Source organism: Zafaria cholistanensis, from assembly GCF_008580665.1.
In the GTDB taxonomy this organism is placed as follows: domain Bacteria; phylum Actinomycetota; class Actinomycetes; order Actinomycetales; family Micrococcaceae; genus Zafaria; species Zafaria cholistanensis.
The window spans coordinates 1-94124 of sequence record NZ_BKDJ01000012.1 but is presented as its reverse complement, the minus strand read 5'-3'; the positions used below and the strand labels follow the sequence as shown (position 1 = coordinate 94124).

Sequence of the window (94124 nt, the reverse complement as noted above, 5' to 3'; positions counted from 1 at the left end):
GGCGCGATGCGCCACAAGGGCCTGCCCATCCCCGAGGCCCTGGCCCACATCGAGTCCTCCGGCGACACCCGCCAGGAAGCCGCCAGCCTGATCCCGGCCACCTGAACCCGGCAACCCGAACCCCGGCAACCCGAACCCCGATCCGGGAAGCACAACGGTGGCAGGCCACCGTCATCTCCGGGTTTCGCCGCCCCGCTTCACCGCCGAACAGGGGCGGCCGTTTCCGCCCGGTCCTGCTTTCCCGGCCCCGCGCGGCGCAGGGACACCGTGGCAACCCGCGCGCTTGCCGCGCCCGCAAAAACGGCGGCAAGCGCCGCGTGGCCCTCGGCCGCCGCAGGCCCGGCAGTCCCGGCAGTCCCGGCCGACAGGTAGGCGTAGTTTTCCAGCCTGTGGGCCGCGCCGAAGGCTCCGGCGTTCCGCGCGCTGCCTGGGGCGTAGCCGTCCAGATATACGGTGACCTGGTTGCGCGTATCAGGGTTGGGAATCCCGTCCGCCCCGGGCACCGGGTCGTCCACGTGTTCCAGGTGCAGGCCGCGGACCGTCTCCGGCAGCGGCACGTTGCCCACCGGGGATCCGGTGGTGACCACGTGCTCCACCCGGTAGGCAGCCAGGACGCGGGGGTCGACGGCCACGTTGGCCGCATGCACGCCGCCCTGGCTGTATCCGGCCAGAACCAGCGCCTCCCCCGGCCGCGCCCCCACCGCCTCCAAGGCCTCCAGCGTCGCGGCGGCAACGTGCTGGCTCCCCAGCCCCAGCGCTTCGGCCACCCCGCCGGCATCCCACGGGTTCATCCCCGCTCCGCCGGTTCCGGTGCCCTCCTCCGCCTGGGTGCCCGGAAAGGTGACGACGTGCACCGGGCCGGCATCGGTCCGCACCGTGGTGACCAGCAGTGACCCGGGACCGGCCACCCCGGCCTCGGCCCGGGCCTGGAGTCCCAGCAGCGCCCCGAGGCTGCCGTCGAACGGCTCCTCCACGGCAGGCTCGGCGGCGACGACCTCCACCGGCCCCACCCGCACCCACTGCAACCCCTCGCCCGTCCTGGCCAGGGCCGGGTAGAGGCGCTCGGCGACGGTGGTGTCGAAGAGGCCGCCATGGGCCCGGTCCTGCAGCATCCAGGCCTGGGAGGCCACCGGACGCAGCCAGGGGAACAGGAACCCGGCCAGTTCCCCCACGATCACCGGCGAGCGGTTGATCAGTTCCTCCGTGGTGGCAGTGCGTGGACGCAGCCCGTTCGTTGCGAGGTCGCGGGCCAGCAGATAGGGAAGCACCAGGGCCCGGGCGTCGTTGACCGCCCGCTGCACCGAGGCCTCCGCCGCCTCGTAGACCTGCCGGCTGTGCCCCACGGCCATAGAGACCAGTCCCAGCTCCGCCCGGCACAGGGCGGCCATCGCCAGCGCCTGCTGCCGCTGGGCCTCCACCGGCAGCAGGGCCGGGTTCCCCGGCAGCGCCAGCAGGCTGCCGGCCCGCTCCCACCACTCTCCCGCCAGCTGGTGCTCGGCCTCGGCAAGGCGTCCGGCCACCCGGGCCAGGACTGCCCCGGCCCGCTCGATCTCCTCCAAGGCGAAGTCGACGCTGCCGATTCCGCCCCGCTCCGCCCCCACCCTCAGCCTCCGGCCATCAGCGGCAGGCCCGCTGACGCCAGCCCCTGCAACGCCCCCCACATTGCCTGTCCAGCCTCCGGGGACACCCCGGGCGGGACCTCAAACACCGCCGCCGCATGCCGGGCCGAAGCTCCGGTCTGTTCAATGAGCAACCCAAGCGCGTGGACTTGGGCCCGCAGCCACTCGGCGCGGTCCCGGAACGCCTGTCCGGCCGGGGATTCCCACCCGAGGGCCTCCAGCGATGCCAGGTCCCGCGCCCCCTCCTCGACAAGCGCCGCCGCCGCGGCCGCCCTACCGGCGATTTCAGCCAATACCTGCCGGGCGAAGCTTTCCGCCCCCGCCGTGCCCTCCCATCCCCTCGCGCCGAATGCCGTTGTGCCCAATGCCGCCGTGCCCAATGCCGTCCCGCCCACCACGGTCCCGTCCATCCGCCCTCCCTTTCCGGCTTCCCACGCTAGGGACGCCGCCGCAGGTGCGGGTCCGCCGGCGCCGGCCTTGGGGAGCACGTGCCGCCCGGGCGGGCCTGTGGAGGAGAATGCGGCCGCATCCGCGCGCCCGGCGGTCGTGAAAGAATGGGGACCATGGCTGAAACCGCGCGCATTTCCCTTGCTTCCGAACCCCTTGCCCTTGGTGCCTTGGACGGCCGCTACCGGGCCGCCGTCGCACCGCTGGTGGACTACCTCTCCGAGGCCGCACTGAACCGCGACCGCGTCCACGTCGAGGTCGAGTGGCTGATCCACCTCACCGGCAAGTCCGTGCTCCCGGGTGCCGGCCCGCTCACCGCCGAGCAGCAGGCAGCCCTGCGCGCGATCGTCACCTCCTTCGATGCTTCCTCCGTCGCCGAGCTCGCGGAGATCGAGGCCGTGACCGTCCACGACGTCAAGGCCGTCGAGTACTACATCGGCCGCCGCCTGGCCGGGATCGGCATCGAGCACCTGACCGCGATGGTGCACTTCGGCTGCACCTCCGAGGACATCAACAACCTCTCCTACGCCGTGGGCATCAAGGGCGCCGTCGAAAACGTCTGGCTGCCGGCCGCCCGCGCGCTGGTCGCCCAGATCACGGAGATGGCCGAGCAGACCCGCGGGATCCCGATGCTCTCCCGCACCCACGGCCAGCCGGCCACCCCCACCACGCTGGGCAAGGAGCTCGCGGTCACCGCCTGGCGCCTGACCCGCCAGCTGGACCGCATCGCCAGGACCGAGTTCCTCGGCAAGATCAACGGCGCCACCGGCACCTACGCCGCGCACTACGCGTCCGTCCCGGGCGCCGACTGGCAGGAGGTCTCCCGCACCTTTGTCGAGGGCCTGGGCCTGACCTGGAACCCGCTGACCACCCAGATCGAATCCCACGACTGGCAGGCGGAGCTGTACGCGGACATCGCGCGCTTCAACCGCATCCTGCACAACTTCTGCACCGACGTATGGAGCTACATCTCGATCGGCTACTTCGCGCAGATCCCGGTCGCCGGCGCCACCGGCTCCTCCACGATGCCGCACAAGGTCAACCCGATCCGCTTCGAGAACGCCGAAGCCAACCTGGAGATCTCCAACGGCCTGCTGGACACCTTGGGCGCGACCCTGGTGACCTCCCGCTGGCAGCGCGACCTCACCGACTCCTCCTCCCAGCGCAACATCGGCACCGCATTCGGCCACTCCCTGCTGGCGGTCTCCAACGTCGCCAAGGGCCTGGAGCGCCTGGACGTGGCCGAGGGCGTTCTCGCCGAGGACCTGGACCACAACTGGGAGGTGCTCGGCGAAGCCATCCAGATGGTCATGCGCGCCGAGGCCGTCGCCGGCGTGGCAGGCATGGAGAACCCGTACGAGCGCCTGAAGGACCTCACCCGCGGGCAGCGCGTGGACGCCGAGCGCATGAAGGAGTTCGTCTCCGGGCTGGGCCTGTCCGCCGAGGCCGAGGCGCGCCTGCTGGCGCTGACCCCGGGCTCCTACACCGGCATCGCCCCGGTGCTGGTGGACCACCTGAAGAAGTAGCGGCACAGCGTCCGGGCGCGGCTTCCGCGCGTCCGGATGCCGCAGCACTGCACGGCAACGGCCCGCACCCCCCAAGGGGTGCGGGCCGTTGCCGTGGGGCTAGAGGTCGGCGAGGACCGTGGCAGGGTTTTGGATCGCGTCCGCCACGTACCTCAGGAACCCGGCGGCCGTGCCGCCGTCGCAGACACGGTGGTCGAACGTGAGGGTCAGTTCGGTGACCTTCCGCACCGCCAGCTGCCCGTTCACCACCCACGGGCGTTCGATGATCCGCCCCACGCCGAGGATGGCGGCCTCGGGGTAGTTGATGATCGCCGCCGATCCGTCCACCCCGAAGACCCCGTAGTTGTTCAGCGTGAACGTGCTGCCGGACAGGTCCTTGGGCGCTGCCGCGCCATCCCGGGCAAGGGCGGTGAGCCGCCCGATTTCGGCGTCCAGCCCGCGCGCGCTGAGCCGGTGTGCCCCCCGGACGCAGGGGACCACCAGGCCGCGGTCCGTCTGCGCGGCAAAACCGAGGTTCACGCCGTCGAAGGAGACGATCTCCTGGCTGCCGTCCGCGGCCGTTTCGATCCGCGTGTTCAGTTCCGGGTACCGGGCCAGGCCGGCCAGCGTGAACCGGGCGATCAAGGCCAGCAGGCCCGGGGTGTTCGCAGGGTCTGCGGCCTTCAGCCCCGCGCGCAGCTCCAGCAGCGCGGTCGCGTCCACGTCTACCCAGACGGTGGCCTCCGGGATCTCCGCGCGGGAGCGGGTCATGGCTTGGGCAATGGCCTTGCGCACGCCCTTGACGGGCGTCCGGGCCGCCAGCGGCAGGCCGGTGAGTGCGTCGGACGCGGGGCTGCCGGTGGCCTCCTCCGCCGCGCCGCCGGCTTCCGGATGGGATTCCGCTGGTGCGGCAGCGAAAATCGCCGCCTCGACGTCAGCCCGCAGCACCAGCCCGTCGGGGCCGCTGCCGCGCAGGGCAGCGACGTCCACCGCGTGGTCGCGGGCGAGCTTGCGTACGATCGGGGAGACCACCAGCGGGGCGGCGACGCCGCGTTCCAGGGTGATCGCGCCGCCGGTGCCCTGGGCGGGGGCCGCGGAGTCCGCGAGGGACCCCCGTTCGCCGGGACCGGGAGCAGCGCTGAGGCCGGACGCAGCGCCGGAACCGGCAGGGCCGGCCCTGCCGGGGCCGGAAGCGCCACGCGGGCTTCGCGGGCGCCGGGTCCGTCCGCCGGCATGGCCGCCGGAGGTGCCGTAGCCGATCAGCACGTTGCCCGAGCCTTCGGATTCGACGGCGGCGGCCTCCGGGCGGGCCCCGGCCAGTTCCTCTTCCGCATACGTCTGGCCGCCGGAGGATCCGTCCAACGGGCCGCCGGCCGCGGCGGCAGCGCCGGTCCCCTCGGCGGAACCTCCACCCCCGGAACCTTCGTTCCCGGTGCCTTCGTTCCCGGTGCCTTCGCTCCCGGGGCCCTCGGCCACCGAGATCAGCGGCTTGCCCACATCGATTGTCTCCCCCGCGGCCCCGTGCAGCTGATGCACCACCCCGGCGTAGGGGCTGGGCACCTCCACCATGGACTTGGCGGTTTCCACCTCGGCGATCGGCTGGTCCACGGCCACCGGGTCGCCGACCTTCACCAGCCAGGCCACCAGCTCCGCTTCGGTCAGCCCTTCCCCCAGGTCTGGAAGCATAAATGTCTTCACGGCCATGGTTAGTCCTCCCACTGCAGGTCGTCGACGGCGTCGAGGATGCGGTCGACGCTCGGCAGGAAATAGTGCTCAAGCTTGGGGGCCGGGAACGGCACGTCGAAGCCGGTCACCCGCAGCACGGGCGCGGCCAGCGAATGGAAGCAACGCTCCTGGACCCTGGCGACGATCTCCGAGGCCACAGAGGCGAAGCCGGGGGTCTCGGCGACCACCACGGCGCGTCCGGTCTTGCGGACCGAGGCACAGACCGTCTCGTCGTCGAACGGGACGATCGTGCGCACGTCCACGACTTCGATCGAGCGGCCCTCGGCCGCGGCGGCCTCGGCCGCCGCCAGCGCCACGGGCACGGAGGGCCCGTAGGCGATGAGCGTGGCGTCGGTGCCCGCGCGGGCCACGACCGCGCGGCCTTCGGTGCGGGAGGTCCCCGCCTCGTACTCGGCGCGCAGCGCCTCCAGGTCCACCTTCTCCTTGGAGAAGTAGAGCTTCTTGGGCTCCATGAACATGACCGGGTCGTCCGAGTCGATCGCCTCGCGCAGCATCCGGTAGCCGTCGGCGACCGTGGCCGGGACGAAGACCTTCAGCCCCGGGGTGTGGGCGTAGTAGGACTCGGAGGAGTCACAGTGGTGCTCCACCCCGCCAATGCCGCCCGCGTACGGGATGCGGATGACCATGGGCATTTTCAGCCTGCCCCGGCTGCGGTTGTGCATCTTGGCCACGTGGGAGGCGATCTGCTCGAACGCCGGGTAGGCGAACGCGTCGAACTGCATCTCGATTACCGGGCGCATCCCGTTCATGGCCATGCCCACCGCCATGCCCACGATTCCGGATTCGGCCAGCGGGGTGTCGAAGCAGCGGCTGCGCCCGAACCGGGCGGTCAGCCCGTCGGTGATGCGGAAGACCCCGCCCAGGGTGCCGATGTCCTCGCCGAACATAACGACGGCGGGGTCCGCTTCCAGCGCATCGGCCAGGGCCGTGTTCAGCGCCTTCGCAAACGTTACCGGGCCCAGATCGGGCTTGGACGCGGAGGTGGCCGCAGGTTCGGGCCGGACCGCCGGGATGCCGGCGCTGCCCGCGCGGCTGGAGGCCTGGCGGGCGGCGGCCGCGGCGGCGGGGACATTGGTGGTGGTCGATTCGGGGGTGGCGGTCTGGCTCACTTGGTGTCCTCCTCGCGGGAGAGTTCGTCGGCAAGCCGGACGGACTGCTCCACCAGCTGCGGCGTGGGGGTGGTGTAGACGTAGCGGAACAGGTCCTGCGGGTCGATCGTGGCCTCGGCATTCATCCCCGCGCGCAGGGTGGCGGCGGTTGCCTCGGCAGCCGCGGCGATGCGTTCCTCCGCCGCGTCATCCAGCAGCCCGCCCTCGCGCAGGTAGGCACGCATCCGGGTCACCGGATCCTTGGCCAGCCACGCCTGGACCTCGGCGTCCTCGCGGTAGCGGGTGGCGTCGTCCGCGTTGGTGTGGGCCTGGATGCGGTACGTGTGCGCCTCCACCAGCAGCGGGCCCGAGCCGTTGCGGGCCAGCTCCACGCCGCGGTCCAGGACCGCCAGCAGGGCCACCAGGTCGTTGCCGTCCACGCGCTCGCCGGCCATGCCGTATCCCACGGCCTTGTGGGCCAGCGACGGAGCGGCGGACTGGGCCGACAGCGGGACGGAGATGGCGTACCCGTTGTTCTGCACGAAGAACACCACGGGCAGCTGGAACACGGCGGCGAAGTTCAGGGCCTCGTGGAAGTCGCCCTCGCTGGTGGCTCCGTCCCCGCACATGGCCAGCACCACGGTGTCCTCCCCGCGCAGCTTGGCGGCATGGGCCACCCCGACGGCGTGCAGCAACTGGGTGGTCAGCGGGGTGCACTGGATGCCGACCTTGTGCCTGGTGGGGTCGTAGCCCCCGTGCCAGTCGCCACGGAAGATGGTCATGGCCTCCACCGGGTCCACGCCCTTGGTCATCACGGCCACCGAGTCGCGGTAGGTGGGGAAGAGCCAGTCGTCCTCGCGCAGGCACAGCGCGGCGGCGACCTGGCAGGCCTCCTGGCCGTGGCTGGAGGGGTAGACGGCCATGCGGCCCTGCCGCACCAGGGCTGAGTTCTGGTCGTTGACGCGGCGTCCGACCACCAGGCGTTCGTAGGCGGCCAGCAGTTCGGGCCCCTCCGGCAGCGGGTACTCGTGGCCCGGGGCCGTGCCCTGTTCCGCGACCGGCCGCACGCGCCCCTGCTCATCGATGATCTGGATCTGTCCGCGCGTGGGGAGCATGTAATCCTCGGGGGTGATCCCGAAGGCCTGGGCAGCGGCGTCCGGCCGGGCGGCCGGGATGCCCGGGCGCACCGGCCCGGCACTTGATGCGGCTTGGGTCATGGCGTGCCTCCCTGTCGATGGATGCGCCGCCGGCGGTGTGTCGCACACCACGGCGGACAGCGTGTTGGACTCCAGTATGGGAAGGAGGGCGGATCGTATCCAGACGCGGCGCAAAACGTGGAAGATTGGTTACGGTCGGGTTATTTTGGTGGACAAAACATCATAAAAGGGGGCCCGGAAGTGCCACCCGTCACACCCACTGAAAGACCCCATGGAACCATCACGCACGCCGCTGGACGAGATCGACCGCCGCATCATCGCCGAGCTGACCCGGGATGCCCGGCAGTCCATCACCCTGCTGGCCCAGCGGACCCACATCTCCCGGGCCCATGCCTACTCCCGCATCCGCCGCCTGGAGCAGGAGGGAGTCATCCTGCGCTATTCGGCCATCGTCGATCCGGTGAAGTCGGGCCTGAACGCCTCCGCGTACGTGACGCTGAAGCTGCGCCAGCACTCGTGGCGCGAACTGCGCGAGCGTCTAGCGTCCATCCCGGAGGTCCAGCACATCGGACTCGTGGGGGGCAACTTCGACGTCATCCTGCTGGTCCGCGCGCGCGACAACGTGGACCTGCGCCGGGTCATCTTCGACCACCTGCAGTCGATGCCCGGGGTTTTGGACACCCAGACCTTCCTGATTTTCGAAGACCTGGACACGCGCCTGCCGGGATAGGCCCGGGACCGGCCGGGCCCCTGCACGTAGACATGGACGGGGGACGGTGGGCGGGGACGTGCACGGCAACACGCTGTTGCGGCGCTGCTCACACGGCCGAAACGCCGGCGAAACGGCTGCCTCCTAGTGTGGTGGGTACCCCGACGGCGGGGCCAAAGCGCGGCACCGGACTGCCGGTGGATGAGGAGGCGGAATGCACACCCAATGGCTGACTTTCGCGGAGGTCGACTGGTCCAATCCCGTGGGGGCAGCCCTGCGCGAGGCGCAGCAGCGCGAATTGACCGTCCTCGCCGGGGACCCGCTGCACGAACCCGGCCCGCCGCCGTCGGCCGATGACATGCCGCTTTTCCTGGTCGCCTACAAGCGCAGCTCGGGCGAACCCCTCGGCTGCGGCGGACTGCGCCGGCTGGACGGGCACACGGCCGAAATCAAGCGGGTCTACGTGGTTCCCTACGCCCGCGGTTCCGGGGTGTCCTTCGAGATCCTGAACGCCTTGGAAGCCCGGGCGGCGCGGGAGGGCTACCTGGAACTGCGGGCGGAGGCGGGATCGTTCCAGCACAACGGCCGCCGGTTCTACGAACGCGGCGGCTATTCGGTAATCCCGGGCTTCGGCCCCTATGCCGGGAACGCCGACTCGCGCTGCTACGCCAAGGTGCTGCGGCGCACCGTGCCCGTGGGCTAGGTATGCCCGCGGCAGGCATACAGCGAGGCCGATGGGCCGGGCGTATGGCCAGGAGGCTGGCGCCGTCCCGGGATCCTTCGCCCGGAATCCCCGCCCGGCTTCCTCCCCCCACGGGCGGGGCGGTCCTCACTCACCGGCGGCGGGCTCCAGCCGGACCACGATGCCCTTGGCGGTGGGCTGGTTGCTGGTCTCGGCCACGCTGTCCAACGGCAGCAGGACATTGGTTTCCGGGTAGTACGCGGCGGCACAGCCCACCGCCGTCGGATAGGGAACCGTGCGGAAACCCTCCGCGCGGCGTTCGACGCCGTCGCCCCACACACCCACCAGGTCCACCAGCTGCCCCTCTTCCAGCGCAAGCCGGGCGAGGTCCGCGGGGTTCACCAGGACCACCCTGCGGCCGCCATGGATGCCCCGATAGCGGTCGTTGTCGGTGTAGGGGATCGTGTTCCACTGGTCATGGGAGCGCAGCGTCTGCAGCACCAGGTGCCCTTCGGGCACCTCCGGCATCTGCCAGGCGTTGCGGGTAAACAGCGCCTTGCCCGCGGGAGTGGGAAAGACCCCCTCGTTGACCGGGTTGGGCAGCCTGATGCCGCCGGGGCGGACCACCCGGCGGTTAAAGTGCTGGAAACCCGCGATGACCCTGGAGATCCGGTCACGGATGAGCCCGTAGTCGCCTTCGAACTGGTCCCAGGGGATATTTGCCTTGCCGTCGAGGGTCAGGCGCGCCAGGCGGCAAAGGATGGCGACCTCGCTGAGCAGGGTCCTGGAGGCCGGCTCCAGGCGTCCTTGGGAGGTGTGCACCTCGCTCATGGAGTCCTCCACGGTGACGAACTGCTCGCCGGTGGCCTGGATGTCCCGCTCCGTGCGGCCCAGGGCCGGCAGGATAAGCGCGGTTCGGCCGCACACCGTATGGGACCTGTTGAGCTTGGTGGAGATATGCGCGGTGAGGCTGCACCGCCGAATGGCATCCTCGGTGGCATCGCTGTCCGGAGCGGCACGGACGAAGTTGCCCGCCACACCGACGAAGACCTTGATGTGTCCGTCGCGCATGCCCCTGATCGCGTTCACCGCATCGACCCCGTGGGCGCGGGGCGGTTCGAAACCGAACTCCTCCTGCAGCGAGTCAAGGAAATTGTCCGGCATCCGTTCCCAGATCCCCATCGTGCGGTCGCCCTGGACGTTGCTGTGTCCGCGCACCGGGCAGGCCCCGGCTCCGGGCTTGCCGAGGTTTCCGCGCAGCAGCAGGAAGTTCACGATCTCCCGGACGGTGGGGACCGCGTGCCGGTGTTGGGTCACTCCCATGGCCCAGCAGACGATGACGCGTTCACTGCGCAGGACGTCGTCCCCGGCCTGTTCGATTTCCGTGCGGGTCAGCCCGGTCGCGGCCAGGATGTCCTCCCAGGCGATCGTCCGGGCATGTTGGGAGAACTCCTCGAAGCCGCTTGTGTTGGAGCGGATGAAGTCGTGGTCGAGCACGGTGCCCGGCCGGGCGTCTTCGGCCTCCAGCAGGAGCCGGTTCAGGCCCTGAAACAGTGCAAGGTCGCCACCGCTGCGGATCTGGAGGAACCGGTCGGCGATCCGGACGCCGCGGCCGGCGATCCCGCGGGGCTTTTGCGGGTTTTTAAACCGCAGCAGCCCGGCCTCGGGCAACGGGTTCACGGCGATGATGCGGGCACCGTTGTTCTTCGCCTCCTCCAGCGCGGAGAGCTGGCGGGGGTGGTTGGATCCGGGGTTTTGCCCCACCAGGAAAATCAGGTCGGCGTGGTGGATGTCTTCCAGGCTCACCGTTCCCTTGCCGGTGCCCAGGGTCTCGGACAGGGCGAAGCCACTGGATTCATGGCACAGGTTGCTGCAGTCGGGAAGGTTGTTGGTGCCGAAGGCCCGGGCGAAGAGCTGCAGGACGAACGCGGCCTCGTTGCTGACCCGCCCCGAGGTGTAGAAGGCGGCCTCGTCGGGCGAGTCCAGCGCCTTCAGCTCCCCGGCCAGCAGCCCCAGGGCCTCGGGCCAGCTGATGGGCTCATAGTGGTCCGAATCGGGCCGTTTGACCATCGGCTCGGTGAGCCGCCCCTGTTGGTTAAGCCACAGGTCGGACTGCCGGTTCAGGTCGGTGACCGAATATTGGCGAAAGAAGTCGGAGGTGATGCGCCGCGAAGTGGCCTCGTCGTTGATGTGCTTGGCGCCGTTCTCGCAGTATTCGTTCCGGTGCCGGTGTCCGGGAGTCGGATCCGCCCAGGCGCAGCCTGGGCAGTCGATGCCGTCCGGCTGGTTGATGGCCAGCAGCGTCGTTGCCGTCCGCGGCACCGAGGTCTGCCCCAGGGAGTATTCCAGGGCATGGGCTACCCCGGGCAGCCCCGCGGCCCATTCTTTGGGCTTGGTGACGGTGGGGCGTTCGTCCGGCTGTTCGTGTGAAGGTCTCATTGGGCAGGTCCCTCGCTTCAGGTTTATCCGACGGGCCAGCGCGGGACCCGGCTTCTGGCCGGTTCCGGCCCCACGGGGTAGACGTGGCCGTTGCGGATCGTGCCGCGCCAGGATCCGCCCTCCTGGCCCACGCTCTCGATGAACTCTTTGAAATGGACGAGTTCGGCGTGGACAACGCGCGGGGCAAGCCCCGGCAGGTGGGCGAGGAGGCCCATTCCGGCGGGGCTGACATCCAGGCGCGCAACAACCGTGGTGCGCTCCGGGGCCGCTGCACGGAACAGCACCTTTCCCTGGTGCATGAAACGCCGGTCGAGGCTTCGCCACGCCACATGGGAATCGGGAACCTGTTCCACAATCTCCACATCGAACTCGTGCCGCAGCGGGCCACGCCCCACCACCCACCGCAGGAGGTTGGGGCGGAGCTGCTCCACATCCTTCACCAGGGCCATGAACCGCGGAAAGCTCTCGAACTGTGTCCACTGGTTGTAGGCGGTGTGCACCGGCACCGCGACGTCAATCGTCTCTTCAACAGTGTTCATCGGCTTCCCCGCTCGAGGCCCCGGGCTCCGGCGCCCGGTCGGGCGGCCCCTCCCGGGCGTGGCGAACCCGTTCTCCAACGGGCGGATTTCCTTTTCGGCCCACTCAGCACCATGGCCCCAAGTATGTCCGGCTGGTTTGCCCAGTCAAGAGGCGGCGCATGGACCGGCCACTCCCGGCGGGCCCTGCGCGCATCCGGGCCCCGGCCTTCCAGGCCGCTATTGTTCGGTACATGGCACGCGACAACGACATCACCTTCCACACCCGCAAGTGGGTCCGCCCGGAGGACCTGAACGCCAACGGGACGCTCTTTGGCGGCTCGCTGCTGCGCTGGATTGACGAGGAGGCGGCGATCTACGCGATCGTCCAGCTCGGCAACGGCAACGCGGTCACCAAGTACATGTCGGAGATCAATTTCGTGTCCTCGGCGCAGCAGGGCGACCTGGTCGAAATGGGCCTGACCGCCACGGCGTTCGGCCGGACCTCGCTGACCATGCGTGCGGAGGTGCGCAACATGTTCACGCGCCAGTCGATCCTGACCATCGAAAAGATCGTCTTCGTCAATTTGGGCGAGGACGGGCTCCCGGCCCCGCACGGCTACACGGAGATCACCTACGACCGCGACCGGGTACCGCGCGAGCACCTGCACCGCATCCAGGACAGCGCCCCGGGAATGGCGTAGGTACCCGGGCGTCCCGGCCTTCCCGCGTTCCCGCGCTCCCGTCGGCGGATGCGGTTCCCGGCCGCTCCTTGGGTAGGTAGACTGGCCTACCTGCCCAAGGAGAATTGATGGCATCCACCCAAGAGCGCCCGGGATCGGCGCGCGAGCGCCTGCTCGACGCCGCAGCGAGGCTGTTCTACGCCCACGGGATGGTGGGGACCGGGATCGATTCGATCACCGCCGAGGCCGGCGTGGCAAAGAAAAGCCTCTACAATAACTTTTCCTCCAAGGAGGAATTGATGCTCGCCTACCTCGAGGCCCGCCACGCGGAATGGCTGGACCTTTACCGGGCGCGCGCCGGGGCCGCGGCGACCCCGCGCGAGGGGGTACTGGCGGTGTTCGACGCGTACATTGACCACGCGGAGGCCGGATACGTCCACGGGTTCCGCGGCTGCGGCCTGCTCAACGCCGCCGCCGAACTCCCGGCCGGCTCGGCGGGACGCGAGGCGGTCCGCCGCCACAAGGAACAGGTGGAATCGATCCTGGCGGACCACCTGTCCGGGATCACCTCGTCCGGCCCGGCCGCCAGTGCCGCGGAGCATTGCGCCTTCCTGCTTGAGGGGGCGATGGCGCGTGCGGGGCTGGAGGGCGGTCCGGAGCGGCTCACCCACGCGCGCCGGCTCGCGTCGGCGCTGATGGACGCTCTGTGAGCCGCAGTCGGCTGGCCGGCCTCGGTGCCATCACCGCCACGTCAGTGTTGTGGGGCACCACCGGAACCGCGGCCACCTTCGCACCCGGCGCCGGCCCCCTGGCCATCGGCGCCTCGGCGCTCGGCATCGGGGGGCTCCTGCAGGCCCTGATCGCCGTGCCGGCGCTGCGTTCAGCCTGGCCTGGCCTGCGGGCCAACCTGCGCCTGGTCCTGCTCGGCGCGGCCGCCGTGGCGGTCTATCCGCTCGCGTTCTACAGCTCCATGCACCTGGCCGGGGTCGCCGTCGGCTCGGTGGTTTCCCTGGCTTCCGCCCCCTTGGCGTCCGGCCTGCTGGAACGCCTCGTCCAGCGGCGCCCGCTGAGCCGCTGGTGGATGCTCGCCGCAGCCCTGGGGATCATCGGCAGCGTACTGCTGTGCCTGTCCAGGCTGGCCGGCCCCGCGGAGGCGGCCGCCTCGACGCCGGCGGGCATGGCGCTCGGACTCGTCGCGGGCGGGACCTACGCGACCTACTCCTGGGTCGCACATCGGCTGATGGGGCAGGGGCTTGGCCGTGCCGCGTCGATGGGATCCGTCTTCGGCGCCGGCGGCGCGCTGCTCCTCCCGGTACTCCTGGCCACCGGAGGGCCCCTGCTTGCCTCGTCAGGGGCCTTCGCCGTGGCGGCGTACATGGCCCTGGTGCCGATGTTCCTCGGCTACCTGCTCTTCGGTTTCGGCCTGGCCCGGGTTCCGGCCAGCACGGCCACGACCGTCACCCTCGCCGAGCCCGCGATCGCCACGGTCCTCGCCGTCCTCGTCGTCGGGGAACGCCTCACCTCCATTGGCTGGACGGGCCTGGCGGTTATTGCCCTTGTCCTGGCCGTCCTTGCCATCGCCCCCGCCAACAGCGCCGCGCCCGCCTCCCTGGCACCGCCCTCCCCACGCGTTCCGGCCGCCGGCTGAGGACACGGGAACGGCTGAGGAAACGGGGGCCCAGGGCGGGTGCTTCCCCGCCCTGGGCCCCCGCCCGGGCGTCCGGGCAGGGGTCCTGCGCCCCCCGGAGGCTGTCGTCAGAGGGCGAACAGGCGCCGGAGGACGGCGACCACGCCGTCGTCGGTGTTGGACGGGGCGAGCCAGCGCGCGCGGGCGGCGACGTCGGGGTGGGCGTTGGCCATGGCGAAGGACCAGTGGGCGGCCTCCAGCATCTGGAGGTCGTTGGGGTAGTCGCCGAAGGCCACCGTCTGGGCGGGCGTGGCGCCGACGGCCTGCTGCAACTGCCGCACCGCTCCTCCCTTGTCCACGCCGGCGGCCATGACGTCCACCCAGTGCCGCCCCGACACGACCACCTGGTGCGTCCCGCCCAGCGCCGCGAGGGGCCCCCCGGCGAGGTCCTGGGCGCCGTCGAAATCGAAGACCGCGAGCTTCAGGACGCGGTCGCTGACCAGGGACAGGTCCGCCACGACCTCCAGCCGGACGTAGTACTTGCGGGCCTCCGCCAGGAACGCCGGATCGTCCCGTTCCACGTAGGCGCTGTCCAGGCCGCAGACCACGAGCCCGAGGTTCCTGCCGCCGCCCCCGCCGCCGCCACCGGCGGCCTGGCGGACCATCCCGATGACGCGGCGCGAGGTTTCGAGGCCGATGCCGTGGATGGCGACGGGGCGCCCCTGGTGGACCACGAGGTTGCCGTTCTCGGCGACGTAGGACAGCCCGTCGTCGAGGCCGTGGAAGATCCGGTGCAGGGCCGCGTACTGGCGGCCGCTGGCAGGGACGAACGTGATTCCGCGGCCGCGCATCCAGTCCAGGACCGGCCAGAACGCCGACGGAACCGCGCCGTGCTCATTGAGCAGCGTGCCGTCCAGGTCGGCGACGACCAGGCGGATGTCGTGCGGCCCGTCCGGCAGTTCCCGCCACGGGGCCGCCGGCACCGGTTCGCCTGAAGGGAGGGGGGCAGGGCAAGTCATTGCAGCGATGCTACGCGAGGTTCGGCCGCGCCGCCTCACCCGGCCGAGCCGCCGACGCATCCCCTACCCGCGCCGCGCCGCCTGGAACCGCACGATCCGCTCCACCGCCTCCTCCACCGCCGCGCGCCCGGCGGCCAGGGACAGCCGCACCGTACGCCGGCCTCCCGCGGCGTCGAAGTCGGCGCCCGGCACCAGCGCCACGCCCGCGGACTCCAGCAGCGCGGCGCAATACACGGTCGAATCGGCGAACCCCTCCAGTGCCGGTCCCAGGTCCGCGTAGAGGTAGAACGCGCCGTCGGCCGGTGCTGCGTCGCCCCAACCCAAACGTGGCAGCGCGTCCAGCAGCGCCACTCGGGCGTCCGCGAAGCCGGCCACGGCCTGTTCCGCTTCCGCGTAGGACTGCTCGCTGAACGCTTCGGTCGCGGCGAACTGCGCCGGTGCCGGGGGGCACAGGGCGACGTTCCCGGCCAGTGCATCCACCGCGGCCAGCAGGTCGTCCGGCACCAGCGCCCACCCCAGCCGCCACCCCGTCATCCCCCAGTACTTGGAGAAGGAGGAGACCACCACGGTGTTGCGGTCCAATTCCCATGCGCATACCCCGGCGGGGTCCGCCGCCCCCGGCTCGGGGTATGTGATGCCGTGGTAGATCTCATCGCTGACCAGGCGGGCCCCATGCTCCGCGCACCAGTCGGCAAGGGCAGACAGCTCCGTCCGGGTGACCATGGTGCCGGTCGGGTTGGCCGGGGAGGCCAGGACGAGTCCGGACAGCGGCCCGTGCTCCCGCTCGGCGGCGTCGAGCAGGTCCGGCGTGGGCTGGTAGCGGGTGGCGGGGCCGCAGTCAATCTCCACGGCCTCGATCCCGAGCGCGCGCAGGATGTTCCGGTAGGCGGGGTAGCCGGGGCGGGCCAGCGCCACCCGGTCGCCGGGGTTGAAGGCGGACAGGAAGAGGAGCACGAACGCCCCGGAGGCCCCGCCCGTCACCGCGACGTTTGCGGCGGGCACCTCGATCCCGTACCAGCGGCGGTAGTGCCCGGCGATCGCGGCGCGCAGCTCGGCGGTCCCCAGCGCGGGCGTGTAGGTCAGCGGGCTGCGCGCGGCGTGGAGCCGGGCAGCGGCGGCGGACACCCCGGAGGGCGCCCCGCCGCTGGGTTCGCCGGCACACAGCGAAACCACGTCGCGGCCGGCCGCGCGCAGCTCCCCCACGCGGGCCAGGATGTCCATGACCTGGAAGGGAGGCACCTTGGCCCGGTCGGCGACGGTGAGCGGCTTGGCCATGGGAAGCTCCTGGGACGGGGAAAGGCGGGACGGGGACAGGGCGGGGCGGGGACAGGGCGGGACGGGCGACGGACCGGCGCGGGCCTACCCGGCGCGCAGGTAGTACCGCATCGGCGCGTGCCGGAGGGCCCGGGGCAGCCGCGGGTAGACAGCCGCAACGGTCCACATCACCGCGTGGAAGACCCGCTCGCGGCGCTGGGACCAGGGCAGCCCGAACGGCTCACGCAACTGGTCCGGCAGCAGCCCGGTGGTCACCAAACGCACCAGCGGCATGGCCGGACGAAGGAACCAGGAGACCCTGCGCGAGCGCAGGACCTCCTGCGCCACCGAGCGGGTGGTCGCGTCCACCCGCAGCCGGGCCACCTCCCGCTCCCAGTATTGGGCGAAGTCCGCGCGCGTCGCCGGCCACATCCCCTCCGGCAGCTGCAGCGCCGTGCCGAGCACCGCGTATCCGCGGTACACCTCCTCGGCAACCTCCGGCGGAACCCCCGGGAACACGGCTTCGTGGACCCGCGCCGCCGAGTCGTGCAGCGTGGCCGCGACCCACAGCTGCAGCTCCGGGTCGCGGGCGTCGTAGGCGGGGTGGCTGCCGTCGTCGGCCGCGGGACCGCGCACCCCCGCATGCACCGCGTTCACCCGCGCCACCGCCGCCGCCGCCTGCTCCGGAGTGCCGGCGGTGAGCGAATAGATGTACCGCAGGGTACCGTGCAGGCGCTTCATGGGGTCCCGGGCAAAGCTGCTGTGCCGGGCCACCCCGTGGCCCACCGCCGGATGCGCCAGCTGCAGCAGGATGGCCCGGCCCGCGCCCAGCAGCGTGACCGATTCGGCCGCGATGTCCGCGATCCCGCGGACCCTGCGGCTCGCCGGCACTCCAGCCGCGGAACCTGCGCGCCGGCGTCGCACCCGGAACAGGCCTACTCGGCCGCGGCGAGCTGGCCGCAGGCGCCGTCGATCTCCTTGCCGCGGGTATCCCGCAGGGTGGTGGGGACGCCGGCGGACTCGAGCCTGTCAATGAACTCGCGCGTGACGTCGGGCTCGGAGGCGGTCCAGATGGAGCCCGGAGTCGGGTTCAGCGGGATCGGGTTCACGTGTACCCAGCCCCGGCCGCGGGCATTAAGCTTGCGCGCCAGCAGGTCGGCCCGCCAGCCGTGGTCGTTCATGTCCTTGATCAGCGCATATTCGATGGAGACGCGGCGTCCGGTGCGCTTGTAGTAGCCGTAGGCGGCGTCCAGCGCCTCATCGACCTTCCAGCGCGAATTCACCGGGATGAGCTCGTCGCGCAGCTCGTCGTCCGGGGCGTGCAGGCTCAGCGCGAACGTGAACGGGACGTCTTCGTCGGCGAGCTTGTTGATCGCCGGGACCAGACCCACGGTGGAGACGGTGATCCCGCGCGCGCTCATGCCCAGCCCCTCGGGGGCCTCGTCGACCATGCGGTGCACGGCGGCCATGACGCGCTTGTAGTTGGCGAGCGGTTCGCCCATGCCCATGAAGACGATGTTGGTGACGCGTTCGGCGTCGTGCCCGCCGTCGCGGCGCTTGCCACCGAGGCCGCCCTCGGCGATGACGCGGTTGGCCTGGACAATCTGGTCCAGGATCTCCGCGGTGGACATGTTGCGGGTCAGACCGGCCTGGCCGGTGGCACAGAACGGGCAGTTCATGCCGCAGCCGCACTGGCTGGACACGCACAGCGTGATGCGGCCGGGGTAGCGCATCAGCACCGACTCGACGAGCGAACCGTCGAAGAGCCGCCACAGGAACTTGATGGTGTCGCCCTTGTCCGTGGTCAGCCGCTTGACCTCGGTAAGCAGCGTGGGGAACATCGCCACCGCCAGCTCCGCCCGCCCGGCCTTGGGCAGGTCGCTCATGCGCTCGGGGTCGGTGGTGTAGTGCTGGAAGTAGTGGACGGAGAGCTGCTTGGCCCGAAAGGCCGGCAGGCCCAGTTCCTTGAGCTTGTCCTGGCGCTCCTTCAGGGAGAGATCCGCCAGGTGCACCGGCGGCTGGGAGACGCGCGGACGCTGGGCGAACTGGAGCTGCGGGCGGCCGTCCGGGCCCATGGCCTGCTTCCAGCCCTCGGCGGTCGGGCGGACCTGGGCGCGGCCCTCCTTGCGGGCACGCAGCTCGGAAATGCGCTTGGCCTTTGCGGCCTCCGCATGGTGGACCTCGGAGTCGTGGTGCTTGGCCGCCCGGTCAGCGCGGGCTGCCACCGCCTCCGAGGTACGGGTGCGGTGGTGCTCCGGGGCGCGGGCAGCGTCGGGGGCAGCGTCAACGGCAGCGGGGGTGTTTTTGGGGGAAGTCATCCTCTCCATTGTCCCATGCCTGTCCAGTGCCGCGCCGTGGCCCCGGCCACGTCCCCGGGACCCTGCGGGTGGAAGGCCGGATCCGGCCTCCCTCAAGGAAACCAGGCTCCCCGCCCGCCCCGGGGCTCCAGGAACTCGGTCCCGCAGGAGCCCGGGCCCGGGGCAATTCCCACGTGGCACACAGGGACTTTGCAGGCTGGCTTCCTAGTGTTGGAAGCACCTGAAAAGGTGCGAGTGATGAAGAAGGCCCCAGCTTCCCCCCGAGCTGGGGCCTTCGCTCGTTCCGCGCGGGAGAGCCGGAGCGGAAACCACCCCCGTCAACCGGAATTGGCAAAACCCGCCCGGACGCCATAGCCGTACGGGGCGCGGGAAGGCGGCAGGGCGCCTTCCCCGCCCTTCGCGCCGGCGGGCGGTGAACGACGGCGGCGCCGCCTTCCGCAGGGAAGGCGGCGCCGCCGCTGGCGCAGCATGGCCGGTCAGGCGTTGGTTCCCCCGTGCGGATGATCCAGCGAGGAGGGGCCGCGGAACCAGCGGAACAGCCCGTAGACAAACATGATGGCCCCCAGGCCGACACCAAGCCACATGGGGGTGGCCGTATCGAGGCCCAGCGCGAATTGGCTGTAGATAAAAGCCCCGAACAGGAGCATGAGCACCAGTCCGGTCAGGGAAAGGACCAGGCCTCTGCGGGGCATCGCGCGCGTATTGCCGCTGTGCGCCGGGTGGTTGAAGGAGTCGCTGGCGCGGCCCTGGGGGTTGTCCTCCATGGTGTGTCTCCTTTGTGCGATCCTAGGCCGCGTCCGCGCGGCGCTTCTCGATGTACTTGCGGAAGTTGCGCAAATCCTTCTTGAGCTTGCGGGAATCGGTGCCGAAGGTGGCCCCGAAGCGTTCGGCCGCGGTTTTGTCCTCCCACGCCATACGCACCGTGATGCGGGTGTGCGTCTCGGCAGGGTCCACCTCGTCCTGCTCCCCGGTGGCGCCGTGGAGGACCTTGCGGAACGCAGAGGAGCGGCTCTGCACGGGCTCGAAGAGCATGGTTCCCTCGCCGCCCAAGGCCCCGTCGCTGCGCCAGTGGATCAGTTCGCCGGGGCGCCGCTCAATGACGTGGGTGTCGAACTCGCGCTGTTCCCCGTGCGACTCCACCACCCAGTGGGTGGTGGAGTCGTCCACGCGGGTGACGCTGACAACCCCCTCCAAGAACTCCGGGAAGGCGTCGTAGCGCGTCCAGTGCTCGTAGGCCACCTCGGGGACGACGCCGACCTCGATGGTTTCCTCTATGTGTGCCATCCCGTTCTCCTCACTGCCTGGTCACTCGGGGGTCCCGGCTGGTTCAGCCGCGGCCTTTGGCTCCTCGGGCGCGGCAGGGGCACGGGTCCCGTAGAGGTGCCGCTCCGCAGGCACCGTCGACGCCGTGCCCGGCAGGGCCGCCGGCGTGGTGGCCTCCTCCCCCAGGAGGATGGCGGGCCGCAACTGCGGCTCGGTGGCGAAGAGATGGTGGGCGAGCTTTTCCTCGGCCTCGCGGCGGCGGCGGGCCACGTCCCGCATCCGGCTTGTCGATGTCGAGGCACCAAAGTCCTCCGGCCACACTCCACGGTCCTGTGCTTCCATGTCAGCCTCGCTCCTTGGGGAGGCGCACTCGGGGGTTCTGCGCATGTCCCATGCCCCCAGCATGCCCCTTGGAGGCGAAACACGAAAGTGTCTCCGCGCACAGTCTTGGACAGGGCCGGTTGTTCGGGACGGGGCGGCCCCGGGCCTGCCCGGGGAACCTTCCGCCCCGGGCCCGGCACCTTCAAACCCCCTCCCGCCGCGCGGCTTCGGGTGGAAAAGTCCCTTACCGGGAGGCCCGCAAAGGTGCCCTGCAGAAGTGCGCCGCAAAAGTCCTGCGCAGCGGTATTGTTTGCGCCGAAGGCGTTTGCCTTTGCGCGTCGTTCCCCCGGCGCCGCCGCCGTCCCCAGGGAGCAACCCATGGCAACCCTGCCCCCACCACATCTTCCTCCACCGCACCCTTCCGCACCGCAGAAGCAGCCCGCACCCTCCATCCGGCGCCACCCCCAAGGGGCCACCCATCTGGTGGTGATGGGCGTTTCGGGCTCCGGCAAGACGACGCTGGCCACGCTGCTCGGCGAGCGCCTGGGCTGGGTTACCGCCGAAGCTGATGATTTCCACCCCCAAGCCAACATTGCCAAGATGGCCTCCGGCAGGCCCTTGGACGACGCGGACCGGTGGATGTGGCTGTCCGCCATTCGCGACTGGATGAGCGGGCACTCCGCGCCGGAAACCGGCACGGTCGTCACGTGTTCGGCCCTGAGGCGAAGGTACCGGGACCTGCTCCGGCAGGCGGAGGGTGTGGTGCGGTTCATCCACGTCACCGGCGACCCGTCCACTATCGCCCGGCGGGTCGAGCGCCGGAGCGGGCATTTCATGCCCCCGGCACTGCTGCCCAGCCAGCTGCAGGCGCTGGAACCGCTGGATGCGGACGAGGACGGCATCACGCTGCCCAACAACACCACCCCGCAGGATCTTGCAGACCGCGCCCTGGCAGCGCTGGGCCTGCAGCCCCGCTTCCCCCGGACCGGGCCGCACGCCCGGAACTGATTCGCGGTTGCGGGACTGATGTGCGGTCCCGGGACGCGTTGCCGCCGGGCGGAAGCTCAAGGGATCCGCCCCTAGCGCCTGCCCGGGCCTGTCCCCGGCGGCCAGTCACGGGGCCGGCGGGCAGCCAGCGGCACGCGCCACCCGAAGCGCAGGGAGAGCAGCCGCAGCGCGAAAACCGCGACGGCCACCGCCGCCCCGGACGGGATGCTGAGCCAGCCGGCCTCACGCAGCAGCGTCGTGGTCCCGGCACCGAGCAGCGCCGGCACGGCATAGACGCCGCGCGGATTGAACAGCTGGGGCACCTCATTGGCCACGACATCGCGCAGCACCCCGCCCCCCACGGCCGTGGCCACGCCCAACAGCGTGGCGGGAACCGGCCCCATGCCCGCCTCAAGCGCCGTGGACGTGCCGGTGACGCAGAACAGCGCCAGCCCCGCGGCGTCGAACGCCAGCAGCGAGCGCCGGTGCCGTTCCACCCGCACCACGTGGAAGTGGACCAGGCCGGCGGCCAGGAGCGGCGGAACCAAATACACCGGTTCGGCGAACGCGTTCGGAATCCCCTGGTCCAGGATCAGGTCACGCACGATGCCTCCGCCCAGCCCGGCGAGGGAACCGAGCAGGACCGAGCCCACGATGTCGAAGCCGCGGCGGGCGGCGAGCAGGCAGCCGGACACCGCGAAGAAGAAGACCCCCGTCAGGTCCAGCCCGGTCAGGATTCCCGGCAGCAGGCCAGTCATTGGCCGTGCCCCGGACAGGTGCGCGGCGCCGGGCCGAAAACGCTCCGGCGGGCAGCGAAGGAATGGAACAAGGCCAGCCTTTCGGGTGGTGGGCGCCCGGTCCGTCACAGTCTATGCCGCGGGCGCGGACGGCCCGCGCGGCACAACCACACCCCTGTACCGCGCGGGTCCCCGGGCTTGGCAGCGCCCGTGTCCGGTGCCAGAGTGGAGGGGCTGCGGGCCGGACCCGCCCCACCCAGCGAAAGGAGCGGCACCGATGGGCCGCATGATCTTCGTCAACCTCCCCACCCAAGACCTTTCCGCAGCGGACAGGTTCTATGCGGCGTTGGGTTTCGAGAAGAACACCGACTTCTCCGGCAGGAACGCGACCGCATGGCGGATCGCCCCAGACATTTGGGTCATGTCCCTGGCCGACGGGTTCTACAGGACCTTCCTGCGCAACGACGACGCCCCGGGGTACGGGCAGGGCGTGCGCGAGACGCTGAACACCATCAGTTGCGCCTCCGTCGCCGAGGTCGACGGGCTTACCCGGCAGGCAGAGGCCGGCGGCGGCACGGTGTACCGCGCGCCGGAGGAAGTAATGCCGGGAATGTACGCCTCGGCCGTGGCCGACCCTGACGGGCATGTATGGGAACTGGTCTGGATGGGCTCCCCGGACGGGGACGCAAAGGTGCCCACGGGGGAATCCGGGGAGTAGGTCAGGCGCGGTAGTCCGCGCAGGCCTCATTCGAGCAGCCGGCGTCGCGCGGGATCCAGCCGCTGGCGCCCTCGCCCGTCTTCTTCTCCCACCGCACGTGCCTGTGCTGGCCGCAGAGCGAGCACGAGGGTGCGCGGTAGGTGGACTTCTCGCTTTCCGCATACAGGCGGTACTCGCCCATGGTTCCCTCCCGGGTCGAAACGGTAGCGCCACTCTACGCCGGGCCCCCGGAGCTTGGAACCCCGCCCGCTAGTGGCGGTTGCGGCGCTTCATGTAAAAGTCGAACGCGGCGGCCAGCGGCCGGTTGAGCGGGTAGTCCCACTCGCCCAGGGTTTGCACCACATCGCAGCCCAGCGTGGTCTTGAACAGCGTCAGGCCGGCCAGGTGGTGGTCCTTGGACAGGGTCGCGGAGACGCCGCCCTGGTCCAGGAAGACGCAGCCTTCAGCCAGCGAGTCCTCGATCATCCGGTGCATGAGGGCCTTGGGGGCGAACAGCTTGCGTTCGGCCGCCGAGGAGGCGCCGTAGACGTACCAGGCGTTGCGGCCGCTGCGCACGCGGATCGCCGCGGCCAGGTCCCGCCCCTCGTGGGAGGCCAGGTAGAGGGTAAAGGCTCCGGGGGCGTGCGCGTTCAGCGCGGTGGCCATGGTGGTGAAGTACGACGCCGGCCGTCCGGTAAAGCCGTCGCGCTCGGCGGTTTCCCGGTACAGCGCATGGAAGCGCCCGATGTCCCCGGCCCCGCCGGCCTGGACCTGCAGCGGCCCCGCGGCGGCCTTGCGCGTTTCGCGGCGCGCGTTCTGGTTCATCTGCGCCAGCACCCCCTCCAGGTCCAGCGGCTGCCCGGCGGCGTCCACCAAGGGGAGGCGTGCCTGGAACTCGGGCTGGCCGGCGGCAAAGTCCTCGCTGACCTCCGGTTTGGTCCATCCCAAGACGGCCAGCCGGTCCGCGACGGATTCGGCGACCGCGTCGGTGGACTTGGGCTGGAGCGTGGTGACCAGCCCGGCGTCGCCGGCGGAGAGGGCCTTGCGCACGGACGCGGCGGACCAGGCGTGGCGCACCAGCGGCGCCCCCATGCGGACCAGGAACACTCCGGTGCGGCGGAAGTGGGCCAGCATTGGGGCCAGGTACTCCTGCGCGTCGCGGGACCCCCAGTCCAGGACCGGCCCTTCCGGAATGTAGGCGAGCGTGCGCTTGATAACGGGCGCCGGCCGATGCAGCACCTGCGCCGTCCCCACCAGCGCCCCGCCGTCGTACCAGCCCAGGTACTCGGGGCGCCATTCCTTCTTTACGGCGGCCCAGGCCGGCAGTTGCAGGAAGCTGGCATCGGGCCGGCCCGCAAGGAAGGCTGCGTGCTCGGCGGGGGCGATCGGTCGAACGGAGAGCTGGTTGGCTGGCACGCCTGCAAGCTTACGCGGTCGGGACTGCCGCGACGGGCGGCCCCCGCGCCGGGCTTATACCCCTTGGGGGTACTTGACGTAATACCCCATAGGGGTATCATGAACGGTATGGGAAACCCCGCCGACACCACCCGAAACCACGCGCCCCGAGACCACATGCACGGGGGCAATGCCGCACCCGGCCCGGGCCGCGGGGCCTCCGACGCCGGCACGCTGGTCGATGAGCATCGGGACCACGCCTACACTGCGGACAAGGATGCCCTGCTGAAGCGGCTCAGCCGCATCGAGGGCCAGGTCCGCGGCATTGCGCGCATGGTGGACCAGGAGAAGTACTGCATCGATATCCTGACGCAGATCTCAGCGGTCAACGCCGCCCTGCACAAGGTCAGCCTGGGGCTCGTCGAGGACCACATCGGCCACTGCGTCGTGGGCGCCGCCCGCGACGCCCAGGAAAGTGGTGACCCGCAGCTGGTTACCGACAAGGTCCAGGAGGCCACCGCCGCCATCGGGCGGCTGTTGCGCTGACCGTCACGCCCCGGGGAGCGGGACCGCCCGCGGCGGGGACCCGGCCAGCTTTCGGCCGGCGCTCCACCCCACCCTTCATTCCGGCACCATTCCGGACCATTCCAATCCAGGAGGACAACGTGAACACCACCACCGTCAGCATCGACGGCATGACCTGCGGCCACTGCGTGAATGCGGTGACGGAGGAGATTGAGGCCCTGGACGGCGTCCAGGGCGTCGCCGTGGAACTGGTCAAGGGAGGCATCTCCACTGCCACCGTCACCTCCACGCACCCCATCGACGAGGCCACGATCAGCGAAGCGGTCGCCGAGGCCGGCTACACGGTGGTCGGCAACAACGCCTGACCCCGCACGGGCCGATCCGCACGGCCCGCCTCCACAGCCGGTCTTCCACAGCCGGTCCCCCACGGTGCGCCCCTGCGCGGACGCCCGACCCCAAGCTGCCTGAACCGGGCTGCCCGGGGCAGATGTGCGCGCCCGGGCAGCCCTTGCGGAAAGCGGTTGCTCCGCAAAAGGTCGCCGCCCCGCAGCGCCCCGCAGGGACTGGCCCCGGCAGGCCCAGATTAAGGACGGTTGAGATAGATGGACCTAGAACAGGACACGCCAGACTCGCAGGCCACCCGCGTCGTTGACCTGGACATCCAGGGCATGACCTGCGCCTCCTGCGTGGCGCGCGTGGAACGCAAACTCGGGAAGCTTGAGGGCGTGGCCGCCCTGGTGAACCTCCCGCTGGAATCCGCCCGCGTCACCGCCCCGGCCCACGTCACCGACCAGGAGTTGATCGGCGTCGTCCAGTCGGCGGGCTACCGCGCGTCGGTCAGGACCGCCCCGCACGGGCCCGGCCAACCTGCCGCCAGTCCGCCCCGTGCGCACGCCGCCGGCGTCGCCGTCGGGTCCGATGCCGGCGGGCACGGACGGGCGCCCCATTCGGCCACACCGTACCCCGTCCCCAACCCCGCGGCGCACGCCCCGGCGGACGGCGGCACGGACCACCAGGATCACGTTTCCCATGGCGGCACCGCCGCGGATCTCAAGCCCCGCCTGGCCGTGGCGGCCGCCTTCACAATCCCGCTGTCCATCATCTCGATGGTCCCGGCCGCGCAGTTTCCCAACTGGGGCTGGTGGGCCTTCGCCCTGGCCAGCCCTGTGGTGCTGTGGTCGGCCTGGCCGTTCCACCGCGCCGCCGCCATCAACGCCCGCCACGGGGCCTCGACCATGGACACGCTGGTCTCGATCGGAGTGCTCGCCGCCTACCTGTTTTCCGCCTGGCAGCTGCTGGCCAGCCCCGCCCTGACCGCGCATGCCGGCATGGGCATGGAGACGGACATGGCCGAACACCAGCTCTACTTCGAGACCGCCGGCGTGGTCGCCACGTTCCTGCTGCTGGGGCGCTGGCTGGAGGCGCGGGCGAAAACCCGGGCCGGGGACGCCCTGAAGACGCTGCTCGACCTCGGCGCCAAGGAGGCCACCGTGCTGCGGGACGGGCATGAGGTCCGCGTTCCCGCCGCGGAGCTGGTGCCCGGGGACGAGATCGTGGTCCGGCCCGGGGAAAAGATCGCCACCGACGGGTACGTCGTCGAGGGCATCTCCGCCGTGGACACCTCGCTGATCACCGGGGAGTCCGTCCCCGTGGACGTGGGCCCGGACGACGCCGTCACCGGCGCCACCATCAACACCTCCGGCCGGCTGCTGGTGCGCGCCACCCGCGTCGGGCGCGACACCACCCTGGCGCAAATGGGCCGCCTGGTTTCCGAGGCGCAGACCGGCAAGGCCCCCATCGCCCGGCTCGCCGACCGCATCTCGGCGGTCTTCGTCCCCGTGGTGCTCGGGATCGCCGGGGCCACCTTCGCGCTGTGGATGGTGCTCGATGGAGACCTGCCGTCAGCGTTCACCGCGGCGGTCACGGTGCTGGTCATTGCCTGCCCCTGCGCACTGGGCCTGGCCACTCCGATCGGACTGCTGGTGGGCACCGGGCGCGGCGCGCAGCTGGGCATCCTGATCCGCGGGCCGCAGGTCCTGGAGGACACCCGCCGCGTGGACACCGTGCTGCTGGACAAGACCGGCACGGTCACCACCGGACACCTGGCGGTAACCGGGGTGCGCCCGCTGGGGACACTGTCCGTGGCCCAGGTGCTTGCCTATGCCGGCGCCGCCGAGTCCGGGTCGGAACATCCGATCGCCCGGGCCATCGTCGAAGCCGCGCGGGGCGGCATCGCGCCACCGGAATCCGGACCGGAAGGAACGGCGCCAGCCGGATCCATCGCGGCTGGCCTCCTGCCGGTGCGCGACTTCGCCTCCGCCCCCGGCGGCGGGGTGCGGGCGGTGGCGGATTCCGCCGTCGTGCTGGCCGGACGCGCCTCCTGGATCCGGGAGAACGGCGTGGCGCTGTCCGAAGCGGACATGGCAGCCCTGGGCGAGGCCCAACAGGCGGGCGCAACGGCCATCCTGGTAGCCGTGGACGGACGCGTGGAGGGCATCGTGAGCCTGCGGGACACCGTCAAGGAGGGCTCCGCGGCGGGGGTTGCCCGGCTGGTCGGTCTGGGACTGCGCCCGGTGCTGCTCACCGGGGACAATGCCGCGGTTGCCGCAGGGGTCGCCGCCGAGGTGGGCATCGCCGCCGGCGACGTCTTCGCGGACGTCCTGCCGGAAGGGAAGGTGGAGGCCGTAAAGCGCCTGCAGGCCTCCGGCGCCGTGGTGGCAATGGTCGGCGACGGCGTGAACGACGCGCCCGCGCTGGCGCAGGCGGACCTGGGCATCGCGATGGGCTCGGGCACCGATGTGGCGATTGAGGCTGCGGACATCACGGTGATGGGCAGCGACCTACGCCAGGTCGGCCAGGCGATCGAACTCTCCCGCAGGACGCTGGCAACGATCAAGACCAACCTGTTCTGGGCATTCCTCTACAACACCCTCGGCATCCCGGTCGCGGCGCTGGGGCTGCTGAACCCGATGCTCGCAGGTGCCGCCATGGCCGCCAGTTCGGTGCTGGTGGTGGCAAACAGCCTGCGCTTGCGGCGGTTCGGCCGGTAAGGGGAGGCCGGGCGCAGGCACGCGGCGCCGGGTCTCAGGCTGGGCAAGATTGGGTCAGGACGATGTTGCGGATTGCGGGAAAGTAAGGCTTACCTATTATTCTGTTCCGGTCCACGGTTAACGGTCCGGGACCCCCGGACCGCCCCCCAACATCGCCCACCGCCACACCGCAAAGGTCAGCATGAGCCCCTCTTCCGCACCAACAGCGGCCCCCACGGCCACCCGCCCCGCGCAGGTCCCCTTTGCGGCGGCCTTGGGCCGGTTCGGGGGGGCACCCGCCGTCATCCTCCGCGACCGGGTCCTGAGCTACCGCGACCTCTCGGCCCGCGTCGACGCGCTGGCCGAGCGGCTGGGCCCGGTCCCCCGGCTCGTGGCGCTCGCGGCCTCCAATGACCTGGGGTCCCTGGTGGCCTACCTTGCCGCCCTGGCAGGCGGCCACCCGGTGGCCGTCGTCCCCGCGGACAAACCCCAAGCCCTGGACTCCCTGCTCGCGGCCTACGACCCCGACGTCGTCCTGCGCGGCGGTGCCGAGCCGGTCCTGGAGGAACGCCGCCGGGGCAGCATCCACGTCCTGCATCCCGACCTGGCCCTGCTTATGAGCACGTCCGGCTCCACAGGCTCGCCCAAGCTGGTGCGCCTGTCCCATGCCAATGTGCAGTCCAACGCGGAGGCCATCGCGGAGTACCTGCGGATCGGCCCGGCGGACCGGGCGGCGACAACCCTGCCCATGTCCTACTGCTACGGCCTCTCCGTCATCAACAGCCACCTGCTGCGCGGGGCGGCGCTGGTCCTGACGGACCACTCCGTCGTCGATCCCTGCTTCTGGGAGGACTTCCGCACCGGAGGCGCGACGTCTTTCGCCGCCGTCCCCTACACCTTCGAACTGCTCGAACGCGTGGGGTTCGCCAACATGGAGCTGGACGGGCTGCGCTACATCACGCAGGCCGGCGGACGGCTGGATCCCGGCACAGTGCGCCGGTACGCGGAACTGGGGGCGGAACGCGGATGGGACCTGTTCGTGATGTACGGGCAGACCGAGGCGACCGCCCGCATGGCGTACCTGCCGCCGCACCTGGCAGCCACCTCCCCGGGCAGCATCGGCGTGCCGGTGCCCGGGGGCTCCTTCCGCATCGACCCCGTCCCGGGGCTTGAGCATGGCGAACTCGTCTATGCCGGCCCCAATGTGATGCTTGGCTACGCCGAAGGGCCTGCGGACCTCGCCGCGGGACGGAAAGTCACCGAGTTGCGCACCGGCGACCTGGCCCGGCAGACGGAGGACGGGCTCTACGAGGTCGTCGGGCGGCGCAGCCGCTTCGTCAAAATCGTCGGTCTCCGCATCGACTTGGGACGCGTTGAGGCAATGCTCCACGAGCTCGGCGTGCAATCGGCCGCGGCCGGTACGGACGAGCGGGTGGTCGTCGCCGTGGAGGACGGGCACGATCCGGTCCTGCTCGCCAAGCTTTTGTCGCAGGGACTCGGCCTGCCCCGCGGGGCGCTGCAGGTGATGCCCGTCGATGCCCTGCCGCGGCTGGAGAACGGCAAGATCGACTACCCGGCCGTCCGGGCCCTGGACACCGGGGAAGCGGCGGCCCCTGCGGGGCCCGCCGTTCCCGCAGAAACCGCCGCAGGGGCCGCCCCGCGCGAGGACGCGAAGGCGATTTTCCGCGACACCCTGGACTTGGAGGAGGTCGGCGACGGGGACACGTTCGTCTCGCTGGGCGGGGACTCCCTCTCCTACGTCGCAGCCTCGATCCGCCTTGAGAAGGCCCTGGGCCACCTGCCCGCGGACTGGCACGTCACCCCGGTGGGACGGCTCGTGCCGCAGGCCACCGCCCCCTCCGCTCCCGCGCGGCGGTGGCGGCCCGCCCGACCCGCGCCGCTCGAAACCGGGATCGTCCTGCGCGCGGTGGCGATCGTGTGCATCATCAGCTCCCACGTCGGATTCTTCAGCTGGCAGGGAACCGCGCACGTACTCATGGCCGTGTGCGGTTTCAACTTCGCGCGCTTCCAGCTGGGGGGCGAGCGCCTGCCCCGACTGCGCCGGCACCTGGTCAGCCTCACACGCATCGTGGTGCCCAGCGTGGCCTTCATCGCCCTGGCCTACGCCGTCACGGACCGGTACACCCCCGCCAACATCGCGCTGCTCAATGCCATCGTGGGCCCGGCGGAAATCACCGAGCAGTGGCACTTCTGGTTCATCGAACTGCTGGCGTACATCCTGCTGTGCGTGGCAGCGCTGCTCACCATCCCCTGGGCCCACCGTGCCGAACGGCGCTTCCCCTTCGGCTTCCCACTGGCGCTCGCCGGCGTCGGGCTGCTGGCCCGCTTCGGCGTCCTGGACCCCCAGGTGCCGCACACCATGCCGGTCCTGTGGCTCTTCGGGCTGGGGTGGGCCGCGGCCCGGGCGCGGGCCGTCTGGCAACGGGTGCTGCTGACCGCGGTGGCGGTGGCCAGCGTGCCGGGGTACTTCGAGGACGACCCCAAGCGCAACGCCATCATCCTGGGCGGGGTGCTGCTGCTGGTCTGGCTGCGCTCGATCCCCGTCCCCTCGGCGCTCCACCGCCCCTTGGGGATCGTCGCCAGCGCCTCCCTTTACGCCTACCTGACGCACTGGCTGGTCTATCCCGTGGTCGATGACTACGGAAAGGGCCTTGCCGTGCTGGCCTCGCTGGCCTCCGGCATCGCCTACTGGGCGGTGGCCACCCGGTGCATGAACGGCGCGGTTCGCCTTGCCGCCAGGATCCGCGGAGGCGCGGGCCGGCGCTAGGCCGGCAGCAGGTCCCTGGGTTCCAGATCCTCGGGCTCAGGGTTCTCAAGCTCCGGGTCCTTGGGCTTGCCGGCGCGCAACTCATCGGCCCGCACCAGCAGCACGCCGCCGATGACGAAGGCGCCCCCGAGCATCTGGACTGGCAGCGGCAGCTCGCCCAGCAGCAGCCAGGCCCACAGCACCGCGAACAGCACCTCGGTCAGGGAGATGAAGGCGGCCACCTTGGACCCCAATGCCCGGGCCGCAACGATGCCCGTCACATAGGCAAGAACCGTGGCCAGCAGCACCAGGGCGCCGAGGGGAACCCACCAGGGCACGGGGGTACCCGCCAGCGGGACGGCCCCGAAGGCGGCTTCCATGGGCAGCAGGCCGGTCGCCCCGAGCAGGAGCATCAGCAGGGCGCCCACCCACAGCCCGCCGGTAGCGAGCACCAGCGGCGGAAGCGCGTCGTTGGCCTTGGCCGTGACAAAGAAGTACACCACCAGCCCCGCCGCGGCGCCGAGGCCCCACAGCACGCCGGCCGGGTCCACGGCCTGATCGCCGGTGAGGTTCAGCACCAGCACCAGGCCAACCAGCGCGGCCAATGTGCCGGCGGTGGTGTACCGGCGCGGGCGCCTTCCCGTACGCACCCAGAGGAGCAGCACAATCAGTACGGGGGCCAGGTACTCCAAAAGCAGCGCCACGCCCACGCTCAAGCGCTCCACAGCCTGGAAGTACGCAAACTGGCAGACGGCCACCCCAAACACGCCCAGCAGCAGGATCGGCCTCCAGTTGGCGCCCACCGTGCCCCACCGGCCGCGCAGCATCGTCAGGGCCGGGACCAGAAGGACGAGTGCGGCGCCGGCCAGCCGGGCCGTAACGGCGGCGCCCGGGCTCCATCCGGCCTCGAGCAGGGGCTTGGCAAAGGCGCCCGAAGTCCCGAATACGGCGGAGGAGAACAGCGCCACCCAGAGCCCGGAAAGCGCCTGCGGACGGAGGACCGCTCGGGGTCGGGAAGGCACCGGGGCCAGCGGAACGACGGTCAAAGGTTCTGCCCGCAGGCGCGGGACTGGGTGAGGGGACATGGGCACACCTTGCGGGAGCAGCGCGTAGCGGCGCTTGGGGGGAGGAACGGGCAGACTCCGCGAAGGAAACCCTGTCAGGACCAAAAAGAAGTATGCTTATGACACTATGCCGCGAACCTTTCGGCGTCAATTCAACGGAGGACACGACCCTCATGAGTTTTGCACCTGACACGAAAGTGGCATTGCGGAGCATGGTCAACCTGATCAACACCGCCGGGGGGACTGGCGCCGACCAGCTCCGGACACTGGGGGACCTCGACAGCTTCCTGGACCGCGAGGGGTTCACCGGATCCCGCGCGCACAGCGAAGGGGAGTTGCGTGCGGTCCGCCAACTGCGGAACCGGCTGCGCGCCATCTGGACCTTCAGCGAGGACGATGCGGTACGGGCGGTGAACGACATCCTGCGCGCGGCCCGTGCGCTGCCCCAGCTGGTCAGGCACGACCACTGGGACTACCACCTGCACGCCACCACCTCCGAGGCTCCGCTGGAGGAGCGCATGGCGGTGGAGGCGGCGATGGCGCTGGTGGACGTCATCCGCTCCCGGGAGTTGGACCGGCTGCGCGTGTGCGCGGCTCCGGACTGTGGCGCCGCCGTGCTGGACCTGTCCCGCAACCGCTCCAAGCGCTACTGCGACACCGGGAACTGCGGCAACCGCGAGCACGTGCGCGCCTACCGGCAGCGCAGGTCCTCCGCCGGCTAGCTCCGCGCACGACGGGCCGCGGCCGACCTACACTGGACTCAGGCGGACACCCGCGCTCCGCCACCCCGCGCGAAGGAGCCGATGTGAGCACTCCAGCCGACCCGCCGCTTCCCAGCCAACCGCTGCCCGGGGAGCCAATTCCCGGGCAGCCGCCTTCCGGTCAGCCCCGCGCCGAAACCGCGCCCGACAGTTCTCTGCCGCGGGACGCCTCGGCCCACCATGCCGCCGAGGAATTTGACGTGGACCTGGAGCAGGCCAATGACGGACCGCTCAAGGCCGCTGCACGCTGGGTGGTGGGCTTGGTGGACGCCGCGCTGGGCGGGGACGGATCGGACGTGATGGGGGCCACCGCTGTCGTACGGCGCATCGACAACGACGCCGAAATCCTGCGCGTCACCGGCTCCAACATCGACGAGGCCGAAGGCTTGGCGGCGCTGCTGCGCAAGGACCTGGCCGAGTTGACGCGCGCAGAGTTCCTTGAGAAGTGGGGCGCCCAGGACGGCGTGGAAACCGCACTCTAGGAACCGCCGAAAACGGCCCGGCGGGGCAGGGCCGGCGCCTCCGGGTCAGCCGGGCAGGGCTGGCGGAGCAGGACGCCCGCCGGCTACGCTTCGGGGCTCGCGTCCGGGTTTGTATCCGGGTTCTTCTTCGGGTCCGGGTTCTTGGACGAGCGGTTGACGCCGGAGCCCTCGCTGAGTTCGGCCGGGTTCTCCTTGCTGACCATGGTCAGCACGGAAATCACCAGCAGGCAGCCCACAAAGGCGATCCCGAAGGCGGTCAGGCCGATGTCGATGCGCAGCGGACTGTCGGACCCGCCACTGGCGGAGATGGCGGCGATGCCGCCGGCCACCAGGCCCATCACCAGGGAGAAGATCAGCGGCGCCTTAATGCTCTGCTGCCATGCGTGCTTCGGCTGGGAAGGGTTGGTGCCCACGGTGATGCCTCCTGAAGTGGATTGGGGTCTGCCCCAGTCTACCGGCGCGCGTCCGTGCTGCGGGCATCGAAGCGGTACCCCAGGCCCGCGATGAGCAGGAACACTCCGGTAATGATGGCCCCGCCGCCGGCGATGCCGAAGAAGCCGTGGGCATCCAGCCCCAGCCCCAGGCCACCCAGCAGGCCCGCGCCGGCGCCAATGGATACGGGGCCGGTGATGGCCAGGTCCCGGGCAGGGAGCAGGTCGCGGCGGGACCGGAACCAAGCCGCGAGTTCGAGGGCCCCGGACAGGATGAAGGCCAGCCCGCCGGCAAAGCCCACCGTCGCCGTGCCCGGCGAAACCACCAGGGCGACCGCCGCCAGCAGCCACACAGCGGCCGGGGCCACCAGAAGCCCGCGCGCGCTGTCCGGAATGACGGGGGCCTTCGCGAAGTCCCAGACCGCCTTGGCACTGACGATCAGGAACAGGGCAAGGCAGTACGCGACGGTCGAGGCGTCCGGGGCGGGCCAGAAGATGGACAGGGCACCGAAGGCAAGGGCCGCGGCGGCCCGCAGGGTCACGGGCTTCCACACGGCGGCGGCGACGTCGGCGGGGGTTTTCAGGGCAGGCACGCCTTCGATTCTACTGGTCCCGGCGCGCTCCCTCGGGGCCGGGACGCGGCCGGGACGGGCCCGGGACGGGGTTGGGACCACGCCGCGGACCGGGACCGAAGCTTAGGGAGAGCCGCCGGCCCCCTACGCACCCGCCACCATCCAGCGCCCGCTCCGCACGCGCCACAGCAGCGTGCCTGCCCGGGCCCCCATGAACCCGGCGCAGAACGCGACCCACAGCCACAGGAGCGCGGATGCGGCCGGCAACGGAGCCGCCGCCACCCACCAGAGCAGGGGCAGGTAGACCGCCAGGGTCGCGGCGCCCGCCAGCGCCAGGTAGCGCGCGTCTCCGGCACCGATGAGCACGCCATCGAGCACGAAGACCAGCCCGCACAGCGGCTGCGCGGCTGCCAGCACCCACAGGCCCACCGCCGCAGCGCGCTGCACCTCGGCGTCCGGGGTGAACAGCGCGCCGGCGAATGGTGCCGCGACCGCCAGCAGCACCCCGGCCGCCACCCCCACCCCCAGGCCCCACCGCATCATGGTGGCGGTCAGCCGTGCGGTCCGGTCCGTGTCCCCGGCGCCCAGTTCCCTGCCGATCAGCGCCTGCGCGGCGATCGCCAGCGCATCCAGTGCGAAGGCCAGGAAGGTGAAGACCGTGAACACCAGCTGATGGGCGGCCAGGGTCAGCGTCCCCTGCGCGGAAGCCACCCAGACGGTGGCGAGGATGGCCAGGCGCAGGCTCGCCGTGCGCAGCATCAGCCAGGACCCCACCCTGCCGGTGGCCAGCACGCCGCGGGCGCGCGGGCCCAACCGCACGCCCTGGCGGCGCAGGCGCGGCACCAGCATCCACAGGTAGGCCGCGGCCATCCCCCACTGCGCGATCGAGGTGCCCAATGCCGATCCGGCGACGGAGAGCCCGGCCCCGTAGACCAGCGCGAAGTTCAGGACGATGTTCACGGCAAACCCGATCCCCGCCACCAGCAGCGGAGTACGGGTGTCCTGCAGGCCGCGCAGCACGCCGGTCGCCGCCAGCACCAGCAGCATGGCGGGCACCCCGGGCATGGACCAGCGCAGGAAGTCGGTGGCGAAGCCGAGCACCGGGCCCGTGGCACCCAGGGAGGCGGCCAGCGCCGGGGCCGCCACCCACCCGGTCACCGCCAGCAGGAGGCCCAGGCCCAGCGCCAGCCAGACGCCGTCGCGCCCGGCGGCAAGCGCCCGGTCCATGCGCCCGGCACCCAGCTGGCGTGCCACGGCGGGGGTGGTTGAGTAGGCCAAAAAGACCATCAGTCCCACGACGGTGTGCAGGACCGTGGTCCCCAAACCGGCCCCCGCAAGCTCCCCGGTGCCCAGGTGCCCGATGATTGCTGTGTCCGCGACCAGGAACAGCGGCTCGGCGATCAGGGCGCCGAGTGCGGGGACGGCGAGCGCCAGGATCGCCCGTCCCAGGCGCGGCTCGGCGGGGGCGGTGGGCTTCGGCAGGCTGGTCACCTAAGCCAGCGTAGCCGCTGCCTCCCGCCGGGTTTTCCCGGTTCGGGCCGCGGCTCCGGGGCGGGCCGCAACTCGGGGGGGCAGGCCCCGGCTCGGAGTCAGGCCGTGGCGCTCCCCCGCGACCGCCGGCCCCGGGCGTACTGGAAAAGGGCGGCTTCGCGGGCGCCTACGCCTCGACGTGCCGCAGCAGCCGGGCCGCCAGGGTCGCGGCCACCAGCATCAGCACTCCGACGAACAGCACCGTCCCGGGCCAGCCGAACGGCACGAAGGCCAGGCCCACGGCCCACCCGAACAGGCTCGATCCCCCGTAGTAGGCCAGGTTGTACAGGGACGCGGCCTGGGCCCGCCCGCCGTTGCCCAGCTGCGGGATCCACCCGCTGGCCACCGCGTGCGCCCCGAAGAACCCGGCCGTGAACAGCAGCATGCCCGCCACGATCGCCGGCAGCCACGGCACCAGCGTCACCGCCAGGCCGCAGGCCATGACGCCGATCGACCCCAGCAGTACCGGCAGCCTGCCCCTCCGCGCGACCAGCGTGCCGGACTTCCGCGAGGACCACGTTCCGGACAGGTAGACGGCAAACACCAGCGAGGACAGCGATGCGGGGATCAAAAACGGCGGCGCCTCCAACCGGAACCCGAGGTAGTTGAACACCGCCACGAACCCGCCCATGAGCAGGAACCCCTGCGCGTACAGCGCCAGGAGCGGGGCGCTGCGCAGGCTGACCGCGAGCTTGCCCCATAGCGTTTGCGCCCCGGGCGCCGAACGGGGAACCGGGTCGAAACGGCGCGGCTTGGGGGCGGAGACTATGAAGACGGCCGCGGCGCAGGCCGCCAGCAGGCCGACCACCAGCGTGCCCAGGCGCCAGCCGACGAACTCGCTCAGCGGCCCGGCCACCAGGCGCCCCGCGAGCCCCCCGAGGGAGGTCCCGGAGATGTAGGTGCCGGCCGCGACCGCGGCGTACAGCGCCGAAACCTCCTCGCTGAGATAGGCCAGGGCCACGGCCGGAATGCCGCCCAGGGCCAGCCCCTCGACGAAGCGGAGGACAAGCAGGACCTCGTAGCCGGGCGCCGCCGGGACCAGCAGGCCCAGCACGACGGCGGCGACCACCGCGATCACCATGGTTCGCAGCCGGCCAATACGGTCCGCTACGGCGGACCAGCCGATCACGGCGGTGGCCAGTCCCAGCGTCGCCGAGGAGACGGCCAGTGCCGCCTGCGCGGAAGTGATCTCCAGGTCCCGGGCGAGTTCGGGCAGCACGCCCTGGACCGAGTAGAGCTGGGAGAAGGTTGCCACGCCGGCGGCGAAGAGGGCCAGGATAATCCTCCGGTAGCCGGAGCTGCCGCGGGCATGCCCGGCCCAGGGATGGCCGTCCGCCGGGTTCGCTTGCCGGGCGTCCGTCATGGCTGGATCAGGGGCAGGACCGTGTAGGTGACGATGAGGGCGATGGCGTTGTTGAACGCGTGCAGGATGTATGAGTAGGCCAGCGACTTGCCGCTGAGCACGTACGCGATACTGATGACTGCCCCGAGACTGATGTAGGGCACCGCCGCGACAGGGTCGAAGTTTCCCCCGGAGCCGACGAAGTGGATGCCGGCGAACAGCGCCACCGAGAGCAGCACGCATACCCAGGTGTTGACCTTGCGGCTGAGCTTGCCGATCAGCAGGTGGCGGAAGATGTACTCCTCCACGAACGGGCCCATGACCACGGCCACCACGAACATCGTGGGGAACGGAATGGAAGTGGTCAGGTTTTCGATGGTCAGCTGGTTCTCGCTTTTGACCGCCTCCCCCAGCACCATCAGGGTCACGGCGCTGACCAGCAGCGCCGCAATCCACGCCCCCGGAACCATGAAGCCCTTGGCCCACGGGTGGTGAAGGAAGGTCCGGAAGGAGCGCCGGAGGACGGGAAAGGCCATAGCCATGGAGGCGGCAAACAGGACGGCGTAGCCGATCAGGTTCACCGCAAACAGGGCCGCATCCGGAGTGCTGAATACCTCGCGGAAGCCGGGAACCTCGTGCAGCAGCGCGGCGAAGCCGAGGATGAAGAGGACTACGTAGAGCACCAGCACGATCGCGTCGCCCAGGCGGAACGGACCGGCGTCGAACACCGGCTGTCGGCGCTTCTCCGGGCGGGTAATCCTGGGACCGTTCTGGCCCGATGGCGGCAGCTGCATGGACCCCAGTCTATGAGCCGAGGGGCCCCGGTCGAGCGCCAGCGAGGACGGGGAGGCCCAGAGACGCTATGAGGCGAGGGGCCCGGCCCGCCCGGCACCGTTGCACCGGGCGGGAAACCGCTTAGCCCAGCGTCCAGGACCGCTTCGAGAGCCCGAACCAGAAGCCTTCGATCGCGGTTTTCGCGTCGATGCCGCCGGAGGCGGAGGCCGCGCCCAGGGCCACGTACAGCGGAGCCCAGTGCTCGGAGCGCGGGTGCGCCTCGCGGGCGCCCGGGGCCTTGTGGATGAAGTCCAGGATTGCGTCCACGTCGCCGGCGGCCATGGCCTCCTCCGCCCAGTGGTCGAACTCGCTGGAGACCGCCGGCGGCGCCGCGTCCGGTCCGGCCGCCGGGTTGAACCAGCGCAGGTTGTGGGTGGTGAAACCGGAACCGACGATCAGCGTGCCGCGGTCGCGCAGCGGCGCCAGCGTCCGGCCCAGCTCGAACAGGCCCTGGGGATCCAGGGTCGGCATGGACATCTGCACTACCGGGACATCCGCAGCCGGGAACATCTCCTTCAGCGGCACGTAGGCGCCGTGGTCCAGGCCACGCTGCTCGTCGCGTTCCACATGGTGCCCGTGCGTTCCCACCAGCTTCTCCACCTCGGCGGCGAGTTGGGGGGCCTGCGGGGCGTCGTAGCGGACGTCGTAGTACTTCTGCGGGAAGCCCCAGAAGTCGTAGACCAGCTCGGTGGGCCGCTGCGTGGCGCTGAGCGTCACGGGCGCGTTTTCCCAGTGTGCGGACACCATGAGGATGTCCCTGGGCTTGTCGAAGGTGCCGGACCAGTCCGCGAGTTCGCGGGTCCAGCGGGCGTCATCGGCCAGCGGCGGCGCGCCGTGGCTGAGGAAGAGGACCGGGGGGCGATCGAGGGTCTGCGTCATGGAACCCATGCTACGCCCAATTTATTCAAGCTTCAAGTAACCGGGCGTCCTACCCGGCCGCGAGGAGCCGCTCCAGCTTGCCCAGCGCAGACTCCCACGCGGCGCGCGCGGAGGGCACCACCTCGGAGGGCAGCGGGCCCTGGTTCAGCGTCAGGCGGGCCCCCCCGGGGGCTTCGGCCAACTCGAGGGACAGTTCGATGATCAGGCCCAGGGTCATGTCGTGGGGCCCGTCGTGGTTGACCAGGGCCTCCGGCGCGCGCACGACGCTGAAGACGGCATCCACCGGCACCGTCTGGCCCGGATGCTCCGGCGAGTGCATCTCCAGCCGCTGGCGGCCTCCGACCCGCAGGTCGATTTCCACGCTGCCCGGGACAACGGACCACCCGGCAGGTCCGTACCAGCCGGCCAGCCGGGCCGGCTGGGTGAAGGCCTCCCAGAGGGCTTCGCGGGAAGCGGCAAATTCACGGTCAATCACGAGGGTCTGCATCTCCATGTCCCCATTTTCCCGCAGGCTGAACCTCCGGCGCACCGGGAGCACCGGAAGTACCGGCTGCGGCCGCGCCGCGCACGGGAGCGCAAATGCAAGGATGAAGCATGACCATCCTCAAATCGATTGTGCTCTTCGGTGTGGCCGCGCTCTTCGAGATCGGCGGGGCCTGGCTGGTATGGCAGGGCATCCGCGAGCAGCGCGGCTGGGCGTGGGTCGGAGCCGGTGCGATCGCGCTGGGTATCTACGGGGTGGTGGCCACCCTGCAGCCGGACGCGCACTTCGGGAGGATCCTGGCCGCCTACGGAGGCGTCTTCATCGCCGGCTCGCTGGCCTGGGCGATGCTGGTGGACGGTTTTCGGCCGGACCGCTGGGACCTGGCCGGCGCGCTGGTATGCCTGGCCGGCGTCGGCCTGATCATGTACGCCCCGCGGGGCACCTGAGTCCGGGGCGCACCGGATCCGGCGCCTTGCGCAGGACCGCCCGGCACAGGGCGCAGAATGGGAGCACCACCGCCCGCCCCGCCCCGGCAGGCGGCAGGCGCACACGCACCGGCAGACAGACAGGACAACCATGGGTTCGGCAGACGCCTTCTACCTCGACAAGTCAGACCCCGCCGCGTGGAAGGCGCTGAACGCCCTTTCCCTGAAGGTGGGCGCCGCACTGAAGGCCGCCGGAATCGGCCCCCGCACCATCGAACTGGTGAACCTGCGCATCTCGCAGATCAACGGCTGCGCCTACTGCCTGGATATGCACACCAAGGTGGCGCTGGAGGCCGGGGAGAGCATCCAGCGCCTGGGCGTGCTGCCGGTCTGGCGGGAGGCCGGGCTGTTCAGCGACGAGGAGATGGCCGCGCTGGCGGTCGCCGAGATGGTCACCGTGCTTCCCCACGAGGAGGACCGGCTGGCCGAACTCGCCGGCGCCCGCAACATCCTCACCGATGCCCAGTACTCGGCCCTGACCTGGGCGGCCATCTCCATCAACGCTTTCAACCGGGTGTCCATCCTCAGCCGGCACGCCATCACCCCGGACCCGGAGGCCAAACAGGCTTAGGCTGGTACACATGAGCAACACGGAAGCGGTTCCCGCGGAAGTCCTCTGTGAGAACGGCACACTTCGCGAGGCGATCGAACTTTTGGATCCGCGGGAGGTTCTGCTCGGTGGCGTGCGCGCCATGACCGTCCGCCGCACGCTGCCGCAGAGGCGGCGCAGCCTGATCGGAGCCTGGTGCTTCCTGGACCACTACGGCCCGGACGACGTGGAGGCCACCGGGGGCATGAAGGTCCCCCGGCACCCCCACACGGGCCTGCAGACCGCCAGCTGGCTGTTCACCGGGGAGATCGAGCACCGGGACTCCGCCGGGTTCCATGCCCTGGTCCGTCCGGGCGAGCTGAACCTGATGACCGCCGGGCGCGGCATCAGCCACTCCGAATTCTCCACCCCGGGCACCACCGTCCTGCACGGCGCCCAACTGTGGATCGCGCTGCCCGACGCCTCCCGTGCCGTGGAGCCGGGCCTGCAGCACTACCGTCCGGAACCCGCCGTCGGGGAGGGGTGGGAACTGCGCGTGTTCCTGGGCGGCCTTGCCGGCAGGTCCTCCCCGGTGAGGACCCACACCCCGCTGGTCGGCGCCGAGATTCTGCTGGAGCCCGGCACGCGCCTGGAGCTGGCGCTGGATCCGGCCTTCGAGCACGGCGTCCTGCTGGACGCCGGGGACTTGGGCCTGGACGGCCTCCAGGTGGCCGCCGACCACTTGGCGTACCTGCCCACGGGACGGACCGGCGTCGTGCTGGAGGCCGGGCAGCGCGCGGTGCGGGCGCTGCTGATCGGCGGGGAGCCGCTGGGCGAGCAGATCGTGATGTGGTGGAACTTCGTGGGCCGCAGCCACGAGGAGGTTGCGGCCTACCGTGCGGCCTGGCAGGCGGAAATTGGCGCGGAGGCGCCGGTTCCCGGAACGGCCGGGGCGTACGACGACGGCGCTCCCGTCCCCCGCTTCGGCACCTTCCCCGCGGGAGAACCGGCACCCCTGCCCGCCCCGGCGCTGCCGAACGTGCGCATGAGGCCCCGGGGCTAGGGGTATCGGAGATAGGGGTACCGGAGCCCGGCGGGCGTCGCGCCCGCCGGGCTCCCCCACGATCCCCGGGACCTTCGGCGCCGCGTGGGTCAGTTGTGGACGGGTTGGGCGGGCACATCCTCCTCGAAGCGATCGAGGTCGCGGTTGAGGCCCTCGTAGACTTCGGGCCGGTTCCGGCGCAGGTAGCCTGCCCACAGGAGCCCGCCCACGAGCGCGGCGAGCAGCAGCAGCGGAAGAGCGGCGATGGCCGGCGCGTCGGATCCGGCCAGGACCGGGAAGTTGAGGATCGCCAGGGCAACAATCACGATCAGGCCCAGCAGCCCGGCGCCGGGGGCGATGAGCGTCGAGAAGATCCGCGGATCGCGCTTGCGTCGGAAATGGACAACGATCGCCAGGGCAGCCAGGAGCTGAAGGGTGATGATCCCCAGGGTCCCGAAGCCGGTCATGCTCGGCACCAGCGACGTGATGGGGTCCAGGCCGGCCAGTGCGAACAGGCCCGCGGCGGCGGTGGCGAAGGTGAACTGCACGATGGAGGCGCGCTCCGGCACCCCGTTGGCACGGGTGCGGCTCAGCTTCCGCGGCAGGATGTTGACGCGGCTGAGGGAGTAGATGTAGCGGGTGGCCGAGTTGTGCAGCGCCATGAGGGCCGCGAAGAGGCTGACGAGGAGGAGGACCATCATCACGGTGGTGAGCCCTTCCCCCAGGTAGCTGCTGGAGAGGGAGAAGACCAGGTCCCCCGCTTCGAGGTGCTCCAGCGCGGTTTCCTGCGCCTGGGCCGCGCCGATGGCGCTGACGATCGCCCAGGTGGTGAACGCCGCGAAGGCGCCGATGAAGCCGATGGCCACGAACGTGGCACGGGGGATGGTGCGTTTGGGATCGCGCGCCTCCTCGCTGAAAAGCCCCGTTGCCTCGACGCCCACGAAGGCGTTGGAGGCGAAGAGGAACCCAATCCCAACGGCCCCGGTAAAGGCGATCTCCGGCCGGAAGACGCCCAGGTCGAAGCCGTGGGTGAAGAGCACCGCGAAGTCGAAGACCAGGAGGATCAGGACCTCGCACACCAGCGCGACGCCGAGGACCTTGGCGCTGAAGCCGATTCCCTGGCGGCTCAGGGCAAACGCGGCGACCACGGAAAGGACCGCCCACATGAACCAGTGCATGTCCAGCCCCGTGAGCTGGGCGATCACGATCTGCGTGAAGAAGCCGATCGTGCCCACGGCCCCGGCCACGAAGAAGTTGTATCCGATCATTGCCACCAGCCCGGTGACCAGTGCCGCGGGACGGCCCAGGCCGCTGAGCACGAAGGCGTAGAACCCGCCGGCGTTGACCAGTTCGCGTGACATCCGGGCGTATCCGGTGCCGAACAGCAGCAGGACGGCGGTCACGGCGAGGAAGGACGCGACCATGCCTCCGCCGTTGCCGAGGGCCATGCCGATGGCCGTGACGACGACGATGCCGGTCAGCGGCGCAACGGCCGCGAGGACAAGGAATGCGACGCCGAAAACCCCGAGGGAGTTCTTCGACAGGGCGTCCTCTTGGGGAGGTGCTGTGGGAAGGCTCATGATCCTGCTTTCGTTTTTTCTACGCGGGAAAGGATGAGCGGCCGGTGTAGCCGAAGTCGGACAGAAGGTTCACGCCGTTGATCGCACGGGAGTGCCGGGAGGCCAGGTAGCCCACCGTCCACGCGATGTCCTCCGGGTCCTGGACCGGATAGGGGGCATCCTCGAAGGAGTCGACGCCGAGCCCGCGGCGGGCCATCGGGGTGTCCACGATCGAGGGGCACACGCTGTTGACCCGGATCCCGTGGGCATCGAACAGTTCAACGGCAAGGGCGCGCGTGAGCTGGACCAGGGCGCCCTTGGCGGCGTTGTAGGCCAGCATGCCCGGAACCGCGACGAACCCGGAGTCGGAACCGACGATCACCACGTTTCCGTTACGGGCACGCTTCAGGTGGGGCAGGGCATGCCGCACGGCGAGGAAAGTTCCCAAGACGTTGGTGTCGAGGACGTCGCGGAAGGAGGACTCGCTCACCTCCTCGCAGGAAGCGCCCATCTCCCCCTCAATGCCGGCGGCGGCCACGAGCAGGTCGATGCCGCCCATGTCTTGGGCCAGGGCATCGATGGCGCCGCCGATCCGGGCGCCGTCGCCCACGTCCGCGCACGCCGTCCCGACCCGGTCCGGGCCCACTGCCCGCAGGCCCTCGGCGGCGGCCTCAAGCCGGGAGGGGTCGCGTCCAACGATTCCCACGTGCGCGCCGGCCTCAAGGAAGAAAGCGGCGACGGCCAAGCCGATTCCGGAGGATCCTCCCGTCACCACCACTTTTCCGGGCAGTCCCCGGTGCTCCAGCTCGCTTGCCATGGCGGCCGCTCCATTCCTGATTCTTCGGGCCCCGGCCCCCTTTGGGCCGTGGGTGCGAATGTAGTCCGCGCCACTCCCTGCCAGATATAGCGGTCTGTTTGCTAGACTCTAAGTCTAGTTAGCAGACTGCGCTTACGGGCATCGGAATCGCCTGCCACCATGGGGTGGACTACAGAAGTGCGGCCGCCTGGCCCCTCCCTGGAAGGAACCACATGTCCAATCTGTCCCGCGAAGCCGCACTGGCCCTGGCCGGGCGGGCCCTTGCGCCGTTCGGGCTCGCCGCCGACGCGGAGGTCACTTTTGTGAAGCACCGCGAGAACGTGGTCTTCAAGGTCACCGAAACCCGCGGCTCCTACGCCCTGCGCATCCACCGGTACGGGCACCGTACCGACGCGGAGGTGCGCACGGAGAACGACTACATGGTGGCCCTGCGCGAAGCCGGCCTTCCTGTGCCCGAGGTCGTCCCCTCCGTGGACGGGGAATTCTTCGCGCTGGTGGACGACGGGCAGGGCCGCCGCCACCACGTCGATGTGCAGCGGTGGGTCCCGGACTCTTCGCCGTTGGGCGACGCCGGCGACGCCTGGTTGGGCCAGGACAACCCGGCGGCCGAGACCTTCTCCCGGTTGGGCGATCTCTGCGGCCGCTTCCACGTGGCTTCCCGCAGGCTTGGCCGGATCGCCGGCTACAGCCGGCCCGCATGGGACATCGACGGCCTCGCAGGACCCTCTCCCCTCTGGGGCGACCCCCGCCGGCTGGCTGACACCGAGACGGACCGCGAGGCCATCTCGGAAGCCCTCGCCGGCATCCGCCGCCACCTCTCGCGACTGGGCACCGGCCCCGACGTCTACGGGGTCATCCACTCCGACTTCACCCCCGAAAACGTCCTTTCGGCCCGCGGGGAGCTGACGCTGATCGACTTCGACGACTTCGGCGAGGGCTGGTGGCTCTTCGACCTGGCCACCGTCCTGTTCTGGTACCACCGCCACCCCCGCGTGGACGAGTACCGCGACGCGCTGCTGAAGGGATACGGGCAGCACGTCCAGATCCCCTCCCGGGCCCTGGCCTCGCTGCAGGCCCTCGTCCTCGCCCGCGGCCTCACGTACCTGGGGTGGGCGGCCGACCGGCCCGGAGACGAGACAAGCGCCTTCCTGCGCGCCGAGGTCCTGCCCGCGGTCCTGGAGATGTGCCGGTCGTTCAACGAATCGGCAGAAGAAGTATCGCCTTCGGACCGCGACAGCGACCTGCTGGACAGGCGGGGCAGGACCATCGGCCCCTACTCGCCGCTGTTCTACGACCGGCCCCTGCACTTCGTCGCCGGCGAAGGTGTGTGGCTGACCGACGCGGACGGCAGGCGCTACCTCGACGCCTACAACAACGTGCCGCAGGTCGGGCACGCCAACCGCCGCGTGGCTGACGCGGTGTGCGCGCAAATGCACACCTACAACGTCCACACGCGCTACCTCAGCGAACCCGTCGTCGACTACGCCGAAGAACTGCTGGCCACCTTCGACGCCCCGCTGGACCGGGTGTACTTCACCAACAGCGGGTCCGAGTCCAATGAACTGGCGCTGCGCATCGCCCGCCACCGCACCGGGCGCGCCGGGGTGATCGTCACGGACCACAGCTACCACGGCAACACCATCTCGCTGGCGGAGCTCACGACGGGCCTCACGGTCTCCGAACCCCTTGGCAGGCATGTGCGCGCGATCACCGTCCCGGACTTGGACGACGTCCGGCCGGAGGACGCGGGGGACCTGCTCGCCGCCGCGTTCGCGCAGGTCGACCGGGTTATCGCCTCGCTCCAAGAGGAGGGCCATGGGCTCGCGGCCCTGCTCGTCGATCCCGCCTTCTCCACGGAGGGTCTCCCCCGCCTGCCGGAGGGATACCTGTCCGGGCTGGTCGAGCGGGTCCGCGCAGCCGGTGGCCTGATCATTTCCGACGAGGTACAGGCCGGCCTGGGCCGCCTGGGTGACTTCTGGTGGGGGCACCAGGCCACCGGCATCGCCCCCGACATGGTCACCCTCGGCAAGCCGCTGGGCAACGGGTATCCCCTCGGAGGCGTGGTGACGACGCAGGCGATCCTTGAGGACTTCAGCAGCGCCAACATGTACTTCAACACCTTCGCCGGCACTCCCGCGGCCGCGGCGGCCGGCCGGGCCGTGCTGGCCGAGGTCAGAGACCGCGGGCTCGTGGCGCGCGCCGGGGACCTGGGACGCCACGTGGCCCGGCGGCTGGGCGGGATCGCCGAACGCGAGCCCCGGGTGGCGGCCGCCAAGGGACGGGGCCTGTTCTTCGGAGTGGCCCTGGTGGACGAACACGGCGCCCCCGACAGTGCCGCGGCCAAGCGCATCGTCGAAGCGCTCCTGAAGGAGGGGATCCTCATCAGCCGCATCGGTCCGCACGAGAACGTCCTGAAGATCCGCCCCCCGCTGGTGATCGAGCGGGACGAACTGGACCGTGTCGCCGACGCCCTGGGCGCCGCCCTCGCCGCGGAAAGTGACAGAACAGCCGTGCGCGCATGAGTCCCACCCGGACGCCTTCCCTTCCCTCCGGCAGCCCGCCGGAGGGAAGGGAAGGCGGCGGCCCCGCACCTGCCGCCGCCAGGCCATCCCTGCGCGAGCGCCAGCACCTCCGCACCCGCCAGGACCTGGTGCGGGCCGCCCTGGACGTCATCTCCGTCACGGGGTTGGACGGCGCCACCATCCAGCGGATCACCGGGCGCGCCGGCACCTCCCGGGCCACCCTCTACGCGCACTTCCCGGGCGGGCGGGGGGATCTGCTGGCCGAGGCATACCAAACGCTGGGCCGGGACCTGATCGTGCAAGCCGAAAGCAGCGCCGCCGAACAGGCCGACTGGATCGAGCGCCTTTGCGCCTATCCGCGCGCCATGCTTGACCTCGCTACCCAGCGCCAGCTCGGTTTGTTCTATAACGTGTCGGGGCCGCAGCTGGTGGGCATGAAGCACCGCGGCGTTGGCTCCCAGCACACGCTCGACACGATCACGGCGGAGCTGGGACAGGCCCGGGAGCGTGGATACATCCCCGCGCACCTGGACGTCGCATCCATCGCAGCACTCCTGGTCGGCGCAATCCGGGAAGCCGGCATCGATGCCTCCCGCGACCCCTCCGCCGCCCCGCGCCGTCTGGAAGCGTTCCGCCAGATCCTGAAGGCCCTCCAAAGCCCCGTTCCCGGGGGCCCTTGACCTTCCCGGGGCGGTCCGCGGCACCGGCGGGGCCTCCACCCCTCGGGGGTCCACGCCCGGGTCCTGCGTTTCCGTGCCCAAGAAGCAGTACCTGAGCTGCCGAAACCGGGGGCACAATGAAATGGAACCTTTCCCGCATGGCCAGCCCTTTGCCTGCAAGGGAAGCATTCGGGCCGGAAATGCGCGTCCAAGCCCGCGCAGGCACGCACTCCGTGCAGGTACGCACTCCGTTCAAGAACGCACTTGGCCCCGCCCGGCTCCCCGCCGCAGCGCAGCCCCCGCCGAGTCCCCGCCAAGCCCCCCCAAAAAAGGAGCCACAATGACCGGAACCGCCGCCATCGTCGCCCGTCACAATCCGGAATGGCACCGCTACGAACTGCTCGACGGAGACGCCGTGATCGGCAAGACGCTCTACGTTCCCTTCGAGGACGCAGCCGGGCCGCTGCGGATCTTCTACCACACCCGCATCGACGACGCCTATGCCGGGCAGGGGCTGGCCTCGAGGCTGGCCGGCGCGGCCCTCGACGGGACGCGCCAGGCCCGGATGCGCCTGGTGCCGGTCTGCCCGTACATCAAGGCCTACCTGGCCAAGCACCCCGAGTACGGGGACTTGGTGGTGGCGCCGCGGCCCGAGCACCTGGCCCTGGTGCCGTAAAGGACGGTTTTGCTCCAACGCCCCGGCTACCAGCCGGTGGAAAGCACGTGGTCCAGTGCCTCGACCACAAAGTCGGCGCTCTCCATGGTCAGGCACAGGGGCGGCTTCACCTTCAGCACGTTCCGCCGCTCGGAGGTCGGCTGGACGATCACCCCGAGCGTGAGCAGCCGCTCGCAGATCGCCGCGGCCTCGGCGGCCGCCGGCTCCAGCGTCTGCCGGTCCCGCACCAGTTCCACGCCCAGGTACAGGCCCACCCCGTGCACATGGGCGACCAGCTGGTGCCGCTCCCCCAGCGCCTCCAGCCGGGCCTTCAGATGGGCTCCGACCATGCGGGCATTGCGCTCCAGCCCCTCGTCCTCCATCGCGTCCAGCACCGCCAGCCCCACCCGGCAGCCCACCGGCGAGCCGCCCGCGGAAGAGAAGAACATGCCTTCGTGGCCCAGCGCCTCCGCGATGGCCCGGGTGGTGATGACCCCGCCGATCGGGTAGCCGTTGCCCATGGGCTTGGCGATGGTGATGATGTCCGGAACCGCCCCCTGGGCAGTGAAGGCCCAGAATTCCCCGGTCCTGCCGAATCCCACCTGCACTTCGTCGGCGATGCAGAGTCCGCCGTGCGCCCGGACAGCAGCATAGGCTTCCGCCAGGTACCCGGCGGGCGGCAGGACACCCCCGGCGTTGCCCAGGATCGGCTCGCAGATGAACCCGGCGACGGGCCTGCCTTCGGCGTCCAGCCGCTCCAGGTCGGCGGCCAGGTCTTCGGCGTAGCCGACCCCAGCCCCCAGTCCCCGGTGGGTGCCGCGCAGGGGGTTGGGCACGTCGGCCACGTGTACCCAGTCCGGTCGGGAGGCGAGCGCGTGGGGGTTGTCGTACGCACTGGTGGTCACCGCGTCAGCGCCGATGGACCAGCCGTGGTAGGCCTCGCGCAGCGCCACCACGGTCCGCCGCCCGGTCGCCGCCCATGCCAGGCGCAGGGCCAGGTCCACTGCCTCAGTTCCGCTGTTGACCAGCATCACCGTGTCCAGGCCCTCCGGCGCCAGCGCCACCAGGCGCTCCCCGTAGTCGGCGAGGCTGCGGTAGAGGAAACGGGAGTTGGTATTCAGCAGGCGCAGCTGCTCCGCGGCCGCCGCGGCAACGGCCGGGTGGCCGTGGCCCAGGCCCGTGACGTTGTTGACCAGGTCCACGTAGCTGCGCCCGCCGGTGTCCACCAGGTGGTGCCGCCAGCCGCGCTCGATCTGCGGCGGGCGGTGGTAGTAGCGCTCCTGCGCCGAGGAGAAGGTCCGGTTGCGGCGCAGCTGCTCCCCGGCCGGGTCCACGGCAGCGGGTGAGGCCTCCAGCCCGAACAGGGGGGCCGGATCGCGCAGCAGCCGCCGCCAGGCGGGTGCCAGGCCCGGGGACGTGAACCGGGGCACTTCTTCCGGTGCGTCCGGGGTGACCAGCTGGACGGACAGTGGCGGGGTGAGGCCGGGGTACGACGCCGGGGCCTCACCGAACGCCTCGCCGGCGGCGAGGGTGCGGGCTGGCGGGGAGGACTCGCCCCCGGCCTCCGGATCGGCGGCCAGGCCGCCGACGGCCAGGCGCAACCCATCGGCCCGGCGCAGCTCGACCTCACCAATTCCGGTGCGGGTCAGTTGGGCCGGCCAGGGGGCGGCCAGCGGGAGGGCACGGTTCAGGTAGAGCTGCAGGCCCAGCGGCACGGTATCCGCGGCGGCGCGCGAATCGGTGCGGGTGCGGGTCAGCCGGGGCACCCCGTAGGGCAGGACCACCGCGTCGTGGGTGCGCAGCGCCTCCACCCCCAGCGTGTCCTCGGCATCGGGCCCGAGCCATTTTCCGGCGTCGAGCAGCGGACTTTCCACGCCCAGGTCCAGCACGTATGCCTCTGGGAGCATCAGCAGTTCGCCGACGTTCTCCAGCGCCCCCACCGGGACGCCCAGTGCGTCCAGCACCGCGGCCACCCCTACCTCGAGCGGGATCGAGGCAGCCGCCTCGAAGATCGCCCATTCGCCGTCCATGCGTTCCGCCGCATATTCGTTGTCCGCCTCCAGCGCCAGCTGCTGCCAGCCGCTGGCCACCAGCACCGCAGCACGCTGGACGATCAGCGGCCACAGGGCCACCGCCTCTTCCCGGGACAGCGCGAAGCGTTCGTGGAACGCGCGCACGGCCTCGAGTACCGCCAGCGGGTCCTCCGGGTTGTGGTTGAGCAGGGATGCGCAGGTGACCGCCAGTTCGGCAACGCGCCATCCGATGGCCAGGTCGCCAAAGTCGATCACCCCGGCCGCCCGCGGCCGCCCGTCCGGGCCGGGTGCGGCGATGATGTTGTCATCGGTCAGGTCCCCGTGGATCGGCTGCACGGGCAGGAACGGGCGCAGGGGCACCAGCACGGACTCGGCCCGTTCGGCGGCGTCCCACACCCGCAGCGCCCTGTCCTCGTCGCGAACGGCGGGGAGCAGGTCCTCCACGACCGCCAATGCCCGGCGCATGTCCCATTGGAGCTCGCGGTCCAGGCCCGGGTGATCGAACCCGGCCAAAACCGCGCTGACCTCGCCAACCAGGGCCCCGATCCCGACGAGCACCTCGGGGGAAAGGTATCCGGCGTCGAGGAGGAATCCGCCGGCGAGGTGCTCGAACAGCCGGACCCCGTATTCAGTGCCGGAGTCGTCGGAGACCCGCTGGATCCGGAAGCCGTCCAGGCCCGGCAGCACGCGTGCCACCGGTACCCCGGCTTCCGCGAGGCGTTCGATCGCGAGGTTCTGTGCCTCGATCTCCACCACGCTGAAGGCCGGATTGTCCACTTTCAGCACTGCCAGTCGGGCGTCGGCGGACATCAGCAGGAAGTTGCGGTCCTGGTTGCTGCCAAGTTCCGTTGCCGTGGCCACCACTCCGTAGAGTGCCGAAGCGATCCGGGCGGCCTGCGCGGCATCCACCGCCGGGCGCCGCAGCCCTCCGGCCGGGGCGCCGGGTTCCGGAGCCGGGACGTCGTTCATGGTTCCTCCCGTCGGTGGTGCGCCCCGGCCGCCGGCGGTGGCGGCCGGGCGCTCGCTGGCAGCCGCTGGGCCGGCCCGCCAGTCCCATTATTCGGGCCGGACCCGGCGTTGGCGAGGGGCGCGTGTCCGGGCAGGACCTCGCTACTGGCGGCCGGGACGGATACCCTGCAGGCGTGGCCTTCGCTTCCCGGGCCCGCAGCGGGAACCGCCCCACCCCCGGAGTGGACCCCGCAAAGAAGTGGACCCCAGCAAAGGAGTGATCATGGCCATCCCTGCCGGAGGACCGTACCTGGAACCCGCCGTTCTGGAGGTGGAATGGACCCCGACCGCCGTGGTAAAGGCCACCGGCGCGGCGCTGGATGCGCTGCCCGGGCTGTTCGGCCGCGGCTACCAGGCCGTCTCGGCGGCCTTGCAGGACGAGGGCAGGCCACCGGTCGGTCCCGCGTTCGCCCTGTATCGCCACCCTCCGGGGGCCACGGTGGACGTGGAGCTTGGTTTTCCGCTGATCCGTCCGCTGCAGGGCGGGCTGCCCGCGATGGAGCAGGACAACCCCCGGACGGACCTGGACGTGGTTCCCTCGGAGTTGCCCGGGGGCCGCGTGGCGGTGCTCTCCCACCTCGGCCCTTACGACGCCCTCGCCGACGCCTGGCGGCGCCTCACTGCCTGGGTCGAGGAGCAGGGGCGCGCTCCGCGCCTTCCGTTCTGGGAGGTGTACGTCACCGAACCGGCCCCGGAGACGGATCCCGCCACGCTGCGCACGGATCTGTACCTGCCCCTCCGATGAGCGGCCAGGCCTCCGGAGCGCCCCTTGCGGGAGGGAACATTGCGGCATGGCTTCAGGTGAGCCGGTGTCCCCACTCCGGGGAGCCAATCAGGATATCGGAGGGGTTCTCGATGATGCGCGGCAGCATGGTCGTTTCCTGCTGGACGGCCAAGGCTCCCCACGAGACGGCCCGCCGCAGTGCCCCGTAACGCTGCCCACGTCCGTCCCGGCGCTTGACGCTGAGGTAGCCTGCCAGCGCGGCGTCTCCCGCGCCCGTCGTGTTGACCACCTTCGTTCGTGGTCCGCGGGCCCACAGGGCCCCCTGCTCACCGGCTTCCAGGATGCCGTCCGGCCCCAGGCTGGCCAGGACCGTGCCCACTCCCCGCGCCCTGACCAGGGCCGCCGCCTCCACGGCATCGCGCAGGGAACGCACGGGATGCCCGGTCATGAGTGCCAACTCCGCGGCGTTGGGCTTGACCAGATCGGGCTGGCAGTCCTCGTCCCATTCCAACAGGGCTTCTCCGACGGCCACGTCCAGGCAGACCGCCACTCCGAGCCTGCGCATCGATCGGAAAAGGGGCCGCACGTCAACCGCGGCTCCGGTGCTCACGTCGACAGGCAACGCGCCGCCGAGCACGAACCAGTCCGCCCCGATCCTCCGAACCTCGTCGGCCGCAGCCTGGCAGAGCCGGCCCCACTGGTCGGGGTCCAGCGGAGCCGGGAGGGCATTGATGTTCGTCGTCACTCCCGACTCGTCGACCAGGACCACATTGGTGCGGATGGGGCGCCCCACTTCGACGCCACGGACCACCTGCAGGAAGTCGCCATCGCAACCGTCGGCGGCGAGTCCTTCCCGGCCCACCGGAAGAACGGCTGACACCGCATTGCCGGCCAGGTGGAGGCTACGGGCCACGTTGACCCCGTTTCCGGCAAAGTACGTGGACACCCCCTTGGCCCGGTTGACCTCTCCCGCCTGGACCCGGTCAAGGAAGTACACCTTGTCGATTGAGGGCGCCGGCGTCAGGGTAACGACGCGGGGAAGGGTTGCGGCCCGGCCGGGGGCGCCCCGCGTGCGGCCCGGCGCGCGGACCTGGGCCAGCTCGCAGCCGCCCCTTACCGCGGACGCCTTGACGTTCACGCCCCCTCCTTCGGACCGTCGATGTGCACCTTTCCGGAAGGGAGACGCCCGGCCGTGGCCGCGGCCGCCGGAAGCGGGTCCGCACCCGTTCCGGCAACTTGCCGATGCTGCGCGAGCGCGGCACTGACGGTGCCGCACAGTTCGTCCCAGGAGACGGCGAACTTCTCGATCCCCTCCTTTTCGAGGAGCCCGGTGACGTCGGCCAGGGACACCCCGGCGGCGGCGACCGCGTCCAGGATCCGGGCCGACTCCGCGTAGCTGCCCGCGATGGTGTTGCCCCGCACGACCCCATGGTCGAAGGTGGCCTCCAAGGTCTTCGCCGGCATGGTGTTCACGGTTCCGGGTGCGGCAAGTTCAACCACATACAGGGTGTCGGGAACCGACGGGTCCTTCACGCCGGTGGACGCCCACAGCAGGCGCTGCCTGTTCGCGCCGGCTTCGAGGAGGCGCCTTGCGCGGGCGGTGCTGAAGGCCTTCTCATACACCCCGTAGGCCAACCGGGCGTTCGCAACACCCGACTGGGACTTTAGGGCGAGGGCCTCCCCGGTGCCGATGGCCGTAAGCCTGCTGTCGATCTCCGTGTCGAGGCGCGAGACGAAGAACGAGGCCACCGAGTGGATCCGCGACAGGTCCAGGCCTGCCTGCCCGGCCTGCTCCAATCCGGCGAGGTAGGCGTCGATGACCTCCCGGTACCTTTCGATCGAAAAGATCAGCGTGACATTCACCGAGATTCCGGCCGCGATGGTTTCCGTGATGGCTTCCAGGCCCTCAGCGGTGGCGGGGATCTTGACCAGCACGTTCTCGCGGTCCACCTTCGCGTGCAGCGCTTTGGCCTGCTCGATGGTGGCTTGGGTGTCATGGGCGAGGCCGGGGTCCACCTCGAGGGAGACGCGGCCGTCGAATCCGTTCGAGGCGTCGTAGACGGGCCTGAAAATGTCACAGGCTGCAGCAACGTCCCGGGCAGTGATTTCCAGGACGGCCTCCGCGGCCTCCGCACCCGCTGCGGCCAGCGCCGCGACCTGCCCGCTGTACGACTCCCCCCGGGCCAGGGCGGCGGCGAAGATGGTGGGGTTCGTGGTGACGCCCACGACGTTCTTTTCCTCGATCAGCTTCTGCAGGCCGCCGGACACGATGTGCTCACGGTTGAGGTCGTCGAGCCAGATGCTGACGCCTGCGTCGGAGAGCTCCTGGGTGGGCTTGGTCGCCGTCATGTGTCTTGTCTCATTTCAGTCAGGAGTGGTTCGGGCAGGAGCCTTCGCCCCTGCAGAGCCCCGCGCGCCTCGGGCACCCTGGTGCCGGGCCGGGATTGGGACCGGACATCCCCGTTACCGCACGCGGACCGGTCAGTCTTGCAAGACAGATGGCGCTGGGTCCGCCCCCGAAGCCGCCAGGCCGCTTCGGGGGCGGCCGGCATCAGAGCGGGTATGCGCCGGGCTCGCGCCGCATGGTGATCCAGCGGGTCTCGGTGAAGGCCTCGACGCTTGCTTGGGCGCCGCCGTGGCGGGATCCCGTGCCCGACGCGCCCACGCCGCCGAACGGCGTGTTCGCCTCGTCGTTCACCGTCTGGTCGTTGATGTGCACGATGCCCGTCGGGATGAGGCGTGCCATCTCGAGCGCCGCCATCACATCCTCCGTCACAATGCCCAGCGAGAGGCCGAAGTCCGTGGCCGCGGCCAGTTCGACGGCCTCGTCGTCCGTCGAGAACGGCACCACCGACGCGACCGGGCCGAACACCTCGTCGCAGTACGCGGCGGCCTCCCGCGGAGGGTTCGCCAGGACCGTCGGCCGGTAGAACAGTTCCTCGTACGTACCGCCCGCACGCAGGACTGCGCCTTGGGCGACGGCGTCCTGCACCAGCGCGTGCACGCGGTCCCGCTGCACCTCGTCGATCAGCGGGCCAAGGTGCACGGGCCCGGTGGCCGGATCGCCAACGTGCATCGACTCCGCCTTGGCCGCGAGCTTGGAAACGTACTCCTCGAACAGGGACTCGTGCACCAGGTGGCGCCCCACCGTCATGCAGATCTGCCCCTGGTGCAGGAAGGATCCCCATGTGGCGAGGTTGACGGCCTTGTCCACGTCGGCGTCGTGGCGCACGACGAAGGCCGAGTTGCCGCCGAGCTCAAGGTGGGCCCGCTTGAGGTGCCGGCCGGCCAGTTCCCCGACGCTGCGCCCGGCGCGCGTGGACCCGGTGAAGGCAATGACGCGGACGCGCGGGTCCGCCACCATGGCCTCCCCGACTTCGGCGCCGCCCGGAACGAGCTGGAGAAGGCCGGCAGGAAGGCCCGCCTCTTCGAAGATCCGCACCATGGACACACCACCCGTGATGATCGTGCGCGGGTCCGGCTTCAGCAACACGGCATTGCCCAGCGCCAGTGCCGGCGCGACGGCGCGAATGCCCAGGATCAGCGGAACGTTGAACGGCGAGATCACACCCACGACGCCCACCGGCACCTGCTCGGCGAGGGAGAGGCGGGGCTGTTCGCTGGAGAGGACCGTGCCGCGCGGTGCAGAGGGAAGGGCCGAGGCCTCGAAGCACTCGGCGGCCGTCACATGCAGGGCGAACCCGGCGAGCGGGGGGATTGCACCCACCTCGCGCACGTTCCAGCCCGAGATCTCCTCGGCGTGCTCCTCCCACAGCTGACCGGCCCGGCGCAACACCGCGGCGCGGACGGGATGGGGAGTGGCCGCCCACTCCTTCTGCGCGCGGGCTGCGCCCTCCGCGGCCCGCGCAACGTCATCCGCACCGGCAATTCCCACCATCGCGAGGGTGTTTCCGGTGGCGGGCTCGATCGATGCGATTTCGCCACCCGAGCCAGTGACCCACTCACCGTCTATGTAGATCTTGCCCGCAAAATTCGCCTCGTCGATGAGGATCCCGCGGGTTTCCGTGGTCGTGGTCATGTTCGTGCCTTTCTATTTCCTTGCTTTGTCGCTGGTCACACGCGGCTGGGGGCCCATGCCGTCCAGCCCGCGTCGATTGTCTGCGCCGCGTCGGCGGCGAAGGCTGCGCCGTCGCCGTAGGGATGCCGCCAGATGGCGAGCATGTCCGCCACCGCCGGGGCGAGGACCGAGCGGGAGAACGCTTCGACGCCCCATCGCCCCTGGTAGCCGGCGTCCAGGGCCTGGTGCACGATGGCCGCGATATCGACTGCCCCCGACGAGAGCTGCCCCCTCCCCGACTGGCCCAGCTCGAGGTAGCCCAGCTTGGGCAGCGCGGTGCGGATGGCGGCCGACGCGTCGGACTCCTCGATCGCCATGTGGAAGGTGTCGAGATGGATCCGAAGGTGATCGGAGCCGCTCGCCGAGACGTAGTCCATCGCCTGCGCGGCGGTGTTCACGACGGAGGTCTCGTAGCGGTTGAGCACCTCGAAAGTCATGCAGACCCCGCGGGCGTGGGCGGCGTCGGCGATCCGGCCCACCTCTGCCGCCGACCGCTCGAAGGCCGCGCGGCTGGTGGGGCCGGCCGGGGGGCCGAACACGCCGTAGGGCACCCCGTTCATCTGGTCTGCGCCGAGGGCTACGGTCAGGTCAAGCGCCCGGCGAAGCAGGGCAGCTCCTGCTTCGCGCACTTCTTCGCTGGCTGACGAGACATCGGCGGCAGGGGCCTGGCCCGCAATGGTGATCGGAGTCAGGCCGCGGCCGGCGAACAGCGCCCGCAGTGCCGGCGCATCAACGGCATCCGGATCCAGCGGCGGCAGCACGACCCGCCGGTAACCGGCGTCAGCGATGGCATCCAGCGCCGCCGGAAGCTGCTCCGACGCCAGGTCGGGTACGAAAATGTTCAGGTGGCAGGCCACATCCAGATCGGCGTCCATTGTCCGATTCCTTAGAACACCGGCAGTTCGAGGCGCTTCTTGAAGCTGGAGTACCCGTCGTCGACGTGCACTACGGTTCCGTTGATCACGTTGGCTTCGTCGGAGGCGAGGAAGGCCACGACGTTGGCGATCTCCTCGGGCTCGGTCAGGGCGCCGCGCATCTGCTCCGAGGCGAACGTCTGCCTCAGCTCCTCGCTGAACTGGTTAATGATCGGGGTGCCGACGCGGCCGGGGGTGATCGCCACCGCGCGGACCCCGTATTCGGCCAGCTCATACGCTGCGGAGCGGGTGAAGGAAATCACGGCCGCCTTGGCGGCGCTGTAGGAAAAGGCCAACTCCGCGGCCTGCTCGCCGTAGATCGAGGAGGTGTTGATAATGACGCCGCCCCGGCCCTGGTCCCGGAACTGCCTGCCCGCTGCAAGGATGCCGTGGTAGACGCCGTCCTGGTCGATGCGGATCATCGGCGCGTAGTCGACTTCGGGATCGTGTTCGAGCAGCGGCTTGCCGCCTGCGATGCCCGCGTTGTTGAAAATGACGTCGAGTCCGCCGAACACCTCCACGGCACGGGCCACCATGGCTTCGACTTCCGCGTAGCTCGAAACGTCCACCTGGGCCGCGGCGGCGGCACCCTCGAAGCCTGCGGCCGTGACCTCGGCAACGACCTTTTCGGCCTGTTCCAGATTGATGTCGGCAACCAGCACCCGCGCGCCCTCACGGACAAACTTGTGCACGGTGGCCCGTCCAATTCCGCTGGCGCCGCCGGTGATGATGGCGACCTTGTTTTCCAAGCGCATGATTGTTCTCTTCCTGATTAATGGTGATTGGCCTCAGCGGTGCGCGGGCGGGCTTCCACCCGCCCGCGCACCCGTGTCAGTCGGTGGGCTGGATGTCGTTGACGTTGGTGCGGTCGACCAGCGTGACATCGGTCTCGACGAAGTTCTCGGAGGGCAGGGTGCCCGACTTCGCGTACTCCGTCATGTCCTCCACCACGAGGTCCAGGACCTTGGGCCAGTCCTGCACGACCGTCGCGTAGAACGGACCCTCCTTCTTTATCTCCGCCAGGGCGATGCCCACGGCATCGACGCCCGTCACGAAGATGTCATCGCGGCCTGCCTCGTTGATGGCCTGCGTCGCGCCCAGGGCGGCGTGGTCCCAGCCCACCCAGACACCGTCCAGGCCTTCCGGGTTGGCCTGCAGGTAGTCGGTGACGAACTTCAGGGCCTCTTCCTGGGACGTGCCCGGGTTCAGCACCTGCTTCATCTCGCCGCCGGCAATGTTCGCCCCGCCGGCCTTGAGCAGCTCCTCCGCCATGTGGCTGCGGGTCATGATTCCGACGTGCGGGTCGTGGCCGATGACCATGACGTCCTTGCCGCTCAGGCCTCCCATGGCCTCTTCGAGGGCGCCCACGGTGAGGTCGGCGATCTGCTGCTGGTTCGACGTCACGTCGACGACAAAGTCGTCGTTGGGCTCGACGCCGCCGTCGATCGAGAAGATTGGGATGTTCGCGTCCTTGGCCGCGTTCACCAGCGGGGAGACCTGGCGCGGGTCCGGGAAGCCGGCCAGGATCGCGTCGGCACCCTGGGTGATCGCGCTGGTCACGTCGGTGTTGATCTTGTCGTAGTCAAACTCGCTGGTGTATAGCGTGACGTCCCAGCCCAGCGCCTTACCCTTCTCCACGAACGCGTCAAGGGTGGACTTGCCGACGGGGGTGCCGTAGCCGGCGGTGAAGGCGGCAACCTTGAACGTGTCTTCGGATCCCCCCGCCTCGCTGGCCGAACCGGAACAACCGGTCAGCGCCAGTGCCGAGGCCAGGGCCAGTCCGGCAAATGCAGTCATACGCTTACGCATCAATTACTCCTTTGTCGCTTGTTGCGCCGTTGGTCGAATGCAGGGCGACCGGCTCAGAAAAGGCTGTGGGACAGGGCGAGTGCGCCTCCGTCTACGGCGAGCGTGGCGCCCGTGACAAAATCGGACGCGGGCGAAACGAGGAAAAGCATCGGGCCCTGGATCTGCTCCATAACGCCCATGCGGCCGAGGGGGATGGTCGCGCTCCACTGGCGCTCCCCCTCCGCGTCGAGCACGGCGCCGCCGCCGATCCGGGTGTCCTTGAAGGGCCCGGGGGCGATCGCGTTCACGCGGATCCCCCGCGGCGCGAACTCGAGCGCCATCTGGCGGACGAGGTTGAGGATCGCGGCCTTGGTGGTGATGTACGCGTACGACACCATCGGGTCCGTGCGAAGCCCGGCGGTGGAGGCCGTGACGAGGACGCGTCCGCCGTCGGGCAGCACACGCGCCGCCGCGCGGAGGGTCTCGAACGTGCCGGTGAGATTGGTGGCGAGAACGCCGTCCCACTCTTCATCCGTGTAATTGGCGAGCGATCCCTCATCCGTAAGGTAGCTCCCGCCACCGGCGATGCCTGCGTTGGCGACGATGACCGTGGGCTGGCCGACCTCGGCGACGACGTCGCGGAGGACCTGGTCGAACGAGCCCCGGACGGCAACGTCAGCGACGTAGGAATGCGCGATGCCTCCCGCCTCGATGATCCCGTCCCGTACGGCCGCCAGCCGGCCCTCGTGCCGGCCTACGACGACGACCACGGCACCCGCCGCCGCATAGATTTCCGCCGCGGCCTGGCCGATGCCGCTGGATGCACCCGTTACGACGACGATGTCGCCGTGCAGGTTGAAAAGGTCGGTGACGCGCCCGTCACCGGGGGCGGTCTCCGCCGCGTTTTTTTCTGCTGTCTTAGACGTGGTCATGGCCCATGCCTTTCGTTGGTTCTCACGGCTGCAGGTGGGACGGGTGGGGGATGCGCGGTCGGCGGATCCCCCACCCGGTTCGGCTCGTCGGCTCAGAGGGCCGGCGTGAAGCCGTCCACGTTGCTGCGGTCGATGAGGGTTCCCTCGACCTCAACGAAGTTCTCGGAGGGCAGGGTGCCCGACTTCTGGTAGGCATCCATGTCGCCCACCACCTGGTCGACGACCGAGGTCCAGTCCTGGAAGACGGAACCGTAGAACGGGCCGTCCTTCTTGATCTCGTTGACAGCGATGCCCAAGGCGTCGACGCCCGTCACGAAGATGTCGTCGCGGCCTGCCTCGTTGATGGCCTGTGTCGCGCCCAGGGCGGCGTGGTCCCAGCCCACCCAGACACCGTCCAGGCCCTCCGGGTTGGCCTGCAGGTAGTCGGTGACGAACTTCAGGGCCTCTTCCTGGGACGTGCCCGGGTTCAGCACCTGCTTCATCTCGCCGCCGGCAATGTTCGCCCCGCCGGCCTTGAGGAGCTCCTGGGCGATGTTGCTGCGGGTCATGATTCCGATGTGCGGGTCGTGGCCGATGACCATGACGTCCTTGCCGCTCAGGCCTCCCATGGCCTCTTCGAGGGCGCCCACGGTGAGTTCGGCGAGCTGCTGCTGCCGGAAAGTGACGTCGACGACGAAGTCGTCGTTGGGCTCGACGCCGCCGTCGATCGAGAAGATCGGGATGTTCGCGTTCTTGGCCGCGTTCACCAGCGGGGAGACCTGGCGCGGGTCCGGGAAGCCGGCCAGGATCGCGTCGACGCCCTGGGTGATCGCGCTGGTCACGTCGGTGTTGATCTTGTCGTAGTCGAACTCGCTGGTGTACAGCGTGACGTCCCAGCCCAGCGCCTCGCCCTTCTCCACGAAGTCGTCCAGCGTGGACTTGCCGCCGGGGGTGCCGTAGCCGGCGGTGAAGGCGGCAACCTTGAACGTGTCCTCTGATCCTTCGGCAGTGCCGCTGGCCGAACCGGAACAACCGGTCAGCGCCAGTGCCGAGGCCAGGGCCATTCCGGCAAATGCCGCCATACGCTTACGCATCAATCTACTCCCTTGTGATTGCATGGATGAGTCTTGTGTGAATGAGTCTTGTGGGGATGGGTCTTTGTTCCGCCGGAGGGGCGGGCGCTAGGACTTGCGGGCTTTAAGTGCCGAGAGCGTGACGGCCGCGATGATGATGAGCCCGGTGAGCACCTGCTGGATGTAGGTGTTCACGCCGATGATGTTGAGGCCGTTGCTCATGACGCCGATGATGCCCACACCCACGAGGGTGCCGCCCACGTTGGCCTGCCCCGACTTCAGGATGGTCATGCCCAGGAACACCGCCGCCACGGCGAGCATCATGTAGTTGTTGCCGCTTGCCGAGCTGGCGCTGCCGAGGCGGCTGACCAGGATGATGCCGCCGATCGCGGACGCCAGGCCGGCCACGGCGAACGCCAGGAAGCGGGTCCACCGCACATTCACGCCCGAGAGCCGGGCAACCTCGGCGTTGCCGCCCACCGCGTACCACCGGCGGCCAAGGGTGGTGAACCGCAGGACGAGCCACAGGATGATGGCCGCGGCGACCGCAAAGAAGATGGGCATGGGGATCCCCATCGGCCTGCCCTGTCCGATCCAGAAGAAGTCTTCCGGCATGCCGTAGAGCGTGGTTCCGCTGGTGGCGATGAAGGCCAGGCCGCCGACGGTGGTCATCGTCGCAAGGGTTGCCACGAATGCGGAGAGCTGGAGAAACGCCACGAGGAGACCGTTTACCACGCCCACCAGGAGGCCGACGCAAAGTCCCGCGACGATCGCCAGGGGGATGGGGGTTCCTCCGATCATCAGCGACGCCGCCGTTGCGCCCGAGAGGGTCGCGTTGGTGCCCACCGAGAGGTCAAAGTCGCCCACTACCATCACGACCGTCTGGCCCACGGCGATGATGGTGAGGATGGCGATCTGCTCGAGGATGTTGCGCATGTTCCCAAAGCTGAGGAAGACGTCCGGGCGCATCGCCGTAAAGAACGCGATGAGGACGATCAGGGCAACGATGGTGCCGCCCTGCCAGAAGAGCTGGGAGATGGATGCGCGTTCGCGGACCCGCGGCGCCGTCGTCGTCGCCGGGAGCGTGTCGGTCTTGGTCATGTCAGTCGGTCTTTCCGTAGCAGTAGGAGAGGAGCAGTTCGTCGTCGGCGCCCTCGGCCTGCACTTCGCCGGCGATCCGGCCCTCGTGCATGATGATGATGCGGTCCGACATTCCGATCAGCTCGGGCAGTTCCGAGCTGACGGCGATGACGGTGGTACCGCCGGCAACCAGTTCGCGGATGAGGCGGTAGATCTCGGCCTTCGTACCCACGTCGATGCCGCGGGTCGGCTCATCCATCAAAAGCACCTTGGGCTTGCGGGCGAGCATCTTGGCGAGCACGACCTTCTGCTGGTTGCCGCCGGAGAGCTGGCCCACGGCCTGCCGCGGCCCGCGGGCCTTGATCTGCAGGTTGGCGAGTCCATCACGGGCCAGGTCCACGACCTTGCGGTCCGAAACCCACCCCAGCGAGCTCACCGCCTTGAGGTTGCCGAGCGCGATGTTGTCGTCGATCGGGGCGCTCACGATTACCCCCTGGCTTCGCCGCTCCTCTGGAACCAGGGCGATGCCCGCTTCCAGGACGCGGCCGACACCGGGCGCATGCGGCAGGCGCTGGCCGGCCAGGGTGACCGTCCCCGACGAGTACTTCTGGGCGCCGGCCAGAAGGCGCAGCAGCTCGCTGCGTCCGGAGCCGGCCAGGCCGCCGATGCCCAGGACCTCGCCGGCGTACGCCTGGAACGAGACGTCCTTCACCCTGCGCCCGTTCAGGCCCTCGACCGTCAGCACTACCTGGTCGGTGGCGGTGCTGCGCTCCGGAAAGAGCTCTCCCGCGGAACGGCCGACCATCGTCGAGATGACCTCGTCCACGGTGGTGTCGGCGACGGGCTTGGTGGTGATGGTTTCGCCGTTGCGCATGATGGTGAGGCGGTCGCAGAGTTCGAAGACCTCCTCGAGGCGGTGGGAGACGTAGATGATCGCGACTCCCTCCTCGCGCAGCCCCCTCAACACCGCGAACAGGTCGGTGATCTCGAGGTCGGTGAGGGCGGCGGTCGGCTCATCGAGGATCAGCACCCGGGCATCGGTGGCGAGGGCACGGGCGACGGAGACCATGGTCTGCTGCACGGGGGAGAGCTGCCCGGCGAGCTTGCCCAGCGGGATGCGCTGGTTCAGCCGGTCCAGCTGCGCCCGGGCACGCTTTCGCAGGGCGCCCCAGTCGACCAGGGAACCGCGGCTTGGCATCTGCTCGCCGAGCAGGATGTTTTCGGCCACGCTGATCGTCGGGATGATCGAGAGCTCCTGGTAGAGCGCCACGACCCCGGCCTTGTTGGCGGCCCGGACGTTCGCGAATTCGAGCTCATTGCCGTCACGGACAATCTGCCCGGAGTCCGGCTGGTACAGCCCGGTGATGATCTTGATGAGCGTGGACTTGCCCGCACCGTTCTCACCCAGCAGGGCGTGGATCTCGCCCGGCTGCACCGAGAGGCTGACCCCGTTGAGGGCGTGCACGCCGTCGAAGCGCTTGACGATGCCGCGTGCTTCGAGGGCCGCGACCGGCTCAAGCAGGGCGGTCCCGGTCTCCGAGGAATTCACAGCCGTCATGCGGCACCTGCCCCGTCGTCGATGGGGTTGCAGCGGATGACGATCTTCGGGTGCTTTCCGCTCACGTGGGCCTCGAAGGCTGCCGCGGCGTCATCGAGGTCGAACACCGCCTCGGTGAACTCGTCCAGCTCCAGGTGGGGCAGCACCTGCAGCGCGCGCGGGAACGCGTACGGTGAGACGAAGACACCGGTGAGCGTGAGTTCCTTGAGGTAGAGGTAGTCCGAGAGGTTGAGCGGCATCTCGAAGTCGTGGGGATACATCGCCCCGTAGACGACGGTGGCTCCCTTGGCGGCGATGTCGAGCAGGCCCCGCACTGCGCGCGGGGATCCGGATGCGTCGACCACGACGTCGAACCCCTGGCCGTCGGTGATTTCCTGCGCCCGCCGGTACTGGTCCTCGGCGACGGGATCAATCACCGCATCGGCACCATGGCGCAGCGCCATCTCACGACGCTCCGCGATCGGCTCGATGAGGGTGAGCGATGTGGCGCCATTCATCTTCAGCACCTGCATCGCCAACTGGCCGATTGGACCGCCCCCGCAGATGGCCACGCGGTCGCCGACCTTGATGTTGGTCTTGTCAGCAATCCGCACGGCAACGGAGGTCGGCTCGAGCAGGCATCCCTTCAGCAGGGACACGTTCGCGGGCAGCTTGTAGACCTGCGACTCGTGCCAGGTCACCGTCTCCGCCATGCCGGGCCGGTTGTATTCCTGAATGTGCTCGCAGAACTGCTGCTTGCCGTTCCGGCAGGGCATGCACGTGCCGCAGAAGCGCAGGAAGTTGCCGGCGACCCGGTCGCCGACCCGCAATCCGTTGCGGTGGGCCTTCTCGCCCAGCGCCTCAACCACGCCCGACAGTTCGTGGCCGAGTCCGATCGGCACCTCGGTGCCGAAGAATCCCTCCGCCAGATGCGGGTCGGATCCGCAGATCGCGGAATAAGCAACCCGAATCCTGACATCCTCGGGTCCGAGCGGGTGCTCGGCGAAGTCGACCAGGCCGATGCGGCCGCGGGACTGCTCGTCGGGATCCCGAAGGCTTCCGATCTTGGTGACAGCTACTGTTTTCATTCGTCTCTCCGGTGAGCGCGTGACGGGTGAGTGGTCAGGCCTGCGCGGCGATGACTCGCCGGGTGGCGGCAATCGTCGCTTCGAGCCCGTAACCGTGCTTGTTGCGCAGCTCCTCGTCGCCGCCGAAGCCTGCGTAAACCTGCGGGATTCCGAGGCGCTCGAACGCCGTGAGGTGGATGTTGCGGTCGGCGACGACATCCGCGACCCGTGAGGCGAGGCCCCCGTACGCCAGGTGGTCCTCCAGGACGACGAACCTGCCGCCGGTTTCGGCGGCGCACTGCGCGATGAGTTCCTCGTCGATCGGCTTGAGCGTGAACATGTCCACGACGCGCACCGAGCGTCCGTCCTTCGCCAGCTCCTCGGCGGCTTCCAGCGCCTGGGCGACGACCGTGCCGTGGGTGAAGATGGTGGCATCGGTGCCCTCGCGCGCCACGATGCCCTTGCCGATGCGCACCTCATGCTGCCCCGGCTCGTAGAGCACCTTGTCGCTCTTGCCGACAGCGAGGCGGATGTAGATCGGCCCCTGCATGGTCATCGACTGGCGGATGATCTCACCGACCATCAGCGGGTCGCCGATGGAAGTGACGGTCATGTTCGTCAGGGCGCACATGAGCGCGAGGTCCTCGACCGCGTAGTGGGTGGAGCCGCCGTTGCCGACCAGCCCGCCGTGGGTGCCGATGATTTTCACCGGAAGGTTCGGGTAGCAGACGTCGGTGCGCACCTGTTCCAGCGCACGCATGCTCAGGAACGGGAGCATCCCCGAAACAACCGGGATGTTGCCGTCGTATGCGAGGCCCGCCGCAATGCCCACGCACGCCTGCTCGGCGAGGCCCACATCCAGGAACCGCTGCGGGAACTTGTCGCGGAACTCCACGAGCGTCGCTCCGATGTCGGGGGTGATAACCCACAGGTTGTCGTACTCGTCGCCGAGCTCGGCAAGGGTGGACCCGATGACGGATCGGGCGGAGAGCATCTCTCCAAAGGTGAATGTAACCGGCATCAGACTGACTCCTTCTCGCGCGATGCTTCGAGCGCTGCCATCGCGCGCTCAAGGTCGGCCGGCCCCAGCGAGCCGGCGTGCCAGGCCAGGTTGCGTTCCATGAAATCGACGCCCTTGCCCTTGACGGTGTCGCAGATGACCACGGTCGGCCGGTTGCTGTCGGCCGCCGGCAGCGCGTCGAGCGCCTCGACCAGCTGCCGCATGTCGTGGCCGTCAACGTTGACGACGTTCCAGCCGAAGGCCGCCCACTTGTCCGGGTACGGCTCGAAAACGATGCGCTCCTCGGCGAAGCTCGTCATCAGCTGGCGGTTGCGGTCGATGAAGGCCACCAGGTTGCCGAGTTCGTTGCTGCGGGCGGCCATTGCCGCCTCCCAGACGGATCCCTCGCCGGTCTCGCCGTCGCCGAGCAGGCAGAACACGCGGTGCCCCTCGCCGCGGCCCCGGGCGCTGAGCGCCATTCCGACGGCCAAGGGCAAACCGTGCCCCAGCGACCCGGTGGAGCATTCCACTCCCGGCAGCTGGACCTTGCACGGGTGCATGCCGTAGGCGGAATCGAGCTGGCCGTACGTCTCGACGATCCCGTCGTAGGAGAAGAATCCGCGCATGGCCATGGCGATGTACATGCACACCGCGGCGTGCCCCTTGCTCAGCACAAAGCGGTCCCGCGCGGGGTTGGCGATGTCAGTGGGGTCGACGTTGAGGCCGTAGTTGTAAAGCACCGTGAAGATGTCCGCCGCGGAAAGGTCACCACCGATGTGCACGGCGCCCTCATAGGTGCCGCACAAATGCAGAAGCTTGGACCTCAGCTCGAATGCGAGATCTTCCAGCTCCTCGATCGTGGGTGGATTACCACCCGTCTGCAGGCTCGTTTGGCCCATCTCATGCCTCCTCATGGAATGACGCGGATGTCGATCTGCCGCCTTTCGGGGCGTTCCCACCGACTCGCCTGCGGTCGAAAACCCGCCGCTCTCCGCCTTCAGTGTGACGAGGCTAACACCGCTATGTTTACGTGTAAACACCTTTCGCGTAATCTTGTTTCACCGGGGCGGCGGGACACCGTTCCAGCCGGGAACCGCAGGGGAAATGCCGGCCGCGGGACCCAAGGCGTGGCGCTCCCGGGCCGCACTCCCGCACACTTAACCCCCGAACGAATGACGGCCATCCAAATTCATCGCCGCCAGAAGGAGTGCCATGTTGAGCCACAGGGAACAGCGGCCGTCTGCGCCAATACCCCCCGAGGCGGTCACAACGCCGCTGGCCGAGACGATCGACCCGGAGAACTTCACCCCCCGGCTCCTGGCACTGCTCTCCAACGCCCTCGTATGGCGGGAATCCCACGAGCTGCAACGGCGCTACGGGTTGGGGACGAACGATTGGCGGGTCATCTCCGCTGCCGCAATACGGCCCGGAACATCGGCGGCCGAAGTGTCCGAGTTCCTTGTCCTCAACAAGGCGGTCATCTCCAAGAGCGTCAACACCCTGGTCGAACGCGGCCTCCTGGTTTTGATCGACGGGCCCCGGCGCTCGCGGCCCATGTACCTGACCCGTGCGGGCGTGGAGATGCACGACGCCATGCTGCCGATCTCGATGCGGGGGCAGGAGATTATCCTGTCCGACCTCTCCGAGGATGACATTTGCCGGCTGAACCACCTGCTGCGCCGCATGCTCGAGAAGACCCGGGAACTGCAGATGCTCGAGAACGAAGCCCAGGTCTAGAACGAAGCCCGGGCCCCACCGGCCCGTTCCGCCATAAGCAGCGGCAGCAGTGGCGATCGCCCCCCTGGCACACATGGGCGGACGCGAAAAACGGCTGGCCGGGCCATTCCGCATGCCTTCGGCAGCGGCCGCATTGATCCCCGGTCCCCGCCCCCTGCCCCCGCCCCTTCCGCAGCGCCCGGCGCTCCGGATACGGCCGCATGCCCCCGCGCTTGTGACGCACGCCATGCGTGCCGTACAGTACTTCCTGAACGACCATTAATCGATTATCGAACGTAGAGTTCTGATATAGAACAAGCAGGGTCGGCGGCAGGAACCCCAACCAAGTAAGGAAAACCGTGAAATTCCACCACCACGGCTACGTATCCGGCGACCCGCGAGTCCAGCCGGCTGCCGGCGTCGGAATCAACCGCCCGTCGGAACTTCCCGAGGAGGTCGACGTGCTGATCGTGGGTTCCGGGCCCGCGGGCATGATCACCGCCGCCCAACTCGCCCAGTTCCCGGGCATCACCACGCGCATTATCGAGCGCCGCCCCGGCCGCCTCGCCATCGGGCAGGCGGACGGGATCCAGGCCCGAAGCGTCGAGACCTTCCAGGCCTTCGGCTTTGCGGAGCGGATCACTGCCGAGGCCTACCGGATCACCGAAATGGCCTTCTGGCGCCCCGGCGCCGAGGACCCCACGAAGATCGTCCGCGGCGGCCTCGCCCCGGACGATCCCCACGGCATCAGCGAATTCCCGCACCTGATCGTCAACCAGGCCCGCGTGCTGGACTACTTCGCCGAGGTCGCAGCCAACTCCCCCACCCGCCTGACCCCGGACTACGGCTGGGATTTCCGGACCCTCGAGGTGATTGACGGGAACGAGTACCCCGTGAAGGTCACCCTGGTCCGCAGCGCCGGCCCGGACGAGGGCACCGAGCGCATCGTCCGCGCCAAGTACGTCGTCGGGGCCGACGGCGCGCGCAGCAAGGTCCGCGCCTCGATCGGCTGCACCCTCGCCGGGGACGCGGCCAACCACGCATGGGGCGTCATGGACGTGCTGGCCAGGACCGACTTCCCCGACATCCGCACCAAGTGCGCCATCCAGTCGCACGACGGCGGATCCATCCTGCTCATCCCGCGCGAGGGCGGGCACCTCTTCCGCATGTATGTGGACCTGGGCGTGGTGCCCGAGGACGACCACGGGGCCGTGCGCAAGACCACCATTGAGCAGATCATCGCCAAGGCCAACGAGATCCTCAACCCCTACACGCTGGACGTGCGTTCGGTCGCCTGGCACAGCGTGTACGAGGTCGGCCACCGCCTCACGGACCGGTTCGACGACGTCCTGCCCGAGCAGATCGGCACCCGCACTCCGCGCGTGTTCATCACCGGAGACGCCTGCCACACCCACTCCGCCAAGGCGGGCCAGGGCATGAACGTCTCCATGCAGGACGGGTTCAACATCGGCTGGAAGCTCGGCCACGTGCTGGAGGGCCGCAGCCCCGAGTCGCTGCTCTCCACTTACTCGGCCGAACGCCAGGTGATCGCGCAGAACCTCATCGACTTCGACAAGGAATGGTCGACGTTGATGGCCAAGAAGCCCGAGGAGTTCAACGACCCCGCCGAACTCGAGGACTTCTACGTGCGCACCGCCGAGTTCCCCGCCGGGTTCATGACCCAGTACGCGCCCTCCCTGATCATCGGCGGGTCCGCGCACCAGGACCTGGCCGCGGGCTTCCCGGTCGGCAAGCGCTTCAAGTCCGCCCGCGTCTCCCGGGTCTGCGATACCAATCCCCTGCACCTGGGCCACCAGGCCACCGCTGACGGGCGCTGGCGGATCTACGTCTTCGCGGACGCGTCCGAAGCCGGGGCGCCGTCGCCGGTGACCGACCTGGCCGAGTGGCTCGCGAACGATCCCGACTCGCCGCTGGCCGCCACGCCGGAGGGCGCGGACCAGGACGCGTGGTTCGACGTGAACGTCATCTACCAGCAGAAGCACGAGGACATCGACATCAACGCCGTGCCCGCGGTGTTCAAGCCGGAGGTCGGTCCGTTCCGGCTCACCGACCTGGAGAAGGTCTACGGCACGCTTCCTGACGAGGACATCTTCGACATCCGCGGGCTCTCCCGCAGCGGCGTCGTCGTGCTCGTCCGCCCGGACCAGTACGTGGCCGGCGTCCTGCCGCTGGAGGCGACGGCGGAACTCGCCGGGTTCTTCGCCCCGCTGCTCACGGCGGGCCAGCGCGCCAAGGCCTGATCCGCGGCGCAGCACAGGCACCGGCACGACGGCGGGAATCCGCCGTCAGGCCGGTGCCATTTGGGCCAGGACTGCTCCCGGCTTACTGCCCCGGGGTCGCTGCCCGGGTCCGGACCGCGAGGCCGACGAGGACGAACAGGGCCAGCGCCATGACCATGCCGGTATATCCCAGTGCGGTCGGGACCAGCCCGAACCTCCCGGCCAGCGCGCCGGCGGCGACGGCGGGCACGCTGTTGGCCAGGTAGCTCACGACGTAGATTGCGGACAGCAGCCCGGCCCGCTGGGAGGGATCGGCCTGGGGTATCAGCGTGCCCAGCACGCCCAGGAATCCTGCGCCAAACCCGGCCCCCGCCACCACGGTCGCGGCGAAGTACAGCCCCACGGAACCAGTGCTCAGCGCCACCAGGGTGGCGGCGAGGCCCCCCAGGAGGACCGCCATGCCCAGGCCCAGCGCGCGTGTCGGACGCATCCCACCCAGCAGGAGCGTGACGATCCCTCCCGTACCGGTGAGCGCTGCGACAAGGAGGCCGGTCAGCACCACGGCATCCGGCCCGGCCATGGAGCGCACCAGGCTGGGGCCCAGGGACAGGATCAGCCCGCCCAGCGACCACGTGGCCGCCGCGGCCGGCATCATCCACACCGCGGACCGCCGGGTGGCCGGCGGGAAAGAGACGCGGGGCTTGAGGGAAGCCAGGGCGCCGGGCTGCCGGCCGGCGGTCTCGGGCCCCAGGGCGGTGGCGATCACCTGCAGCACCAGCACGGCCAGCAACACGAAGTAGATCAGGTGGACGGCTCCGGGGGCAGTGGCCACGACCAGGCTGGAGGCCACGGCCCCGCCTGCCAGGCCGAAGGCAGGGCCCGCGCCGTTGAGCACGGTGCCAAGACCGGGCCGCACCGCGGGCTCCAGCTCGATGAGGTAGGCTCCCAGCGCCCCGATGGCCGCTCCGGTGGCCAACCCCTGCAGGACACGGGCCACGATCAGGGCTGCCGGGCCGCCGGCGGTGAAGAACACGGCCATGGAGACAATTTCCACGCCCAGGGCCGCCAGCAGCACGGGGCGGCGGCCCAGGTGGCTGGACAGCGATCCGACGGTAAGCAGGGCGGCGAGCAGGGCCAGGACATAGGCGGCGAAGATAACGGTCAGCACGACCGGCGGGAAGCCCCACATCTGCTGATACACGGGGTACAGCGGGGTGGGGGCGCTGGAGGCAGCCATCAAGACGACTACCACGGAGGCCTGGAGCCAAAACGCGGCACGTGCGGACAGCACTGCCCGGGGAAGGGGCGCGGCGGGAAACAGCGGCACAAGAGCCTTTCTCAAAACGCAAAGATTTTGCGAACAGGAGTTTAGCGACCGTCACCGGGAAACGCAACGGATTCGCGTTACCCTGTGAGGGTGAACCCTCAGGACCCCCGCCCTCATGGCCGTGCCGTCCGCGTCCAGCAGGCGGTTCACGCAGCCGTCCGTTCCCTCCAGGCCGAGCACGGCCGGCAAAGCCTCACCGTCCCCAAGATCGCTGCGCTGGCAGGAGTGGCCCCCTCGACCATCTACCGCCGGTGGGGCGACCTCAACCAGCTGCTTGCCGACGTGGCCGTGGCGAGGATGCGGCCCCAGGGCCCGCCGGACACCGGAACGGTGCGCGGGGACCTCACCGCCTGGGCCGAAGAGTACCTGGAGGAATCGGCCTCACCGACAGGAAGGGAGTTCCTGCGGGACATGGTTGCGGGCGGCGCGGACTGCTCCAGCGCGCTGCGCGGCGGCGAGTACGCGCGCGCGCGGATCGGCATCATGCTTGAGCGCGCCCGGCACCGGGGAGAGGACGTGCCCGATCTCGAGGACGTCATTGACCTGGTGCTGGCCCCAATCGTCTACCGGATACTGTTCGAGCCGGGGAAGCTGCCGCCCGACGCTGCCCGGAGACTCACGGACCGGCTCTTCGAACGGGACGCCTAGGGCGTATCCGCCGAATCATCGCAGCCACTGGATCCAGCCACTGGACGGTGGCGGCGATGAGGAGCCCGGAGCGGCAGCAGCCGTCGCGGACAGGCCGCGGCGGCCGGGCTCCAGCCGTCCCCGACGAAGAATCCGGGCATACAGCTAGTCCAGGACGTAGAACTCCAGGTGCACGGCGTCCGGGTGGCGCACTCCCGAGCCCACGATGATGCGTGAGCCCAGCCACGCCCAGCGCCCCTCGGAGGCCATCCGGGGCGAGCAGCGGAAGTAGATGCGTTCCGGGTCCACGCTCTCCCCGCGGACCAGCGCGGCGATGTCCTCGGCCGATCCCGCACGGATCCCGTAGTTGGAGACGTAGATCTTTTCGCCCTCGTCCGTCTCGATGATGTATTTGGCTTCCAGTTCGGTCACCGTCTCCGACTTCAGGAGCTGGAAGTCCGCGCCAACAGGCAGGACGCTTCCCTTAAGTTCGGGTCCCTCGACCGATCCCCCGGCGATCGGGACGACGCGGCGGAAACCGTCGGCAGTGTCTCCGACTTCGATAGGGCGCGAAACCTCCACCTTTACGGTGGCCAGGTAGGACAGGGTCGGCTGGGCACGGTCAGTCATGCCCCGATCCTACAGTTGCGGCCTCCTCCGGCCGGGCTGCCGCAGACTAGCCGGCAAGCTTCTTGAGGAGTTCGACGGCGACCGGACCGGCCGAGGCGGGGTTCTGCCCCGTCACGAGGTTCCGGTCGACCTGCACGTGCGGGGCGTAGGCCTCGCCCGTTTCCACCGCCAGGCCCGCCGAGGCCAGGCGGTCCTCAAGCAGCCACGGCGCCTTGTCGGCGGTCCCGGCCTGCCGTTCTTCGTCGTTACTGAAGGCGGTGACCCGGTACCCGGCGTAGGCGTTGGCCCCGTCCCCGGTGGTGGCCGCCAGCAGGGCGGCCGGACCGTGGCAGACGATGCCCGTGGGCAGGCCCGCTTCCAGCGCCTGCCGCAGGATCCGCCCGGCCGATCCGTCCACGGCGAGGTCCTCCATCGGCCCGTGGCCTCCAGGGACATAGATGGCGTCGAAGTCCTCGATGCGGACCGCGTCCAGGGCCAGCGGCGCCTGGAACTCCGGCGCGGAAGAGACCACCGCCTTGACGCGGTCGGCGTTTTCGGGGCCTCCATTCGCCTCAGGGGACAGGCTGGCGGGGTCCACCGGCGGGCGCACTCCCCCGGGGGTGGCCACGGTGACCTGGTGGCCATCCGCCGTGAAGGCCTCATAGGGGATGACGGCCTCGTCCGCCCAGTAGCCCGTCGGGTGCGCGGTGCCGTCCGTGAGCGTCCAATGATTGGCTCCGGTCATCAGGAACAGGATCTTTGACATGTCTTCCTTCCGGTGGCGCGGCGGAGGCCGCGGCGGTCAGGCGGCCGGCGGTGCGGATCCGCTGGCAGGACCCTGCCGGCCCGGAATCAAGAGCCAAAACTAAGGGCCAGCACCATGGTAATTCCGGCCGGCACCGCCTTCCAGCGGTGGGGCGCCACCTTCCCGGTGGCGCCCCGCCGTCGCGCTTTCCACCAGAAGCTTCCGAACGCCTGCGGAATGAACCGGCCCCCTGCGGGGTTGGCACCCACGTGATCACCAAACCCACTCTCCGCCAGCTACTCCGCGAGGACCTGCAGGCCGCCCGGGCCCAGGACCCCGCCGCGCGCAGCGACCTGGAGGTGGGCCTTGCCTACTCCGGCGTGCATGCGATCTGGAGTCACCGGATCGCCCATGCCCTCTGGCGCCGGTCCTGGCGCACCCCGGCCCGGCTGCTTTCCCAGTTCACCCGCTTCCTCACCGGGGTGGAAATCCACCCGGGGGCCAGCATCGGCCGGCGTCCGTTCATCGACCACGGCGCGAAGATCGTCGTTGGGGAAACCACCGTCATCGGCGATGACGTGATGATGTACCAGGGCGCCACCCTGGGCGGCCGCGCCCTGGACCGCGGCAAGCGGCACCCCACGGTGGGCAACAACGTGATGCTGGGCTCCGGCTGCCGGGTCCTGGGCCCCGTGTCCATTGGCGACAACTGCGCCATCGGAGCCAACGCGGTGGTCGTCACCGATATCCCGGCCGACTCGATCGCCCTCGGCATCCCCGCCATCCACCGCCACAAGGACGGCAAATACCCGATGGACCCGCGCACGGATTTGATCGATCCGTCAGTGCTGCTGTAGCCCCCACGTGGAAGGGCCCCGCGCACGGGGTGCGCGGGGCCCTTCCACAGGACCTTCCACAGGGGGGTCAGTTCTTGGTGACGCTGCCCATCAGGGCGGCGACGGGCCGCAGGAACAGCGGCCGGGCCAGGAACCAGGCCCCCACCGTGGCCACGACCGAGGCGGCGAAGAACCAGAACCCGAGCCAGCTGTCGGTGTCCTGCGCGGCGTACATGTGGTTCAGGTTGCGCAGCGCCCCGGTGGTCAGCACCAGCACCACGTGCACGACGACGAACGCCACGAAGAACAGCATCGTCGGGAAGTGCAGGGCGCGGGCCACCCCGATCGGGTAGGCCTTGTTCAGCCTGGTGGCGTTCTTTGGCCATGCCCCGCTCATGCGCGCACCCGTGACGATGGCCACCGGCGCGGCGAGGAACACGATCGCGAAGTAGGACAGCAGCTGCAGGGCGTTGTAGTTGATCCAGCCGTTCTCATGCGGCCAGTCCAGCGAGGCGTACTGCAGCGCGGCGGACACCGCGTTGGGGAAGATGTCCCAGCTGGTGGGCACGATGCGCATCCACTGCCCGGTGGCGAACAGCAGCACGATGAACACCAGCCCGTTGAGCATCCACAGCACGTCCAGGCTTTGGTGGAACCACAGGTCCAGGCTGATCTTGGTGGGTTTGCCCTTGGTCTTGACCAGGCCCTTGTTGTTGCGGGTCCAGTAGGCCTTCGGGCGCGCGGTGGTGCGCACCTGCCAGCCGGACCGGACGATCAGGACAAGGAAGAGCATGTTCAGGAAGTGCTGCCAGCCCAGCCAGGCCGGCAGGCCGGCGGGGGCGTGGGCGGGCAACGTGGAGTGTCCGGGGTAGGTGACCAGGAAATCCTGGACGGCCGGCTGCTCGCGCAGCCACTTCGCCAGCAGCACCACCAGGAACAGGACGACCACGGCGGCCGCCGCGATGGCGCCTGCCCTGGCCCACGGGCTCTTGAAGACAGCCGGTGTCTTCGCAGCCTCAATCATGACGGGTATTCCTCTCGGACGGGCCGCGGCAGGAGGGCCGCGGCCACGGAATTAGTTGGAGCGGGTCCCGAGGGCCTCACTCAGCTGTGGGACAACCTTAAACACCCCGCCCATGATGCCGAAATCGGCAGTGCCGAAAATCGCCGCGTCCTCCTCCGGGACGGCTAGTGCCCGGGAAGCGCGGCCGCCGGGTGCGTGGCTGCCCACGATGCGAGCAGGCGCATCCGCTCGTCTGAGGGCGAGCCGGGTTCTGCCGTGTAGATGGTCATGGTGAGGCCCGGTTCGGCAGCCATTTCCAGTCCCTCGTAGGCCAGGGTCAGTTCTCCCACGATGGGGTGCCGGAAGTGCTTGGTGCCGGTGCCGTGCTGGCGAACGTTGTGGGCACCCCACCGGGTGCGGAATTCGGCGCTTCGGGTGGAGAGCTCGCCGACCAGGTCGTGGAGGTCCTTGTCGCGCGGGGCGCGGCCCGCTTCCGTGCGGAGGATCTCGACGCACACGTCGGCGAAGAATCCCCAGTCCGGGTAGAAATCGCGGGAGGCCTCATCGAGGAACTGGAAACGGGCCAGGTTGGGCGGGTGCGCCCCGTCCGCGTGGACGGGCAGGTAGAAGGCCCGCGCCAGCTGGTTTGCGGCCAGCAGGTCCATGCGGCCATTGCGCACGAAGGCGGCGCCGTGGGTGACCGCGTCCAGGGCCCATTGCAGGCTGGGGCGCGGATTCCAGGTCTTGCCGGTCCTGCGGCGGGGGCGGACGGCCGCGGGCAGGCCGCCGGCAGCGTGGGCGAGGTTGAAAAGGTGGGCGCGTTCGGCCTCGTCCAACTGCAGCGCCCCGGCCAGGGCCTCCAGCACCCCGGCGGAGGCGCCGGCGATCGCGCCGCGCTCCAGCTTCGCGTAGTACTCCACGCTGACCCCCGCCAGGGCGGCGACCTCGCTGCGGCGCAGTCCCTTCACGCGGCGGTTGGGCCCGGGTGGGAGCCCGGCCTCTTCCGGGGTGATTCTGGCCCGCCGCGACATGAGGAAGTCGCGGACCTCGCTTCGGTTGTCCACAACCCAAGGGTAGGCGCCCCAGCCTCCCTGTGGGGTGCCCTGCCGGTACACCCCACAACAGGGACTCCCTCATGCCTGCCGCCCGTGGTGATCTAGTAGGGGGCTCCTGCGCCTCCCCGTCCCCCCGCGCTCCCAGCCCCCTATCTTCCAACCCACCAGAAGGAGAACAGCATGACTCTCGTGAATGCCTACGCCGCCACCTCCGCCTCCGAGCCGCTGGCCCCCACCAAGATCGAACGCCGCGACGTCGGCCCGCACGACGTACTGATCGAGGTCAAGTACGCCGGGATCTGCCACTCGGACATCCACACCGTCCGGGGCGAGTGGGGACCGGTGCAGTACCCGCTCGCTCCCGGCCACGAGATCGTCGGCTTCGTCACCGAAACCGGATCCGACGTCACCCGGCACCAAGTCGGGGACCGCGTCGGGGTGGGCTGCATGGTCAACTCCTGCCGCGAGTGCGTCCACTGCCTCCAGGGTGAGGAGCAGTACTGCCTCCAGGGCAACATCCCCACCTATGGCGGCCTCGACCGTGACGGCACCATCACCCAGGGCGGGTATTCCACCCACATCGTCGTCAACGAGGACTTTGTCCTGCGCGTTCCGGAATCCCTCGACTTCGCCTCCGCAGCCCCGCTGCTGTGCGCGGGCATCACGACCTACTCCCCGCTCAAGCGCTGGGGCGCGGGGCCCGGCAAGAAGGTCGCCGTCGTCGGCATGGGCGGGCTCGGCCACATGGCCGTCCAGATTGCCCACGCGCTGGGCGCGGAGGTCACCGTCCTCTCCCAGACCCTGTCCAAGAAGGAGGACGGGCTGCGGCTGGGCGCCGACCACTATTTCGCCACCAGCGACCCGGAAACTTTCGAACGGCTTGCCGGCAGCTTCGACCTGATCGTGAACACCGTCAGCGCCAGCATCGACATCAGCGCCTACCTGATGCTGCTTTCCCTCAACGGAACCCTGGTCAACGTGGGCGCCCCGGCTGAACCGCTGCCGGTCAAAGCGACCGCCCTCATCACTGGCCGGCGCAGCTTCGCCGGATCCCTGATCGGCGGAATCCGCGAAACCCAGGAGATGCTGGACTTCTGCGCCGAACACGGCGTCACTGCGGAAACCGAACTCATCAGCGCCGACCAGATCAACGAGGCCTACGAACGCGTCATGGCTTCCCAGGTGCGCTACCGCTTCGTCATCGACGCCGCCACCCTGGCCTAGCGGGACCCGTAAACCGGGGCGGGGCCTGAGAGGGCGGCTCCGCCCCGGCCGGCCGCTGCACAAGCCTGCGCCGGCAGGTGCCCGTGCGCTGGCGGTCAAGAAGAGAGCACGCATCGCCTAAACGCCACCCTGTGTCGCTGATCACAATTGATTCAGATCGAGATGGACAGGCGAAAGGCAATCATGCAGACCACCCCTGAGTTCGATTTCATCGTCGTTGGTGCCGGCTCGGCCGGCAACGTCCTCGCGCGGCGCCTGATCGATGCCGGCAAGCGCGTGGCCGTGCTGGAGGCCGGCGACCAGGACATCAACCCGCATATTGACCACCTCAACACGCTGGGCCTGCTGTGGCACAGCGAGCAGGACTGGGACTACTACACCGTCGAGCAGGAAGGCTGCGCCGGGCGGCGCCTGCACCTGCCCCGCGGCAAGGTGATGGGTGGATCCCACGCCCTGAACGCCACCATCTGGGTGCGCGGGGACCGGTGGGACTACGACTCCTGGGCGCAGGCCGGCTGCCCCGGCTGGTCCTGGGACGAGGTCCTTCCGGTGTTCAAGGCCATCGAGAACTTCGACGGCGGCGCCTCGGAGACCCGCGGTGCGGACGGTCCGCTGGACGTGGTCCAGGACTTCCCCCGCAACCAGGTCCAGGAAGACATGCTCGCTGGCGCCCTCGAGATCGGCCTGCCGCTGAACGAGGACTACAACAGCGGAACCGTCGAGGGCGTGTCCCGGATGCAGCTCAATATCCGCGACGGCAAGCGCCTGAACACGTGGCGGGCCTACCTCAAGCCGGTCGCCAACCACCCGAACCTCACCCTGGTGACCGGCGCGCACGCCCGCCGGCTGCTGGTCGAGGACGGCAGGGTCACCGGCATCGAGTTCGACCACCAGGGCGAGCGGAAGACCCTGCGCGCCTCCGAAACGATCCTGGCCGCCGGTGCCCTGAACTCCCCGGAGCTGCTGCTGCGCTCGGGCATCGGGCCGGCGGAGGAACTGCGCGGGGTGGGGATCGAGCCGGTACACGACCTCCCCGGGGTGGGCAAGAACCTGCACGACCACCTGCTCGCGCCCGTCATCTTCACCACCGCCGCCCGGCCGGTGCCCATGGGCGAGACCGCTCCCGCCGAGGTGCACCTGTTCGCCAAAAGCCGCCCCGAGCTGCCCGTGCCGGACACCCAGCCCATCTTCTTCTCGGTCCCGATGTACTCCCAGAATTACAAGCCCGGGGACATGACCGGCCCTGACAACGGCTTCTCCATGCTGGGCGGACTCGTCCGCCCAGCCAGCCGCGGCGAGCTGACCCTGACCGGCCCCAACCCGGAAGACCCCATCCGCATCGATTTGGGCGCACTGAAGGAGCAGCAGGACGTCGACGCCCTGGTCGCCTCCGTCCGCCAGTGCCGGCAGATCGGACGCACCCAGGCCCTGAGCGGCTGGGAACCGACGGAGATCTACCCCGGCCCGGAGGTCGCCGACGACGAGCTTGAGACCTACGTCCGCGAATCCGTGGTGACTTACCACCACCAGGTGGGCACCTGCAAAATGGGACAGGACGAACTGGCGGTCGTGGACCCGCAGACCTTCGCGGTCCACGGACTGCAGGGCCTGCGGATCGCCGACGCCTCGATCATGCCCCTCGTCCCAACCGGCAACACCAACGCCCCCACCGTCATGATCGCCGAACGCGCCGCCGCCGTGCTGCTCGGCGCCGACCCGGCGGCGGAAGCCTCCACCTCCCTGGAACCGGCGGCCAGCGGCCTCTAGTACGCGGTGGCGGGACGCGGGCACTCCCCACGTCCCGCCATCGTCACCCCCTCCCCTGCCGGGGAGGCGCCAGCCGGCAACTCGCTATGGCTTCGGGATTACCGCCCCGGATTCCAGCCCCTCACGGGGCCGGAATCCGGGGCGGCCGGCATTTAAGCGGCGTCCGCCGCGGCCTGGCGGGCACCGGCCCGCCGCCTCTTCCGCACGGCCGGGTCCCTCGGGGCGCCCACTAAGCGCGCCTTCGCCGTATTAGAGGGCGAATTAGATTGGGCGGCTAAGTTCTGGACTGAATGTTCACTTTCAGCACTGTGTCTCAAATTTTGGCCACCCTTTATGATGAGGAGTAGTGATAGGGAGGCTTGATGAAGCGAGATAAGGAAGCGGCTCCGTCGCCTCTGAGCTTGAGGGACCGCCGGCGGGAGCAGACCCGCCAGGAGATCGTGGCGTCCGCGCTGGACATCATCTCCTCTGAGGGAGTCGACGCCGCGACCATCGAACGCCTGGCTTCCCACGCCGGGATGTCCCGCGGCACCGTCTACGCCCATTTCGAGGGCGGACGCGACGAAATCCTCCGTGAGGCGTACCGGAGGATCGGCTCCGACCTGGTTGCCGCCGCGGAGTCCCTGGCGGCCGCGGGCAGCACCTGGCGTGAACGGGTCCTGGCCTACGCCCGGCCAATGGTCCTGCTGGCCGAGGACCCCCACCGCGGACATTTCTACAATGTGGCCGGTCCGGCGCTCGCCGACGGCCAGACAGAGCGGGGCCGGGGATCCTCGGCCACGCTGGACGCCGTCCGCGACCAACTCCTGCAGGGCCAGTCCCAAGGTGCCGTCGACGGGGGCGTGGACGCCACGGCCACCGCCATCCTGCTCGTGGGCAGCCTGCGCGAGGCCGGAATCGAACTGGCCCGCGGGGCCGTCAGTTCCGCCAGCGTCCTGAGTGCCTTCGACCTGCTCCTCGCCGGTTTGGAGCGGAAACCGGTAGCCGCCGCTCACTGACGGCCCCACCCGTCGGGCCGGACAGGGCGGTCGGAGAAAGAGCCGATGAAACGGGAAAGGGCCGGCAATGCCGGCCCTTTCCGCTCTTAGCTGCCGATTTCCGCAGATTCGGGACGGGAAGCGGCCGGCGCCGCCGGACCGGTTGCCGGGGCACTCAATTGGGCGCGGCGCGCCGCCACCCTTTTCCTTACCTCGTGCGTGGCGGCCGTGATGCCGATGGCCGCCACGAGGGCCAGGCCGCTGGCGACGTTCTGCCAGAAGCTGGTAACCCCCAGCAGTGTAAGCGAATTGCCCAGCAGGCCAAGGAAAAGCACTCCCACCAGGACGCCAAGCATCGATCCCTCGCCACCGGTGAGCGCGATTCCACCCAACAGGATGGCGGTGAGGACCGTAAGCTCGAACCCCAGGCCCAGCTGGCCGGCCGGGGCGCTGTTGAGGCGCGCCGCAGTGACCGCTCCCGCAAGGGCAGCCATGGCGCCGGAGGCGACATAGAGGAAGAAGGGGATGCGGCGGATCGCAATGCCGGAGAGGAAGGCGGCCTCACGGCTGACGCCGATGGCGTAGACGTGCCGGCCTGCAGGGGTGGCGGCGAGGAAGAGCGTGGCGAGGACCATGACAAGCGTCGCGATGATCACCGGCACGGGGATCCCCGCGACGCTTCCAATGCCCAGGAACTGGAACGAGGCGTCGAACCCGCTGAGGGGCAGGGGGCTCAACAGCTGGTCAGCTCCGCGCACCGCGGTCAGCATCCCAAGGGTTGTGATGAAGGGCGAAAGGCCCAGGACGGTGCTCAGGACGGCGTTGACGAGTCCCACCAGCGCGCCTGCGGCCATGGCCAGCACGACCGCGAGGGGGGCCGAGGCCAGGGACCCGTGCATGACGTGCCCTGCCACCACCCCTCCCAGGGCCAGGCTGGCACCGACGGAAAGGTCGATGTATCCGGCGATGATCAGCAGCGCGCAGGGCACGGCGGCAATGGCGATCACCGAGGCGTCCAGCAGGACGCCCCGCATGTTCTGCCAGGTGAGGAGGCTGCCCGTGGAGAGCTGGACGCCCACCACCAGCAGGATCAGGAGGACGATGAGGGGGTTTTTCAGGAGAAAGGTCCGCAGCGGCGAATCGGCGATGGAGTGCATGGGTAGGTCCTTGGGCGAGGGTTAGGAAGTGGGGCTTGTATGGATGGCGGCCAGGAGCGAGGCTTCGTCCACGGACTCCATGTCGAGGTCCGCGACGGCGGCACCGTCCTGGAAGATCACGCACCGGTCGGCGAGGGCCACGATTTCTTCGGGATCGTTGCTGGCCACGAGCACGGCGATCCCCCGCTGTACCGCGGCGTCCCGGATCACCCGGTAGATCTCCGCCCGCGCTCCGACGTCGACGCCCTGGGTGGGGTCATCCACCAGCAGGACCCGCACGCGGTCATGTGCCGTGAGCCAGCGGCCGATCAGGAGTTTCTGCTGATTGCCACCGGAGAAGGAAGCGGCCGGAAGGCGGGGATCGGCAGGGTGGAGCCGCAGGTCCCGGGCGGCCTGGCTGAAGAGCCCGCGCTCTTCGCGGCGTTTCCGGAACGGGGCGGCAAGCCGGGCGATGGCGGGCATGACGACGTTGTCGCTGGCCGGAAGCGTGCTGAACAGCCCCTGCTTGAGGCGGTCCCCCGGTATCAGGGCGATGCCGGCCCGAAGGGCCTCGGAGGGGGATGCGGTTCCTGCCGGCACGCCGTCGACGACGATCCGCCCGCCGCGGCGGTTGCGCACCCCGAAGACCGTTTCCAGGAGGCGCGTGCGGCCCGATCCCACGAGGCCATAGAGGCCCACGATTTCGCCGGCGCGGGCCGAAAGGTCCACGGGCGGGGCCGAACCGCACACCACGCCCTCCAGTTGGAGCACCGTTGCGCCCGCGGGCGGGGCGTTTTTCTGCCGCGCGTGGGAGGAGCCTCCAACGGCCCGGACAAGGTCCGCCTTGCTCACGCCCTGCATCTGCGCGGACCAGACGACCCTGCCGTTCTGCAACACGGTGGCGTGGTCCGCCAGCCGAACCACTTCCTCCAGCAGGTGGGTCACGTAGACAATCGCAATGCCCTCCGTGCGCAGCTTGTCCACGAGGGCGGCGAGGCGGGCCGACTCCACCGGGGAGAGCGCTGCCGTGGGTTCATCCAGCACGAGCAACCGGGCACTCCGGCGCAGGGCCTTGGCGATCTCCACCAGCTGCCGTGCGCCCATGGACAGCTGGCTGACCCGTGCGGTCGGCGCGAAGTCGGCGCCGACCCTGTCCAGGACTTCCTGCGCTTCCCGCCGTTGGCGCTGCTGGTCCACCAGTCCGCGGCTGGTGTGTTCATCGCCGAGGAAAAGGTTGTCCGAGACGGAAAGCGTGTCCACCAGGCTCAGGTGCTGGTAGATGATGGCGATCCCGGCCTCGCGGGATTCGCGGGGCGTAAGGCGCTGCTTTTGCTCGCCGTTGACCTCGATGGTGCCCGCCGTGGGGGACGCCCCTCCCCCCAGGCACCTGATGACGGTGGACTTGCCCGCCCCATTGTGTCCGAGCAAGGCATGGACCTGGCCGGGCTTGAAGTCCAGAGTGACGTCGTCAAGGGCCAGGGTGGCCCCGTAGCGCTTACTCAGGTTGCGAATCCCGAAGCCCATCTCAGCCGCCGAAGGAAGTGATGAACGACTGCAGCTCGGGGGTGCCCGGGGTAAGCATGTATACCGGCAGGTCGATGGGTGCGGTGTTTCCCTCCCCGGCCTGCACGGCAATGTCCACCACGGCCGGGGCAATCTCCTCCGGCTTGACGGTCACCAAGGCGCGCGCGATCGAATCCGGGGACTTGGTCATGGCCTGCATGAGCGGCAGGTTTCCGTCCAGGCCACCTACGTAGGTCTTGGCGTCGGTCTCGCTGCGTCCGGAGGACAGGAACGCCTGGTAGGCGCCTTGGGCGGCGTCCCCGGTCGCGGCAAGCACCATGGTCAGGTCGGGGTGGGAGGAGAGGACGGCGCTGGTGACGGTGAGTCCTTCTTCCGGCGTGACCCCCTGCTGCTGGGAGACCACCTCCAGCCCGGGTGCGGATTCCTTCAGCCCCGCCAGGATGCCCTCGGTCCGCTCGCGCCCGATCTGGGTGAGCTGGTCTTCGATGACCAGGACCTTGCCGGCTCCGCCGGTGGTCTGGGTGGCCCATTCGCCGGCGGCCTCGCCCAGCATGCGGCCGGACTTCTCAAAGCTGAACTTGAGGCTGGTGGTCTGGGCCTCCAGGTCCCCGGCATAGGTGATCCACAGTTTCCCGGCGGCGGTGTACTGGGAGGCGACGTTCTCCAGGCTTGCCGGGTCCATCGGGAAGGAGATCACGGCGTCGACGTCGGAGGCCACCTTGGCGGTGAGGTTGCTGACCTGGGTGGACAGGTCGGAGTTGTCGTTCGTCAGTTCGACGGTAATGCCCCGCTCCTTGGCCTCCGCCTGGATCTGCGGCGTCAGCGCCGCATAAATGGGAAGGGAGGTGAAGGGGAAGTCGAAGAGAATCTTGTCCACCGGTCCCGCAGCGGCGGATGAGGCCGGGGCGCTGTCGGCCGGGGTGCTGCAACCACTCAGGGCTGCTCCGAGACCGGCTGCGACCAGGGTGGGGACAAGGATGATTTTACGGAAGGACATAGCGGAATACCTCGCAGGTGGATGAACGGATGTGTTTCCAAAAACGTGCTGGAATGCGGCGTGCCTGTCCGCGCGGCGGGAGGAAACCGCCGCGCGGAGCCGTCAGAGGGCGGCTGGAACCTGGGGGTTCAGGGCCATGCCGTTGTCGTAGACGCAGCGGCCCTCGAAGTAGGTCCGGAGGACCTTGGTCTCGTGGACCGTCGAGGGGTCAACGGTGAAGATGTCCCGGTCCACCACAATGAAGTCGGCGGCCAGGCCTGCCTTCAGCATGCCGGTCACGTCCTTCAGGCCCATGGCCTCGGCCGGGTTGCGGGTGAAGGCCTCCACCGCCTGCTCCATGGTGAGCGCCTGGGCGGCATTCAGTGCCCCCTCCACCGCGGGGTCCGGATTGCGGCGGGTCACCAGGGTGGCCAGCCCGGTCCAGGGATCGGGGGTCGGCGCCGCGCAGGGCCAGTCCGAGCCGGCCGAAACCAGCGCCCCGTCCTCGAACAGGTCCCGAAACGGGGCGGAGCTGCCGTGCACGCCGGCGTCGACCTGGTGCGCGTTGCTCTCCGTCATCACCGAGGGGAACCAAAGGTAGGGGGAACAGTCCGGAACGACGCCGAGCTCGGCGAAGCGCTGGACGTCCGACGGGTCGATGTACAGGGCGTGGGCGATCTGGATGATGGCCTCCGGACCCCGGCTCTCGCGGAGCCGCTGCACGGCATCCAGCGCCAGCCGGATGGCGGCGTCTCCGGTCGCGTGCAGCTTCGCGTGCAGCCCGCGGTCGACCAGGCGTTCGAGGGATTCCACCAGCTCGTCCACCTGCCACAGGGTCTCCCCGGTGAACCCCTCGTCGTGTCCTGGATGGCTGCACGTGTAGGGGTGGATCATGGCGGCCGTCCGGGTCATCGGGACGCCGTCGAGCACGTACTTCGAAAAGGTCGGGTGGAGGTGGTCGCTGCCCATCCCGGCGGCGAAGTCGTAAAGCTCGTCCCCCGTGGTTCCCGGTTCGATGAATGGCCGGGACGGCATCGACGCGACCACGTGCGCGGAAAGGAGGCCGCGGCCATCCAGGCGGCTGAGCGTTTCCAGCGCGTAGCCCATCGTTGCGGCCTCCTGGACTCCGGTGATGCCGAAGGAGTTCAAGGTCTCCAGAGCCTTCTGGAATGCCTGGTCATTGTGCTTCTGCGGGTCCTTGATGGAGGAGTTGGCGGCCGCCTCGGCCAGGCCCGACGCCATTTCGTACAGGACGCCGGTCAGATGCCCCGCTTCGTCGCGGACGTAGGCCCCTCCGTCAGGATCCGGCGAATCCGCCGTAACCCCCATGAGCGCGAGGGCCGCGGTGTTTACCCAGCGGTTGTGCATGGTGTCGTCGCGCAGCAGTACCGGCCTGCCGCCGGCTGCCCCGTCGAGGTCATGCAGGTCTTCGCGGGTGATGTGCTCCATCACCGTGGAGCCGATGATGCCTCCGACCACCCATTCGCCCTCACCCAAGCCGGCGGACCACGCCCGGACCTTGGCCAGGATCTCCGGCTTGGAGTCCGAAGGCAGGATCGGCAACTCAAAGGCAAGCTGCCGGCCGCCCAGGCCAAGGTGTGCATGCACATCCACCAGGCCGGGGAGGACCAGCCGCTCCTCGCAGTCCAGCACCGGGGCGTCCGGTCCGGCAGCCGCCAGGGCGTCGGCGCGGCTTCCCGCAGCGACAATCTTGCCGTTGGATACGGCGAAGGCTTCGACCCAGGGGTTGTCAGGATCGCTCGTGAAGATCCGCCGGCCTACGACCACCAGGTTGGGAGTTGCCCCCATGTTTGCCTCCTCGCATGTTGGGTGTGGAGTTCCAGTGGAGCCCCTCACGCGCGCTCGGCGTGACCCACGTCTCTGTACCTTCCCAATGGAACCTGAACTTGCCCAAGAAATCTAGACTCTGCGTCTATCTTTTACATTGAAGAAACACTTATTAGTCAGCAAACCAGTAACTGGCATGCTTGGCCCCTCCCCCACGGCAGCTCCAGGCCGACCCGGGACCGGTTTGGAGCGGTAAGCAGGAGGCGCGGCACGGCCCACTGGTGACCGGCCGGAGCAGGATCAGCACAGGGCGGCACCGGCGCAGGCAGGATCAGCGCAGGGGTTTGCGGGGAACGCGGATCAGGCCCGCATCGATCAGGCCCGCATCGATCAGGCCCGTATCGATCAGGCCCGGGGCGGGACCGCTCCCGGGCCGGTCACCTCCGGGGCGGTCAACTCCGGGCCGTGGCGGAAACGGAACCGTCGCCGGGTCCGGCCTCAGGGGCGGGGTCGGGAAGGCGCTGTCCGGTGGCGGTGTGGAAGAAGTGGACGTTCCCGGGGACGGGACGGACGTGGACGGTGGAGCCGGCCGCCGGCGGGCGGCGGCCGTTGACGCGGGCGACGACGGCGTGCCGGGTCCCATCGATGGTCGCGTGGCCGTAGACGTAGGCGTCGGCGCCGAGTTCCTCGACGACGTCGACCGTTACCGCAAGGCCTTCCCCGGCCGGTGCGGTTTCCAGGTCCTCGGGACGGATCCCGAGGGTCACCGTGGTGCCCTGCGCGGTCCCGGGCTCCCCGGCCGGGACCGGGTGGACGGTCTCGCCCAACCGCACGCCGCCGTCGAGCACGGGCAGTTCCAGCAGGTTCATGGCGGGGGATCCGATGAAGCCGGCCACGAACGCGTTGGCGGGCCGGTCGTAGAGGTTGCGCGGAGTGTCCACCTGCTGCAGGACCCCGTCCTTGAGCACCGCGACGCGGTCGCCCATGGTCATGGCCTCCACCTGGTCGTGGGTGACATAGACGGTGGTCACGCCCAGGCGCCGGGTCAGGGACGCGATCTGGGTGCGGGTTTGCACCCGCAGTTTCGCGTCCAGGTTGGAGAGCGGCTCGTCCATCAGGAACACCTGCGGGTTGCGCACGATCGCCCGGCCCATGGCCACGCGCTGGCGCTGCCCGCCGGAGAGCGCCTTGGGCTTGCGGTCCAGGTATTGCTCCAAATCCAGCAGCCGCGCGGCCTCGCGGACCCGCCGCTCACGCTCCTCTTTCGGCACTCCGGCGATCTTCAGGGCAAAGCCCATGTTGTCCGCCACGGACATGTGGGGGTAGAGCGCGTAGTTCTGGAACACCATCGCGATGTCCCGGTCCTTGGGGGCCCCGTCCGTGACGTCCCTGTCCCCGATGAGGATCCGCCCGGAACTGACCTCCTCGAGCCCGGCAAGCATGCGCAGGCTGGTGGATTTGCCGCAGCCGGAAGGTCCAACCAGGACAAGGAATTCCCCGTCCCGGATTTCGAGGGTGAGCCCGTCCACGGCCGGACGGCCGGTACCCGGGTACAGCCGGGTGGCCTGATCAAACGTTACTGTGGCCATGGTTCCAGCCTTCCCTTCACGGGCAGGTACGTGCCCGACGATCCGTGATGAATGGAGGAGAATATTCGGTTGTCCCCGGCACCGGCCTCTCACCGATACGGGAAACGTCCGGCATGCGGGGCGCCAGGCACATCCCGCGTCCCACTATTCCATGGCCCGTCCGCTCCATGGCCCGCCAAGGCACTACGTCACACCGCCGGTCCGCCCGGCAGAGGCTGCGCGGAGGATCCCGCGGCTAGATTCCGCCCTCGGTAGCCATGTTGTTGAAGCGCGAGTAATGGCCCTGGAACGCGACGACGATCGTCTTGGTCGGGCCGTTACGGTGCTTGGCCACGATCACGTCGGCCTCGCCGGCGCGCGGGGACTCCTTGTCGTAGATGTCCTCGCGGTGGAGCAGGATCACCATGTCGGCATCCTGTTCGATCGATCCAGATTCGCGCAGGTCGGAAACCATGGGCTTCTTGTCGGTGCGCTGCTCGGAGCCACGGTTCAGCTGGGAGAGCGCGATGACCGGGACGTCCAACTCCTTGGCCAGGAGCTTGAGGGCGCGGGAAAACTCGGAGACTTCCTGCTGGCGGGATTCGACGCGCTTGCCGGAGCTCATCAGCTGCAGGTAGTCGAGCACCACCAGCTTGAGGTCATGCTTCTGCTTCAGGCGCCGGCACTTGGCACGGATTTCCATCAGCGACATGTTGGGCGAATCGTCGATGAACAGCGGGGCGTCGTTGAGCCGGCCCATGGTGGTGGCGATCTTGCCCCACTGCTCGTCCTTGATGGTTCCCTTTCGCAGGTCCTGCAGGCCGATACTCGCCTCGGCCGAAAGCAGGCGCATCGCAATCTCGTTACGGCCCATTTCGAGCGAGAAGAACACCGCGGTCATGTTGTTCTTGATAGCCGCCGACCTGGCGAAATCCAGGGCGAAGGTGGATTTGCCCACGGCCGGCCGGGCGGCGATAACGATCATCTGCCCGCCATGCAGGCCTTGGGTGAGTTCATCGAGCTCGTAGAAGCCGGTGGGGACGCCGGTCATCCCCTCGCCACGGTGGCCGGCGGACTCGATTTCGTCGACGGTGCCCTCAATGATGTCGCGCAGCGGCACATAGTCCTCCGCGGTGCGGCGTTCGGCCACCGCGAAGACCTCGGCCTGGGCCTGGTTGACGATCTCGTCGACTTCGCCGTCCTGCGAGTAGCCCATCTGGACGATTTTCGTGCCGGCTTCGACCAGGCGGCGCAGCACCGCGCGCTCGCGCACGATTTCGGCGTAGAACCCGGCGTTGGCGGCGGTCGGGACGGACTGCAGCAGGGTGTGCAGGTAAGCGGGGCCGCCGATGCGGGCAATCTCGCCCCGCTTGGTCAGCAGGTCGGACACGGTGACGGCGTCGGCGGGCTCGCCGCGGCCGTAGAGGTCGATGATGGACTCGTAGATCGCCTCATGCGCCGGGCGGTAGAAATCGACGCCGCGCAGCACCTCCACGCAGTCGGCGATGGCGTCCTTGGAGAGCATCATGCCGCCGAGCACGCTCTGCTCCGCCACGAGGTCCTGCGGCGGGGTCCGGCCAAACTCGGACTCTCCGGATCCTTCTGCCGAATCTAGGTGCGTGAGCGACACGGGCTTTCCCTTCAACTTCGCCGGGGCGTGCCGCGCGGCCCGCCCTCCGACTCCCCCAGCATCCCAGCCGGGTACGACACTTTGCGTCACTGTGGACGCCGGACGGCGGCATGGCCGCGGGGCCCGGGATGCAGTGGAGACCATGCCACCCTAGACCTCTTTACCCCCCTCCCCAAGCGGCCCACCCACAGCCCCTGTGGATAAGGTGTGCGTTGCGCGGCGTGTTGTGTGCACAGCCTGGGGAGAAACTTGTGGATTAGCCACAACCTTTATCCACATTTCCTATTTGACTAGGAATAACAGCTATCCACGCCTGTGCATAAAAAGTTTTTTGATCGGGCGTTTCTCCCCAGCCGTGGATAGCTGTGGGGAAAAACTCATCCCGCAGGGGCGACTTTTCCACGGCCCTCCCCGCGTTATCCACAAGGGGCATCCTGCCGCTTCGACCGCCCTGCGGAATCGCTGGCGGCGGAGGCCCGTGGAAGCGGTCCCCCGCCCCCTCCGGCCTTGGGGCCCTGGAGCCGAAAGCGGGAAATTGACAGGCAAATGTGATCCATGACATTTTTTAAACGTGAACCTGTCAGACAGCTGGACAGCAGGACAGCAAATTGTACGAGTCAGCGCGGCCGAAGCCGTCTTCACCTCCCTTCGCCAGGCCATCGAGGGCGGCGAGCTTCCCGTGGGGACCCGCTTGAGCTCGGAAGCGGCCATGGCGCAGCAGTACGGAGTCAGCCGGTCGGTGGTCCGGGAGGCCCTGCGCTCCTGCGCCTCCCTGGGCCTGACCGAGACCCGGACGGGTAAGGGAACCTTCGTAGTCTCCGACCATGTGGGCGGCGATCTGGCGCTGGGACAGTATTCGGCGCGGGACCTGACCGAGGCCCGGCCGCACATCGAAGTGCCTGCCGCCGGCTTGGCCGCGCAGCGGCGCAGCGAGGACGAGCTGCAGCTTCTCCGCGACATCATGGCCGCCATGGACCGCGAAAAGGACCCGGAGGCTTGGGTGGCGCTGGACAGCGCTTTCCATGGTGCGATCGCCAGGATGAGCGGCAACCGTGTCTTCGAGAAGGTGGTGGCCGACATCCGCGATGCGATGGCCAACCAGTCGGAGACCCTGAACATGGTGGCCGGACGGCAGGCCGATTCCGATGTGGAGCACCGCGAAATCGTGGCCGCCATCGAAGCGGCCTCACCCGAGCAGGCCGCTGAAGCCATGCGCCGCCACCTCGCTGCGGTCGACGCTGCCCTGGACCGGGTGCTGCGCCGCTGACACCGGACAACCGCCCTGCGGGCCCGCAGCCCGTCGGATCCGCATCCGCAGATGCCAACTTTCCCACCCCAAGCTTTCCCCCTCGAACCAAAGGATATTTCTGTGCTCCAGCCCCTCGTTGTGAACCCGGGCACCGTGCGGCCCGCCCACGTGCCCATCGCGGAGCAGACCCGCGACGGGCTGGTGGAGAGCGTCCACTACGGGTCCGTGATCGCCTTGGCGCCGGACGGCGGCACGATTTTCTGGGCCGGAGATCCGATGGCGCTGTTCTACCCCCGCTCTTCGCTCAAGCCGTTGCAGGCCGTGGCCATGGTCCGCGCCGGGCTTCGGCTGCCGGCGGAGCTGCTGGCGCTCTCCGCTGCCAGCCATTCCGGTTCCCTCATGCACGTCGAGGGGGCCCGGCGGATCCTGGACCTGCACGGACTGGACGAGGAGTCGCTGGAAAACACCCCGGACCTTCCTTACGGCCGCGTTGAGAGCGGCGAGTGGCTGCGGCGCGGCGGCACCGCCACCCGGCTGGCACAGAACTGCTCGGGCAAGCACGCGGCCATGGTGGCCACCTGCGTCGTTAACGGCTGGCCCGTGCGCGGGTACATGGAACGGTCGCATCCCCTGCAGCAGGCAATTGCCGGCGTCGTCGCCGAGCTCACCGGCGGGGAACTGCCCGTTGTGAGCACGGACGGCTGCGGAACCCCGCTGTTTGCGGTACCGCTGGGCGGCATGGCCCGGGCGTTCGGACTGATCGCCTCCGCGGCGCCGGGGAGCGCGGAGGCGGCAGTGGCCGATGCCATGCGCGCCCACCCCGAGCAGGTGGCCGGCGAGGGGCGGGACGTCACCGCGCTGATGCGCCGGGTGCCCGGCCTGCTCGCCAAGGACGGATTCGAAGGCCTCCAGCTCATAGGGCTGCCGGACGGCCGCTCGCTGGCAATCAAGATCGCCGACGGTGCGGACCGGGCCCGGCTGCCGGTGACCCTCCACGCCCTCGAACTGATGGGCCTGGACGGCGGCACGCTGGCATCCCTTCAGCCGGACCCCGTCCTGGGCGGCGGGCTGCCGGTAGGCCAGCTGCGCGCCGTGGACTTCCCCCGCTAGGGCCCTCCCGCCCCGACCTCCCTCCGCCCGAGACGCCACCCCACCACACCCAAGGACCGTCCATGAGCACTGCCTCTTTCCGCACCGACCACGACCTGCTGGGAGACCGCGACATCCCCGCGGACGCCTACTGGGGGGTGCACACCCTGCGCGCGGTGGAGAACTTCCCGATCACCGCCCAGCCGCTGTCCACCAACGCGCACCTGGTCCGCGGCCTGGCCGCCGTCAAGCTGGCCGCCGCACGCACCAACCAGGAGCTGGGCCTGCTGGATGCCGTCCGGGCGGACGCCATTGCCGAGGCGTGCCAGGAGATCCTCGACGGCAAGCTGCACGACCAGTTCATCGTCGACGTCATCCAAGGAGGTGCCGGCACCTCCTCCAACATGAACGCGAACGAGGTCATCGCCAACCGGGCATTGGAGATCCTGGGCCATGAAAAGGGCGACTACTCCCGGCTGCACCCCAACGACCACGTCAACCTCAGCCAGTCCACCAACGACGTCTACCCCACGGCAGTGCGCGTGGCCACGATCCTCAGCGTGCGGGGGCTGCTCGATGCCCTTGAAACCCTGGAAGAAGCTTTTGCCGGGAAGGCCGCCGAATTCCGCACCGTCGTCAAGATGGGCAGGACCCAGCTGCAGGACGCCGTTCCGATGACCCTCGGGCAGGAATTCGGCACCTACGCGGTCACGGTGGGCGAAGACCGGCTGCGGCTGGCCGAGGCCGGCCTGCTGATCCACGAGATCAACCTGGGGGCCACGGCCATCGGCACCGGCCTGAACGCCCCGGTCGGATACAGCGCCGCGGCGTGCCGGCACCTGGCCGGGGTCACCGGCCTGCCGCTGGTGACCTCGGTGGACCTGATCGAGGCCACCCAGGACGTCGGCGCCTTCGTGCACCTGTCCGGGGTGCTCAAGCGGGTCGCGGTCAAGCTCTCCAAGATCTGCAACGACCTGCGCCTGCTCTCCTCCGGCCCGCGCGCCGGCCTGGGAGAAATCAACCTGCCGGCCGTGCAGTCCGGTTCCTCCATCATGCCGGGCAAGATCAACCCGGTCGTCCCCGAAGTGGTCAGCCAGGTCGCTTACGAGGTGGTCGGCAACGACGTCACCATCAGCATGGCCGCCGAATCCGGCCAGCTGCAGCTGAACGCCTTCGAACCGATCATCGTCCACAGCCTGGACAAGAGCATCTCCCACCTGGAGAACGCCTGCCGCACCCTGACCGACCGCTGCGTGCGCGGCATCACCGCCAACACCCAGCGCCTGCGGCTCTCCGTTGAGCAGTCCATCGGCCTGGTGACCGCGCTGAACCCGCACCTGGGCTATGCGGCGGCCACGGCCATCGCGCAGGAGGCCCTGGCCACCGGCCGCGGCGTGGCCGAACTGGTCCTCGAACACGGACTGCTCTCCGGTGACCGGCTCGAAGAACTGCTCCGCCCCGAACGGCTGGCCAACCTCACCAACTAAGGCCTTTCCGGCCGCACCGTCTCCCCCGAACCCCCATCCCCATCCCCACCCCCATCAAGGAATGACATGACTCTCTCCTCCAAGGGCCTGCACCCCCCGGTGCCCTCCGACGGCGGGCACCCTTCCGGGGCCATCCTGCACGCCGAGGACCCCGGATACCACAAGAGCCTGAAACCCCGCCAGGTCCAGATGATCGCCATCGGCGGTGCCATCGGCACCGGGTTGTTCATGGGAGCCGGCGGCCGCCTGGCCAACGCGGGTCCGGCCCTGGTGCTCACCTATGCCCTCTGCGGATTTTTCGCCTTCCTGATCCTTCGGGCATTGGGCGAACTGATCATGCACCGGCCCTCCTCCGGCTCCTTCGTCTCCTACGCCCGGGAGTTCTTTGGCGAAAAGGCGGCCTTCGCCACGGGCTGGCTGTACTGGCTGAACTGGGTGATGACCGCGATCGTGGACGTCACCGCCGTCGCCCTGTACATGAACTTCTTCGCCAAATACTGGGCGCCGATCGGGGACGTCCCGCAGTGGGTCTTCGCCCTGGCCGCGCTGGTGCTGGTCCTTGGCCTGAACCTGGTCTCCGTGAAGGTCTTCGGCGAACTTGAGTTCTGGTTCGCCCTGATCAAGGTGGCCGCGCTCTCCGCTTTCCTGCTGGTGGGCACCTACTTCGTCATCTTCGGCACGCCCCTCGAAGGCCAGGACGTCGGATTCAGCCTGATCTCCGGCAACGGAGGCATCTTCCCGTCCGGCCTGATGCCGGCCGTGATCGTCATCCAGGGCGTCGTGTTCGCCTACGCCTCGATCGAGCTGATCGGCACGGCGGCCGGCGAGACCAAGAACCCGGAGAAAATTATCCCGCGGGCAATCAACACCGTGGTGCTGCGCATCGCCGTCTTCTATGTCGGGTCCCTGATCCTGCTCTCCCTGCTGCTGCCCTACACCGCCTACAAGGCCGGCGAAAGCCCCTTCGTGACCTTCTTTGGCAGCATTGGGGTCGCCGGAGTGGACGCAATCATGAACCTGGTCGTCCTGACGGCGGCGCTGTCCTCCCTCAATGCCGGGCTCTACTCCACCGGACGCATCCTGCGTTCGATGTCCGTGGCGGGTTCGGCCCCGCGCTTCGCGGCCCGGATGAGCAAGTCCGGCGTGCCGTATGGCGGCATCGCGCTGACCGCGGCGATCGCGCTTTTGGGAGTGGTGCTCAACGCGGTCGTACCGGCGCAGGCCTTCGAGATTGTCCTGAACGCGGCGGCCATCGGCATTATCAGCGCCTGGGGCATGATCGTGCTGTGCCAGCTGAAGCTGACGCGCTGGGCCAGGTCCGGTACCGCCGAGCGCCCCTCCTTCCGGATGCCCGGCGCTCCGGTGACCGGCTACCTCACGCTGGTGTTCCTGCTGGCGGTGCTGGTCCTGATGGCGTTCGATTCCCCGGTCGGCACCTGGACCGTGGCCTCGCTGGTCATTATCATCCCGTTGCTCGTCTTCGGCTGGTACCGCTGCCGCGACCGCATCCACGCCATCGCCGCCCGGCGGGAAGCGGAAGAGGCCAGCGCGCAACTGGTCGCCGGGGCCGCCACGCACGGCTCCTGACACGGCAAAGGACGACGGCGGTACCCCGGGTGGGTGCCGCCGTCGCCTTGTTTGGCGGGGTGGGCCCAATCCCGGCCTGCCCGGAGCAGGTCCAGATTTAGGTCAAGGTCCAGGCCCATCCCGGCGGTTCCGGCCGGCGGTTGCCTAGCTGGTTCCGGCCAGGCGGCGCAGCAGGTCCGCAGCGGGTTCCTCGGTGGCGTCCCGGTATCCGGCGCCGGCCCAGATGTTGATGCCCTCGGGATCCCCGGCCGCGGCCGCGGCCTTCCGGAGGGGACTGGTCAGGTGGTGGAGGGCGGGGTACCCGGCCGGGGCCTGGCCGTGGAACCGATCCACGAACCCGTTGCGCAGGGCACGGGCCGGGCGGCCGGAGAACGCCTTGGTGAGCAGGGTTTCGGTGCGGGAGGTGTGGGTGCGGGCGGCGTCAGCCAGCGCCGCCTTGTAGGGGGCGCTGGCCCCGCTTTCGGGGGTGCGCAGCAGGACGGTGCCCAGCACGGCCGCCTCGGCTCCGGCTGCCAGGACCTCGCGGACCCCGGCCGGAGTGGACAGGCCCCCGGCGGCCCACAGGGGCAGGTCCACTTCCGCGCGGACGCGGCCCAGCAGCTGCACCAGGGGGACCTCTCCCAGCGGGGCCTCCGGGGTCAGGGTGCCGGAGTGGCCCCCGGCAAGGTGGGACTGGATCACCAGGCCATCCACGCCCAGGGCGGCGGCCCGCCTGGCCTCCTCCGCACTTGTCACGGTCTGGAGGACCAGCGATCCGGCGCGCCGCAGCCGGCCCACGGTCCCGGCCGGGGGCAGGCCGAAAGTAAAGGTGACCACCGGGACGGGATCGGCGGCCAGCAGCTCCACCTTGGCGTCCCACTCGTCGTCGTCCTCGCGGGGTTCGGCGCTGCGAAGGTCCACCCCATAGTTTCCGGCCCAGTCCCGCAGCGCCTCGACGTAGGCATCGAACGCGGCCCGCTGCACCGGCACGGGGTTCGGCGCGAAGACGTTGACGCCGAAGCGCCCGGTTCCGGCGCGCACCTGCGCAATTTCCCCGGCCAGCTGCCCGGGTGTCTTGTACCCGGCGGCGAGGAAGCCCAGTCCCCCGGCCCCGGCGGCAGCCTGGACCAGCTCGGGCGTGCTGGGCCCGCCCGCCATCGGCGCCGCAACCAGTGGGATGCTGGCCCCCAGGCGGGCCAGCAGGCCGGTAGCCCGCAGGGCTCCGGCGGACGTGCGTTCTTCCGGCATGGATGGTGCCCCCTCGGTTTGGACTGCCAGCCCGAACTTGTAGGCCTGGACTTGTCAGCCTGGACTTGCCGGCCCGGGCCGCCCCCGGGCCGCCCGGTGCCGTTTCCCCCATCTTAGGCACCGGGCAGGGGGCGGGGACGTCTCCGTTGCGGGCACGACGGCGGGGTGCGGCATAGTGCCGCACCCCGCCGTCGTGCCGGATCCTGAAGCCGGACCGGCGTTGGTCCTGGCTAGACCTGGGTGCCGAGCTTGAAGCCCTTCGAGGCCATGCCGTGGTAGGCGCCGTTCTCGTCTCCGGGGCGGGTGTAGGAGAAGCCGTCCGCGCCGATGGTCACTTCCAGTTCGGAC

85 protein-coding genes and 1 pseudogene are annotated in these 94124 nt (G+C 69.8%); 32 read left to right on the top strand and 54 right to left on the bottom strand.

Going from position 1 to position 94124, the window contains the following annotated elements:
• Window positions 1–197: 197 nt before the first annotated feature.
• Window positions 198–1601, bottom strand: a complete 1404-nt coding sequence (locus NCCP_RS11520) for a hypothetical protein (protein ID WP_149957438.1) — start codon at window positions 1599–1601, stop codon at window positions 198–200.
• 2 nt (window positions 1602–1603) lie between these two features.
• A complete protein-coding gene (locus NCCP_RS11515) occupies window positions 1604–1912 on the bottom strand; it encodes a hypothetical protein (RefSeq protein ID WP_149957437.1) in 309 nt (102 codons plus the stop codon).
• A 270-nt stretch (window positions 1913–2182) separates the two neighbouring features.
• Between NCCP_RS11515 and purB the strand changes: the two genes are divergently transcribed.
• Window positions 2183–3592: an adenylosuccinate lyase gene (gene purB / locus NCCP_RS11510; RefSeq protein ID WP_149957436.1), complete on the top strand. Its 1410-nt coding sequence runs from the start codon at window positions 2183–2185 to the stop codon at window positions 3590–3592.
• Between the two features lie 99 nt (window positions 3593–3691).
• On the opposite strand, the gene NCCP_RS11505 is transcribed toward purB, so the two are convergent.
• Genes NCCP_RS11505 through pdhA form a run of 3 tightly spaced genes read right to left on the bottom strand, consistent with a single transcriptional unit; the run spans window position 3692 to window position 7622 of the window.
• On the bottom strand, window positions 3692–5275 hold the full coding sequence (locus NCCP_RS11505; RefSeq protein WP_149957435.1) for a dihydrolipoamide acetyltransferase family protein: 1584 nt from the start codon (window positions 5273–5275) through the stop codon (window positions 3692–3694).
• Between the two features lie 2 nt (window positions 5276–5277).
• A complete protein-coding gene (locus NCCP_RS11500; protein ID WP_149957434.1) occupies window positions 5278–6426 on the bottom strand; it encodes an alpha-ketoacid dehydrogenase subunit beta in 1149 nt (382 codons plus the stop codon).
• Window positions 6423–7622, bottom strand: coding sequence for a pyruvate dehydrogenase (acetyl-transferring) E1 component subunit alpha (gene pdhA / locus NCCP_RS11495; RefSeq protein ID WP_149957433.1), 1200 nt, complete (start codon window positions 7620–7622; stop codon window positions 6423–6425). Before pdhA ends, NCCP_RS11500 begins: the two co-directional genes overlap by 4 nt.
• A 211-nt stretch (window positions 7623–7833) precedes the next feature.
• Here pdhA and NCCP_RS11490 point away from each other — a divergent pair, with 211 nt between their 5' ends.
• Together NCCP_RS11490 and NCCP_RS11485 are read left to right on the top strand one after the other, a co-directional pair.
• The gene (locus NCCP_RS11490; protein ID WP_149957432.1) at window positions 7834–8292 is read left to right on the top strand and encodes an Lrp/AsnC family transcriptional regulator; all 459 of its coding nucleotides are present in this window, start codon (window positions 7834–7836) and stop codon (window positions 8290–8292) included.
• 193 nt (window positions 8293–8485) lie between these two features.
• Window positions 8486–8974: a GNAT family N-acetyltransferase gene (locus NCCP_RS11485; RefSeq protein WP_149957431.1), complete on the top strand. Its 489-nt coding sequence runs from the start codon at window positions 8486–8488 to the stop codon at window positions 8972–8974.
• A gap of 126 nt (window positions 8975–9100) precedes the next feature.
• On the opposite strand, the gene NCCP_RS11480 is transcribed toward NCCP_RS11485, so the two are convergent.
• Together NCCP_RS11480 and NCCP_RS11475 are read right to left on the bottom strand one after the other, a co-directional pair.
• Entirely contained in the window at window positions 9101–11392 is a 2292-nt protein-coding gene (locus tag NCCP_RS11480; RefSeq protein WP_149957430.1) for an FdhF/YdeP family oxidoreductase, read from the bottom strand.
• Window positions 11393–11415: 23 nt separating this feature from the next.
• A complete protein-coding gene (locus NCCP_RS11475) occupies window positions 11416–11931 on the bottom strand; it encodes an SRPBCC family protein (RefSeq protein WP_149957429.1) in 516 nt (171 codons plus the stop codon).
• 230 nt (window positions 11932–12161) lie between these two features.
• Here NCCP_RS11475 and NCCP_RS11470 point away from each other — a divergent pair, with 230 nt between their 5' ends.
• From NCCP_RS11470 to NCCP_RS11460, 3 genes are all read left to right on the top strand, one after another.
• Window positions 12162–12611: an acyl-CoA thioesterase gene (locus NCCP_RS11470; protein WP_149957428.1), complete on the top strand. Its 450-nt coding sequence runs from the start codon at window positions 12162–12164 to the stop codon at window positions 12609–12611.
• A 107-nt stretch (window positions 12612–12718) separates the two neighbouring features.
• A complete protein-coding gene (locus tag NCCP_RS11465) occupies window positions 12719–13300 on the top strand; it encodes a TetR/AcrR family transcriptional regulator (protein WP_149957427.1) in 582 nt (193 codons plus the stop codon).
• Window positions 13297–14238 carry a DMT family transporter gene (locus tag NCCP_RS11460; protein WP_149957426.1) on the top strand — a complete coding sequence of 314 codons (942 nt, stop codon included), beginning with the start codon at window positions 13297–13299 and terminating at the stop codon, window positions 14236–14238. The genes NCCP_RS11465 and NCCP_RS11460 overlap by 4 nt, the downstream gene beginning before the upstream one ends.
• Window positions 14239–14345: 107 nt before the next feature.
• Here the strand turns inward: NCCP_RS11460 and NCCP_RS11455 are convergent, their stop codons facing one another.
• The 7 genes from NCCP_RS11455 to NCCP_RS11425 all read right to left on the bottom strand — a co-directional run bounded on the left by NCCP_RS11455 (window position 14346) and on the right by NCCP_RS11425 (window position 20413).
• Entirely contained in the window at window positions 14346–15236 is an 891-nt protein-coding gene (locus tag NCCP_RS11455) for a Cof-type HAD-IIB family hydrolase (protein ID WP_149957425.1), read from the bottom strand.
• A 63-nt stretch (window positions 15237–15299) separates the two neighbouring features.
• On the bottom strand, window positions 15300–16511 hold the full coding sequence (locus tag NCCP_RS11450; RefSeq protein ID WP_149957424.1) for an aminotransferase class I/II-fold pyridoxal phosphate-dependent enzyme: 1212 nt from the start codon (window positions 16509–16511) through the stop codon (window positions 15300–15302).
• A gap of 84 nt (window positions 16512–16595) precedes the next feature.
• Complete coding sequence (locus NCCP_RS11445) at window positions 16596–17381, bottom strand: oxygenase MpaB family protein (protein WP_149957423.1); 786 nt, start codon at window positions 17379–17381, stop codon at window positions 16596–16598.
• A gap of 44 nt (window positions 17382–17425) precedes the next feature.
• Window positions 17426–18808, bottom strand: coding sequence for a dual-specificity RNA methyltransferase RlmN (gene rlmN, locus NCCP_RS11440; protein WP_225873803.1), 1383 nt, complete (start codon window positions 18806–18808; stop codon window positions 17426–17428).
• Between the two features lie 476 nt (window positions 18809–19284).
• Window positions 19285–19572 carry a hypothetical protein gene (locus tag NCCP_RS11435; protein WP_149957422.1) on the bottom strand — a complete coding sequence of 96 codons (288 nt, stop codon included), beginning with the start codon at window positions 19570–19572 and terminating at the stop codon, window positions 19285–19287.
• A gap of 22 nt (window positions 19573–19594) precedes the next feature.
• On the bottom strand, window positions 19595–20092 hold the full coding sequence (locus tag NCCP_RS11430) for an SRPBCC family protein (RefSeq protein ID WP_149957421.1): 498 nt from the start codon (window positions 20090–20092) through the stop codon (window positions 19595–19597).
• A 21-nt stretch (window positions 20093–20113) separates the two neighbouring features.
• The gene (locus NCCP_RS11425) at window positions 20114–20413 is read right to left on the bottom strand and encodes a hypothetical protein (protein WP_149957420.1); all 300 of its coding nucleotides are present in this window, start codon (window positions 20411–20413) and stop codon (window positions 20114–20116) included.
• A gap of 357 nt (window positions 20414–20770) precedes the next feature.
• On the opposite strand from NCCP_RS11425, the gene NCCP_RS11420 reads away from it, so the two are divergent.
• The gene (locus NCCP_RS11420) at window positions 20771–21400 is read left to right on the top strand and encodes a gluconokinase (RefSeq protein WP_149957419.1); all 630 of its coding nucleotides are present in this window, start codon (window positions 20771–20773) and stop codon (window positions 21398–21400) included.
• 71 nt (window positions 21401–21471) lie between these two features.
• Here NCCP_RS11420 and NCCP_RS11415 read toward each other — a convergent pair whose 3' ends face one another.
• Window positions 21472–22137 (bottom strand): trimeric intracellular cation channel family protein, encoded by a 666-nt coding sequence (locus NCCP_RS11415; RefSeq protein WP_149957418.1) that lies wholly within the window; start codon window positions 22135–22137, stop codon window positions 21472–21474.
• A gap of 256 nt (window positions 22138–22393) precedes the next feature.
• Between NCCP_RS11415 and NCCP_RS11410 the strand changes: the two genes are divergently transcribed.
• The gene (locus tag NCCP_RS11410; RefSeq protein ID WP_149957417.1) at window positions 22394–22834 is read left to right on the top strand and encodes a VOC family protein; all 441 of its coding nucleotides are present in this window, start codon (window positions 22394–22396) and stop codon (window positions 22832–22834) included.
• Window position 22835: 1 nt separating this feature from the next.
• Here the strand turns inward: NCCP_RS11410 and NCCP_RS11405 are convergent, their stop codons facing one another.
• Window positions 22836–23015 (bottom strand): hypothetical protein, encoded by a 180-nt coding sequence (locus NCCP_RS11405; protein WP_149957416.1) that lies wholly within the window; start codon window positions 23013–23015, stop codon window positions 22836–22838.
• Window positions 23016–23083: 68 nt separating this feature from the next.
• Window positions 23084–24229 (bottom strand): lipid II:glycine glycyltransferase FemX, encoded by a 1146-nt coding sequence (locus NCCP_RS11400; RefSeq protein ID WP_149957415.1) that lies wholly within the window; start codon window positions 24227–24229, stop codon window positions 23084–23086.
• A 108-nt stretch (window positions 24230–24337) separates the two neighbouring features.
• Between NCCP_RS11400 and NCCP_RS11395 the strand changes: the two genes are divergently transcribed.
• The 4 genes from NCCP_RS11395 to NCCP_RS11380 all read left to right on the top strand — a co-directional run bounded on the left by NCCP_RS11395 (window position 24338) and on the right by NCCP_RS11380 (window position 30550).
• The gene (locus NCCP_RS11395; RefSeq protein ID WP_149957414.1) at window positions 24338–24754 is read left to right on the top strand and encodes a metal-sensitive transcriptional regulator; all 417 of its coding nucleotides are present in this window, start codon (window positions 24338–24340) and stop codon (window positions 24752–24754) included.
• Window positions 24755–24873: 119 nt separating this feature from the next.
• Entirely contained in the window at window positions 24874–25098 is a 225-nt protein-coding gene (locus NCCP_RS11390; RefSeq protein ID WP_149957413.1) for a heavy-metal-associated domain-containing protein, read from the top strand.
• Between the two features lie 237 nt (window positions 25099–25335).
• Entirely contained in the window at window positions 25336–27783 is a 2448-nt protein-coding gene (locus tag NCCP_RS11385) for a heavy metal translocating P-type ATPase (protein ID WP_149957412.1), read from the top strand.
• A gap of 181 nt (window positions 27784–27964) precedes the next feature.
• Entirely contained in the window at window positions 27965–30550 is a 2586-nt protein-coding gene (locus tag NCCP_RS11380; RefSeq protein WP_149957411.1) for a non-ribosomal peptide synthetase, read from the top strand.
• On the opposite strand, the gene NCCP_RS11375 is transcribed toward NCCP_RS11380, so the two are convergent.
• Window positions 30547–31614 (bottom strand): EamA family transporter, encoded by a 1068-nt coding sequence (locus NCCP_RS11375; protein ID WP_149957410.1) that lies wholly within the window; start codon window positions 31612–31614, stop codon window positions 30547–30549. The genes NCCP_RS11380 and NCCP_RS11375 overlap by 4 nt on opposite strands.
• Before the next feature lie 152 nt (window positions 31615–31766).
• Here NCCP_RS11375 and NCCP_RS11370 point away from each other — a divergent pair, with 152 nt between their 5' ends.
• Both NCCP_RS11370 and NCCP_RS11365 read left to right on the top strand, forming a co-directional pair.
• Complete coding sequence (locus tag NCCP_RS11370; RefSeq protein ID WP_149957409.1) at window positions 31767–32315, top strand: CGNR zinc finger domain-containing protein; 549 nt, start codon at window positions 31767–31769, stop codon at window positions 32313–32315.
• Between the two features lie 83 nt (window positions 32316–32398).
• Entirely contained in the window at window positions 32399–32836 is a 438-nt protein-coding gene (locus NCCP_RS11365; RefSeq protein ID WP_149957408.1) for a hypothetical protein, read from the top strand.
• Window positions 32837–32919: 83 nt separating this feature from the next.
• On the opposite strand, the gene NCCP_RS11360 is transcribed toward NCCP_RS11365, so the two are convergent.
• From NCCP_RS11360 to NCCP_RS11330, 7 genes are all read right to left on the bottom strand, one after another.
• Complete coding sequence (locus tag NCCP_RS11360) at window positions 32920–33249, bottom strand: hypothetical protein (RefSeq protein WP_149957407.1); 330 nt, start codon at window positions 33247–33249, stop codon at window positions 32920–32922.
• Window positions 33250–33287: 38 nt separating this feature from the next.
• Window positions 33288–33860 (bottom strand): hypothetical protein, encoded by a 573-nt coding sequence (locus tag NCCP_RS11355; protein ID WP_149957406.1) that lies wholly within the window; start codon window positions 33858–33860, stop codon window positions 33288–33290.
• 123 nt (window positions 33861–33983) lie between these two features.
• Window positions 33984–35321: an MATE family efflux transporter gene (locus NCCP_RS11350; RefSeq protein ID WP_149957441.1), complete on the bottom strand. Its 1338-nt coding sequence runs from the start codon at window positions 35319–35321 to the stop codon at window positions 33984–33986.
• A gap of 175 nt (window positions 35322–35496) precedes the next feature.
• Window positions 35497–36732, bottom strand: coding sequence for an MFS transporter (locus tag NCCP_RS11345; protein WP_149957405.1), 1236 nt, complete (start codon window positions 36730–36732; stop codon window positions 35497–35499).
• Entirely contained in the window at window positions 36729–37505 is a 777-nt protein-coding gene (locus NCCP_RS11340) for a CPBP family intramembrane glutamic endopeptidase (RefSeq protein ID WP_149957404.1), read from the bottom strand. Before NCCP_RS11340 ends, NCCP_RS11345 begins: the two co-directional genes overlap by 4 nt.
• Window positions 37506–37626: 121 nt before the next feature.
• Window positions 37627–38424, bottom strand: a complete 798-nt coding sequence (locus NCCP_RS11335) for a dioxygenase family protein (protein WP_149957403.1) — start codon at window positions 38422–38424, stop codon at window positions 37627–37629.
• Between the two features lie 49 nt (window positions 38425–38473).
• Complete coding sequence (locus NCCP_RS11330; RefSeq protein ID WP_149957402.1) at window positions 38474–38917, bottom strand: SRPBCC family protein; 444 nt, start codon at window positions 38915–38917, stop codon at window positions 38474–38476.
• Window positions 38918–39018: 101 nt separating this feature from the next.
• On the opposite strand from NCCP_RS11330, the gene NCCP_RS11325 reads away from it, so the two are divergent.
• The 3 genes from NCCP_RS11325 (at window position 39019) to NCCP_RS11315 (ending at window position 40985) form a co-directional block, all read left to right on the top strand.
• Entirely contained in the window at window positions 39019–39354 is a 336-nt protein-coding gene (locus tag NCCP_RS11325; protein WP_149957401.1) for a YnfA family protein, read from the top strand.
• Window positions 39355–39484: 130 nt separating this feature from the next.
• Window positions 39485–39964, top strand: a complete 480-nt coding sequence (locus NCCP_RS11320; RefSeq protein WP_149957400.1) for a carboxymuconolactone decarboxylase family protein — start codon at window positions 39485–39487, stop codon at window positions 39962–39964.
• Between the two features lie 10 nt (window positions 39965–39974).
• Window positions 39975–40985: a pirin family protein gene (locus tag NCCP_RS11315; RefSeq protein WP_149957399.1), complete on the top strand. Its 1011-nt coding sequence runs from the start codon at window positions 39975–39977 to the stop codon at window positions 40983–40985.
• 89 nt (window positions 40986–41074) lie between these two features.
• On the opposite strand, the gene NCCP_RS11310 is transcribed toward NCCP_RS11315, so the two are convergent.
• On the bottom strand, window positions 41075–42544 hold the full coding sequence (locus tag NCCP_RS11310; protein ID WP_149957398.1) for an APC family permease: 1470 nt from the start codon (window positions 42542–42544) through the stop codon (window positions 41075–41077).
• A gap of 19 nt (window positions 42545–42563) precedes the next feature.
• Window positions 42564–43340, bottom strand: coding sequence for an SDR family NAD(P)-dependent oxidoreductase (locus NCCP_RS11305; RefSeq protein ID WP_149957397.1), 777 nt, complete (start codon window positions 43338–43340; stop codon window positions 42564–42566).
• Window positions 43341–43552: 212 nt separating this feature from the next.
• Between NCCP_RS11305 and NCCP_RS11300 the strand changes: the two genes are divergently transcribed.
• From NCCP_RS11300 to NCCP_RS11290, 3 genes are all read left to right on the top strand, one after another.
• Window positions 43553–45862 (top strand): aminotransferase class III-fold pyridoxal phosphate-dependent enzyme, encoded by a 2310-nt coding sequence (locus tag NCCP_RS11300; protein ID WP_149957396.1) that lies wholly within the window; start codon window positions 43553–43555, stop codon window positions 45860–45862.
• The gene (locus NCCP_RS11295) at window positions 45859–46542 is read left to right on the top strand and encodes a TetR/AcrR family transcriptional regulator (RefSeq protein ID WP_149957395.1); all 684 of its coding nucleotides are present in this window, start codon (window positions 45859–45861) and stop codon (window positions 46540–46542) included. The genes NCCP_RS11300 and NCCP_RS11295 overlap by 4 nt, the downstream gene beginning before the upstream one ends.
• A 319-nt stretch (window positions 46543–46861) precedes the next feature.
• Complete coding sequence (locus tag NCCP_RS11290) at window positions 46862–47197, top strand: GNAT family N-acetyltransferase (protein ID WP_149957394.1); 336 nt, start codon at window positions 46862–46864, stop codon at window positions 47195–47197.
• 26 nt (window positions 47198–47223) lie between these two features.
• Here the strand turns inward: NCCP_RS11290 and NCCP_RS11285 are convergent, their stop codons facing one another.
• Complete coding sequence (locus tag NCCP_RS11285) at window positions 47224–50178, bottom strand: aminotransferase (protein ID WP_149957393.1); 2955 nt, start codon at window positions 50176–50178, stop codon at window positions 47224–47226.
• A 262-nt stretch (window positions 50179–50440) separates the two neighbouring features.
• Between NCCP_RS11285 and NCCP_RS11280 the strand changes: the two genes are divergently transcribed.
• The gene (locus NCCP_RS11280) at window positions 50441–50962 is read left to right on the top strand and encodes a GyrI-like domain-containing protein (protein ID WP_172627381.1); all 522 of its coding nucleotides are present in this window, start codon (window positions 50441–50443) and stop codon (window positions 50960–50962) included.
• A gap of 52 nt (window positions 50963–51014) precedes the next feature.
• On the opposite strand, the gene NCCP_RS11275 is transcribed toward NCCP_RS11280, so the two are convergent.
• The 13 genes from NCCP_RS11275 to NCCP_RS11215 all read right to left on the bottom strand — a co-directional run bounded on the left by NCCP_RS11275 (window position 51015) and on the right by NCCP_RS11215 (window position 65288).
• On the bottom strand, window positions 51015–52079 hold the full coding sequence (locus tag NCCP_RS11275) for a 1-phosphofructokinase family hexose kinase (protein WP_225873801.1): 1065 nt from the start codon (window positions 52077–52079) through the stop codon (window positions 51015–51017).
• The gene (tal, locus tag NCCP_RS11270) at window positions 52076–53290 is read right to left on the bottom strand and encodes a transaldolase (protein WP_149957391.1); all 1215 of its coding nucleotides are present in this window, start codon (window positions 53288–53290) and stop codon (window positions 52076–52078) included. The genes NCCP_RS11275 and tal overlap by 4 nt, the downstream gene beginning before the upstream one ends.
• Window positions 53291–53492: 202 nt before the next feature.
• Entirely contained in the window at window positions 53493–54980 is a 1488-nt protein-coding gene (locus tag NCCP_RS11265) for a benzaldehyde dehydrogenase (RefSeq protein ID WP_149957390.1), read from the bottom strand.
• A 35-nt stretch (window positions 54981–55015) separates the two neighbouring features.
• Window positions 55016–55894 carry a sugar phosphate isomerase/epimerase family protein gene (locus tag NCCP_RS11260; protein WP_149957389.1) on the bottom strand — a complete coding sequence of 293 codons (879 nt, stop codon included), beginning with the start codon at window positions 55892–55894 and terminating at the stop codon, window positions 55016–55018.
• 11 nt (window positions 55895–55905) lie between these two features.
• Window positions 55906–56688: an SDR family NAD(P)-dependent oxidoreductase gene (locus tag NCCP_RS11255; RefSeq protein ID WP_149957388.1), complete on the bottom strand. Its 783-nt coding sequence runs from the start codon at window positions 56686–56688 to the stop codon at window positions 55906–55908.
• 76 nt (window positions 56689–56764) lie between these two features.
• On the bottom strand, window positions 56765–57742 hold the full coding sequence (locus tag NCCP_RS11250; RefSeq protein ID WP_149957387.1) for a sugar ABC transporter substrate-binding protein: 978 nt from the start codon (window positions 57740–57742) through the stop codon (window positions 56765–56767).
• Between the two features lie 53 nt (window positions 57743–57795).
• Window positions 57796–58653, bottom strand: a complete 858-nt coding sequence (locus NCCP_RS11245) for an SDR family NAD(P)-dependent oxidoreductase (protein ID WP_149957386.1) — start codon at window positions 58651–58653, stop codon at window positions 57796–57798.
• Between the two features lie 92 nt (window positions 58654–58745).
• Complete coding sequence (locus NCCP_RS11240) at window positions 58746–59726, bottom strand: sugar ABC transporter substrate-binding protein (protein WP_172627380.1); 981 nt, start codon at window positions 59724–59726, stop codon at window positions 58746–58748.
• Window positions 59727–59813: 87 nt separating this feature from the next.
• Window positions 59814–60806: an ABC transporter permease gene (locus tag NCCP_RS11235; RefSeq protein WP_149957384.1), complete on the bottom strand. Its 993-nt coding sequence runs from the start codon at window positions 60804–60806 to the stop codon at window positions 59814–59816.
• Window position 60807: 1 nt separating this feature from the next.
• Window positions 60808–62343, bottom strand: a complete 1536-nt coding sequence (locus NCCP_RS11230) for a sugar ABC transporter ATP-binding protein (RefSeq protein WP_149957383.1) — start codon at window positions 62341–62343, stop codon at window positions 60808–60810.
• Window positions 62340–63410 (bottom strand): zinc-dependent alcohol dehydrogenase, encoded by a 1071-nt coding sequence (locus NCCP_RS11225; protein WP_149957382.1) that lies wholly within the window; start codon window positions 63408–63410, stop codon window positions 62340–62342. Before NCCP_RS11225 ends, NCCP_RS11230 begins: the two co-directional genes overlap by 4 nt.
• A gap of 34 nt (window positions 63411–63444) precedes the next feature.
• Window positions 63445–64410 carry a transketolase family protein gene (locus tag NCCP_RS11220; RefSeq protein ID WP_149957381.1) on the bottom strand — a complete coding sequence of 322 codons (966 nt, stop codon included), beginning with the start codon at window positions 64408–64410 and terminating at the stop codon, window positions 63445–63447.
• Window positions 64410–65288, bottom strand: a complete 879-nt coding sequence (locus tag NCCP_RS11215; RefSeq protein WP_149957380.1) for a transketolase — start codon at window positions 65286–65288, stop codon at window positions 64410–64412. Before NCCP_RS11215 ends, NCCP_RS11220 begins: the two co-directional genes overlap by 1 nt.
• A gap of 313 nt (window positions 65289–65601) precedes the next feature.
• Between NCCP_RS11215 and NCCP_RS11210 the strand changes: the two genes are divergently transcribed.
• On the top strand, window positions 65602–66126 hold the full coding sequence (locus tag NCCP_RS11210) for a MarR family winged helix-turn-helix transcriptional regulator (protein ID WP_149957379.1): 525 nt from the start codon (window positions 65602–65604) through the stop codon (window positions 66124–66126).
• 338 nt (window positions 66127–66464) lie between these two features.
• Window positions 66465–68366, top strand: a complete 1902-nt coding sequence (locus NCCP_RS11205; RefSeq protein ID WP_149957378.1) for an FAD-binding monooxygenase — start codon at window positions 66465–66467, stop codon at window positions 68364–68366.
• 82 nt (window positions 68367–68448) lie between these two features.
• Here the strand turns inward: NCCP_RS11205 and NCCP_RS11200 are convergent, their stop codons facing one another.
• A complete protein-coding gene (locus NCCP_RS11200; protein ID WP_263970141.1) occupies window positions 68449–69597 on the bottom strand; it encodes an MFS transporter in 1149 nt (382 codons plus the stop codon).
• 165 nt (window positions 69598–69762) lie between these two features.
• Between NCCP_RS11200 and NCCP_RS11195 the strand changes: the two genes are divergently transcribed.
• Window positions 69763–70320 (top strand): TetR/AcrR family transcriptional regulator, encoded by a 558-nt coding sequence (locus NCCP_RS11195; RefSeq protein ID WP_149957376.1) that lies wholly within the window; start codon window positions 69763–69765, stop codon window positions 70318–70320.
• Window positions 70321–70464: 144 nt separating this feature from the next.
• Here the strand turns inward: NCCP_RS11195 and NCCP_RS11190 are convergent, their stop codons facing one another.
• The gene (locus NCCP_RS11190; RefSeq protein ID WP_149957375.1) at window positions 70465–70929 is read right to left on the bottom strand and encodes a DUF3237 domain-containing protein; all 465 of its coding nucleotides are present in this window, start codon (window positions 70927–70929) and stop codon (window positions 70465–70467) included.
• 46 nt (window positions 70930–70975) lie between these two features.
• Window positions 70976–71674, bottom strand: coding sequence for a type 1 glutamine amidotransferase domain-containing protein (locus NCCP_RS11185; protein ID WP_149957374.1), 699 nt, complete (start codon window positions 71672–71674; stop codon window positions 70976–70978).
• Window positions 71675–71922: 248 nt separating this feature from the next.
• Here NCCP_RS11185 and epsC point away from each other — a divergent pair, with 248 nt between their 5' ends.
• Complete coding sequence (gene epsC, locus NCCP_RS11180) at window positions 71923–72510, top strand: serine O-acetyltransferase EpsC (RefSeq protein ID WP_225873800.1); 588 nt, start codon at window positions 71923–71925, stop codon at window positions 72508–72510.
• Between the two features lie 67 nt (window positions 72511–72577).
• Here the strand turns inward: epsC and NCCP_RS11175 are convergent, their stop codons facing one another.
• Together NCCP_RS11175 and NCCP_RS11170 are read right to left on the bottom strand one after the other, a co-directional pair.
• Entirely contained in the window at window positions 72578–73513 is a 936-nt protein-coding gene (locus NCCP_RS11175) for a cytochrome b/b6 domain-containing protein (protein WP_149957373.1), read from the bottom strand.
• A 164-nt stretch (window positions 73514–73677) separates the two neighbouring features.
• Window positions 73678–74556 (bottom strand): helix-turn-helix domain-containing protein, encoded by an 879-nt coding sequence (locus NCCP_RS11170; protein WP_149957372.1) that lies wholly within the window; start codon window positions 74554–74556, stop codon window positions 73678–73680.
• Between the two features lie 171 nt (window positions 74557–74727).
• Here NCCP_RS11170 and NCCP_RS11165 point away from each other — a divergent pair, with 171 nt between their 5' ends.
• The 3 genes from NCCP_RS11165 to NCCP_RS11155 all read left to right on the top strand — a co-directional run bounded on the left by NCCP_RS11165 (window position 74728) and on the right by NCCP_RS11155 (window position 78536).
• A complete protein-coding gene (locus NCCP_RS11165) occupies window positions 74728–75771 on the top strand; it encodes an NAD(P)-dependent alcohol dehydrogenase (protein ID WP_149957371.1) in 1044 nt (347 codons plus the stop codon).
• 183 nt (window positions 75772–75954) lie between these two features.
• Window positions 75955–77538, top strand: a complete 1584-nt coding sequence (locus tag NCCP_RS11160) for a GMC family oxidoreductase (protein WP_149957370.1) — start codon at window positions 75955–75957, stop codon at window positions 77536–77538.
• Between the two features lie 401 nt (window positions 77539–77939).
• On the top strand, window positions 77940–78536 hold the full coding sequence (locus tag NCCP_RS11155; protein ID WP_172627379.1) for a TetR/AcrR family transcriptional regulator: 597 nt from the start codon (window positions 77940–77942) through the stop codon (window positions 78534–78536).
• 86 nt (window positions 78537–78622) lie between these two features.
• Here the strand turns inward: NCCP_RS11155 and NCCP_RS11150 are convergent, their stop codons facing one another.
• From NCCP_RS11150 to dnaB, 6 genes are all read right to left on the bottom strand, one after another.
• On the bottom strand, window positions 78623–79672 hold the full coding sequence (locus NCCP_RS11150; protein ID WP_149957368.1) for an ABC transporter permease: 1050 nt from the start codon (window positions 79670–79672) through the stop codon (window positions 78623–78625).
• Between the two features lie 21 nt (window positions 79673–79693).
• Window positions 79694–81175, bottom strand: a complete 1482-nt coding sequence (locus tag NCCP_RS11145; protein ID WP_149957367.1) for a sugar ABC transporter ATP-binding protein — start codon at window positions 81173–81175, stop codon at window positions 79694–79696.
• Between the two features lies 1 nt (window position 81176).
• Window positions 81177–82172: a sugar ABC transporter substrate-binding protein gene (locus NCCP_RS11140; RefSeq protein WP_149957366.1), complete on the bottom strand. Its 996-nt coding sequence runs from the start codon at window positions 82170–82172 to the stop codon at window positions 81177–81179.
• A 102-nt stretch (window positions 82173–82274) separates the two neighbouring features.
• The gene (locus NCCP_RS11135; protein ID WP_149957365.1) at window positions 82275–83960 is read right to left on the bottom strand and encodes an amidohydrolase; all 1686 of its coding nucleotides are present in this window, start codon (window positions 83958–83960) and stop codon (window positions 82275–82277) included.
• A gap of 431 nt (window positions 83961–84391) precedes the next feature.
• Entirely contained in the window at window positions 84392–85528 is a 1137-nt protein-coding gene (locus tag NCCP_RS11130) for an ABC transporter ATP-binding protein (protein WP_149957364.1), read from the bottom strand.
• A 235-nt stretch (window positions 85529–85763) separates the two neighbouring features.
• A complete protein-coding gene (gene dnaB / locus NCCP_RS11125) occupies window positions 85764–87137 on the bottom strand; it encodes a replicative DNA helicase (RefSeq protein ID WP_149957363.1) in 1374 nt (457 codons plus the stop codon).
• 571 nt (window positions 87138–87708) lie between these two features.
• On the opposite strand from dnaB, the gene NCCP_RS11120 reads away from it, so the two are divergent.
• From NCCP_RS11120 to NCCP_RS11105, 4 genes are all read left to right on the top strand, one after another.
• A complete protein-coding gene (locus NCCP_RS11120) occupies window positions 87709–88404 on the top strand; it encodes a FadR/GntR family transcriptional regulator (RefSeq protein WP_149957362.1) in 696 nt (231 codons plus the stop codon).
• A gap of 102 nt (window positions 88405–88506) precedes the next feature.
• Window positions 88507–89496: an asparaginase gene (locus NCCP_RS11115; RefSeq protein WP_225873799.1), complete on the top strand. Its 990-nt coding sequence runs from the start codon at window positions 88507–88509 to the stop codon at window positions 89494–89496.
• Between the two features lie 62 nt (window positions 89497–89558).
• The gene (locus tag NCCP_RS11110) at window positions 89559–90962 is read left to right on the top strand and encodes an aspartate ammonia-lyase (protein ID WP_149957360.1); all 1404 of its coding nucleotides are present in this window, start codon (window positions 89559–89561) and stop codon (window positions 90960–90962) included.
• A gap of 66 nt (window positions 90963–91028) precedes the next feature.
• Complete coding sequence (locus NCCP_RS11105) at window positions 91029–92549, top strand: amino acid permease (RefSeq protein WP_149957359.1); 1521 nt, start codon at window positions 91029–91031, stop codon at window positions 92547–92549.
• A 144-nt stretch (window positions 92550–92693) separates the two neighbouring features.
• On the opposite strand, the gene NCCP_RS11100 is transcribed toward NCCP_RS11105, so the two are convergent.
• Window positions 92694–93776, bottom strand: a complete 1083-nt coding sequence (locus NCCP_RS11100; protein ID WP_149957358.1) for an NAD(P)H-dependent flavin oxidoreductase — start codon at window positions 93774–93776, stop codon at window positions 92694–92696.
• 230 nt (window positions 93777–94006) lie between these two features.
• A pseudogene (locus NCCP_RS15325) lies at window positions 94007–94124 on the bottom strand (3,4-dihydroxyphenylacetate 2,3-dioxygenase); the annotation flags it as partial.

Excerpts from the sequence above, each read along its gene's own strand:
- NCCP_RS11250 (WP_149957387.1), bottom strand. The coding sequence starts at position 57,742 with ATGCGTAAGCGTATGACTGCATTTGCCGGACTGGCCCTGGCCTCGGCA.
- NCCP_RS11165 (WP_149957371.1), top strand. The coding sequence starts at position 74,728 with ATGACTCTCGTGAATGCCTACGCCGCCACCTCCGCCTCCGAGCCGCTG.
- NCCP_RS11375 (WP_149957410.1), bottom strand. The coding sequence starts at position 31,614 with ATGTCCCCTCACCCAGTCCCGCGCCTGCGGGCAGAACCTTTGACCGTC.
- NCCP_RS11175 (WP_149957373.1), bottom strand. The coding sequence starts at position 73,513 with ATGATTGAGGCTGCGAAGACACCGGCTGTCTTCAAGAGCCCGTGGGCC.
- NCCP_RS11265 (WP_149957390.1), bottom strand. The coding sequence starts at position 54,980 with ATGACCACGACCACGGAAACCCGCGGGATCCTCATCGACGAGGCGAAT.
- NCCP_RS11105 (WP_149957359.1), top strand. The coding sequence starts at position 91,029 with ATGACTCTCTCCTCCAAGGGCCTGCACCCCCCGGTGCCCTCCGACGGC.
- NCCP_RS11395 (WP_149957414.1), top strand. The coding sequence starts at position 24,338 with ATGGGAAACCCCGCCGACACCACCCGAAACCACGCGCCCCGAGACCAC.
- NCCP_RS11255 (WP_149957388.1), bottom strand. The coding sequence starts at position 56,688 with ATGCGCTTGGAAAACAAGGTCGCCATCATCACCGGCGGCGCCAGCGGA.
- NCCP_RS11285 (WP_149957393.1), bottom strand. The coding sequence starts at position 50,178 with ATGAACGACGTCCCGGCTCCGGAACCCGGCGCCCCGGCCGGAGGGCTG.
- NCCP_RS11160 (WP_149957370.1), top strand. The coding sequence starts at position 75,955 with ATGCAGACCACCCCTGAGTTCGATTTCATCGTCGTTGGTGCCGGCTCG.
- NCCP_RS11505 (WP_149957435.1), bottom strand. The coding sequence starts at position 5,275 with ATGGCCGTGAAGACATTTATGCTTCCAGACCTGGGGGAAGGGCTGACC.
- NCCP_RS11470 (WP_149957428.1), top strand. The coding sequence starts at position 12,162 with ATGGCACGCGACAACGACATCACCTTCCACACCCGCAAGTGGGTCCGC.
- NCCP_RS11185 (WP_149957374.1), bottom strand. The coding sequence starts at position 71,674 with ATGTCAAAGATCCTGTTCCTGATGACCGGAGCCAATCATTGGACGCTC.
- NCCP_RS11215 (WP_149957380.1), bottom strand. The coding sequence starts at position 65,288 with ATGGGCCAAACGAGCCTGCAGACGGGTGGTAATCCACCCACGATCGAG.
- NCCP_RS11485 (WP_149957431.1), top strand. The coding sequence starts at position 8,486 with ATGCACACCCAATGGCTGACTTTCGCGGAGGTCGACTGGTCCAATCCC.
- NCCP_RS11295 (WP_149957395.1), top strand. The coding sequence starts at position 45,859 with ATGAGTCCCACCCGGACGCCTTCCCTTCCCTCCGGCAGCCCGCCGGAG.
- NCCP_RS11410 (WP_149957417.1), top strand. The coding sequence starts at position 22,394 with ATGGGCCGCATGATCTTCGTCAACCTCCCCACCCAAGACCTTTCCGCA.
- NCCP_RS11385 (WP_149957412.1), top strand. The coding sequence starts at position 25,336 with ATGGACCTAGAACAGGACACGCCAGACTCGCAGGCCACCCGCGTCGTT.
- pdhA (WP_149957433.1), bottom strand. The coding sequence starts at position 7,622 with ATGACCCAAGCCGCATCAAGTGCCGGGCCGGTGCGCCCGGGCATCCCG.
- NCCP_RS11190 (WP_149957375.1), bottom strand. The coding sequence starts at position 70,929 with ATGACTGACCGTGCCCAGCCGACCCTGTCCTACCTGGCCACCGTAAAG.
- NCCP_RS11320 (WP_149957400.1), top strand. The coding sequence starts at position 39,485 with ATGGGTTCGGCAGACGCCTTCTACCTCGACAAGTCAGACCCCGCCGCG.
- NCCP_RS11455 (WP_149957425.1), bottom strand. The coding sequence starts at position 15,236 with ATGACTTGCCCTGCCCCCCTCCCTTCAGGCGAACCGGTGCCGGCGGCC.
- NCCP_RS11475 (WP_149957429.1), bottom strand. The coding sequence starts at position 11,931 with ATGAACACTGTTGAAGAGACGATTGACGTCGCGGTGCCGGTGCACACC.
- NCCP_RS11315 (WP_149957399.1), top strand. The coding sequence starts at position 39,975 with ATGAGCAACACGGAAGCGGTTCCCGCGGAAGTCCTCTGTGAGAACGGC.
- NCCP_RS11260 (WP_149957389.1), bottom strand. The coding sequence starts at position 55,894 with ATGGACGCCGATCTGGATGTGGCCTGCCACCTGAACATTTTCGTACCC.
- NCCP_RS11340 (WP_149957404.1), bottom strand. The coding sequence starts at position 37,505 with ATGCAGCTGCCGCCATCGGGCCAGAACGGTCCCAGGATTACCCGCCCG.
- NCCP_RS11480 (WP_149957430.1), bottom strand. The coding sequence starts at position 11,392 with ATGAGACCTTCACACGAACAGCCGGACGAACGCCCCACCGTCACCAAG.
- NCCP_RS11280 (WP_172627381.1), top strand. The coding sequence starts at position 50,441 with ATGGCCATCCCTGCCGGAGGACCGTACCTGGAACCCGCCGTTCTGGAG.
- NCCP_RS11450 (WP_149957424.1), bottom strand. The coding sequence starts at position 16,511 with ATGGCCAAGCCGCTCACCGTCGCCGACCGGGCCAAGGTGCCTCCCTTC.
- NCCP_RS11135 (WP_149957365.1), bottom strand. The coding sequence starts at position 83,960 with ATGGGGGCAACTCCCAACCTGGTGGTCGTAGGCCGGCGGATCTTCACG.
- NCCP_RS11300 (WP_149957396.1), top strand. The coding sequence starts at position 43,553 with ATGTCCAATCTGTCCCGCGAAGCCGCACTGGCCCTGGCCGGGCGGGCC.
- NCCP_RS11290 (WP_149957394.1), top strand. The coding sequence starts at position 46,862 with ATGACCGGAACCGCCGCCATCGTCGCCCGTCACAATCCGGAATGGCAC.
- NCCP_RS11415 (WP_149957418.1), bottom strand. The coding sequence starts at position 22,137 with ATGACTGGCCTGCTGCCGGGAATCCTGACCGGGCTGGACCTGACGGGG.
- tal (WP_149957391.1), bottom strand. The coding sequence starts at position 53,290 with ATGACGGCGACCAAGCCCACCCAGGAGCTCTCCGACGCAGGCGTCAGC.
- NCCP_RS11235 (WP_149957384.1), bottom strand. The coding sequence starts at position 60,806 with ATGACCAAGACCGACACGCTCCCGGCGACGACGACGGCGCCGCGGGTC.
- NCCP_RS11305 (WP_149957397.1), bottom strand. The coding sequence starts at position 43,340 with ATGGCAAGCGAGCTGGAGCACCGGGGACTGCCCGGAAAAGTGGTGGTG.
- NCCP_RS11230 (WP_149957383.1), bottom strand. The coding sequence starts at position 62,343 with ATGACGGCTGTGAATTCCTCGGAGACCGGGACCGCCCTGCTTGAGCCG.
- NCCP_RS11405 (WP_149957416.1), bottom strand. The coding sequence starts at position 23,015 with ATGGGCGAGTACCGCCTGTATGCGGAAAGCGAGAAGTCCACCTACCGC.
- NCCP_RS11465 (WP_149957427.1), top strand. The coding sequence starts at position 12,719 with ATGGCATCCACCCAAGAGCGCCCGGGATCGGCGCGCGAGCGCCTGCTC.
- NCCP_RS11380 (WP_149957411.1), top strand. The coding sequence starts at position 27,965 with ATGAGCCCCTCTTCCGCACCAACAGCGGCCCCCACGGCCACCCGCCCC.
- NCCP_RS11145 (WP_149957367.1), bottom strand. The coding sequence starts at position 81,175 with ATGGGCTTCGGGATTCGCAACCTGAGTAAGCGCTACGGGGCCACCCTG.
- rlmN (WP_225873803.1), bottom strand. The coding sequence starts at position 18,808 with ATGACTTCCCCCAAAAACACCCCCGCTGCCGTTGACGCTGCCCCCGAC.
- purB (WP_149957436.1), top strand. The coding sequence starts at position 2,183 with ATGGCTGAAACCGCGCGCATTTCCCTTGCTTCCGAACCCCTTGCCCTT.
- NCCP_RS11220 (WP_149957381.1), bottom strand. The coding sequence starts at position 64,410 with ATGCCGGTTACATTCACCTTTGGAGAGATGCTCTCCGCCCGATCCGTC.
- NCCP_RS11130 (WP_149957364.1), bottom strand. The coding sequence starts at position 85,528 with ATGGCCACAGTAACGTTTGATCAGGCCACCCGGCTGTACCCGGGTACC.
- NCCP_RS11435 (WP_149957422.1), bottom strand. The coding sequence starts at position 19,572 with ATGGAGGACAACCCCCAGGGCCGCGCCAGCGACTCCTTCAACCACCCG.
- NCCP_RS11310 (WP_149957398.1), bottom strand. The coding sequence starts at position 42,544 with ATGAGCCTTCCCACAGCACCTCCCCAAGAGGACGCCCTGTCGAAGAAC.
- NCCP_RS11140 (WP_149957366.1), bottom strand. The coding sequence starts at position 82,172 with ATGTCCTTCCGTAAAATCATCCTTGTCCCCACCCTGGTCGCAGCCGGT.
- NCCP_RS11420 (WP_149957419.1), top strand. The coding sequence starts at position 20,771 with ATGGCAACCCTGCCCCCACCACATCTTCCTCCACCGCACCCTTCCGCA.
- NCCP_RS11330 (WP_149957402.1), bottom strand. The coding sequence starts at position 38,917 with ATGGAGATGCAGACCCTCGTGATTGACCGTGAATTTGCCGCTTCCCGC.
- NCCP_RS11245 (WP_149957386.1), bottom strand. The coding sequence starts at position 58,653 with ATGACCACGTCTAAGACAGCAGAAAAAAACGCGGCGGAGACCGCCCCC.
- NCCP_RS11430 (WP_149957421.1), bottom strand. The coding sequence starts at position 20,092 with ATGGCACACATAGAGGAAACCATCGAGGTCGGCGTCGTCCCCGAGGTG.
- NCCP_RS11345 (WP_149957405.1), bottom strand. The coding sequence starts at position 36,732 with ATGACGGACGCCCGGCAAGCGAACCCGGCGGACGGCCATCCCTGGGCC.
- NCCP_RS11225 (WP_149957382.1), bottom strand. The coding sequence starts at position 63,410 with ATGAAAACAGTAGCTGTCACCAAGATCGGAAGCCTTCGGGATCCCGAC.
- NCCP_RS11370 (WP_149957409.1), top strand. The coding sequence starts at position 31,767 with ATGAGTTTTGCACCTGACACGAAAGTGGCATTGCGGAGCATGGTCAAC.
- NCCP_RS11425 (WP_149957420.1), bottom strand. The coding sequence starts at position 20,413 with ATGGAAGCACAGGACCGTGGAGTGTGGCCGGAGGACTTTGGTGCCTCG.
- NCCP_RS11150 (WP_149957368.1), bottom strand. The coding sequence starts at position 79,672 with ATGCACTCCATCGCCGATTCGCCGCTGCGGACCTTTCTCCTGAAAAAC.
- NCCP_RS11335 (WP_149957403.1), bottom strand. The coding sequence starts at position 38,424 with ATGACGCAGACCCTCGATCGCCCCCCGGTCCTCTTCCTCAGCCACGGC.
- NCCP_RS11100 (WP_149957358.1), bottom strand. The coding sequence starts at position 93,776 with ATGCCGGAAGAACGCACGTCCGCCGGAGCCCTGCGGGCTACCGGCCTG.
- NCCP_RS11240 (WP_172627380.1), bottom strand. The coding sequence starts at position 59,726 with ATGCGTAAGCGTATGGCGGCATTTGCCGGAATGGCCCTGGCCTCGGCA.
- NCCP_RS11110 (WP_149957360.1), top strand. The coding sequence starts at position 89,559 with ATGAGCACTGCCTCTTTCCGCACCGACCACGACCTGCTGGGAGACCGC.
- NCCP_RS11325 (WP_149957401.1), top strand. The coding sequence starts at position 39,019 with ATGACCATCCTCAAATCGATTGTGCTCTTCGGTGTGGCCGCGCTCTTC.
- NCCP_RS11210 (WP_149957379.1), top strand. The coding sequence starts at position 65,602 with ATGTTGAGCCACAGGGAACAGCGGCCGTCTGCGCCAATACCCCCCGAG.
- NCCP_RS11490 (WP_149957432.1), top strand. The coding sequence starts at position 7,834 with ATGGAACCATCACGCACGCCGCTGGACGAGATCGACCGCCGCATCATC.